A 109,945-nucleotide genomic window follows, 5' to 3' on the forward strand; every position below is an offset into this window, starting at 1 on the left:
GGAGCGCTATGCGGCGCTTTACGCCTCGCCCAGCTTCGCCTGGATCGCGGCGCGCGTGCCCTCGCTGATGCAATGGGACGATCACGACATTTGCGACGGCTGGGGATCGCTGGCCCGCCGCGCGACGGAATCCGAAGTCGGGCAGTTGCTGTTCGCGGCGGCGCGTGAAGCCTTTCTGACCTTTCAGGCCGCGGCCGCGGATGGTGACCTGCCCGCGCGCTTCGCCGATCCGCAGGGCGGCCACCTTGGCTGGACGATCCGCGCCCCCGGCCTGCGCCTGCTGGCGCCCGACATGCGATCCGAGCGGACGCGCCGGCGCATCATGGGACCGGGCGGCTGGGCGATGATGCAGGACGAGCCGCCGCTTCAGGGCGACGAGCGTCTTGTCCTGATGTCCAGCGTCCCGCTGCTGGGTCCACGCCTGTCGCTGCTTGAGACGCTGATGATGGCCGTGCCCCGGATGCAAAGCTATGAGGACGACCTGCGCGACCAGTGGCAAAGTCATTCCCATCGCGAGGAATGGCGACGGATGCTGGGCCTGCTGGTCGACTTCGGGCAGACCGGCCGGAACGTCGTGGTGGTCTCGGGCGAGATCCACCTTGCGACGCGGGCCGAGATGCCGCTGCAGGGAACGGCCAAGCTGCACCAGCTTGTCGCCTCGGGCATCGCGCATCGCCCGCCGCCACGGGCGTGGGCGCGCTTTCTGGGAACGCTGGCGATGCTGGGGGACGATCCGCTGCCGGGCAAGCATATCGCGATTCGCCGCATCCCCGGCCAGGTCGGTCGCTATGTCGCGCAGCGGAACTATCTGGTGCTGACGCGGCAGGCGGGCGCGTGGCAGGCCGAATGGGAATTCGAGATCAGCGGCCGTTCGCCCGCGCTGGCGCTTTGATCCCGCCTGCGAGCCCAGGTGCCTTGGCGGGCAATCTTTCGCCGTTCCCCGGCAGGCTTTGGGGGACGGTCATGATCCTTAGTTGACTATTTCCATAGGTATTCATAAACGGCGCGCGTCGCAGACAGTCTTGCCCAGGAACCGCCGCCATGATTCTTCGCCTTGCCGCTGTCGCCAGCGCCCTTTCCCTGTCCGGAACCCTTCCCGCCCTTGCCGAGCCCGTCACCCTGACCGACATCGCCGGACGCGAAGTGACGGTCGAGGCACCGGCCAAGCGCATCATCCTGGGCGAGGGGCGGCAGATCTATCTGTTGGGCATCCTTGACCGCGAGGCGCCGTTCCAGCGCGTCGTCGGCTGGCGTCAGGACCTGCTGGAGGCCGATCCCGACAATTACGCCGCCTATGCCGAGAAATTCCCCGAACTGACGGACCTGCCCACCTTCGGCGGCTTCAAGGACGGCACCTTCGATGTCGAACAGGCGGCCGCGCTGAAGCCCGACGTGATGCTGATGAACCTGGAATCCAAGGCCGCGACCGAGGATGCGGGCTATGACGACAAGCTGGCGCAGCTTGGCATCCCGATCGTCTATGTCGATTTCCGCGAAGACCCGATGGCCCACAGCATCGAATCCATGCACATCATGGGCAAGCTGACCGGCCGCGAGGATCGGGCCGAGGAATATGTGCAGTTCGTCGACCAGCAGATGAAGCGCGTGACCGAGGTGCTGGCCAAGGCCGAATTCACCCGACCCAAGGTCTTCGTCGACCGCGCCGGCGGCTATTCCGACGATTGCTGCATGAGCTTCGGCGACGGCAATTTCGGCGAATATGTCGAGATCGCGGGCGGCGAGAACATCGCCAAGGGGATCATTCCCGCCACCTTCGGGACGCTGAACCCCGAACAGATCATCGCCTCGAACCCCGATCAGGTCATCGTGACGGGCGGCAAATGGGACGCCTATGTCCCCAACGGGGCCTGGGTCGGCGTCGGTCCGGGCGCGGATCTGAAGGCCGCGCGTGCGAAGCTGCAGGGCCTGACCACGCGCACCGCCATGACCGGCACCAATGCGGTCAAGACCGGCCAGTTCCACGCGATTTGGCACCAGTTCTATGACAACCCCTATTACTTCGTGGCGGTCCAGCAACTGGCGAAATGGCAGCAGCCGCAGCTTTTCGCCGATCTGGACCCCGAAGCGACGCTGAAAGAGCTGCATGAGCGCTTCCTGCCCGTGCCTTATCGGCCCGGCTACTGGGTGTCGCTGAATGAGTGACGCGGCCCCGGCAGCGGCGGGGCGCGGCTTTTACCGCGCACTCGTGCTGCGCCGCCAACTTATCCTGGCGGCGCTGGCCGCGGCGCTGGTCTTCAGCATCTGCCTGGACCTTGCGCTTGGCCCGGCGCGCTACAGCCTGGCCCAGGTGGTCGAGGCGCTGCTGCGCCCCGGCCTTGTCGATGAACGCATCCGCGTCATCCTGTGGGAAATCCGCATGCCGGTTGCGCTGATGGCGGCAGTCGTGGGCGCAAGCCTGTCGATTGCGGGCGTGCAGATGCAGACGATCCTGAACAACCCGCTGGCAAGCCCCTTCACACTGGGGATCTCGGCCGGGGCGGGATTCGGGGCAGCGCTGGCGCTGGCCTTCGGCGTCGCGCTGGTGCCCTTCGCGGTCGATTACATCATCCCGGTCAACGCCTTCCTGATGGCGATGCTGACCTCGCTGGCGGTCTATGGGCTCAGCCTGCGCCAAGGCGTCGGCAGCGAGACCATCATCCTGCTGGGCATCGCGCTGGTCTTCATCTTCAACGCGATGATGTCCCTGATCCAGTTCTTCGCCAGCCAGCAGGCGGTGGCGGCGGTGGTGTTCTGGACCATGGGCAGCCTGACCAAGGCGACCTGGCCGAAGCTTTGGATCGCGCTGGCGGTTCTGGCCGCTTCGGCCCCGCTGCTGGCGCGGCGCGGCTGGCAGCTGACGGCGATGCGGCTGGGCGAGGCCAAGGCGGAAAGCATGGGCGTGCGCCCCCGCCGTCTGCGGCTTGAGGTGCTGGTGATCGTCAGCCTGCTGGCCGCGATCTCGGTCTCGTTCGTGGGCAGCATCGGCTTTATCGGTCTGGTCGGGCCGCATATCGCCCGGATGCTTCTGGGCGAGGATCAGCGCTTCCTGCTGCCGGGCGCGGCCTTGTCGGGCGCGCTCCTGCTGTCGGTGGGGTCGATCCTGTCCAAGTCCATCATTCCCGGCACCGTCATTCCGATCGGCATCGTGACCGCGCTGGTGGGGATTCCCTTCTTCCTTTACCTGATCCTGAACCGAAGGAACGCGGCATGGTAAGCCTTAGCCTGCAGGACGTCTCGGCCGCCTATGGTGGACGGCAGGTGCTGGGCGGGATCAGCACCCCGGCCCTGCGGGGCGGCCAACTGGTCGCGCTGCTGGGGCCGAACGGCTCGGGGAAATCCACGCTGTTCCGCCGCATCTTCGGGCTGCTGCGTGGCGCGGGCCAGATCCGGGTCGAGGGTGCGACCGTGCCCCGGCCCATCGCCTATATGCCGCAGGACAATGGCGCGCGACCGGTGCTGACGGTCTATGAATCGATCCTTCTGGCGCGGATGCAGGGCCGCCGCCTGCGCGTCCTGCCCGAGGATCACGCCGAGGTCGACCGGATGCTGGATCTGCTCAACATCGCCGCCCTGCGCGGACAGAATGTCGGCGATCTGTCCGGCGGCCAGCGCCAGATGGTGGGCGCGGCGCAGGCGCTGGTGCAGAACCCGCAGATCCTGCTGATGGACGAGCCGACCTCGGCGCTGGACCTGTCGCGCCAGATCGACCTGCTGGCGCTGCTGCGCCGGCTGACCCGCGAACAGGGCCTGCTGATCGTCGTCGCCATGCACGATCTGGGCCACGCGCTGCGATTTTCCGATGCGGCGCTGGTGATCGGCGGCGGCGGTCTTGTCGCCTGCGGCCCGACCCCCGAGGTCGTCACCAGCCGCCTGCTGCGCGACGTCTTCGATGTCGAGGCGCGGATCGAACCCTGTTCGAAAGGCGTGCCGCAGCTGATCGTCGAAGGCCGGGCCAGCCACGCAGCAAGCCGCGCGGCGTAAGGCCCTGACCTGACTCTCGCCGGCCCGGTCGAAAATTCCCTCCATCGCGCACACCGATGCGCATGACGCCCTTTTCCGGCAGCCTTGCCGCGATCGACGCGGCAAGTGGGCAACCTGCAGGCGGCTGCGCACATTACGCAGGCAGCGGGCGACCGCGCGCGGCCTGGGTGGATAAACCGCTTTACAAGACATGAACCAGTGCTAGTAAATCGCTTTACTGATGGGCGGAGCACTCGGTATGGCGAATCTGAAGCAGGTGGCGGAAAGGGCCGGCGTTTCCCCGGCAACCGTGTCGCGTTACCTAAACGGCACGCTGTCCCTGCCCGAGCCGACACGCGAGGCCATCGAAAATGCCATTCGCGCGCTGAACTATCACCCCAATCCCTTTGCCCGCTCGCTCAGCCGCGGACGCACCGACCAGATCCAGATGGTCGTGCCCGAGATCAAGGCCCCCTTCTTCGCGGCTCTGGTCGCCGCGGTTGAAAACGCGGCCTTCGAGCGCGGGCAGGAACTGGCGATCTCGGTCACGCTGAACCGGCCGGGGCGCGAGCAGCGCTATCTGGACAGCGTCTCCGACCGCCATGTCGACGGGTTGATCTTCGTCACCAACCACCCCGAAGTCGCGCCGCTGAAATCGCGCATCGATGCCGCGCGCCGCGTCGTTCTGCTGGACGAGGACGTGCCGGGGGCGACCGCGCCGCGGCTGTTTTGCGACAATGACAGCGGCGGCTATCTGGCGGGACAATATCTTGCGCGCCACGGTCACCGCGCCATCGGCGTGATCGGCACCGGGGACGAGATGCATTCCGGGGCCGCGCGTTTTCAGGGCTTCAGCCGCGCCTTGGATGACAGCGCGGACGGCGGATACCGCGTCCACCGCAAGGCCGGCAGCTATACGATCGAGGACGGCTCGCGCCTGTGCGCCGAACTGCTGGACGAACATCCCGGCATCACCGCGATCTTCGCCATGTCGGACGAACTGGTCATCGGCACGCTGGACGAACTGGCGCGTCGCGACCTGCGTGTTCCCGACGACATCTCGATCATCGGCTTCGACGACATCCTGCCGCTGGATTACTTCGCGACGCCGATCACCGCCATCCGCCAACCGGTCGAGGCACTGGGGGCCAAGGCGGTCGAAATCCTGCTGAATACGGATTGGGAAGATCCCGCGGCATGCAGCCGGGTCGAGATCTTGCCGGTCACGTTGGTCGAGCGGAGCTCCGTTGCCTCCGTCCCGCCCGCCCCACAAGCAACGGTCCAACATGAGAGCAACAGATGAAAATTGGAATGTCCCGTCATGTGATGATGGCCGTGACCAGCGCTTTCGCGGTCCTCGCGGCAACCGGCGCTTATGCGGAAGGCAAGACCTTCGCCCTGGTGCAGATCAACCAGCAGGCGCTTTTCTTCAACCAGATCAATGAAGGTGCGCAGAAAGCGGCGGACGCCTCGGGCGACAAGCTGGCGATCTTCAACGCCAATAACGACCCGCAGGCGCAGAACTCGGCCATCGAGACCTTCATCCAGCAAAAGGTTGACGGCATCGCGGTCGTCGCCATCGACGTGAACGGCATCATGCCCGCCGTCCAGCAGGCGGCCGATGCCGGCATCCCGGTGGTCGCCATCGACGCGATCCTGCCCGACGGCCCACAGAAGGCCCAGATCGGTGTCGACAACGCCAAGACCAGCGAGGATTTCGCCAAGTTCGTGCTGGCGCAGAACAAGGACGGCGAGATCAAGATGGGCCAGGTCGTGGCACTGAACTCGTTCATCCAGAACATCCGCAAGGACAGCTTCAACACCGCGCTTCAGGCTGGTCCCAACGTCAGCCTGATCGGCGAGGTCGACGGCCAGAACGTGCAGGACGTGGCGCTTGGCGCGGCGGAAAACCTGCTGACTGCAAACCCGGACATGAACGCCGTCTATGCCACCGGTGAACCGGCGATGGTCGCAGCCGTCGCAGCCGCGCAAAGCCAGGGTCGCCAGGACAGCGTCAAAGTCTATGGCTGGGATCTGACCTCGGGCGTGATCGACGGGATCGACGCTGGCTTCGTCGGCGGTGTCGTCCAGCAGGATCCGGCCGGCATGGGTTCGGCCGCGGTCGAGGCGCTGGCCAAGATCTCGGCCGGCGAGGAAGTCGAGAAGGTGATCTCGGTCCCCGCCACCATCGTCACCAAGGAGAACGTGGACCAGTTCCGCGAGACCTTCAAATGACCATCGCCAGCCAAAGCACGGACCGGGGGGGAGAAATCCTCCCCGGCTCCGGGGCGCCTCTCGTATCGCTGCGCGACATCCGGCTGACCTTCGGTTCGCATCAGGCGCTGCGGGGGGTCGATCTTGACATCCGTCCGGGTGAATGCCTTGCGCTGCTGGGCGACAACGCGGCGGGCAAGTCGACGCTCTCCAAGGTGATCTCGGGAACCTATATCCCGGATTCCGGAACCATCACGGTCGAGGGCGAAGAGGTCCGCTTCACCGGTCCGAATGACGCGCGTTCGCGCCATATCGAGATGGTGTTCCAGGATCTGGCGCTTTGCGACCATATCGACGTTGTCGGCAACCTGTTCCTGGGCCGCGAGCTGAGCAAGGGCCCCTTCCTTGATCAGAAGGCGATGCTGGTGCGCGCACAGGAAATGTTGGAAGCACTGGAAATCCGCATTCCCCGCCTGACCGCGCGGGTCGAGAAGCTGTCCGGCGGCCAGCGGCAGGCGATCGCGATCGCCCGCGCGGCCTCGTTCCAGCCCAAGGTGCTGATCATGGACGAGCCCACCTCGGCACTGGCCGTGGCCGAAGTCGAGGCGGTGCTGGCGCTGATCAACCGCGTCAAGGCCAAGGGCGTCGGCGTCGTGCTGATCACCCACCGCCTGCAGGACGTCTTCCGCGTCTGCGACCGCATCGCCGTCATGTATGAAGGCACCAAGGTGGCCGAGCGCATGATCGGCGATACCGACCTGGAAGAGGTCGTGAAACTGATTACGGGGGGGCATTGATGTCCAGTTACACCGAACGCGCCAAGCAAAGCCACACCGTCGAATGGTTGAACGACAATGCGCAGGTGCTGTCCATCACCCTGTTCTTCGTCGCCTGCATGGCCTTTTTCGGCGCGCTGTCCGAGAGCTTCCTGACGGCGGGCAACCTTCTGAACGTGCTGCGGCAGGCAGCGCCGGTCCTGATCGTCGCGGTTGCAATGACCTTCGTCATCATGACGGCGGGCATCGACCTGGCCGTCGGTTCGACCGTGGCGCTGATCAACGCGCTGGCTGCGATCATGATGGCGAACGGCTTCGACTGGATCCCGACCCTGATCACGATGCTGGTCGCGGGTGCGATCGTCGGGCTGCTGCAAGGCTGGTTCATCTCGTTCCAGGGGATCGCGGCCTTCATCGTCACGCTGGCCGGGATGTCGATCCTGCGCGGCGTCGCGCTTTACATTACCGCGGGCTATTCGATCCCGATCAAGGACCAGCCCGGATTTTTCTGGCTGGGTCGCGGCACGCTGGCGGGGATCCCGGTCCCTGCGATCATCGCCACGCTGTTCGCGGTGCTGGGCTTCATCGTCATGCGCAATACGCGCTATGGCCGCCGCGTCGTGGCCGTGGGCTCGAACCTTGAGGCGGCGCGCCGCGTCGGGATGCCCGCGCGCTGGATCGTCTGTTCGGTCTACATGATGTCGGGCATCGCCTGCGCGCTGGCCGGGCTGCTGATCGCCGCACGCCTCGGCTCGGGCTCGTCCAACGCCGCCGTCGGCTTCGAGATGCAGGTCATCGCCGCCGTGGTACTTGGCGGCACCTCGCTGATGGGCGGGCGCGGCTCGATCCTGGGAACGGTGCTTGGCACCCTGACCATCTCGATCATCGGCAACGGGCTGATCCTGCTCCACGTCTCGCCCTTCCTGACGCAGATCGTCACCGGGGTCATCATCCTTGTCGCCATCTGGATGAACACGCGGCTGTTCGGCGGCGGCTTCAAGATCGGGAAAAAGGGCTGAACCATGACCGAACTTTCGCAGGCGCATGTCGGCTCGGGGCTGGTGATGACCGTGAACGGTCCCGTTCCCGCATCAAGCCTGGGCATCACGCTGATGCATGAGCATCTGAACAACGATTGCTCGTGCTGGTGGAACCCGCCGACCGATCCGGCGCGGGAATATCTGGTCGACCATCCGATCACGCCCGAGATCTATTCCGAGCTGATCCAGGATCCCTTCGTCAACCGCCCGAACCTGGGCGTCAACGAACCCGACCTGGTGGTGCAGGAACTGGGCTATTTCACCCGCCAGGGCGGCCGCACGGTGGTTGAGCCGACCTGCCGCGGCATCGGTCGCGATCCCCGCGCACTGCGGCGCATCGCGGATGGCGCCGGGGTGAACATCGTGATGGGCTCGGGCTACTATCTGGGAACGTCGCTGCCGGATTATTTCCATGACCTCAGCGTCACGGACATCGCCGACCAGATCGTCGCCGAAGCGACGACCGGCACCGACGGCACCGATGCCCGGATTGGCCTGATCGGAGAGATCGGCGTCGGTTCGGACTTCACCCCGGACGAAGAGAAAAGCCTGCGCGGCGCGGCGCAGGCGCAGGCCCGCACCGGCCTGCCGCTGATGGTCCATCTGCCCGCCTGGTTCCGGTTGGCGCACAAGGTGCTGGACATCTGCGAAACCGAGGGCGCGGACCTGAACCACACGGTCCTGTGCCACATGAACCCGTCCTGGGCGGACCGGACCTATCAGCACGAACTGGCGGCGCGCGGCGCCTTCATCGAATACGACATGATCGGCAACCTGTTCTATTACGCCGACCAGGATGTCGATTGCCCGCCTGATGCAGATTGCGCGCGCGCGATCCAGGGCCTGATCGAGGCCGGACACGGCCACAAGGTCCTGCTCAGCCACGACGTTTTCCTGAAGTGCATGCTGCGCCACTATGGCGGCAACGGCTATGGCTTCGTGAACGCCCACTTCCTGCCGCGTCTCAAGCGGCTCGGCCTCGACCCAGTGCTGGTCGACAATCTCATGGTTGCGAACCCGCGCCGCGTCTTTGACGCGCGCTTCGCCGCCTCTGACTCTTGAAAGGACAAGAAATGACGAAAAAGGTTTTGCTGGTTGGCGAAAGCTGGGTTTCCTCCTCGACCCATTACAAGGGCTTCGACCAGTTCGGCTCGGTCACCTTCCACACCGGCTGCCAGCCGCTGATCGACGCGATGAAGGGCACTGACTACGACGTCACGCACATGCCCGCGCATGAAGCCCAAGATGGCTTCCCCTTCGACATCGAAGGTATCCGCGCCTATGACATCATCATCCTGTCGGATATCGGCGCCTCGACCTTCCTGCTGCCGCAGCGCGTCTGGATCCACAGCCAGACTGCCCCGAACCGCCTGCGCCTGCTGAAGCAGTGGGTCGAAGAAGGCGGCAAGCTGATCATGGCCGGGGGCTATTTCTCGTTCCAGGGCATCGACGGCAAGGCGCGCTGGCGCAATACCCCGGTCGAGGAAGTCCTGCCGGTCAAATGCCACCCCTGGGACGACCGCGTCGAGATCCCCGAGGGCGCGACCGCCGAGATCGTCGCCGCCGACCACCCGATCCTGGCCGGGATGCCCGCCGAATGGCCTCCGCTGCTGGGCGTGAACGAGGTGATGCTCAAGGACGGGGCCGAGCTGATCGCCCGCCTGCCCGAGGACCAGGGCGGCCACCCGCTGCTGGTTGCGGGCAAGTTCGGCAAGGGCCGCTCGGTCGTCTGGACCTCGGACATGTCGCCGCACTGGCTGTCCCCGGCATTCTGCGCCTGGGAAGGCTATCGCCAGCTTTGGCTGAACATGTTCGGTTGGCTGGAAGCCAACGACTGATCCTGCGACAGGATCACCGGGGCAGCGCCGATCCCCTCGGCGCGCCCACCCCCTCCGTGGCAAAGGCCGCGGCAAATTCGGCGACGGACGGAAAGGCCCCCTGCGTGCCCAAGCGGGACACACATATCCCGGCCGCCCATGAGGCAAGGCCGACATCCCCGGCCTCGGGCTGGCGGCGGCCGTGCCGGATCATCGCGGCGACCAGCGCAGCCAGGAAGCAATCCCCGGCGCCGGTCGGGTCCAGCGCCGCGACCGGGTTTCCCGGCACTGCAAGCTGCAGGGTGCCGTCGCGCCAGACCTCAGCCCCCTTCGGTCCCAGCGTCCTGACCAGCACCCTGCCCTGCGAAAGCCGCGCGACGCCGCCGAAATGCTCGGCCTCGCCCTCGTTCACGCAAAGCAGGTCGCATTCCGCCAGCATCGCGTCGTTGCACCCCTCGACCGGCGAAGGGTTCAGGATGCGCCAGATCCCGCGCCGCCCGGCCTCGGCCAGCGCGGCAAGCGATGTCTCGGGGCGCAGGTTCCCTTGCAGCACCAGTGCATCCCCCGCGCCAAGCGCGCCCAAAGCCGCGACCGCCTCGGTCGGGGTCATCGCGCGCGCGCAATCCTGCGTCGTCACGATCGTGTTCTCGCGGTTGCGGTCGCGCAGGATGACCGAGAAATCCGTGGGGCTGTCGCGGCGCGTCAGCTGCGCGTCCAGCGGCTCGTCCGAGACCCCGGCAGCCAGCACCTGCCCGCGCGGGTCTGGTCCGATGGCCGCCACCAGCCGGACCGTGGCCACGCCGGCCAGCGCGCGGGCCAGCACGATCGCCTGGTTCGCGCCCTTGCCGCCGACGCTTTGCGAAATCGCCGAACCTGCGATCGAGGCCCCCGGAGCGGGAAATGCCTCGACCGCCAAAGTCTCGTCCAGCGCGATGTTTCCAATCACCACGACTTGCGCCATGACACTCACTTTCGAAACTTCCATGAAGGGCAGATGATGCAACTGATTTCCGACCGTCCCGCCAATGCGATAAGCGACATCTTCGGCCGCGACAAGGCGCTGATCGGGATGATCCATTGCCCGGCCTTCCCGGGTGCCCCGCGCTATCGCGGCCAGCCCATGACCGAGATCTATGACGCCTGCCTGCGCGACGCCGAGGCGCTGGTCGCGAACGGAATGCACGGGCTGATGATCGAGAACCACGGCGACATCCCCTTCCTCAAGCCGGATGACATCACCTGCGAAACCGCCGCCTTCATGGCCGTCGTCACCGACCGCATTCGCCGCGAATTCGACGTGCCGCTGGGGATCAGCGTACTGGCGAACGCACCGATCCCGGCGCTGTCCATCGCCGCCGCCGGTGGCGCAAGCTTCATCCGCGTCAATGAATGGGCCAACGCCTATGTCGCGAACGAAGGCTTCGTCGAGGGCCGCGCCGGCGAGGCACTGCGCTTTCGCGCCCGGCTGCGGCAGGACCAGATCAAGGTCTTTGCCGACAGCCATGTGAAGCACGGCGCCCATGCCATTGTCGCCGACCGCACGATCGAGGAACTGACGCGCGACCTGGCCTTCTTTGACGCGGATGCCGTGATCGCGACCGGCCAGCGCACCGGCGATGCCGCCAATCCCGACGAGATCCGCACCATCCGCGACGCGAGCCATCTGGCACTGCTGGTCGGCTCGGGCGTCAGCGAGGCCAATGTCGAACTGATCCTGTCCTTGACCAATGGCGTCATCGTCGCCTCGTCGCTGAAGCAGGACGGCGTCTGGTGGAACCCCGTCGATCCGGCCCGCGTCAAAAGCTTCGTTGCAGTCGCATCCCGCGCGCTGGAGGGCTGAGATGGCGCAGGTTCAGGACGAACTTGGCTGGTTGGCCGCGAACCACGACCGGTTCTGCGCCATCCGCCGGGAATTTCACCAGCGCCCCGAAATCGCTTTCGAGGAAAGCTGGACATCGGCCGAGCTGGCACGGCGGTTGGCGGCTCTGGGATGCGAGATCTCGCGCAGCATCGGCGGCACCGGCTTTGTCGCGACGCTGAAGGGCGGGCCGGGTCGCGTCGTCGCCTTGCGCACCGACATGGACGCACTGCCGCAGGACGAACAGACCGGCCTGCCCTATGCCTCGGGGAATGCGGGGCGGATGCATGCCTGCGGCCATGACGGGCACATGACCTTGCTGCTGGCGACGGCGGAACTGCTGGTGCGCGCAGGCCCGCTGCCCGGCACCGTGCATTTCATCTGCCAGCCCGCCGAAGAGGTGGGCCGCGGCGCCGTCGCAATGATCGAGGACGGGCTTTTCGACGAGATTGCCCCCGACCTGACCTTCGGCTTCCACAACTGGCCCGAATTGCCGGTCGGCGCGGTCGCGGCCCGTCCCGGCGCGATCATGGCCGCCTATCGCAAGATCGGCTTCGTGCTAGAGGGACAAGGCGGCCATGCCGCGCTGCCGGCCCTGTCCGATGACATGTATGGCGCGCTGGCCGCGCTGATCACCCGGATGAATGCCCGGATGCGGGCCGAACTGCCCGAAACCGCCTTTGCCTTTACCCAGAACCTGGGCGGAAGTGCTGCGAACATCATCCCGGCGCGTCTGGGGGTCTCGGCCTCGTTCCGCTATGTCGCGCCGGATGAGGAAGCCGCCGCCACCCGCATCGCGGGCGAAGTGGCGCAAGAGATCGCCTCGGCCTTCGGGATCACCGTCAGCCCCGAGATCGTTCCCGTCTTCGGCATCACCCGCAACGACGCGGACGCGGTCGCGCTGGTCGCGGCCACGGTGGCGGGTGCCGATCGGCGGCTGGCATGGCAGGATGCGGAACGCTCCTCGATGGTCGCCGAGGATTTCGGCGCCATGATCGAGGACCGGCCCGGCTGCTATTTCTGGATCGGTGCCGGGATGGAGCGCGGCGCGCTGCACAACAGCCGTTTCGACTTCAACGAAACGCTGCTTCTGACCGCCCCGCAGCTTCTGGCCGATGTCCTGCGCACGGCGATGCACGAGCCGGCCTGACCAGAGGCCGCGCCGCTCAACCCGGCGGGACGGGGTGGGGGCGGTCCCCGCTGCCCGCCCCGCAATCGGCCCCAAGATGGTCCAGCAGATCCTGTGCCGCCGGGGAAAGCCGCGCCCTGGTCTGGGTGCAAAGCGACAGGTGCCGCGTCGCCCAAGGGTCGGATAACGGGATCGCCGCGATCCCCGCCGGGCGCGCGGCCCTTCGCGCGGCCAGCACCGGGACGATGCCGATCCCTACCCCCGCACCGGCCATGCGGCAGATGTCGTCGAAGGCGTGCAGCCGGATGCGAGGCCGCAGCCGCAGGCCGATCCGGGCTGCCTGAGCGTCCAGGTAATCGCTCATCGCGCCGCCCACCAGCGCCAGGAAGGGCTCGCCCGCCAGCTCGGCCAGCATCACGGTGCGCCGACTGGCAAGGGCATGGCCGCGCGTGGCGACCACGACCAGCCGATCGATGGCAAACGGCCGCAGCTCCAGCCCCGCCGTGTCGACCGCAGCGTTCAGCACGCCGATCTCGGCAAAGCCAAGCGCGATGCTGCGGGCGATATCGACGCTTTGCCGTTCGCGCAGGTCGATATCGACTTGGGGGTGGGCGGCAAGCCAGGGGGCAAGGCGTGCAGGCAGGATCTCGGTCAGGGCGGCGGTATTGGCAAGCAGGCGGACGGTGCTGCGCAGGTTCCGGGCGAATTGCCCGATCTCTCCGCGCATCTGGGTCATCTGGTGCAGGATCAGGCGGGCGTGATGCAGCAGTGTCTCGCCCGCCTCGGTCGGTGTCACGCCGCGGCGGCCGCGATCCAGCAGGCGCACTCCTCCGGTCGCCTCCATCTCGCGCAGACGCTCGCTGGCCGCGGCCAGGGACAGCCCGGCCAGAGCCGCGCCGTGGGTGATGCTGCCCGCCTCTGCCACGGCAAGGAACAGGCGCAGATCGGTCAGGTCAAAGCGCATGCGGGCAAGGATAGCGGCAGCGCAGCCTTCGGTCCAGCCGAAGCCTGCCTGCGGGTCTTCCGCATTGTGCCCCGGTGCCCGCGCGCTATCACCCTAGGCATGAGTGAGCTTGTCCTTGTCGTCGCGGTCGCCGCGACCTTCTTCGCCGCCGGGATCGTCAAGGGCGTGACCGGCATGGGGCTTCCGACCGTCGGGATGGCGGTGCTGGGGGCAATGATCTCGCCCCTTGCCGCGGCAGGGCTGCTGATCGTGCCGGCGGTCGCCACCAATCTGTGGCAATTGCTGTCGGGTCCCGCTTTGGGGCCGCTGCTGCGCAGGTTGTGGCCAATGATGGTGGCAATATCGGCGGGGACGCTGGCCGGTGCGGCCTGGCTGGCCAGCGGCCACGCACATGCGACGACGGTGCTTGGCCTCGCGCTGGCGATCTATGCCGCCTATACGCTTTGTGCGCGCCAGTTGCGGGTTCCGGCCGCGGCCGAGCCATGGCTGTCCCCGCTGGTGGGTGCGATCACCGGGATCGTGACCGGGACGACCGGCGTTTCGGTCATGCCCGCCGTCCCCTATCTTCAGGCGCTGGGGCTTGCCCGCGATGATCTGGTGCAGGCGCTGGGGCTGTCCTTTACCGTCTCGACCATCGCGCTGGCGGTGGGCCTTGGCGCGCGGGGCGCGGTGACGGCTGACCAGCTGGGGCTGTCCCTGCTGGCGCTGGTCCCCGCGCTGGCGGGCATGTGGGCCGGGCAGTGGCTGCGCGGGCGCATCCCCGCCGCGACCTTCCGCCGGGTGTTCCTGATCTGCCTGCTGCTGCTGGGTTCCCAGATGGCGCTGCGCCCCCTGCTGTAACGGCACCGGCGCTGGCACTTGCCTTCGTTCCGCCCTCGACCCAAGGTTGCGCGCAGTCAGGCAGGCAAAAGGCGGCGCAGATGCGAATTCCAGACTATCCCACGGGCGACGCAGCGGGCTGGGCCAAGGTGGACGGCTATTTCAGCGACCTTCTGGCCCCGCCGGACCCTGCCCAGCAGGCGGCGCTGGCCGCAAATGCCGAAGCGGGGCTGCCCGCGCATGACGTCTCGGCCCTGCAGGGCAAGATGCTGGCGTTGTTCATCACCATGACCGGTGCCCGCCGCGTGCTGGAAATCGGGACGCTGGGCGGCTACAGCACCATCTGGATGGCCCGCGCCTTGCCGCCGGACGGCACAGTCACCAGCATCGAGGCCAGCCCCGTCCACGCCGACATCGCCCGCACCAATATCCAGCGCGCGGGGCTGGACCAGCGGGTCGACCTGCGTGTCGGTGCGGCGGCCGAGGTGCTGCCGGGTCTGAACGGGCCATTCGACCTGGTCTTCATCGATGCCGACAAGCCCAGCAATCCTCTTTACCTGGAATGGAGCCTGAAGCTTAGCCGTCCGGGCACCGTCATCATCGGCGACAACGTGGTGCGCGGCGGTGCGGTTACCGACGGCGGCAGCACAGACCCGAACGTGCAGGGCGTCAGGACCTTTCTGGACATGATCGCGCGCGAGCCGCGCCTGCAGGCGACGGCGATCCAGACCGTCGGCGAAAAGGGCTGGGATGGCTTTACCCTGGCGGTGGTGGGCCAGAGCTGAAGGCCTCGGAAACCCGCCGCCTATCTGCCCCGCAGCGCCGCGATCACGCGGTCGGCCATGCGGATGCAGCGCAGCCCGTCAAAGGGAAAGACGCTGTCCAGCCCGCCCCGCAACCGCTCCTCCAGCGCGCGACGCAGGCGGCGGCGGGCGCGAAACAGGCGGGTGCGGACCGTAATCGGGTTCAGCCCAAGATCGCGGGCGACAGCCAGCACCGGCTGCCCCTCGACTTCGTGCAGCAGAAAGGGCAGGCGCAATTCGGGTGGCAACAGGGCCAGGGCCTGCTCCAACAGGGTGCGGACCTGATGGCGCGCGGTCGCCTCCTCGGCGCTTTCGCTGCCCGGAAAGGCCAGCACCTCGGCCGAAGAGGCGGCATCCTGTTCAACCACAAAGTGATCCTTGGCCGGGTCGCGGCGGCGCGCACGCATCAGCGCGGCGTTGATCGTGATCCGGCTGATCCAGGTCGAAAAGCGGGCCTCGCCCCGGAAGCTGTCAAGTCGGGTGAAGGCGGTCAGATAGGCGTCCTGCACGACCTCCTCGGCCTCGGCATCGCTGGGCATGATGCCGCGCGCGATACGAAACAGGCGCGGATTCATGCGACGTACCAGTTCGCGGATCGCGGCCTCGTCACGGGTGCGGGCGGCGGCCACAAGCTGCCAGTCGGGATCTTCGCGATGCGGCCGCAAGGGGCTGGGGCTGATCATGCGGCCTCCTGCGCCTCGACCCGGCCACGGGCCAGGATGGCGTCGACGGGGGGAAAGGCGGCCAGAACCTCGGCCATCAGATCCTCGCTGTCCGGGGCCGGGCCTTCCCAGCCGGGATCGCCCGGTCGCCCGACGACAATGCGACCGACCATCGCGGCCATCTCGTGCGGCTGGCAGTAATAATCATACACCCCCGGCACCGTCAGGGTGAGCGCGAAGCTGTCCCCCGGCAACAGAAAATCACTGTCCCAGGGCACCGCTGCGGCGGGGATCCGGCGTTGGCGGTCGAACAGGTCCGGGTGATAGGCAGTGCAGGTATGGCTGTTCGCGGGGTCTTGGTTCACAAAGCGCAGCGGGGTTCCCGCCGCGACCGAAAGGCCGGGGGGCGAGAACCAAACCCTTTCGCCACGCGGGGTGCCGCGCATGGCGATCTCGACCGGTTCGGCGCTCCGGACCGGCGCGGCGGCAAAGGTGGCAAGGGCGACAAGGCCGCCGCCCCCCAGCACGAGCATCTGGCGACGCGACAGCGTCATTTCGCAAGCCTGCCGGCCGCGTCCTTGTCGTGATACAGCACGACATGGGCATGCGGCTTTTCGACCCCCGGATGGCCGGCATTGTAATAGATGTCGACGCCGGTGACGGTATCGGTCCCGACCGGCAGCTTGTCGAAAGCCTTGCCCGCCGCAAGATCGTCAAGCGGGATCATATAGATCGTGGCGGACAGTCGCCCGTCGTGGTCATAGCCCAGGAACGGACCGGCGGGCAGGGTCGCTGGATCGACGTAAAGCGTGCCCAGGCCGGGAATGAAGTCGGGCAGCGGCACAAGCCCGCTGACTTTGGCGAAGGGGGCGGCGGGGGGAGTGGTGACGGCCCCCTCATGAGCCGGAGCGGGGGTTGCAAGGGCAAGACCCGCAAGCAGGATCGGGACGAAGGCGCGCATGGCGTTTCCTTTCTGGTCAGGGGCCGGAAGCGGACCCATGCCAGATTGGATGCGGTCATCGCAGGAAATGTTCCCGCCGGCTCAGCCGCCGATGGCAATACCCTCGCGCCGGGGATCGGCCGCACCCTCCAGCCCCTCGGGCGTGATCTGGATGCTTTGGACGCCCGAGTTCAGCTCGGTCGGGTTCACCTGGAAACCAAGGTCGGTCAACGGTCCCGACAGGGCGGTGGCGCTGGTCCCATCTTCGACATCCAGCGGGCCGAACCGCGACAGGATGTTCGGCAGCGCCGCCGCCTGCTGGACATCCATGTCCCAGTCAAGCCAGGCGATGATCGTCTTTGCTACATAGCCGATGATCCGGCTGCCCCCCGGAGAGCCGGTGACCAGCACCGGCTTGCCCTGTGCCATCACGATGGTCGGGGCCATCGACGACCGGGGCCGCTTGCCAGGCGCAAGCGCGTTCGCGATGGGATATCCCGCCTTGTCATGGGTGGTGAAGCTGAAATCCGTCAGCTCATTGTTCAGCAGGAAGCCGCGCACCATCAGCCGCGCGCCGAAACCATTCTCGATCGTGGTCGTCATCGACAGCGCATTGCCCTGCGCGTCGACGATCGCGACATGCGTGGTCGAGGGCAGTTCCAGCGCCTCGTCCCGACCCCAAAGCCGCGCATGGCTCCAGCCCGGAGATCCGGCGCTGACCTCGGGCAGGGAGTCGTCTCCCGCCAGCAGCTTGCCCCGTTCGGCAAGATAGGCCGGATCGACCAGACCCTTTGTCGGCATGGGGACGAAATCACTGTCGGCCATGAAGCGTTCGCGGTCGGCAAAGGCCAGGCGCGACGCATCCGCGATCAGCCGCCAGCTTTCCGGGTTCTCGGCCCCCAGCGCCGCCAGGTCATAGCCGCCCAGCATCCCCAGGATCTGCCCGACCGTCAGTGCCCCGGACGAGGGCGGCCCCATCCCGCAGATGTCGTGATCGCGATAGCTGGCGCAGACCGCGGGTCGCTCAATCACGCGATAAGCGCTAAGATCGGCCAGCGCCAGCGTGCCGGGATTTCCCGGCGCGTTCGACACCGCCGCCACGATGTCCTGCGCCACCGGCCCGGAATAGAAGGCCCTTGCCCCCTGCCCCTGCAAGGCGCGCAGCGTGTCGGCATAGGCGGGATTCTTCAGCAGCGATCCGGCCGCGACGGGCTGGCCGCCGGGAAAGAAATAGGCGGCAGTGGCAGGGTCGCCCTGCAGCGCGGTCCCCTCGGCCGCGACCAGCGCGGCCAGCCGGGGCGAGACGGTAAAACCGTCCTCGGCCAGCCGGATCGCATCGCCGAAAAGCCCTGGCCAATTCGCGCGGCCCCAGCGGCGATGCGCCTCTTCCAGCAAGGCCGGAGTGCCCGGCGTCCCGACCGAGCGGCCGCCCACCACCGCCTGCATGAGCTTCAGCGGCTGGCCCTCGGCGTCCTGGAACAGCGTCGGGCGCGCGGCCATCGGCGCGGTTTCGCGTGCGTCCAGCGTGGTCAGGTCGCCACTTTTGGCATCGTACCAGACCAGAAACGCCCCGCCCCCCAGTCCCGAGCTTTGCGGCTCGACCAGGCCCAGCACGGCCTGCACCGCGATCATCGCGTCTGCGGCGCTGCCGCCGGAGTCCAGAACGCGCGCCCCGGCCTCGACCGCCAGCGGGTTCGCGGCGCTGACCATCCAATGCGCGGCCTTGACCGGCTGGCCCTGCGCCTTGGCCTGCAACGCCGCGCGCGCAGCGGCGCCAAGATCGCCGAACGCCTCAGCAGTGACCACGCCCGCCGTCGCTGCCTCGGGCGCGACGGCATCGGTGGCCTGCTGCGCCAAAGCCGATCCGGCAAGACCGCAGATCGTCATCGCAAGAAGTGCCGCTGTACGTTGCATCGTCCCCTCCGCCATCCATGTGCCTTGGGCCAGTCTGGATCCGGCGGGCAGGTCGCGCAAGCTCTCGGTTTCGTGAGCCGCTGCGCGGGCACCGGGACAGGCACGGGACGTTCGGGGCTATCCAAGCGCAAGGGGGCGGCCTAGAAGGCGGAGGAACATCCCCGCATGACCCCGTTTGCCAAGGATATCGACGTGGCCACCCCGCCCCCCGCTTCGCCCGGCGCAACGGCACGCGCCCCACGCCCGATCGAGATCGTGGCGGCGCTTGCCACCGGCGCGCTGCTGACCTTCATGCTGCTCAGCAACAGTATCATGGCCGCGCATACGACGCCGCTGTTCTCATCGCTGACGGCCCATGCGGTGGGTTCGGTCGTGGCGGGGGCCGCGCTGATCGGCGCGCGCCTGTGGCGGCGCGGCCGGGGGTCGGCGCCGCCCCGTCCCCGCGGGAACGTGCCGCTTTGGGCCTATCTTGGCGGGATCTCGGGCGCACTGACGGTCATGCTGACTTCCTCGACCGCGAACTCGGCGCTGGCGTTGACCGGCACGCTGGCCATCGGGCTTGCCGGGCAGGTGGTGCTGGCGCTGATCTTCGACTGCCTGGGCGCGATGGGACTGGAGCGGCGGCTCCCCCGGCGTCAGGACCTGCTGGCGCTGGTGGCGATCATCGCGGGCACGATGCTGATCATCCATGCGCGGGGGATGGCCGGATGACCGCGATGATCCTGTTCGCCTTCATCGCCGGAATGCTGGTCACGCTGTCACGCCAGTTGAATGGTCGACTGGCCATCCAGACCTCGGCGCTGCGCTCGTCCTTCTGGAACCACGCGGTCGGTTTTGGCGCGCTGGCGGTGGTGACACTGCTGGCCGGAAGCTTCTGGCCCGAGGGTGCGTCAGGCGCCCCCTGGCTGGCCTGGGTCGGGGGCGCGGTAGGCGTCGCCTTCGTCGGAGGCGGAAGCTGGCTGATCCCGCGCCTGGGCGCGGCGATGACCGGCGGGCTGCTGGTCGCCGGTCAGATGCTGTCAGGCGTCGCGATGGACATCGCGCGCGGTCAGGACGCGGTCCTGTGGATGCAGGTCGCGGGCATCGCGCTGATCCTGGGAGGCGTATTCCTGAGTCGGCGGCGCTGACGCGAACTATTCGCCGCCATTGGTGGCGCGGTCGTTCTGCCGCGCCTTGCGATCGCCCGCCTCGCGGTTCTGACCGCCGGCATTGGGCTGGTTCGACTTTTTCATCCGGCCCGGATTCACGGCCGGGTCGGCATTGCCCATCTTCTCCTGCTGCGCGCGGTTCTTGACGTTGAAGTCTTCGTTTTCGGTCTTGGGATCTAGTTTCTCGGCCATCGGAAGCCTCCTTTCCGGCTTTGCACCGGGTCAACCTGCAAGGGCCACGGATGTTCCGGCGATCCTGACCCAAGATTGATATTGACAGTTTCGGGCGGAATCACGCTACAACTGGTCCGATAACCCGGCCAGTTGTCATTGCGTCAGATCACGGGGGGCTGCCCAGAATGCGCGATGTGCAGAAGCTCCTTTTGGACGATCCGGCGGGCTTCGGCACCGATCTGCGGCGCCTGACCATCAAGGACCGCATCGCCGAAAAAATCGCCGCGCTGATCGCCTCGGGGCTGCTGGCACCGGGGGATGAGCTGCCCAGCGAAAGGGATCTGGCCCAGGCCCTGTCGGTCAGCCGCGAAACCGTTCGTGTCGCCATCCAGCTTCTGGCGGCGCGCGGCATCCTGGCGGTCAGTCAGGGCAGCCGCACCCGGGTGCTGAAGGGCGATATCGGCGACATGGCCATCGGGATGATCCGCCAGATCGACGTCAACCGCTATGACATCGATGAGGTTCATGCCGCGCGCCTGCTGATCGAACAGCACGTCGTGGGCGAGGCCGCGACCCGCATCAGCGAACCGGTGCTGGCGGTGCTGCGCCATTCGCTGCGCTCTCAACGCGATTGCGTCGACGATCCCGTCCGCTTCCTGATCGCCGATCGCGAATTCCACCTGACCATCTATCGCGCCTGCGGCAGCGAGTTGCTGGCCGACGTGGTCGCCGACCTTTACGGCCATATCATCGACCACCGCCGACGCATCGTGTCGCGCGCGGGGGCCATCTCGGAAAGCGTGTCGGATCACGAGGAGATCCTTGCCGCGCTGGAGGCCCGCGATCCCGCCGCCACCCGCGCCGCCTTTGCCCGGCACGAGGAGCGTATCTACAACACCACCCGCGACATGCTTGGCACAGCGCGCAAGGGACGGGAGGGGGCCTGACAGGGCCGCAGACGGAATGGCCGGAGGAGCGGCCGATTTCAGGCTCCGCCCAAAGAATGGAGCCGTTTAGGGGAGGAAAGACATGCTGAAAAGACGGGACTTCATGCTGGCGGCCGCCGCCACAGCCGCGCTGGCAGGGCTTGGGATGCCCGGACCCGCGGCGGCGGCGAACAAGGACATCGTCTATCTGACGCCGGGGCTGGACCTGCCGTTCTGGCGCTATCTGTCCAAGGGTGTCGAAAAGGTCGCCAAGGCCGAGGGTTACGGCTTCCAGGCGCTGGATTCGCATAACGACGCGCAGCAGCAACTGCAGAACGCGCAGGACGCAATCGCCCGCGGCGTCGCGGGGATCGTGCTGTCGCCGACCGACAGTTCGACCGCGCCGAGCGTGCTGACCCTCGCTGAAAAGGCGGGCGTGCCGGTGGTCATCGCCGATATCGGTACGAACAGCGGCGAATATGTCTCGTTCATCATCTCGGACAACTACGAAGGCGCGAACGGCACCGGCAAGGCGCTGGCCGCCGCGATGAAGGAAAAGGGCTGGCAGGACGGCTCGGTCGGGATCGTCTCGATCAGCCAGGCGCGGCTGAACGGGCAGGCCCGGACCAAGGGCTTCAAGGACGCCATGGCCGAGGGCGGGGTCGCCGGCGATGCCGGCCTGCAGCAGATGCAGTCCTATACCGCGGACGAAACCTTCAAGTTCACGCAGGATATGCTGACCGCGAACCCGAACATGCGCGGACTGTTTGTCCAGACCGACCAGCCCGCCATCGGGGCGCTGCGCGCGATCAAGGCCGCCCGTCGTCAGGGCGAGGTGCTAGTCGCAGCCTTTGACGGCATCCCGGAATTCGTGCCGCTGCTGCAAGCGGGCGAAATCGTCGCGTCGGGGATGCAGCAGCCGCACCTGATGGGCGAGGAATCCGCCAAGGCGCTGTTCGCGCATCTCAAGGGCGAAAAACCGGAAAAGGAGATTCTTGTTCCGATCGTGGTGGTGACGGACAAGAATATCGGGGAGATGCTGCCGACCATAACCGATACGGTCTTTGCCGGCGAACTGACCGGAAACTAGGCAGTGATCCAACCCGGCGTCGGTTCGCCGACGCCGGGCGATATGACGGAGCCCCATCGGATGACGAACCCGCTTTTCCCGGCGGATGCCCCGCCTGCGCTGGTCGCCAGAAGCGTGTCGAAACGCTTTGGCAGCACACAGGCCCTGTCGGATGCCAGCCTTGAGGTGCGCCCCGGCGAGGTCCACGGCCTGCTGGGCGCGAATGGCGCCGGCAAGTCCAGCCTGTCGCGGATCATCTGCGGCCATGTCGCCCGCGACGGCGGCGAACTTCTGTATCGCGGTGCGCCGCTGTCGCCACGTTCGACGCGCGAGGCGCTGGATTGCGGGATTGCGCTGGTGGCGCAGGAAACCTGCCTGGCCCCGGACCTGACGGTGCTGGAAAACATCTTCCTGCCGGAACTGGGCCGTGCGGGGCGGCTTTCCTTTCCCGATCTGCGCCGCCGCGCGACCGCGATCCTTGCCCGACTGGGACGCGAACAAGCCTTGCCGCTGGATGCCGAGGTGCGCAGCCTGTCCGCGGCACAGCGCCAGCTGGTCGAGATCGCAAAGGCGCTGGCGCTGAACGCCGACCTGATGATCTTCGACGAACCCACCGCCTCGTTGTCCCCGGCCGAGGTCCAGCACCTGTTCGACATCATCGGCCGCCTGCGGGACGCGGGCCATGCGCTGATTTTCGTCTCGCACCGGCTTGAAGAGGTGTTCTCGATCACCGACCGCGTCACCATCCTGCGCGAGGGGCGCACCGTCGCCGCCAGCCTGGAAACCGCGCGGCTGACGCAGGCCGACATCATCCGGCACATGGTCGGGCGCGAACTTGGCGCGATCTATGCGACGCCCGGCCTTGACCGCGCCGTGGCAGCGGGCGCGCCGGTGCTGGAGGTTTCGAACCTGTCCGCCCGTCCGCTGGTCCGCGATGTCAGCTTCACCGTCCGCAAGGGCGAGATCCTGGGCATCGGCGGGCTGATCGGCGCGGGCCGGTCCGAGGCGATGGAGGCAATCTTCGCCATGCGCCCGCGCGATGGCGGCAGCATCCGCCTGAACGGGCGCGAAATTGCGATCCGGCGCCCCATCGACGCCATCCGACAAGGCATCGGCTTCGTGACCGAGGATCGGCGCGCCCAGAACATCGTCCCCGATCTCAGCGTGCGCGAAAACCTGATGCTGGCGCATCTGGGTCGGCATCGCGGCTTTGGCCTTGGCTATCGTTCGCGACAGGCGCGCGTGGCCCGGCTTCTGTCGGAACTGGGCCTGCCGCCGGACCGCATGGATGCCAGCCTGCTGACATTCTCGGGCGGGATGCAGCAAAAGGTCATCATCGCGCGCTGGTTGCTGATCGACCCCGAGGTGCTGATCCTGGACGAGCCGACCAAGGGCGTCGACATCGGCACCCGCAGCGCCATCTACCGCATCCTGCGCGACATTGCGGATCAGGGCGTGGCCGTCGTCATCATCTCTTCCGATTTCGAGGAATTGCTGGGCGTGACCGAACGCGTCGTGGTGATGAGCGACGGCATGACCATTGCGGACCTGCCGACCTCGATCCTGACCGAGGAAAAGCTGACCTTGCTGGCCGCACCCCGCACCTCGACCCGGCAGAACCGCGCGCTGCTTGAGACGCTGGCGCGGGATTACAACGCCTTCGCCTGGTGGGCGCTGCTGGAGGACCAGTCCCTGATCTGCCTGGGTGCGGCCGAGGCGCAGGACGCGCCCCCGCTGAGCCTGCGCGCGGGCGAGGCGCGGCGGAACACCGAAACCGGCATCCCCAACGCCTTGGCCGCGCGGGAAGAAACGATCCGGACCGAGCCGGAGAGTGGCCTTCGCACGCTGATGGTCGCGCTGAGGAACGCGCGCGGCCATGACCTTGGCTGGCTGGGGCTGACCGTCGCGCCCGGCAAGGCCCTGCCCGATGCCGCGCAGATCCGCGCCCTGACCCGCGACTGGCAAACCGACACCCACGCAGAAGGAGACGCCGCATGAGCGACGCAAGCGTGAACCGACCGGCAGGCATCCGGCGACTGGCCCGCAGCCTTGAGGTCAGGATGCTGGGCCTTGCCCTGTTGATCGCGGTGGGGCTGTCGCTGCTGTCGCCCTATTTCCTGACGCAGAACAACATCTTCAACATCCTCGACCAGTCGGTGGTGATCGGCATCGTCGCGGTCGGCATGACCTTCGTGATCCTGACCGGCGGAATCGATCTTTCGGTTGGCTCGGTCGCGGGGCTGACCGGGATCATCCTGGGATTGGCACTGCGCGACCTGCCGATCCCGGTCGCGATCCTTGCCGCCGTCGCCTCGGGCGCGTTCATCGGGCTGGTTTCCGGCGTGCTGGTCGCGTTCTTCGGCCTTGCGCCATTTGTCGTCACGCTGGGGATGATGGCGATCGGGCGGAGCCTTGCCTATATCTTCTCGGGGCAGACGGCGATCTCGGGGATTCCGGACGCGCTGTCGGGGATCGTCTATACCACCGTCCTGAGCATCCCGGCCAATGTCATCTTCCTGCTGCTGCTTTACCTCGCCGCATGGAGCTACCTGACCTATACCAAGGGCGGGCGCACCATCTATGCCGTCGGCTCGAACCGCGAGGCGGCGCGGGCGGCCGGGTTGAACGTGCTGGCCTATTCCATCCTGCCCTATGTCATCTCGGGCGCGCTGGCCGCGGTGGCGATCACCTTCTCGATCGCGCAGATCCTGTCCGCCGATCCGCTGGCCGGCAACCAGATGGAACTGGATGCCATCGCCGCCGTCGTCATCGGCGGGGCCAGCCTTGCGGGTGGCCGCGGCTCGATCATCGGGACGCTGATCGGGGTACTGATCATGGTGATGATCCGCAACGGGCTGAACCTGCTGGGCGTCTCGCCCTTCTGGCAGGGATCGGCCATCGGCTCGATCATCATCCTTGCGCTGCTGGCCGAGCGGCTTTTCAACTGGCGCTCGACCCATTGAACCGGGTGGAAAAGGAACGACCATGACCCAAGATCCCACACCCGCCCTTCGCCTGTTCGGGACCGAGGAAAGCGTGCCCCCGCCGCGCCTGCTGCGCGCGGGCCCCCTCAGCGCCGAGCTTGAGGCCGGGAACCTGCGCTATATCCGTTATCGCGGGGCCGAGGTGCTGCGCGCCGTGTCCTATATCGTGCGGGACAAGGACTGGGGCACCTACAATCCCGAGATCACCGCGCTGGACATCTCCGAAGGCCCGGACAGCTTCACCGTCAGCTATGCCGCCCGTGCCGCGGATGATGCGCAGGCCTTTTCCTATCGCGCGCGGATCACCGGGAACGCCGACGGGACACTGGTATTCGAGGCGACAGGGGCCGCCGAAAGCCCTTTCCTGACAAACCGCACCGGCTTCGTGATCCTGCACCCGATCGCGGGCATCTCTGGCAGCCCGGTCACCATCACCCATGCCGATGGTCAGGTCGAGGAAGGGCGCTTTCCCCGCATCATCGACCCGGTCCAGCCAATGATGAACCTGCGCGCGCTGGCCCATGTCTCGCCCCAGAAACACCGCGTCACCTGCCTGATGGAAGGCGACACCTATGAGATGGAGGACCAGCGGAACTGGACCGACGCCTCGTACAAGACCTATGTCCGCCCGCTGGCTTTGCCCTGGCCCTATACGCTGGCCCCGACCGAGGAGATCGCGCAGCGCATCACCGTGACGATCGAGGGTGCGGATGGCGGCGCGGCGGCCGACCCGGTGCTGTGCCTGTCGCTTGGCGCGCAGCAGGGACCGTTGCCGGCGCTTGGCATGGGACTTGACCCCGATGATGCGGCCGCCGCCCTTGGCGTGCCCGCCCCCCTGAAGGCCCTTGGGCTGTCGCACCTGATCTGCCATCACGACCCGCGCCGCGGGCATGACATGGAAAGCCTGCGCCGCCAGCTTCGCGTCGCGGCGATGATGGGTGCCGACCCCTGGCTTGAGGTGGTGGTCGTGAATGTCGACGGGTTCTGGGACGAGATCGCCGAGCTTGGCCGCAGCATCGCGGCGCTTGGCGTCCGCTTTCCGACCGTGCTGCTATCGCCTGCCCCGGACCTGAAATGCACGCTGCCGGGCAGTGTCTGGCCGCCCGCCCCCGATGCCGCGGCACTGGCCGAGGCGGCACGCACGGCCTTTCCGAACAGCCGCATCGGCGGCGGGATGTTCAGCTATTTTACCGAGCTGAACCGGAAGCGTCCGCCGATCGACAGCCTGGACCTTGTCGGCTTCACCACTTCGGCCATGGTCCATGCTGGGGACGACCGCTCGGTCATCGAGACGCTGCAGGCCCTGCCCGCCATCGCGCGCAGCGCCGCCGCCATCGCCACGCCGTTGCCCTTCTCGGTCGGGCCGTCGGCTATCGGGATGCGGGCGAATCCCTATGGCGCGGCGCCCAAGGACAATCCCGGCAATATCCGGCAGGCAATGAACTTCAACGATCCGCGTCAGCGCGGGCTGCTCGGCGCGGCCTGGACGCTGGGATATTTCGCGGAATTCGCCCTTGGCGGGGCGACGGCCATCGCGCTTGGCGCGCCGGTCGGCGCCTTTGGCGCAGTCCATGCGCCTGCCCCGTTTCCGCAGCCCTGGTATGATGACGAAGGCGGGGTATTCCCGCTTTACCATCCATTGCGGGCGATGGCGCGGCTGCGCGGCCGGGCGCTGCGACGGGTCGAGATCTCTGACCCCGTGCGCGCGGTCGCGCTGGCCGTCGATGGCCCCGTCGGCACGCGCGAGGGCGAGATCTGGCTTGCGAACCTGACCGGCGCACCTTTGGCACTGCGCCTGCCCGCGGGCACGACCGGCATGGCCAAGCTGGACGCCGGCAGCTTCCTGCGCGCGGCGCGCGATCCCGGCCACATGGACAAACTGTCGCCGCCGCCGGGACCGGAGGTCGAGATTGGCCCCTATGCCCTGCTGCGGATCTGCGGGGATTTCGGAACCGCGTAAGGAGGCGCGCAGGCGAACGACAAGGGCCCGGCAGCGCGCCGGGCCCTTGATCTTGTCGGGGGTGCTGAGCGCTCAGGCGATGCCGCGTTCCTTCAGGGCGGCAAAGCCTCCGTCCACATCCGCGACGTTGGTGAAGCCAAGTCCGGTCAGCGTCTCGACCACCGGACCCGAACCATTGACTGATCCGCAGAAGACCACGATCCGCGCGTCTTTCGGCACCGAGGCGAAGGCGCCCGAAAAGATCTGGGACACCAGCGGCTTCGGCAGGATGATGGCGCCGGCGATCTCGCCATTCTCGGCCCGGCCCTTGGGTGCGCGCACGTCGATCAGCAGATCGGTGCCCGCCAGATCGGTGGGCAGTTCGGCAGCGGTGATGCGGGTATTCGCCATGGTTTCTCTCCTTCAGGATTTCGGGGCGGAATGGATGGGATCGACCCAGTAAACGGACTCGGGCGGCTCGATCGGATCGACATCGGTGATGTTGACCACGACGGCCTCGTTATCCGAACGGACCAGCACGCATTCCAGCACCTGATCGGGGTCGGCGTTTATTTCCTGATGCGGGACATAGGGCGGGACATAGATGAAGTCGCCGGGCCCTGCCTCGGCCACGAATTCCAGCCGATCGCCCCAGCGCAGTCGGGCCCTGCCGCGCACGACATAGATCACGCTTTCCAGCGGACCGTGATGGTGAACACCCGTCTTGGCGTCCGGCTCGATCGCGACCGTCCCGGCCCAGATCTTCTGCGCGCCGACGCGGGCATGGTTGATGGCGGCCTGTCGGAACATGCCGGGGGTCTGGGCGGTGTTCGCGTCAAGCTGGTCACCCTTGATCACGCGGATGCCATCGAACTTCCAGCGCGGGGCGTCCTCGTGATCGTGATGATGGTGCTCGTGGCCGTCATGGCCGTGGTCGTGGGGCATTTCACTCTCCTTCCGGCGGTCCGGGAACCGCGATATTCCATTCGTTGTAGCGTCAGTTAAGGTTTCAAGACTTCGCCGTGGCAAGTCCGCATCTCAGTGCGCCGCGCCTGCCCGCACGCCCAGCCAGTCCAGCAGATCACCCCGAAGGCGCGCAAATTCCGGATCGGCTACATCACGTGGACGCGGCAGGGTGATGTCCTGCTGATGGGCGATGACGCCGTCCTTCATGACCAGCACGCGGTCGGCCAGCAGGACGGCTTCCTCGACATCATGCGTGACCAGCAGGACCGCGCAGCCGTGACGCTGCCACAACTCGGCCACCAGCGCCTGCGCCTTCAGCCGGGTCAGCGCGTCAAGCGCCGCAAAGGGTTCGTCCAGCAGCAGCAAGTCCGGTTCGCGCACCAGCGCGCGCGCCAGCGAGGCGCGCTGCGCCTCTCCTCCCGACAGGACCTTGGGCCATTGGTCGGCGCGGTGGCCGATCCCGACCTCATCCAGCGCGCGTTGGGCGCGGGCGCGGTCGGGGCGACCGGGCAGGCCCAGCAACACATTGGTCCAGACCCGTTTCCACGGCATCAGACGCGGTGCCTGAAAGGCGATGGCGCGGCGGGCCGGGACCGTGACGTCGCCCGAGAATTCGGGATCGAGATCGCCCAAGATCCGCAGCAGCGTGGATTTCCCGCAGCCGGACGCTCCCAGCAGGGCCACGAACTCTCCCGGCCGGATGGTCAGGTCAAGATTGTCGATCACCTGCCGCCCGCCAAAGCTGCGCGATAGGCCGTGGACCGCCACGGCGGCGGGCGCGCTCAGGCGCCGGTGAAGCTGGGTCGCCATGCGAGGAAGATCCTTTCAAGCGTGCGCACGACCAGATCGACCGCAAGGCCGAGGAAGGCATAGACCACAAGGCAGACGACAATCACGTCGGTCTGGAAGAATTCGCGCGCATTGGCCATCAGATAGCCGACGCCCGCCGTTGCGTTGATCTGTTCGCCAAAGACCAGTGCCAGCCACGCGATGCCCAGCGAATAGCGCAGGCCGACCAACGCATTGGGCAGCGCGCCAGGCAGGATGACATGGCGGACCAGCCCAAGGCGGCCAAGGCCCAGTGTGCGCCCTGCCTCGATCAGCGACTGGTCGACGCCACGGATCCCGGCATAGACGTTCAGATACAACGGGAATGCGGTCGCCAGCGCGATCAGCGCGATCTTGGGCGCCTCGCCAATGCCGAACCAGATGATCAGCAGCGGGATCAGCGCCACGTTCGGCACGGTGCGCAGCATCTGCATCGGCGCGTCCACCAGATCCTCGCCCAGACGGGTCAGGCCGGAAAGGATCGCGAGCAGCACGCCGATGCTGCCGCCAATGGCCAGCCCGGTCATCGCGCGCTGCATCGAAACGACGATGGCGGCCTGCAGCTCGCCGCTGGCGATCAGCTTGGCGGCGCTGGACAGGACCGTCCCCGGCCCCGCCAGCACCTCGGCCGGCAGAAGCCCCGTGACCGAGGCAAGATGCCACAGCCCCACCAGCAGCACCGGCCCCGAGGCACGGCGCAGCCAGCGCGGCACACGTCCGGCCCGCGCAGCCGAAGGCGTCAGGCGCACCAGTTCGGACCGGGCAGGCGTGGCCGGGCCGGTCGGGGATTGAAGCTCGCGCGGGGGGGAATAGCCGCGGGCAATCTCGGTGATGCTCATCTTAATTCTGTGCCAGTCGCGGCAGATCACGATAGACGTAATCACCAAGTTTCAGCGACCCCGTCAGCACACCGGCCTGCACCCAGGTGTCGAAGACCTGCTGAAGCCCCGCCACGAACTCGTCGTCGATGGCGCGCGGTTGATAGGCGGTCTGTTCGGGGTAAAGTGGCTCGACCGTGGCGCGGTCCTGCTTGGTGAAGCCTTCATAGAAGGTCAGGAACGCCTCCTTGTTGTCCCGCGCCCATTGATAGCTCTTGTCAATCCGGGCCAGGTAATCCTGAAGCGCCTTGACCTTGGCAGGGTCGGCCAGGGCCGGTTCGGTCACGGCATAGACGATGTTGCCGGTATTGACCCCCTGCCCGTCGAACAGCTCGCGCGCGCCAAGCACGCCAATGCTTCGCGCCTTGTAGATGCCCCAGATCGCCCAGGCGTCGATGGATTCCGACTGGAACGCGGCCGAGGCGTCGGCGGGCGTCAGGAAGGCCAGCTTCACATCCTTCTGGTCGATCCCCGCCTGTTTCAGTGTGCCCAGCGTCAGATAATGCGCAACGCTGCCCCGCGTGGTGGGCGAGATGGTCTTGCCCTTCAGGTCGGCAAGGTCCTGGATCGGGCTGTCTTTCGGCACGATGATCGAAGTGCCAAGTCCGCCATTGTTGAAGGCGGCGGCGATCCTGATCTTTGATCCACCGGCTATCGCGCTGACTGCCGGGCTGTCTGCGGACATGCCGACATCGATGGCGCCGGCCTTCAGCGCCTCGTGCAGGTTCACCGCCGCCGGATAGACCGACCATTCGATCTTGTAGGGCAGGTCGTCCAACAGGCCCGCGGCCTCAAGCCGGGCGCGCTGTTCGCCGACCTGATCGCCGACCTTCAGGGTAACGCCGGACAGATCCTGGGCCAGCACGGGCAGTCCCAGCGAAAACGATGCGGCAGCGGCAAGGCCGGCAAAGGCGCGACGCGTGATCTTGATCATGGTCATGGTCATGGTCATCTGAATAATCCTTTCGGTCACTCGGCCGCGACGCGGCGGGCGGCATGGCGGTTTTCGGGCTTCGCAAGGCCCAGCTGGTCTCGGAAGGTCGTGCCCTCATATTCCCGGCGGAACAGGCCGCGATCCTGCAGGATGGGGATGACTGTCCCGGCAAAGACCGACAGCTCGTCGGGCAGCGAGTTGTTATAGACAAAGCCATCAGCCGCCGGTTCCAGGAACCAGCGCTGGAAGGAGTCGGCGACCTGTTCGGGGGTGCCGACGAAATCGGTGCGCGGGGTGGCAAAGCGCTGCGCGGTCTGGCGCAGGGTCAGGTTCCCCTCTTGCGCAAGACGGATCACCCGCTCGGATGTCGAACGGTTCGAATTCTCGGCAAAGCGTCCGACATCCGGGAAAGGCGCGTCGAGATCGTATTGCGAGAAGTCATGTTCATTGAAGGAACGCGCCATGATCAGCAGCGCATCCTCGATCGAGGTCAGGGCGATGAACTCCTGATACTTGCGCTCGGCCTCTTCCTCGGTCGAACCGATGACAGGGCGCAGGCCGGGCAGCACGAACAGGTCGTCGGGATCGCGGCCGAAGCCCGCGGCGCGGCGCTTGACGTCGGCATAATAGGCCTTGGCCGATGGCAGGTCGTCATTCTGCACGAAGATCGCGTCCGAGCGGGCGGCGGCGAAGTTCTTGCCATCCTCGGACGCGCCTGCCTGAAAGATCACCGGCTGGCCCTGCGGCGAACGCGACAGGTTCAGCGGGCCTTCGACCTGGAAGAACTGGCCGCGATGGTCCAGACGGTGCAGCCGGGCCGGGTCGAAGAACTGGCCGCTGGCCTTGTCATGGGTCAGCGAGTCGTCTTCCCAGGAATCCCACAGGCCCTGCACCACGTCCAGATGCTCGGCCGCAAGGCGATAGCGGGTGGCATGGTCGAAATGCTTGTCGCGGGAATAGTTGCGCGCCGACCCTTCCAGCCAGCTTGTCACCACGTTCCAACCCGCGCGCCCACCCGAGATATGATCAAGCGAGCCGAATTGCCGCGCGACGTTGAAGGGTTCGGCATAACTGACGGTCAGGGTGCCGACCAGACCGATGCGGTCGGTCACGGCTGCCAGCGCCGACAGGATGGTCAGCGGCTCGAACCGGTTCAGGTAATGGGGGCTGGATTTCGGCGTGATGTGGACACTGTCCGCGACGAACAAAAAGTCGAACTTCGCCGCCTCCGCCTCGATCGCCTGCCGCCGGTAATAGGCGAAATCGGTGGATGCGCCCGGATGGGCGCGCGGATGGCGCCAGTCGCCCCAACCGGTCCCGTTGCCGTGCATCATGAAGCCTAGTTTCAACTGACGCGCGCTCATCCTGCATTCCTTTCGCCGAAAATCACGATGATTCTTGCCGTGTTTACCGCTGCCAGATAACTCCCCCCGCGCCCCGTGATGAATTCCAAACTTCCCCCCCGAAGGAGAAGGAAACCGCCATGTCGCCCCGTCAAAGGGGATTGGTATTCCCAGGGGTGGTCATCGGGCCGGGGCGATCTCGATCAGGTCCGAAAGTTCGACGGCTTGGAAATCGCTGACCAGCACCTTCAGTCGCAGCACCCAGAACCCGTCCAACGGCAACAGGAACCGTCCGCCATCGGCGCTGCCGTGCAAGGCCGTGACCTCGTGTCGAAAGGGGCCAAGGCCATAGGCGGGCTTCGACAGTTCGATCTCGACCGGGCGCTGGTCGATGGGCTGGCCGTCCAGCCGAAGGCCGGTCAGGCGCAGCGCGACCATCCCAGCACGGGGGGGCGTGACTTCGACCCGCACCGCCAGCGGGCCTTCTTGCATCTGCCATGCGGCCGTGGCGGGACCGGGCGGCAGGCTGCGCGGCGGCGGGGTGAATTGCCACAGCGCGACCGCGCCAAGAACTGGCAGGACCAGCAGCAGCTCGACCCCGATGGCGAGGCGCAGGGGGCGCGCATCTCCGCCAAGCGCGCGCGGGGTCAGCCAGAACCGGTTTGCCGCAGCCAGCGCCAGCAGCAGGACGACCAGCCCCAGTTTGACCAGCAGCACCCGGCCATATGGCGTGGTCCACAGCGCCTCGGGTTCGCCAAGCTGGACCAGCGCAATCGCCCCTCCCGACCCCAGCAACAGCGCCAGCACCCAGGGCACGCCGCGCGAAAATCCGACCAGCGCCTCTGCCCGCCCACGCCCCAGATCGGCCAGCAGCGGCACCAGCGCGCCAATCCACAGTGCGGCGGCAATGACATGCAGCGCAACCGTCGGACGCATCAGCACCTGCGGTGGCGCGGTGGCGGCATGGCCGGTCGTCGCGGCCGCAAGTCCGGCCAGCCCCAGTGCAATCCCTGCGGCGATGCGCCCCGGCCTCAGGGCCGCGACCAGCGCGGCGGCGGTCAGGGCAAGGGCCAGGCCGGGCGCGCCCGCCAGCGCCTCGCGCCAAGGGGCACCCTCGGCCAACGCGTCCGGTGGCAGCGCCAGCAGGTCAAGGCCACGAAAGCCAGCGTGGATCGGCAAGATCAGCAGACCGGCCAGCGCCATGCGACGGGGAAAGCGGCTGGGCGTTCCCGCCAGCAGGCCGCCTCCAACCGCAAGCAGCAGCGCCGCCAGCAGCGCCACGCGGGAAAGCCAAAGTCCCGCCTGTGTCGCGCTGGACCCCTCCTGCACGGCCGCAACCTCGCCACTGGGCGCCCCGACCGAGAACAGGACCGCCCCAGCGACCGGATGCCCGTCATCCGAGGTGACGCGCCACGATAACAGATGGCTTCCCCGCGCCAGCGCAGGCGGCAGGGAAAAGGTCAGGCTGTCGGCCCCCGCATGTGGCTGCGGCAGAAGCAGGGTCTTGCCGTCGGCCTGGCTCAGCCGTGCGACCAGGGGGCGCACCGGCTCGGTAAAGCGCAGGGTCAGGGCGGGGGGAGATTGGGGCAGGACTGCACCCTCGGCCGGGTCCGAGGCGACAAGGCTGGCATGGGCCAGCGCCGCGGCCGCCGACAAAAGCAGCGCGACCGCCGCCAGAAACGGCGCCACGACACCGGGGGCGCGGCTCATTTCGCCGGCAACACCGTCAGCGCCGGTGCGGGATGGTCATCCCCTGCCTCGGGATCGATCCAGCGCTGCTCGGTCTGGCCGCAGGTCTGGATCACCGGCAGGCGGACCAGCGGCTGGACATCCGCCGCCAGCGTGGCGCGCAGGACGAACCGTGCCTTGTCATGGTCAGGCAACGGTCCGCCCTGCCAGCCGATTTCCCCCTTGCCCGTCACGGGCTGCCAACCGGGTTGGGCCAGAGGTTCGGCTGTTACGCCCGCAGGCAGGCTGACGCGCAGGGCGGTCGTCGAAGCGCCCGCGCAGCCATGGCCCACCACCAGCGCCAGGTCGAGCACCTGCCCCGCCTGCGCGCTTTCCGGCTGAAGGTGGATATGCGCCAGCCCCGGCAGGGGCAGCAGCGACAATGCTGCCGCAAGCGCGGCATTCGCGAGATTGTTCATTGGTTCACCAGCTTGCCTCAAGTCCCAGATGACGCAGCGCCTGACGCCGAAGCTCGGTCAGGCGGGGGTCGCCGCGATGGCGCGGATAGGGCAGGTCGACGCTTAGGTCCGCCACGATCCGCGCCGGGCGCGGCCCCAGGACGATGACCCGCTGCGCCAGAAACAACGCCTCTTCGACATCATGGGTCACCAGCACAGCGGTCAGCCCGCTTTGCTGCCACAGCCGCACCAGCTCGGTCTGCATGGCCAGCCGCGTCAGGCTGTCCAGCTTGCCCAGCGGTTCGTCCAGCAGCAGCACATCCGGGCGATTGACCAGCGCGCGCGCCAAGGCCACCCGCTGCGCCATGCCGCCCGACAACTGGTGCGGATAGGCACGGTCAAAACCGTCAAGGCCCACAAGCCGGATGGCGTCATCGACGCGGCCCCCTTCGCTTTTCAGGGTGCCCTGCGCCTCCAGTCCCAGCGCGACATTGGCGCGCACCGTGCGCCAGGGAAACAGTGTCGGGTCCTGAAAGACCAGGATGCGTGAAGGATCGGGATCGGCCACCCGGTCCCCGTCCACGGTGATCTCGCCCGCGCTCGGATGATCCAGCCCCGCGACCAGCCGCAGCAGCGTGGACTTGCCGCACCCCGAGGGGCCAAGCAGTGCCACGAAGGAGCCGGGCCGGATCTCCAGCGAGACATCATCCAGCACCGGCAGCGGCGCGCCTTCCAGATCGAAGCGGTGCGATACCGCGCGGATGCTGATGTCGCTGCCCGCAGGCGCGATCCTTGGGGATGCGATTACCATCGGACGACTCCCTTCTGCCAGACCAGCACCCGGTCACGGATGCGGAAAAGAAGCGTGATGAGGCCGGAACACATCGCGGCCATCACGAACAAGGCGGCATACATGTTGGCATAGGCGGCCCAGCCCTGCGCCCATTGCAGATACCAGCCAAGCCCGGCCTCGACCCCCAGCATCTCGGCCACGACCAGCACCGCGAAGGATGTGGACAGACCCATGAACAGGCCCACGAAGACATGCGGCAGCGCTGCCGGGATCGCGACGCGGGTGATGAGGAACAGGGGCGATGCGCCCAGTGTCCGCGCGATCTCGTAATAGTCGCGGTTGACCGAGGCGATGCCCGACCAGGTCAGGACCGCGACCGGAAAGGCCGTGGAAAAGGCAATCAGAAAGACGCTGGCCGAGCCGGAGGTCGGAAAGATGAAGAAAGCCAGCGGCAGCCAGGCGGTCGCGGGCAATGGCCCGACATAGCGCAGCAGTGGCGTCGCCCAATAGCTGAAGGCCCGCGACCAACCCATGCCGATCCCGATCAGGAAACCCGCCACCGCGCCGAAAAAGAATCCCCGCGCCAGCAGCCAGACCGAGAATGACGCGCTGTAAAGGATCTTCGGCCAGTCATACAGGAACACTTCAAGCATGGCCTGCGGCGTCGGGAAGAAAGGCTGCGGGAGAAGGCCGGTCTTGGCGGTCAGCCCTGTCCAGATCGCCGCGCCGATGCCAAGCGCCAGCAGCCAGGGCGCGCGGGCCGCTGTCCAGCGCCCGACCCGACCCAGCCGCCGACTGCCCAGCCCCAGAAGGACGAGGGCGGCGGCAACCACGCTCCAGCACAGCGCGAGTTCGCGCACCAGCGGCTGAAAGGTCAGGTCCGGCCAGAACAGCAAGACGCCCACTGCCGCGACCCAGCCCAGCGAGGCCAACAGGGTGGCGCGGTGCGCCGCCCCCGGCGAAGGCTCGGCGCGGATCTCGGCCTCGATGTCGATTGTCGTCATCATGGCCTCCCGGTCAGGCGCTCAGCACGTCGGCATAGACGCGTTCGGCAAATTGCTGCGGGTCGGTCGAACGGCGGAAAATGTTGATCTCGCGAAGTTCCGAGGCGTACTGCGCGATCTCGGTCTTCAGGTCCGCGCCGGTCGGCGTGTGATTGTGGGTCTGGTCGTTCAGGACCGCGATCAGATCCTCGACCGAGCGGTTCTTGGGGGCCTGCGGCAGGAAGGCCTTGGCCGCATCCTCGGGGCGGGCAACCGTCCAGTCCTGCGCTTCCAGAAGCGCGCGGGTCAGCGCGGTCGCGGTCGCGGGGTCGTTGCGGATCAGGCTGCCGCTGAGACCCGCGATGCAGCAGACGCGGTTTTCGAACCCGTGATCCAGGTTCGAGGCAACCTGCACATATTTGTCCGGCGTATCCCGAAGCCAGAAGAAGGCGCGGGGGTCGCCATCCGCGATGGCGTCGATCTCGCCCCGCTCGGCGGCGATCTCCAGCACATCGGTGGAAAAGGCGCGCCACTTCACATCGGTTTCCGGGTCGATCCCGGCCTGATGCAGCAGGATCGAGAAGAAGTTCTTCCCCGGTGCCGCAAGGTCGGTGACGCCGATGGTCTTACCCTTCAGCTGCGACAACTCGGTGATGCCGGTCGATTTCAGCGCGACAAGCCGCGAGCAGCCGCCATGCGTGCCCGCCGTGATCTTGACGTCAAAGCCCTGTTCCAGCGCCTTCAGCCAGCGTAGGGCCATGCCGATGCCGCCATCGGCCTTGCCGGTCGCGATCGCCTCCAGCAGCGCCTCGGTCGAAGCGCCGAAATTGACGATCTCGACATCCAGCCCGTGCTTTTCGAAGATACCGTGATCCTTGGCGACAAAGACCGGCGCGAGGCAGATGGCCGAGGCGTTCGAGGCGAATTTCAGCGGTTTCAGCCCCCCTGCCGCCTGCGCGCGGGCCAGCGAACCGACGCCCAGCCCCAGAAAGGGCGCGGCCAATGCGACGCCAAGTCCCGATCGCAGCAGGCCCCGGCGGTTGGTGTTGGATTGGGTCATGGTTATCCCCTTCGGATCTCGGGCCTATTCGGCGGCATGGCTGCGGACGGCTTTGTCCGCGACAAGGGCGCGCACGCGCGGGATCAGATCCCGCCCATAGCGCAGGGCGTCGTTCAGCGGGTCGAAGCCACGGATCAGGAAGGTCGAGATCCCCAGCCGATAGTAATCAAGCATTGCCTCGGCCACCTGATCCGGCGTGCCGACCAGCGAGGTCGAATTGCCGTTCGCCCCGGTCAGCGCCGCGATCTCGGTCCACAGCCGCTTATCCAGCCGCGAACCCTGGGACGCGGCGGCCAGCAGCCGGCGCGAGCCTTCGTTCTGGGGCTGACCCGGATCCAGCGTGTTGACCAGCCGCTGGCCCCCGCCCGCTGCGCGCAGCGCGCGCGCCCGTTCCAGGATGCGGGCGGCCTTGTCCCACGCGGCCTCTTCGGTTTCGGCCAAGATCGGGCGCAAAGACAGCGAGAAGCGGGGTGTGCGGCCATGACGCGCGGCGGCCGCGCGCACGGTCGCGACGGTCTCGGCCACCTGTTCATAGGTTTCACCCCACAGGGCATAGACATCTGCATGCTGCCCCGCGACTTCGATCGCGGCCGGAGAGGAGCCGCCGAAATAGACCGGGACACCTTCGGGCCCCTGCGGCTTCACGTCCGAGAAGCCGCCCTTCACCCGGTAATAGGTGCCGGCATAGTCAAAAGGCTCTGCACTGGTCCATTCGCGCCGGACGATCTCCAGATATTCGCGCGTGCGGGCATAGCGTTCGTCCTTGGTCAGCCAGTCGCCATCCTGCTCAAGCTCGCGGTCATTGCCGCCGGTGATGACATGGACGGCGACGCGGCCGTCGGTCAGATGGTCCAGCGTCGCCAATTGCCGCGCGGCCAGCGTCGGCGCAGTGAAGCCGGGGCGATGGGCCAGCATCAGCTTCAGCCGCCGGGTGACGCTGGCGACATACTGGCCCACGAACAGGCTGTCGGGCGTCGCCGAGTGAAAGGCCAGAAGCACGCGGTCAAAGCCGCCCGCCTCGTGGATCGCGGCCGAGGCGCGGATGAATTCGCGGTCGATGACGGGCCCCTGCCGGGCGATGGTCTCGGACGCGTTGTGGTTGCCGATGAAGCCGATGAATTCGACAGTCATGTCTTTCTCCCTTGTCAGAGGCCCAAAGTGGCGCGGCCCGCTGCCAGAAGGACGCTGTCCTCTTGCGGGCTGTGGATGCGGCCGCACAGGGCGTCGCGGTAATGACGTTCCAGCGGGTTGCGGCGGCTGATGCCGTGGTTGCCCGCCAGCTTCAGCGCGCCTTCTAGTGCCGCGATGGCGTTTTCGGTGGCGACATGCTTGATGATGCCGGTTTCCCGCGCCGAGGGCGGCTGCCCGGCATCGGTTTCCGTCGCGGCCGACCCGATCAGGCGCAGGTTCACGGCGATGCGCGTCTCGATCGCGCCGACCGCCTCCTGCATCCGCGGCAGTTCCGCCAATGGCTTCCCAAGGTTGGCGGGCACGCGGGATTTCAGGAAGGAGACGATCCAGTCCCGCCCGGCCTCGGCCACGCCGGTGTAGAGCGCTGCGATCAGCAGACTGGCCCAGGCCGCGGCCTCGTCACCGCGGATCGCCCACTCCGAGGGGCGGCGCAGGTCCGCGGCATGGTCGGCGGGCAGGTGAACGTCGTGAAACTCGACATCATGGCTGGATGAGGCGCGCAGGCCCAGCGTATCCCAGGTCGGGATGATACTCACGCCTTCGGCCTGCATGGGCACGAGAAACTGGCCCACACGCGGCTCATCCTCGTCGGTGCGGGCCCAGACGACACCCCAGCGCAGCCCCTCGCTGCCGGTCGAATAGATCTTGCAGCCCGAGAGCAGCCAGCCGTCGCCGCTGCGCCGCGCCACCGTCTCGGGCAGGCCGCCGCGCATCGGCGTGCCAAGGGCCGGTTCCACCCGCAGCGCGTTGATCAGCGCGCCTTCGGTCGCCGCCGCGTGGACGACGCGCGCGACCAGCGCTTCGGGCCAGCGGCCACGATGCAGGGTAGCGAGATGGGCGTATTGCATCACCAGCACCAGCGCGACCGCCGGGTCGCCCCGACCGATCTGGCGGATCACCTGTGCCGCCAGCGCCAGCCCCGCCCCCTGCCCGCCAAAGCGTTCGGGCGCGGTCAGCGCCAACAGCCCGGCCCGGCGCAAGGCCGTCACATGGCGGGTCGGAAAGCGGGCGCCCAGGTCGTCCTCGGCGGCGGTGGCGGCAAAGGCATTGCCCAGCCCCCGGGCAATCTCGATTTCGGCTGGTTCGGCATTGACGGATGTGATGAGCATCTCGGCAGGATCCCCGGATGGCTTTTGCAAACACGATTAACGTAGTCGTATTTAAGCCACGGCTCCATTCCAAAGCCGGTCCGGGAAAGGGAAGGAATTGCTGATCCGGGGTGGTGCCGCAGGCCCGCCATGCCCCTGCCACGCCGCGCGTTCAGGTGCGCAGAGGGCGGATCACCAGCTCGTCATAGCCCGAAAGTGCGCAAGGCTCGCGGGAAAAGGCCAGTTCGGGCAGCAGCAGAACCACGATTTCGGCCGTGGTATAGACGACCGACCCGGGCAGCAGGTGGCCGCCGAAGGTCTGTCCCACTCCATCCGCGATGGACAGGTGTAGGTGATGCCGTTGCGGGTCGATGGTGCCCACCATCGAGGTGATCTCGAAATGCCCGTCATGGACGGTCGCGGCATCGCGGTTCGCGTGGCGCAGGACGGCGCGGGTCAGGCTGCCCGCGCAGGTCACGATTGCCATCGCCCGGACACCCGCACCGTCAAAGGCCAGGCGCAGCGCGGCCACGGGATCATCGCCCGGCTTCAGCCGCAGGGCCATGAACACGCCTGTCGACTGAGGATGCGGGTCCATCGACGTTCCTTTTTCCGTGGTGGGCCTTTTCCCGTGGCGGGGGGTTAGCTGCCGCGCAGCCGGCTTTCGACAAGCAGCCCGTCTTCGTCCAGGATCGGATGCGCGACCGAGGCGACATGCGCATTGATCCGCTTCAGGTCGCGCAGGATGTCGAGATGCAGCGACGACGTCTCGCGGCTGGCGGCCAGTCCTTCGCGCAGGCGGAACAGGTGGCGCTGTGCGGACTGGCGTTCGACATTGCGGATCTCGACCTTCAGCTCGACCAGCCGGCGCGCGGTTTCGCGGTCGCGGGTCATGAAGACGGTCTGCGCCATGCGCAGGTTTTCCTGCGTCATGACGAACATGCGGTCAAGTTCCTGATACCCCTCGGTCGAGAAGCGCAGGCCCAGCCCGACCTTCTTGCGCACCTCGGGGGCAAGCCCCTTGTCGATGATGTCGCCGACATGTTCCAGGTTGATGACGTAGTCCAGGATGGTGATCGCGCGGCGACGCTCATCCTCGGTCGCCTGGCTGCCCAGTCGCGACAAATAGGTCTTGATCTCCTGCTGGCGCCGGTCGACGCGGTTTTCCAGCTCGGCCACCTCGGCCAGCGGCGCGGGGTCGTTCTGCTGGAAGGCCAGCCGCGTCTGGTTCAACATCCGCTCGATCGTGTCGCCGACGGCCAGCACTTCGCGGCTGGCGCCCGCCAGCGCCAGGATCGGGGTCTGCAGGGCGTCTTCCTCCAGCCAGCGCGGGCCAAGCTGGGGATCCTGCTCCTCATCCTCGACCCAGCGCTCCAGAAGGCGCGAGATCAGGCCGACAAAGGGCCAGATCCCGAACGCCAGCGCCAGGTTGAAGACCAGATGCGCCTTGACCGCCAACCCGCTTGCGGGCAGCGGCAAGATCTGAAGCAGGGCAGCGATCATCGCCGCCAAGGGCAACGCCAGAAGACAGCCGACCAATCGGATCGCCAGGTTGCCGATCGTCAGCCGACGCGCCGCGGCGCCAAGACCGGCCGTCAGCAGCACCGGGATCACCGCGCCACCCAGGTTCGCGCCCAGAACCATTACCACCGCCAGCCCCGGCGGCAGTGAAAGCTGCGCGACCAGCAGCACCGCGGCCAGCGACGACGAGCACAGGAATGCGACCCCCGCCGCCATCAGCAGCGCGACAGGCCATGCCGCGTCCAGCATCGGCAGGAACGCGGCAAGCTGCGCCGAATCCCGCAGGGGGGCGACGGCTGTGTCCAGAAGCTCAAGCGATACCAGCATCAGGCCGAGGCCGATCAGCGCGCGGCCGATCCCGGTCTGGACCGCCCCGCGACGCCGCCCAAGCACATAGCCCACCAGCAGCAGAACCGGGGCCAGCGCCCCGACGCCGCCCCATGACAATAGCCATGCGGTCATGGCAGTGCCAAGGTTCGCCCCCAGAAGGATGATCTGCGCCATGCGGCCGCGGATCATCCCGCGTTCGGCAAAGGACGCGGCCAGCAGCGCGGTCGCGGTCGAGGATTGCAGCCCCAGCGTCGTCACCAGTCCCGACAGAAACGCCCCCGGCCCGGTGCGCGTGCCGACGCCAAGCGCCATACGCAGCCGGATGCCGAAAGCCTCGGTCATGCCGTCCCGGGTCTGGCCCAAGCCGAACAGCAGCAATGCCACCGCCCCGCCCAGCTGAAGGATTGTCATCACCGATGACATCTTGGCCCCTCCTGCCGCCTTGGGGTCAAGGGGACCATGCCGGTCCTGGAATGCCAAGGAATTCCGGGCCAACGGGGGCAGATCGCACGCAAACGGGATATTCAGGCAACAGCGGCTCACGTTTCCCGGCGCGGGCGGACGGGGTCAAGGGCGGGGCTGAGGATCCCAGCTTTCGCGGGTGACGGCAGCGGCCAGTTCGCGCCGGAAACGCCCGATCGCATATTCGGCAAAGCTGGACAGCTGCCGGTCCCTTTTGGTCACGACCCAGGCGGTGATGCCGGCCTTTTCGGCCAGCGGGCGCCGTGCGACGCCGGGCATATAGACCTCGGCCACCGAGAACTCGTCGATGATCGCCACCCCCAGCCCATGGCGCACAAGACTGACTACGGTCTGCGCGAACCGGCCTCGCATGGAAAAGCGCGGCTCGATGCCGGCTTCGCGGAAGGGACGGGCCAGCACCTCGCCATAGGGGTCCGACGGATCGACGCCGACGAAATCCTCTTGCGCAAGATCGTGGACCGAGATCACCGGCTTGGCCGCAAGCGGGTGATCCTCGGGGACGATCACCACCAACCGGCCATGCACCAGCGGCAGGCTTTCCAGCGCCGAGTTCTCGATGGGGGAGCTCATCAAAACGAATTCGCCCCGCTCCAGCAGCAGGTAATCCGAGGTCTCCTCGATCTTCAGGATGTTCAGGTCGATGAAGATATCGGGAAAGCGTGCCCGGATTCCCCGGATCGCGCGCGCCGCGATGAACTGCGCAATCGAGGGGGCCGAGGCAAAGGACAGTCGCACGTCCTGCCCCTTGCGAAGCGAGGCGACGGCGGTGTTCAGGTTTTCCATCTGGCGGTGGACCTGATGGACCATCTCGAAGATGGCCGAGGCCTCGCTGGAGGGGACGAACAGCCCCGCCTTGCGTTCGAACAGCCGGATGCCCAGCGATTCCTCGGTATGCTTCACCAACCGGGAAATGCCGGGGGCCGAGACGTTCAGCAACTTGGCCGCGCCCTGAATCGTCCCCGCCATCATCACGGCGCGGATTACTTCGACCTGGCGGAGAGTCAGTTCCTTCATGGCGCCGATCCTAGCCGGAACCGGCGTCGATTTCCCACCGGATTTTCAAGGCGTCACGCCCGCCCCGCCGCCCGCAGGATCGCCATCGTCGCGGCATGGGCCATTGCAGCCCGGCCGGTGGCGTCCAGCTTTTCCGCAAGCGGGCGATGGGGAACCTCGACGCTGATCGTGACGCCCGGCGGCACCGCGCGGACCAGCCCGACCAGATCGATGCCGCCCTGCCCCGGAAACAGCCTTTCGCCCCGCGCGACGCGGATCAGCGACGCATCGTCGCGTTCGAATGGCACCGCCCCGTCGCAAAGCTGGACGTAATGCATCATCTGGGCGGGAAGTGCCGCCACCTGTTCCAGCGTCGAACCCGAGCGGTCGAAATGCAGCGCATCGACCAGCACGCCGCCGTTTGAACGGCCCGCGGCCTGAACAATCGTCTGCGCCGCGGCCAGATCCGGAACCGCGGTCCAGGGCATGAACTCCAGGTCGGCGGTCAGGCCATGCGGGCGGGCAATGTCGCAAAACCGGGCAAAGCTTTCCGTCAGGCGCCCGGTATCCGCATCGTCGCCCGCGACAAGGATGTGGCGCGCATCCAGCGCCTCGCAACGGGCGCAGAAGCGGGCGAGCAGATCCCAGTCGTTCTGGGGCTTCAGGCGAACAATCTCGACATCGCCAACCTTGACGCCGGTATCGGCCAGCGCCGCGCGGACCTCGGCCAGCACGCGGTCATCGTCCAGCAGCGGGTAATCCGACTCGGTCCCCGGTGCCGCGGGCAGGATGCGCAGCCCGACCATCTGATAGCCCGTGGCGGCGGCGATGCGGACGGCCGAAACGGGATCGGCATCGAAGATGGTCAGGAAGGCCAGCGAAAGCGGATGCGTCATCATGCCGCTCACTTCAACGGCGAGAACGGAAGCGGCATGGCGATCTGGCTGGTCATGTCTGGGGAAAGCCAGTCGGGACCACCCTTCGGCGGCCATTTGCCATCGGCCACGGATTTCGCCCGCGCCTCGCTGCGCGCGGCAAGGCTTTCATAGGGCCAGATCTGGGTCAGGCGCGGTGCACCGTCCAGGCCGTACATGGCGACAGTCAGCTTCGAATAAGCCTCGCGCGGGGGAACCGCCTCGCGCCATTTCTCCATGGTGGGCAGGATGCCGTTCAACTTCGTCTTGTAGGTGCGAAATTCATAGATGGGTCCGAAGCTGCCGGGCTGGACTGGCGGCAGGAAATCAAGGGCGCGATAGCTTTCCATCGACAGGTTCACCAGCAGGTCGGCGCAGCCGAAGGGATTGTCGGAACGCAGCGCGCGTTCGCGTTCCGCGTAAAGCTGGGCCAGATCGTCGAAGGCGCGCAGGACGAACACGCGGTTCAGCGTGCCGATATCGGTGCCCCATGCGCCGCAAAGCCGCCCCTGCCCGGCGTTGACCCATGCCTCGATCCCCGGCGCGGCCTTGCCGCCCCCGAAAATCACGGTGTCGAGCGTGGCGAGTTCGTAATAGCTCATGGCGTTTCCTCCTGTGAAAGCCCGGTAACGGGTTGCCCGGCCAGCACGCGGCCGGCGATATATCCGAATGTCATGCCGGGCCCCAGCGTGATGCCGCCCGACGGGTAATGTCCGCCCATGACCGAGGCCATGTCGTTCCCGACCGCGAAAAGCCCCGGAACCGGGTGGCTTTGCCGGTCCACGACGCGCGCGCGCGCATCGGTCCGCAGCCCGGCGAAGGTGCCCAGCGATCCGGGCACGATCCTGACCGCGTAGAAGGGGCCGGTCTCCAGCGGCGCCAGTGAGGGGTTCGGCCCATTCCGGGCATCGCCCTGCACGCGGTTATAGGCACTTTCGCCGCGGTGAAACTCGGGATCCTCGCCCCGCGCGGCATGGCTGTTGAAGCGTGCCACGCTTTCGGCGAGTGCTGCGGCCGGAATCCCGCAGGCTGCCGCCAATTCGTCCAGCGTCCGGCCCCGCTTGAGATAGCCCGAGCGGATCGCACCCCCCAACGGAAACGGAAAGGGCTTCGACCAGCCCAACCCCCAGCGGCGCTGCGCCCGGTGGTCTGCGACCAGCCAGCATTCGGGCGCCTTGCCCTGCGGCGTCGCCGCGATCAGCGCGGCCATGAAGTCGTGATAGCTGTCGGCCTCGCTGACGAAGCGCCGCCCGTCGGGCGTCACCGCGATGATGCCGGGCTTTGCGCGTTCGATCAGATGCGGGAAATGCGCGACCGAACCATCGGCCCGCGGCACCAGCGAAACCGGGGCCAGCGCCACGTTCGATGCCAGGGTGCCGTCAACCTCGGCCCCCACCGCCTCGGCCAGCCGCATCCCGTCTCCGGTATTCGCACGCGGCGCGGCCGAGAAATGCCCGGCCCCGCCACCTGCCTGCGGGGCCAGTGCGTCCAGTCGTGCCGGATCATGGGGAAATCCGCCGGTCGCCAGCACGACGCCCCGCGCAGCGGTCACCACCAGCGGCCCGTCCGGCGTCGCCAGCCGCGCGCCGCTGACCCGCCCATCGTCGCGCAGAAGCTGGGTCACGGGCGCGCTGTCGAGCAGCGTCACGCCCTCGTCCAGCGCCGAGCGCATCAGCCGCGCCACCAGCGCGTTGCCGTTCACCAACTGCGTGCCCCGGCGATGCAGCAGAAGGTCGCGCAGATGCCGCCCGATCCGGCGCGCGGCGTATAGCGCCGAGCGCGGCTTGCGCGTCGCGTCGAAGAAATGGCGCATGTCTGCGCCGCCCGCGATGCCCATGCCCCACAGGCTGACCACGTCCAGCGGCGGGCGCAGCTTTGCGGCCCAGCCGCCCAGCCCACGCCCGTCATAGGGCAGCGCGGACACCGAGCGCCCGCCCCGCGCCGCGCCCTCGGTCTCGTGGAAGTCGGGGACCGCATTGCCGTCGATCCAGCGCATCGCCGTATGTTCGGCGAAGAACGACACCATCTCGGGGCCGTTCTCCAGAAAGGCGGCAAGCCTGGGGTCGCTGGCGCGGTTGCCCAACTCGCTGCGCAGATAGGTGCGCGGCGCCTCGGGCGGCTCAACGATGCCCGCAGCGCGGGCCAGCGGGTTGCGGGGTATCCACAGCCACCCCCCGGACCAGGCCGAGGTGCCGCCAAAGACTGGCTCCTTTTCGGCCACGACGACGCGCAGCCCGAAATGCGCGGCCGTCACCGCCGCCGCAAGGCCCGCGGCCCCCGATCCGACAACAAGAACATCGCACGCCAAGGCGCGTTCGGGTGAAGCTTCCATTCTCTCCTGCCAGTCAGCCCGCCGGCGCGGGCCTGCGCCTAAGCGCTTCTGCGGCCCTGCGGGTCATCGTCCAGCGCCCGCACATTGGCCCGAAAATACTTGGTTCCGGCGGCCGCGCCGCCCAGTTCGTCCGCCGCCGCCTGCAGCCGCGGCGCAAGCTCGGCCATGCGGCCATCTGTCATCCGCACCGCTGGTCCGGCGATCGAAAGGCATCCCAGCACCGGCCCGCTGCCGTGATAGCGCACCGGGACGGCCATCGCGGCCATACCCGCGATATAGCTGTCGACAGCAGTGGCATAGCCGCGCGCCCGCGCCTCGGCCAACTGCTGAAGCAGCAGCGTGATGCTGGTCGGGGCAGAGGGTCCCTGCCCCTCGGCCTGACGCAACAGCCCCTGCGCGCCGACGCGGTTCAGCGCCTCGTCATCGGTCATGCTGGCCAGCCACGCCTTGCCCCCGGCCGAGCTGGCCAGGTGGACGACCACGCCCTGCTCCTGACCCGGATCATAGCGCAGGCCCCGTGTCGCGCCCTGCGCCACCGCGACCCAGATCAACCGGTCGCCATCGATCACGGACAGGCGGATCAGCTCTCCGCTGTCGGCGGCAAGCTGGTCCATGACGGGCTGCGCGACATCGGTGATCCCGGCGCGGCCCATGAAGCCCAGCCCCATCGCCGGCAGCTTGATCGTCAGCGCGTAGTCACCCTGAGCCTGCACCTGCCGGACATAGCCCAGCCGCGCCAGTTCCTGCAGCGTGCGATGCACGCCGCTGGCGGGTTGTTCGGTCGCGGCAGCGATCGCCGTCACCGGCAGGCCCATGGGGTGATCGACCAGAAGCTCGACGATGGCGAGGGATTTTTCCAGAACGCTGCTCATGATCCGCTTCCGATGTTGAAACCGGTTTCAGACTCACAGGCCAACGGGGAAAGGTCAACCGCGACCGCCCTTCCGGTTTCGGCGGCCGAGCGGATCGCGTCCAGAACGACAAGGTTCGCGGTCGCGTCGCGGGCGGAAACCAAGGGCGCGCCTCCATTCCTGATCAGCCCGGCGAAATGCTCAAGCTGAAGCTCATACGGATCGGCGGGAATGCAGTCGAGCCGCCTGGGCTGCAATTCGCGTGTCCAGTCGGGCGCGCCCTGCGGCTGCCACAAGACCAGATCCGGCATCGACAGGCCGGCACGGCTGCCCGCGTAATGATGCGCGCTGACCGGATGGGCAGGGAAACGGGCCATGTTCTCGCCCGCCGAAAGATCCCAGGCCCACGGCCCGACTGCGGCATCCGAAATACACAGCGTGGCCAGCCCGCCGCCTGCGAATTGCAGGCAGACGGCGGCCGTATCCTCGACCGGAAAGCCGCGGCGATGGTGACTCGCCATGGCCTGCACGCTGGCGATCTCGCCAAAGAAGTGACGCAGCAAGTCTATTTCATGAACCAGGTTGATCAGCAGCGGTCCGCCCGCGCCCTTTGTCCGGCGCCATGGCGCCTGGAAATATTCAGGCGGCTTCGCCAGGGACGAATTGACCGTCGCCATCACCAGATCACCGATCGCGCCGGCGTGGATCGCCTGATGCGCGGCGCGGATGATCGGGTTGTGGCGGCGATGGTGCCCGACCAGCAGCGGCACCCCCGTTACGTCGGCGACGGCGATCAGGCGGCGCGCCGATTCAAGGCTTTCCGCCACCGGCTTCTCCAGCAGTACAGGGATTCCGGCGTGCAGCAGCGCTTCCGAGATCGGCAGATGCGTTTCGTTCGGCGTGGCCACGATGGCGGCCTGCGCCAGCCCGGAATCGATCAGCGCCGCGACATCGGGCAGGCAGGGCACGCCGGCGGCAGCGGCCAGCGCCCGACCGCCTTCGGCCGGATCGACCAGCGCGGCAAGGTGCGGGCCGGACATCCGGGCCAGCGTATCGACATGGGTGCGACCGATGGCCCCCGCCCCGATGACTGCCACTGCTATGCGCTTCGACATGCGACCGCCCTTTCCGTCCGCTTTTCCGCATAAAGTCAGATCAAATTTCAGAAGTCAATTTTATTATTGAATGTCATTCCACATTTGCTAATCTCGCTGACAGGACAAGCGAATCCCATGCCGGAATCGCGGTGGGCTTCGGGACGGAACTGCGAGGAGGCAAGATGTCACAACTGCTGCGGATCGACGGCGAAACCGCGATCTTCCCCATCATCGGACACCCGATCGGCCAGGTGAAATCGCCAACCTCGCTCAGCCAGATCATGGCCGAGCGCGGCTATAACGGCATGGTCGTCCCGATGCATGTCCTGCCCGCCGACCTGCCCGACTGGCTGGAACAGGCGGGCAAGGTCAGGAACTGCCCCGGCATCGTCGTCACCGTGCCGCACAAGGGACCGTGCCTTGATTTCTGCGCCAGGGTCACGGCGCGGGCGCGGGCCGCAGAGGCGGTCAACATCATGATCCGCGACCATCAGGGCGACTGGATCGGTGACGCGACCGACGGACAGGGCCATATGGACGGCGTCAGGGCCGAGGGTTTCGATGTCTCGGGCAAGCCGGCGCTGCTGGTCGGGACCGGGGGCGCCGGTGCGGCCATCGCCTATGAGATTCTGGCCCGCGGCGCGTCGGAACTTGCCCTGCACGACATCGACACGGCGCGACGCGACGCCCTTGTCGCGCGGTTGGACGCCGCGTTTCCCGGCCGGGTCCGCATCAGCGACACCGATCCCCGCGGCTTTGCGCTGGTGGCAAATGCGACTCCTCTGGGAATGCGCGAGGGCGATCCCCTGCCGGTGCGCACGGAACTTCTGACCCCCGACCAATTCGTTTCCGACGTCGTGACGCGACCGGCGATTCCGCCTCTGATCGCTCAGGCGCGGGCGCGCGGCTGCGCCACCATGCCCGGCTCGGCCATGTTCGAGGCGCAGGCCGTGCTGCTGGCCGAACTGCTGATGGGAAGCCGCAAGATCGCGCTAGATTAACATAAGGTTACAGGGCATGAATTAACGGCACTCGCCAGCCCTTGGGCGCCTGTGCAGACTGGACGCGGCAGGTCACGGGAGAGGCTTGCCGCATCTTTGAACAGAATCGGGACCGCCCTGGCGCATCCCGTCCAGGACGCGGCGACCGGGTGCCGCAGCCCTGGCCAAAAGAACCCGGATCCTTGGGAGGAGACAACGAATGTTCAGAACATTGATCGGAACGGCCGCGACCGCGCTGGCCCTGTCCGCACTGCCTGCGCTGGCCGAGATCAAGATCGGCTCGATCGCCGAGCTTTCCGGTCCGGGTGCCGCCGCCGGCACCAACTTCCGCGATGGCGTGAAGATGGGATTCGAGGAAATCAACGCCGCCGGCGGTGTCCTCGGCGAACAGGTCGCACTTGGGGAATATGACAGCCAGACCGACCCGCAGGTCAGCCGCGCCATGGTCCAGAAGGCGATCGACGATGGCGTCGTGGCGCTGACGGGGACCGTCTTCTCGTCCTCGACCGTGGTCAACATGCTGGTCGCGAAACAGGCGGGCATCCCGCAATTCACTGGGTCCGAGGCACCCTCGATCACCTCGATGAACAACCCCTATATTTTCCGCACCGCCTTCGGATCGCAAAAGGGCGTGCCGAAGATGGCGAAATACATGGCCGACGAGATGGGCGTGAAAAAGGTCGCCGTGGTCTGGGCCAATACCGAATTCGGCAAGGGCGGGCACAGCTCGTTCGAGAAGGAGGCCAAAAACTACGGTTTCGAGATCGTGGCCGACATCCCGACCGAGCAGGCGCAGAACGATTTCTCGGCCGACGTGGTCAAGCTGAAGGGCGTCGAGGCCGATGCCGTCTTCGTTTATCTGACCGAAGAGGAAAGCGCCCGCTTTCTGCGCGAGGCGCGCAAACAGGGCGTGACCCAACCGCTGGTCGGTGAAACCACGCTGATCGGCCATAAGGTGATCGAGTTGGCCGGGGATGCCGCCAATGGCGCGATGGGCCATGTCGGCCTGACCCCCGACGCCGATATTCCGGCGATGACCGAGATGGTCGAGAAATTCAAGGCGAAGTACAATTACACGCCCGACCACAACGCCATCAAAGGCTATACTGCGGCCTATACGATCAAGTGCGTGACCGAACTGGTCGGCAAGGCCGACAGCCAGGCCATCGCCGACAAGATGCATGGGCTGACGTTGAAGGCCGCCAACTGCCCCGGCGTGCTGATGGATGTCAGCTGGGACGACACGGGCGAGATGTCGCGCGAAAGCTTCTTCGTCGAGGTCAAGGACGGCAAGCAGGTCGTCAAGGCGATCCTGCCGCCGAACTGATCCGATCCCGCAAAGGCCGCGCCCTGACCGGGCGCGGCATCGCTGCCAAGGGCAGGCTGGCGCCGACTTCGCCGGCCTGGCCCGGTTTGTCGCAACCTGACTCGGGGTTCACATGGCCGAGCTTATCCAGATCCTGATTTCCGGCCTTGCCGCCGGCTCCATCTATGCACTTGCCGCGGTGGGGTTTACCCTGCTGTGGCAGGCGTCGCAGACCATCAACTTTGCGCAGGGCGAATTCGTCATGCTGCCCGCCTTCTTCGTGCTGATCGGCATGGGGATGGGGCTGCCGATGTGGCCCGCGATCGGCTTTGCGCTGATCCTGTCGCTGCTGATCCTGGGCGTCGCCTTCAAGAAACTGGTGGTCGAACCGATGCTGCCTCATGGCACATTGCCGCTGGTCATCGCCACCATCGCCCTTGGCCTTCTGATGAAGGAAAGCGTCAAGGAATTCTATGGCGCGACCGCCCAGCCCTTTCCGGCGATCTTTCCGCAGACGGTCTATAATGTCGCGGGCGCCAGCGTCTCGGTGCAGGACATCTGCAACCTGCTTGTCTCGATGCTGGCGATCGGCGGACTGCAACTGTTCCTGAACCGCACCCGCACCGGCCGCTGCATGCAGGCCAGCGCGCAGAACCCGGCCGTAGCCGAAATCCTGGGCGTCGATGTGAAGCGCATGGTGCTTTACACCTTCCTGATCAACGCGGCGCTGGCAACCATCGCCTCGGTGCTGATCTCGCCCGTCTACCTCGCCAAGTTCTCCAATGGCGAAACGCTGGGCCTGGTCGCCTTCATCGCGGCCATCGTCGGCGGCTTCAACCAGATCAGGGGCGCGCTGGTCGGCGGGCTGCTGATCGGGGTGATCGACAACCTGTCCGCGGTCTATGTCTCGGCCGAATACCGGCAGGCGATGCCGCTGATCCTGCTGATCGCCATCATCCTGCTTCGCCCGCAAGGGCTGTTGGGCACCAAGGAAGGACGCGCGGTATGATGACCCGGACCCGACTGATCCTGATCGCACTTGGCGTCGTCGCCCTTGTGCTGGCCCCGCTCGGGCAGGGGAATTACATCATCTATACGCTGACATCGTGGCTTCTGTTCTCGATCTCGGCGATGGGGCTGAACCTGACGCTGGGCTATGCCGGACAGGTCAGCATGGCGCAGGCCGGCTTCATGGGGATCGGTGCCTATGTCACGGCGCTTATGACGCTGGCGGGCCTGCCCTGGATAGCCGCCGTCGCCGTATCCATCACCTCATGCTTCGCGGTGGGGCTGTTGCTGGGCTGGCCGGCGCTACGCGTCCAGCACCATTTCCTGGCCTTCGTGACGCTGGCTTTCAACATCCTGCTGTTCCTCGTCCTGCGCAACGAGGAGGAAATCACCGGCGGCTCGTTCGGGCTGGTCGGGATGCCGCGGCCCAGCGTGCTGGGCATAGCCACGGACAGCAATTTGAACTTCTATTACTTCACGCTGGCCTGCTTCGTCATCGCGGCATTCGTGATGTGGTGGATCCTGCATTCGCCCTGGGGCCGGGCCTTCAAGGCACTGCGGGAGAACCCGATCCGCGCGGAATCTCTGGGGCTGAAGATCCGCCGCCAGACACTTCTGGCCTTTGCCATCGGATCGGCCTTCGGAGGGCTGGCGGGCGCGCTGCAAACGCCGCTGGTGCAGTTCATCGAGCCGGGCAGTTTCGCGCTGTTCCACTCGCTGAAACTGCTTCTGATGGTGGTGGTCGGGGGCGCTGGCTTCTTCTTCGGCCCGATGCTGGGCGCTGCCGTGGTCATCCTGCTGCCCGAGCTGCTGCGCTTCACCGAGGGCTACTACCTGATCATCTATTCGACGCTGGTGATCCTGCTGATGGTATTCTCGCCCAACGGGCTGATCGGACTTGGACAAAGGATCTGGAACCAGTTCCGTCCGAAGCAGGAGCAGCGCGCCGACATGAAGAAGGGGTTCCAGCTGTGAACGCACCCATCCTTTCCGTCCGCAACATCTCGAAGCATTTCGGCGGGATCAAGGCGGTGAACGGCGTCAGCTTCGATGTCCAGAAAGGCGAGATCCTGGGCCTGATCGGGCCGAACGGTTCAGGCAAGTCGACGTTGTTCAACTGCATCCTGGGCCAGTTGCGGCCAAGTGCCGGCCATTGCGAGATCCTGGGCCGCCCGACCGACGGCGTCAGACCGGCGGATCTGTCGCTGATGGGAGTCGGCCGGACCTTCCAGCAGCTTTCGGTCTTCCCGAAGATGAGCGTGCTCGACAACGTCATCCTTGCTGGGCAGGAGCACGAAGGTTCGATGCTGTCGCGCTTGTTCGGCAAGCCCGATGCCGGGCTGACCGGCAAGGCCGAGCAGCTGATCGAGTTCTTCCACCTGACACCTTATCGCGACACGCAGGCGGGGTCGCTGTCCTATGGCCAGCAGAAGCTGGTCGATGCCGCGATGGCCTTCATGGCGGGGCCGGGGATCGTGTTGCTGGACGAACCGGCGGGGGGCGTGAACCTGACCATGCTGGCCCATCTCAAGGAACGTCTGCTGACCTATAACCGCGAGCACGGCACCACCTTCGTCGTGATCGAGCACAACATGGAATTCGTCATGTCGCTTTGCACACGCATCATCGTGCTGGCGCAGGGCGAGATCATCGCCGAAGGCTCGCCGGACGAAATCCGGGCGAACCAGACGGTCATCGACGCCTATCTGGGGGGCTGACATGCTGGAAGTCAGGGACGTCACCGGCGGCTATGGCCGCATCACCATCCTGAACGGCACTTCGTTCACCATTCCGAAAGCCTCGATCACCACGGTGATCGGGCCGAATGGCGCGGGCAAGTCCACGGTGTTCAAGGCCATTTTCGGGCTTCTGAACATCCATTCCGGCCAGGTCCTGCTGGAGGGAGAGGACGTGACCCGCAAGCGCCCGGCCGAAATGATCGCCCGCGGCGTCACCTATGTCCCGCAGGGGCGCAACGTCGTGCCGCAACTGTCGGTGTTCCATAACCTCGAACTGGGGGGCATTACCGCCAAGGATCAGGGCAAGGTGCGACAACGGATCGAGCAGGTCATGGACCAGTTTCCCATGCTGCGCGAGCGCCGCGACCAGAAGGCGATCGAGTTGTCGGGGGGCCAGCAGAAGCAGCTGGAAATCGCCCGCGCCTTGCTGCTGGACCCGAAGCTGATCCTGATCGACGAACCCTCGATCGGGCTGTCCCCGAATCTCGTGCAGGAAGTGTTCCAGACCCTGATCCGGTTGCGCGATCAGGGTGTCACGATCCTGATGGTGGAGCAGAACGCCAAGGCCGCACTAGCCATGTCCGATTACGGGCTGGTGCTGGAACTGGGCCAGACGCGGATGTTCGACCGTGCCGACAAGCTGCTGGCCGATCCGCGCGTCGGCCAACTTTTCCTGGGCGGACATATCGAGGATGCCGCCTGAGACAGCGTGCGGGGCCTCAGGCCCCGCACAGTTCGGCCAGCGTCCGGGCAATCCCCTCCTCGATCCGCGTGACCGGATGGTCGCCCAGTCCGGCGGGCACCGGGTCCGAGGAAAGGTCGGCCGGGATGCGCAGGGGCACACCCTCGATCCCGATGCCATCCCAACCGCTTTGCCGGGCAAGCTCGGCAGTGAACTCGGTCATCTCGCGCGTGTCGCCCGCCATGGTCAGGACGCTTGCCCCCTGCATCGGCTGCGTCATCGCGGCGGCCAGCAGGCGGGCCACGTCATCGACATGGACAAAGCCGACCCGGCCCGAAAAGCGGATCTGCGCCGCCTCACGCCGGACCGAGGCCGCAAGTGCGATCGACGGGCCCGCCGCGATGCCGCTGCTGATCCCCGGACCATAGACGATGTAGGGCCTGAGGCCGAGGCTGGGGACGCCGTGATCCGTGGCCCAGACCCGTGCCACGCCCTCCACCGCAAGCTTGGTGACGCCGTACAGCGACATCGGGTGCGGGGTCGCGGCACTTTCCGGTCCAAAGACCGCAGCGCTGCTGAGATAGGCAACCGGCGCCCCGATCCGCCGCGCCAATTCGAACACCAGGGTCGAGCCAAGCACGTTCACCCGCACCGCCAGCGCCGGGTCGCGGGCGCAATCGACCGTCATCAGCCCGGCCAGATGGACGATGCCCGAACACCCCTGCCCCGCTGCGTCAAGCGACGTCGCGTCGGTCACATCGCCCACGACCGTCTCGCAACCCGGCAGCGGGTCCATGCGCCGGATCGCCCCTTCCAGATCGAAAAGCCGGGGCACGATCCCTTGCTGCAGCAGCGTCGCGGCCACCCTTTGCCCGATGAAGCCAGTTCCCCCGATCAGCAGAACCCGCCGCGCTTCGCGTCCATTCGTCATCCTGTCTCCTCCTGCGACTCGCCTAAATGGAATCATATTCAATTCTAAAAATCACTTCCATTTTTGTGCCTGCCGTGGCAATTTCTTCCTGCGCATGGCGAAGGGGAGACACGCGATGGACACCGGGACATTCGATGAAGAGGTTGACCTGCTGGTCATCGGCGCAGGCGCAGGCGGCATGACGACGGCGCTAACCGGTGCCATCCGTGGGCTGAAGGTGCTGCTGTGCGAAAAGACGTCGATGGTCGGGGGCACCACCTCGACCTCGGGCGGCACGACGTGGGTGCCGGGGACCGAACTGTCGCGGCGCGCCGGCGTTCCCGACAGCGTCGAGGATGCCGCGACCTTCCTGCGCCATGTTGTCGGCAATCGCGGTGGAGATGACAGGCGCGCGGCATTCCTGGCCTCGGGACCGGAGGCGATCGCCGATCTCGAACGGAATTCAGAACTGCGCTTTGTCGCGGCCACCGCCCATCCCGACTATCTGGACGGGCCGGGCGCGGCCTATGGAGGACGGGCGCTGGCGCCGGTCGAATTCGACGGCAGGCTGCTTGGTCCGGATTTCGATCGGGTACGTCCTCCTCGTGACGTCTTCATGGGGCTGGGCGGCATGATGGTTGCCCGCAACGAGATCGCGGCAATGCTGAACCCGTTTGCCAACGTTGGAAATTTCCGCGTCGCGGCACGCAATGTCCTGCGTTATGGCCGCGACCGCCTGCGCCATCCGCGCGGCACACGACTGCTGATGGGCAATGCGCTGGTCGGGCGGCTGTTGTTCAGCCTCCGCCAGCGCAAGGTGCCGATCTGGTTTGAAAGCGCGCTGGCCGATTTTATCCGCGACGGCGAACGCGTCGTCGGCGCGGTCATCCGCACGCCCAAGGGCGACCGCCGGGTGCGCGCGCGCGGGGTCGTGCTGGCGACCGGCGGCATCGGCTGGAACACCGAACTGCGCCGCAAGCTGTTCCCCGCCCAGATCGCGCCGCGCTCGCAATCGCCCGAGGGCAATACCGGCGACGGCATCTCGCTTGCCATCGACCGCGCGGGGGCCGCGCTTGGCGATGGTTGCGACAGCGCGGGGCTGTGGATGCCCTGCTCGCTGCTGCCCGGGCGCGGCGACAAGGTCGCGGTCTGGCCACATATCATCCTGGACCGGGCCAAGCCGGGGCTGATCGCGGTCGGTCCGGACGGGCGACGCTTCGTCAACGAAGCCGACAGCTATCACGACTTCTGCATGGGCATGATCCGCGCCGGGCTGGATCAGGCCTGGCTGGTCGTCGACGACCATTTCATCCGCCGCTATGGGCTTGGGCTGGTGCTGCCGGGTGGGCGCGGCCTGTCCAGACTGCTGCGGCGCGGCTATCTGCAACGGGCCGACAGCATCCCTGCACTGGCCGCCCGCATCGGCGTCGATGCCGCGGGACTGACCGACAGCGTGGCTGCGAACAATGCCCATGCTGCAGCGGGCAGCGACCCCGATTTCGGGCGCGGCTCATCCGTCGTGAACCGCTTCAACGGCGATGCCGAGGTCGCCGGGCACCCCTGTCTTGGCCCCATCGGGACCGCGCCATATTACGCGCTGCGGGTGGTGCCGATCGACCTTGCCGGCAGCGGTGGACTTGATTGCGACGTCGATTCGCGTGTGCTGAACACTGCCGGCGCACCCATCGAGGGCCTTTACGCCTGTGGAAACGACGCCGCCTCGATCTTTCGCGGAACCTATCCGGGGCCCGGAACGACGATCGGACCCGCGGTTGTCTTTGGCTGGCGCATCGCGCAGCAGGTGGCCGACGCCGCCTGAGCGCCCCCACGATATCAACGGGATGACCCATCACCTTGATCCGCGACCGAACGTCACGCGGGACGCGTCCATAACATCGTGTTAACGCCGCATGACAAACGGTCTTTGACGTTACGAAAGCCCTTTGCGATGTGTCACAGCCACAGCGCCTGAGGAGCCGGCGCCGCAATCTGGGAGGTTATCATGACCGCTTCAAACCCCGTGTCCGCGCGGGCCAAGAGCCAGTCGAGCAAGGCTGCGGCCAGCGGCTGGATCGGCTCGGCACTGGAATATTACGACTTCTTCATCTACGCGACCGCCGCCTCGCTGGTGTTCCCGCAGATCTTCTTCCCGTCCGAAAATCCGCGCGTGGCGATCATCGCCTCGCTTGCGACCTATGGCGTGGGCTATGTCGCGCGGCCTATCGGCGCCTTCGTGCTGGGCCATTGGGGCGACACGCATGGGCGCAAGAACGTGCTGATCCTGTGCATGTTCATGATGGGGATCTCGACCCTGCTGGTCGGCCTGCTGCCGACCTACAGCCAGGTCGGAATTCTGGCGCCGATCCTGCTGGTCGTGCTGCGACTGGTCCAGGGCTTCGCCGTCGCGGGCGAGATTTCGGGGGCCAGTTCAATGGTGCTTGAACATGCGCCCTTCGGACGTCGCGGATTCTTTGCCAGCTTCACCCTGCAGGGCGTGCAGGCGGGCCAGATCCTGGCCGCGGCCGTCTTCCTGCCGCTGGCACATTTCATGCCCGACGACGCCTTCAACAGCTGGGGCTGGCGCATTCCCTTCCTGCTGAGCTTCGTCGTGATCGTCGCCGGCTGGATCATCCGCCGCGAGGTCGACGAAACCCCGGCCTTCCAGAAGGAAGAAGCCCAGCAGGCGACCGCGCGCTCGCCCGTGGTCGAGGCGATCCGCACCAGCTGGCCCGACATGATCCGCGTGATCTGCATGGCGCTGATGAACACGATCCCTGTCGTCGCCACTGTCTTTGGCGCGGCCTATGCCGTGCAGGCGGCCTATGGCATCGGCTTCCACAAGGACGTCTATCTGTGGATCCCGGTCATGGGCAACATCCTGGCCTGTGCGGTGATCCCCTTTGTCGGCAACCTGTCGGACAAGATCGGCCGCCGCCCCCCGATCATCGTCGGTGCGCTGGGTTCGGGACTGCTGGCCTTTGGCTATCTTTACGCGATCTCGATCCATTCGGTGCCGCTGGCGATCCTGATGTCGCTGCTGATGTGGGGCATCGTCTATCAGGGCTATAACGCGATCTTCCCAAGCTTCTATCCCGAACTGTTCCCGACCCGGACACGCGTGTCCTCGATGGCGATCTCGCAGAATATCGGCACGACGATCACCGCCCTGCTGCCGGCGCTGTTCGCCACCGTCGCCCCCCCCGGTTCGACCAACGTGCCGATGGTGGTGGGCTCGATCGCCTTCGCGATCACCGTGATCGCCGCCGCCGCCGCCTGGTCCGCGCGCGAGACCTATCGCGTCCGCATGGAGGATCTGGGCAACCCCGATGCCATCCCGGTGCCCCAAACCGAATATGTCCGCCTGCGCGGCGAGGCTCTGGCCAGCCGCTGACCCCGGGACATGTGGCCCCGCCCGGGGCCACCCATGCAGCGAACTTCCCCACCTGCCGGATCGTCGACCCCGACGGTCCGGCTTTTTCTTGGCGAATGCTTCGGGCGGCGTCTCCTGCAATTGCCTCTGCATCCTCGAAACTCGGTGACAAACTGATCGGGCAGATGCAACACTTGCCCAAGGATTGGACCGAGGGAGAAATCAAGTTGATTGGCAAGGTTCTGACGACGACGGACGGAATGCCCCATTCCGACATCGCAATTCAATATGCAGCGCAACTGGCCGCGAAATATGGCGCGCCTTTGACCATCTGCGTGGTCAATATTGCGCATGGGGGACCGCGCGGCCCGATGATCCAACATTGGAGCGATCAGGAAATCGCCGGAATCTTCGACCATGCCGCGTCAATCGCGCGCGAAAATGGGGTCTCGGAACCCAAGCAGGTCAGCCTTGTCAGCCGTGAAGCAGCAGCCGGGATCGTCGCCTATGCCGAGGATAACGGCTACGACCAGATCGTCGTGGGCACCGGCAACAAGCGCGGATTGTCACGGCTGATGATCGGATCGGTCGCCGCCGACGTGGTCGCACGCGCCCATGTCACGGTCACGGTAGCGCGCTAGCAGCGACGGCGGGGGCAAGGCCGACTCGTCAGCGTCCGCTGTCAAACTACGGCGGCCGCGCATGGTCGCCTTTGCCCTCAGCTGCCGTCTAGTCTTTCGACGCGGCGCAGGACCGGAAATGCGGTCATCCAGACCGCGACCACGGCAAGGGTTCCAAGCCCGCCGATCACCCCTGCGGCGACCGGTCCCAGCCAGCCCGCCATCATGCCGCTTTCGAATTCGCCAAGCTGGTTCGACGTCCCGATGAAAAGCGAATTCACGGCATTGACCCTGCCCCGCATCTCGTCCGGCGTCATCAGCTGCACAAGGGATGAACGCACCACCACGCTGATATTGTCCGAGGCCCCGACGACCAGCAGCGCGAGAATTGAAACAGCGACGCTTTTCGACAGCGCGAACAGAATGGTCGCAAGCCCGAAAACTGCGACTGCCGCGAACATCTTTCGGCCCGCGCCGCTCGTGATCGGGGCTCGCCCCAGATAGATCGACATGCCAAGTGCGCCAACCGCCGGCGCTGCACGCAGCAGGCCAAGGCCCAGCGGTCCCGCCTGCAGGATGTCCGAAGCAAAGATCGGCAGCAGCGCCGTTGCACCGCCCAGCAGAACCGCGAACAGGTCCAGCGAGATCATCCCCAGCACCGCCGGTGTCCGCCGGATAAAGCCTACCCCCGCAAACACCGTTCGCAGCGTGACCGGCGGTCGCGCGGCCTGCGCGACGTTCAACACCTTGATCGTGCCGACGCTGTAACCCGCCGCAAGAAACAGCACGCCCGAGAAGATGAAGGGCAGGATGTGCCAGAAGCCGTAAAGCACGCCACCCAAGGCCGGACCGACGATCAGCGCGGTCTGCATGAACGAGGTCGAAGTGGCGATTGCGCGTTGCAGCATGCCCGGCCCCACGATCCCCGGCACCAACGAGGCCATCGTCGGACGTTCGAATGCCTGAGCCGCCCCCAGAACTGCCACCGCGACCAGGATGCCGGTTGGGGTCAGGCTTTGCTGCCAGACCAGAAGTCCCAGGACGATTACCGTCGCCGCTTCGACCCATTGGCAGACAAGCCCGATGCGGCGGCGGTCATAGCGGTCGGCGACCGCGCCCACGACGAAGGTCAAGATGAGCATCGGCAGGAACTGGAAGAACCCGACCCATCCCAGCATCCAGGCCGAGCCCGTCAGCTCATAGATCATCCAACCCATCGCGACCGTCAGGGACTGGAAAGCAAGCGATGAACAGGTCCGAGAGGCGATGAAATGCCGATAGTTCTGGTTTTGCAAAACCGATTGCGACTGCGCTTCATGCGCGCCCGCAAAATCCTGTGTCGTCATGCCGAGGTCCTGAAATGTCGCGATGCCTGTTTGTCGCGACTCCGCATGTCGCGATAATCAAAATTGAAAGCCAGAGGCAAGGTGAAGTTCGCAGATCACGCGGGCTTGCACAGGATTGCCAGGAAATAACACCTCAGCCTCGAGGCGTGCAGGTGGGCGGATGCGCGCCGGCTATCGAGCGGATCAGGCAGCAGGTGGCGAGATTGAGGGGCGCGCCACCGATCGCGCGCCCCACAGGGGAGTTGGCGTCACTCGGGCGAGATCTCGGCAAGCGCGAGTTCATTGATCAGCGCAAGCTTGTCCTCGGCGCTGGCATTCTGGACAGCGACGATGCGCTCAAGCCAGGATTTCAGGATTTGCATGGCCGCGCGGTCGACGGCCGAGGGCAGGGGTTCGCGATCGACGGTTTCGACAAAGCGGCCGGTCAGTTCCGCCAGCAGGCGCGCGACGCCCGCGTTCGCCGGATCACCCGGCAGCGCCTTCAGGATGCGCTCGTTCAGGGCGACATAGGTGCCGATGCCGCCGGGCTGGGTCTGCAGCCAGTTCAGGACTTCTTTCATGGGTCTATCCTTCCATCCTTCCGAAGTTTCCTTGCCCGCCGGTTCCCCGGTCCGGGTGGAATGGTGTGCCCTGCCGCGCGGGGCCTCAGCCTGCCGGCCTGTCCGCCCGACCGCCGTGGCGCGCGGACCAGACCACCGGATCGGCAAGAAATTCTTCAACCACGGCGCGATGCGGAGCGGGCAGATTGCTCTTCAAGGCGAGCACATCCTGCCAGGTTGCAAGACTATGCAGGCACAGACCGGCATTGGCCAGACGCTCACGCGTGCCTGGGAATGCGTCGTGATAGAAGATCGTGAGAACGTCCGTGACCACCGCGCCCGCGCTGCGCAGGCCGCGCGCAAAGCTAAGCTTGCTGCTGCCGTCGGTGGTCAGGTCATCCAGAAGCAGAACCCTGCGCCCGTCGACCGGGCCACCTTCGACCTGAGCATTGTGGCCCGCGCCCAAGGGCCGCTTGCGCACATGGCGCAAGTCCATGTCCAACCGATCGGCAAGGGTGGTCGCGAAGGGCATGCCCGCCGTCTCGGCCCCGGCAATGGCGTCGAAACCGTGCCCAGCCAGCGGTCCGGCAAGGAAATCTGCGGCAAGATCGGTCACGACGCGCCGCGTCGCAGCCGCACCGAAAAGCAGCCTCACATCCACATAGACCGGGCTGGCCCAGCCGGCGGCCAGAAAGAAGGGGCGATCCGTGCTGACATGGACGGCCCCGGCATCGATCAGCATTTCGGCGACGGTCCGACCAGCTTGTTGTGCGCTCATCGGCTTTCCTCCTGCAACGACCCGGACGAGACTGCGCCGCCCCCATAAACCACAATATGGCCCGCGAGACGCGGGACGCGCCCGGCAGGCCGCACGGGGCGCGCAACCGGCCTAAGCCGGTCATTGGCGCGGCGCAAGGCACGGACTGCGCCACGATCAAGGATTTGCCGGATCATTGCAGCGCCTCGCGGATGGCGATGCGCATGACCGCGATTCCGGACAGAAAATCGTCGATCTCCATCGCCTCTTGCGGGTTGTGCGAGCCATGTTCGTTGCGCACGAAGACCATTGCCGAGGCGATCCCCGCATTGGCGAAGACCGCCGCGTCATGCCCCGCCCCGCTGGGGATTTCCTCGGCAGGCAGGCCAAGCGCCTCGGCCGCCGATTTCAGTCGCGCGATCCAGCCTGCATCCAGCAAAGCGGGTTTCGATTCAACCCGACGGTCGAACTCGAAGCTCACGCCGCGTTCCTCGCTGATCATGGCGCATTCCGAGCGGAAGATGTCGTAGAAGGTTTCCAGCGTCTCGGCATTCTGGCTGCGCACCTCGAAGCTGAAACGGGTGGTGCCAGGAATGCGGGCAATGGCGTGTTCGCGCGGATCGGTCCCCATTTCACCGCAGGTGACGACAAGGTCACGCCCGCGCTCAAGCAGGGTGCGCCAATGTCGGTCCAGATGCCCGATAAGCTCGGCTGTCGCAAAGACCGCGTCACGCCGCAGCCAGCGCGGCACCGCCCCTGAATGCCCCGCCTCTCCACGGCACTCGACCGCGCGATGGCGCAGGTTGCCCCGGATCCCGGTCACGACTCCGACCGGCAGGTCGCGCGCGACCAGCACCGGGCCCTGTTCGATGTGCAGCTCGATCCAGCCTGCCACCTGTGCCGGGTCCAGCAGGCACTCGCCCCGCCGCACCCTTGCGATATCGATGCCAAGCGCGGCCATGCTGTCAGCCAGCGAGGCCCCGTCCCGGTCGCGAGCGTCAAGCTCTTCGGGGCGCAACGCCCCCAGAAGCGCGCTCGACCCCATATATGCCCGACCAAAGCGCGAGCTTTCCTCTCCACGCAGGCCAAAGACCTTCAGGCTGCGGCGGGGGCGAAAGCCCTCGGCCTTGAACCCCGCAAGGATCGCGAGTCCCGCGATCACCCCGGCGGCACCGTCGTAGTTTCCACCCTGAGGGACGGAATCCAGATGCGACCCACAAGCAAGGAAAGGCAGCTCCGGTTCGGTCCCCTCCAGCGTGATCACAAGGTTCGCACCCGCATCGCGTTCCGTCGACAGGCCAAGCGCGCGGGCCTTATTCTCGACAATGTCCAGCGCCAGGGATTCGCGCGCGGAATAGGCTTCGCGCGTGATGCCGGTGCCGTCGAACGTGGCGGCTTGCAGGCTGTCGAACAGTTCGGATGCCAGGATGCGATCATCCTCGTCTCCGACAAAGACATTCCGACGGTCGTTCGTCGCCAGCAAGGTCATGATGCTGCGACCGGGTCGACCCATGCCAGGTCGGGTTCATCGGCCTCTTCGACCACGACGCCGCCGACCAGATCGGTGACGCGGGCAATCTCGCGACGCATGCAGAATGTGCGCAGCCCATCGATGATCGTGGTCATGGCGGCGGGTTGCAGGAACGTGGCGGTACCGACCTGCACCGCGCTTGCGCCGGCGAGCATGTATTCCACCGCATCCTCGGCGGTCGAGATGCCCCCGCAGCCGATGACCGGGATCCGCACTGCCCGCGCGCATTGGAAGACCTGCCGCAGCACGATGGGCTTGATCGCAGCGCCGGATAACCCACCCATGATATTTCCAAGGCTGGGCTTGAAGGTCTTGAGGTCGATCGCCATCGCAAGGATCGTGTTCGAGACCACGACCGCATCCGCGCCGCTCGCCTCGGCGGCCAGTGCAATTTCGGGAACGTTCCCGGTGTTCGGGGTCAGCTTGACCCAAAGCGGCAGATGCGTCGCTGCGCGCAGCGCCTTGGTCACGCGTTCGGTCGAGTCGGCACGCATGGCGAAGGCCTTGCCATCCTCCTCGATATTCGGGCACGAGATATTTGCCTCGATCGCGGCGATGCCCGGAACGGCGCTCAGTTCCGCGGCAAGGCTGGCAAACCCCTCGCTGGTCGGGGCCGAGATGCTGACGACCAGCGGCGTGTCAAAGGGCCGGTAATGCGGCAGGGTCGTATTCACGAAATACGGAACGCCCTTGGACGGAATGCCGATGGCGTTGATCAGGCTTCCGGGCTGCTCGACGACTCTCGGAAGCGGATTGCCGGTGCGCAGTTCGCGCGTGATCGTCTTGGTGACGAAAGCGCCCAGCCGGTTGAAATCCATGACCTTTTCCAGCCCTTCGGCAAAGGTGCCAGAGGCGGGCATCACCGGATTTCTAAGCCGCAGGCCGCCGATATCGACGGACAGGTCGACATTCATGCTCATGGCAGGGCCTCCATCAGGTCGAAGACCGGCCCGTCCCAACACACGCGGCGGTTGACGATCTCTCCGTTGACGTTGAAATCGCGGACGCAGCAATAGCACAGGCCAATGCCGCAGGCCATTTGCTGCTCCATCGCGACCTGGCCGGGCAAGCCGTATTCCTGCGCCAACCGCTGCTGCACCCGCATCAGGCGGCTGGAGCCGCAGGTGTAGAATGCGTCGCACCGCCCCTCGGCGATCAAGCCGCGAAGGATGCGTTCGACATTGGCGGGGCCGCTGGTCTGTTCCTGGTCCGTGACGACGACGACATCCGCGCCTTCGTCACGGAACAGGTCCACCGAGACCACCAGATCGGGGCGCCGGGCACTGAAGACAGCCGTCACCTTCGTACCGTTCAGGCGCGCCGCACGAGCCAGCGGTGCCAACGTGGCCAACCCCGCGCCGCGGCCAACGGCGACGATGTGGCGAAGACCGGGGTTCAGCGTGTAGCCGACGCCCAGCGGGCCCATGATGTCCAGCCGGTCCCCCGGCTTCAACATGTCCAGCCCTCGCGTTCCTGCGCCCGTGACCTTATAGAGAAACTCGACCTGCCCCTTGTCGGGGAACGCGCCATAAAGGCTCATGGGACGGCGAAGATAGGGCGCCTCGCCCGGCGGCTGCGGACACAGCAGCTGGAAGAACTGGCCCGGCTGCGCGGCGGCAGCCTCGGCGCTGCAACTCACCACCAGATGCCGGTATTCGCCATTGACGGGGTGATTGCGGATCACCTCGGCCAATTCGGCCACGATGCTGGGGGACCAGGGCGCGCAGGAGCACCCCCCGGTCGATTTGTCCATGGCGCCAGGCAAGGTCGTCGTCGATCCCATGACAGCCTCCGGTCAGTCCAGTTGCGCGCCGCGGCGCTCGGGGATCAGCAACCACATCGCAAAGAAGTCGAGCAGATACAGCGCCGCCAGCATCGCGATCGCTGCCTGGAAGCTCCAGGCCGCCGCAATGGCGCCGACGACCAGCGGGCCAAAACCGCCCACGGCACGGCCGATGTTGAACAGGACGTTCTGGGCCGTCGCTCGGGCAGAGGTCGGATAAAGCTCGCTGATAAGCGCGCCATAGCCACCGATCATGCCGTTGACGAAGAAGCCCATCACCGCGCCGACGACCAGCAATTCGTTGGGATTGCTCAGGCGCGAATAGATCAGCACCATCACGGTCGCCATCAGCATGTAAGTGAAGAAGGTCGGACGGCGGCCGATGCGGTCTGCCATGTGGCCAAAGCAGAAGATGCCCGCGACCATGCCCAGGATCGTGACCGAGGTCCAGATTGCCGACTGGGTCAGCGCAAACCCGAACTGGGTGGCGAGATAGTTCGGCATCCAGATCATCACGCCGTAATAGCCGAAGTTCTGGACCGAGCACAGGATGACCATGCCAAGGCTCAGCTTGGTCGTCTCCCTGTCTTTGATCAGCAGTTTCAGGGCGGATTCGCGCGGGGCGTCCTTGGATTTCGCGACGAAGACCTCAGGCTCGTGCAGCGAATGGCGGATCCAGTAGGCCGCGACCGCCGGGAAGATCCCAAGGGCGAACATGCCCCGCCACCCGATGGTCGGCAACAGCATCGGCGTCACCACCGCTGCGGCCAGCACGCCCGTCTGCCAGCCAAGCGCGACATAGGACGATGCCCGCGCCCGCTTGTTGGCGGGCCATGCCTCGGCCACCAGCGCCATGCCGATACCGAATTCACCGCCAAGACCGATGCCCGCAATCGTGCGATAGGCCAGCAGATCCCAATAGCCCTGCGCCAAGGCGCACAGTCCGGTGAAGACGGCAAACAGCACGATGGTCCAGGTCAGGACGCGAATACGCCCGACGCGATCCGACAGCATGCCGAAGCCGATCCCGCCCAGCACCGCGCCGACCAGCGTCGCCGTGACCAGCGAGGCGGCCTGCGCTTGCGAAAGCGCCAGATCGGCTGCGATGGATTTCAGCATGAAGCCAAGGATCAGCAGGTCGAAGCCGTCCATTGCATAGCCGATAGCCGCGCCCCACAGGGCCTTGCGGGCCTTGGCATCCACCTGCGTCGGTGGTGCGCCCGTGCGCTCTTGGCCCAGAATCTCGTTAGTCGCCATAGCGGCCCCCCCAGTAAAAATGGCAGAGCGAGCGTTCCCAAAAGGCGCGCCCGTCTTGTGCAGGGCCTTGCGGCGGCAATGAGGAAATGGCTGAAGCTCTGCTGATGCTTCTGGATCTGACGCTACTCTCAGCAAGTATCAAATTCAAGATCGCTCTCAAAATTGAGATTTCCTTGAAAAGCGTAATTCAGTCCGAAGGTTATGAATGCCCGCAAGGGCGTTCGCGTCAGCTGTCGAGAGCGGCGGTGCGGTCCAGTACGCCCCGCAGGATACGAATCGCAGATTCGCCCCGATGCGAACGGCGCCACATGTCTTCCGTCAGGCGTTCGTAAAGGCGCACCGGCTCGGCATCGCTGGTCACCATCGCCACACCCGAGCGAAGGTTGGGAAGATCACCAGTCAGGCGGAATGGACTTATGCAAACCAAGGCCTTGCCGCTGCGACGGAAGGTCTGGAACGTAAGGTTCGGCAGGGTCGAATCGATCACGCCGATCTGCACGCCCATCGGCTCGGTTTCAATCAGCGAGATCAGGTGCTCGACTTCGCGACGGGCGGCCAGACGGCGTTCGACCTGAATATCAGCGAGCAGGTCGAACCTTCCGACCACGCCGGTGCGCAACCAGCGTTCGACCTCGGGCGCGCTGACAAAGTTGATGACACTCAGCCTGCGCTTGGCGCGGGCACGTTTGCGTTCTTCAAGTATGGCCATGATCGCGTCGACCTCGGCCATTTCACCATGGGTCGGACTATTGCCCGATTCCGCTTCCAGCAACGCCTGTCGCAGCGGGGCCATATAGGCGTCCGAGGTCAGCAGATACGACGTCGGCGGGAAATAGGCGATGACCTGATCCGCGTCTTCCTCGGCCTGCCGCATCCGTTCGAAATAGCTGAGAACATTGTCGTAATACTCGACCCCCGCGCCGAGTAGCGAGGCGACGCTGGTTTCCAGCAGGCTCGCCAGCTTTTCCAGCGTCTCGATCTTGACGACTCCGCCACCCTCGATCCGATAGACCGCAGCGCGCGAGATGCCCAAGGCATCGGCCACCGCTTCGGCCGCAAGGCCCCGGCCCAAGCGATATGCCTTCAGTCGCTGGCCGATCTGGTGGAAGTCAATCGAGGTCATGTTCATCTCGCCCGTGAAACATGTCTCATTTTATAGACGAGCCGTGGCGATTGATAGGCATCTCCTCCCCAAAAGGAGCCCAGATACATCTCAACGGCATTGACCCGCCGAACTTCAGTACCGTGGGCGAGCTGGCGAGGAATGATCGACCCAAGGACCGCAGACAATTCCCCACATTTGGCCAAGGCGGGTCAGGTCCAAGAGAAATGAGAGGCTCATTCCTTCAGACAAGATCATGCGCGGCAAGAAGAAATCCATCTTGATAGGACAAAGCGAGAAAGCGCAGCTCTAACCCCGTCAGGATCATTCCAAGCGAATTGACTCGGTGCGCCCGGCACCCACAATAGTGCTGTCACCTGTGGAGGCTCGTCATGAAATACGCGTTTGCCGGCGCGCTGGCACTGGGTTTCCTTGCACTCCCCGCCTGGTCCCAGAATGGGGCCTTGCCCCTGGATCAGCAGATGGTCGAACGGCGTGGGGTCGAGGCGATGATCTGGGGTATGCCGGCGGTCAACGCCGACCTGATGCGGCAAGAAATGCTGTCGCGCACCGAGGCAAAGCAGAACGACATCCTGTTCTGGTCGCGACCTGCGGACTGGCAGAACCAGACCCTGACGCCGAACCCGGATTCAATCTATTTCATGTCCTTCTGGAACGTGAAGGACGGACCGATCGTGATCGAGGTGCCGCCAGCCGATGGCGGCTCGATCGCGGGCAATATCGTCGATGCCTGGCAAATGCCGCTTGAGGATGCCGGCCCGGAAGGGGCCGACCAGGGCAAGGGCGGGAAATACCTGATCCTGCCGCCGGGCTATCAGGAAACCGTGCCCGAGGGCTACGTGGTCCTGCCCTCTGCCACGTTCACGGGCTTCACGCTTCTGCGGTCGAACATGACCAGCCATGCCGAGGAAGACATCGCCAAGGCCGTGGCCTATGGCAAGCGGATCGCCGTCTATCCGCTGACGCAGGCCGAGAACCCGCCCGCGACGAAATTCGTCGATGCGTCCGGCGCGATGTTCGATGCCACGATCCGTTATGACGCAAGCTTCTATGCCAATCTTGACCGCGTGGTGCAGACCGAGCCTTGGCTGGAGCGGGATCGCGCCATGATCGACCAGTTGCGCGCCATCGGCATCCAGAAGGGCAAGCCCTATGCACCCGACGCGGCAACGACCAAGGTCTTGGACCAGGCTGCCAAACAGGCGCATGCGTGGCTTTCGGCCGAATATGACAAGGGCTTTCCCGTCATGAACGAGGGCATCGGCTGGTTTCCAGCGGCCCGAGCAGATTTCGTGAAGGCAGTGCAAAGCAGCTATGGCGACCGCGACGAATACCCGGTCGATGCGCGCGGTGTTACCTATACGCTGGGATTTACCGGCATCAAGCGGATCGGCACCGCGCAATTCTACCTGATGACCAGCAAAGACAAGGACGGGGCGGCCCTTGATGGTGCGGGAACCTATCGCCTGACGGTTCCAGCCAACGCACCCGTCGAACGCTATTGGTCGGTGACGGCCTATGACCGGGAAACCCATGCACTGATCCATGAAATGGACCGCGCCAGCATCGCTTCGATCACCGAGGGGGTGAAGACCAATGCCGACGGCTCGGTCGATGTCTATTTCGGCCCGGACGCACCTGAGGGCAAAGAGTCGAACTGGGTTCCCACCGACCCCAAGGGCAAGTTCGAGTTGCTTTTCCGCCTCTACGGACCGCAAAAACCGCTCTTCGACAAAAGCTGGAAACTGCCCGATGCCGAACGCCTTCAATAGCGCGAAGCACCGGGCAACGCCGGATCGGGATCTTCAAACCGCCAAAGAAAGCCCGCCATAGCGGCTGATCTCGGCCTCGATTCCCGTGACAAGGCTGTCGAGCGCCGGGTTTCTTGCCTTTCTCGCGCGCCGAATGACATAGGCCAGCGCGGGCGGGGCGGGAAAGCGGTCCGAGAGGATCTGCATTTCGGGGCGCAGGTGGCGTTCGTTCAGCAGCGCGACGCCAAGACCCGCATTGACGGCGGCGACGATCCCGGCCGCGCTTGTGCATTCGAAGACCGTTTCCAGCGCCGCCCCGCCATCCTGCCCAATATCCAGCGCCCAACGCCGATAGAAGCAATCATCGTCGAAGGACAGGAACGGGATTGCACCATCCGTGTCCAAGACCAGCCCGGGCGACTTCACCCAATGAAGCGCCTCGCGGAACAGGACGATATCGGTCGGGCGCACCTCATGGGCAAAGACCTGGACGATGGCCGCGTCAAGTTCTCCCCGGTCCAGCATCGCGCGCAGCACCAGGCTCATACGGACCTTTGTGCGGACCGTAACCTGAGGATGCAACCTGCGGAACCGCCCCAGAATACGGGCAAGTTCCGAGCAGCTTGTATCCTCGGTCAGGCCCAGAAGGATGCGCCCCGCAATCTCGGTCCGGGTCAGGCCAAGCAGCGCTTCGTCATGCAACGCCAGAATTCGCCCGGCATAGTCGAGCAGTTCTTCCCCCAACGCGGTGAAGGTCGGCGCGCCTTGCCGGCGGTTCAGAAGCTCGCAATCAAGGCTGGCTTCCAGTCGCTTGATCTTGTGGCTGACCGCTGATTGTGTCAGGCCAAGCGCCTCGGCCGCGCGGGTGATCCCGCCATGCTGCCGGATCGCGCGAAGTGTCCGCAATGCGTCGATATCAAGGCGTCTGGTGTTCAAGTCCGTCATGACCACTCTCCCTGCCCGTATGGTCACAACATGACGACCTGAGTTGGATCGCGCAAGTCGCCATGACTATCTTGACAGATATATCATGCCAGCATCGAAATTTGTCATGTGCGAAGGGTGTGCACCTTCACTATGTCGGATCGGCAACCCCTGATGTGCGAGCCACGACCATGACCGACATTGTCCCGACCTGCACGCCTCAAAGGCATCCGCTGCTGTGGCCTGCGATGGCGGCCCTGCTGATCTTTGGTTGGAGTTCGGGATTCATCGGGATCCGCTATGCGAATGAAGAGGCCAGCGTCTTCCTACTGCTTTTCTGGCGCACGCTTTTGTCTGGGCTGATCCTGTTGCCTTTTGCGCTGGCCTTTGGCCCCCGGCTTGGCCTTCGCGCGGCGGTGGCCCAGATGGGGTTCGGCGTTATGGCGGTATTCCTGTATCTGGGTGGCTTCGCGCTGGCGATCGAGCAGCGCGTGCCGACGGGCCTTGTCGCGCTGATCTCGGACCTGCTGCCGCTGGCGATCGCCGCGTTGTCCCAACCCTTGCTGAAAGAGCGGCTGACCGCCCGGCAATGGCTTGGGACGGGCATTGCGGTCGCTGGTGTCCTGACCGTCTCGTTCGGCAGCCTGAGCTTTGGCGCAGCACCGCTTTGGGCCTATGGGATTACCGTCGGATCGATGCTGGTCTTTGCATTTGCGTCTGTGCTGCACAAGGGCCGCAAGACGCTGCATATCCCTGTCCACCAAAGCCTGTGCATCCACACCCTTACCGGGTCGGTCCTGTTCGGCATCTGCGCACTGCTGGCGGGGGACGGACTTTCCCCGCCGATGACGGGCAAGTTTGCCTTTGGCATCGCCTGGCTTGTGCTGATCGGAACCTTTGCCGCCTATTCCGTCTATTACACCAGCCTGCGGATGTTTCCCGCCGCCAAGGTCAGCGCCGCGATCTATCTCAGCCCGCCGGTCACGATGCTTTGGGCGTGGGCGCTGTTCGACGAACCGCTGACGGCAACGATGTTCGTGGGGCTTGCGATCACGCTGGCCGGGGTCTGGCTGACGTCGCGCGACTGAATGATCGCCGGGGCGGGCCGGGTTTTTTCCCGGCACCGCCCCGTCGGCACTGCCTTCAGTTCATCGCGGCTTGCGTGACGACAGGCGTTTGCGGCGCCGCGACCCAGCGCACCGCACCCGGAACGGCAAACCCACCCTGGGCATAGACACCGCGCATATCCGTCGCGCGGCCGACAGTTTTCAGCAACATCGCGTCGGTTGTCTTTACGACATGGATGGCCTGCGGCTGGGTCGCGGCGGGAACTTGACGCCCGTTCTGCTGCTCGGCCGCGAAGGAGGCACCGGCGATAATCGGCGAGAGAGAGGCGGCAACGGCAACAACCGTCGCAAAATTGCGAATACGCATGATCTGGAATCCATCTGCTGAGGGGTAATCTGTGTCGTGTGGATATGTCGCTGGACATGGCATGAATCAAATTGATACGATTCATTGTGGATATCGATCACGTTCATTTGTCAGGTCTCGACCTGAATCTGCTGGTCACGCTGGACATCCTGCTGTCCGAACAAAGCGTGACCCGCGCCGCCGCGCGCATGGGCGTCACCCAATCCGCGATGAGCCATTCGCTGGCGCGGCTACGACTGGTCTTCGGTGACGAGTTGCTGACGCGCGTGCCGCAAGGCATGCGGCCCACGCCGCGCGCACGCGAATTGCATGGCAGGCTGCGCGATGTCCTGAACGCCGTGCAGGGCCTGACGGCGCGGCCGCAGGCATTCGATCCGGCCACGGCGGATATCCTGTTCACCCTTGGCACGGCGGATTCGACCGAGGCGTTGATGATGCCGGGCCTGCTGGCGCGATTTCAGCAGACTGCACCGGGCGTCCGGTTCCTGCTTCGCAACATCGACCGGCAGCGTGTTCTGGAGGATCTGGACAGCGGCCGCATCGACATGGCCATTGGCGTTTTCGACGATGGCCGGATGCATCACAAGCGCCGCGTGCTGCACCGGGACCGCTACATGTGCGTCTATAACCCGCGCCTGCTGGACCTGCCGGACGGGATCACGCTTCAGGACTATGTCCGCCTGCCGCATCTTCTGACCAGTCTTGTCGAAACCCCTGTCGGCGTAGTCGATGACGCGCTGGCCAAGCTGGGCCTGACGCGGCGGGTGGTGATGACGACACCGCGCTTTGCCGCCATTCCCTTCGTCCTGCAACAGGCGCCGGTCATCGCGACCATGCATGCCCGAGTCGCCGCTTTCTTCGCGGAAAGCATTGGCCTGTGCCTGTGCCCGCCCCCGGTCGAACTGGAGGAGGTCGCGATCTCGATGATTTGGCACAGTTCAAACGACAATGTCCCGGCGCATCGCTGGCTGCGCGAGCAGATCGTCGACTTGCGCAAGACCGCGCAGGCGGCCGCGGCAGACCCGCTCCGCCCCTAGGTCGTGACCACGACCTTTCCGAATTGCTGGCCGCTTTCCAGATAGGCATGGGCCTCGGCAATCCGGTCCAACGGAAAGCTGCGATCGATCCGTGGCACGATGAAGCCCGCAGCGGCGCCCTTGGCAAGAAACTCCTGCGCGCGGGTCAGCGCGTCCGGATCATCCGTTACCTCGGTATACAGGTATCCGCGCAGGTTCAGGCTTTTGCGCAATGCGAGCTTCAGCGGAAAAGGCGTCGGATCGGGGCTAAGGGCACCGTGAAGGATGATGGTGTCACGTGGCAGCATCGCCTCGGCGATTGCGGTGATCTGTGGACCACCCACCGCGTCGAAAGCGGCGTGGATCCCATCCGGCGCGATCGTCGCAAGGCTTTGGCCCAGATCCTCGTTCGTGGTGACGATCACTGCCTCGGCGCCGGCCTGCAGCAGCGGTTCCCGCAGGCTGTCCAGCAGGACCGTTCCAATCGGAAAGGCCCCCACTGCCCGCGCGATCTGGATCGCCGCCAGCCCGACAGTCGTATTCGCGGCGGTGATCAGGACGCGCTGGCCCTTGGCGATGCGGCAGACTTCGATCAGCGCGCCGTAAGGCGTGCCATAGGACATCCACAGCGCAGCGGCCTGCAGATCGTCAAAGCCGGGCGGACAAGGCACGACACGCGTTGCCGGAACATTCACCCAATCCGCGCAGACGCCATGCCGGGCAAGCGAAGCACCGGGGACAACATTCACCCGCTGTCCGACGCAAAAGCTGCTGACCCCTTCGCCGAGGCCAGTGATCTCGCCCACCGCCTCGAAACCCAGCCGGGATGGAAGCACGGCCTTTTCGATATAGGTGTTGCGGCGGAACATGACGTCGGCACGGTTCAGCCCGATCGCGCGGACCCGGATCGCGACCTCGCCCGAAGGCGGTGGCGTGGGTGACATATGGTCGATGCGCAGCACGTCCGGCCCGCCAAACGCATGGACGCGGACGACCCGATCCGCGACCGGAACTGAACCCATTCGCCTTCCCCCCTCGTCCCGATTTCCTCTGCTTACATGTCTGCACGCGCAAGGGCGCGATACTCGGCCGGAGTCCGGCCCGCCAGCTTGCGAAAGGCGCGGGTCAGATGACTTTGGCTGGAAAATCCGCAGGCAAACGCGACATGCGCGATCGGCATCGCTCCGCGCAGCAAATGCCGGGCACGTCCGACACGCCGCTCGGTGATCCAGGCATGGGGCGTCATGCCACGCGCCAGGTGGAACATCCGGTGGAAATGAAAGTCCGACAGTCCGGCAAGGTCCGCCATGTCCTCCAGATGGATGACCCCGTCCAGATGAGCCTCGATCCAATCGTCGATCCGGCGCAGGACATGCGGGGAAAGCCCGCTGCGCAATGGCAGCTTCCGGCGGGCAAAGCCGCCGATCATCGTGGCCAGCGCGGATTCCGCCAGCAAAGGGTCGTCATCTTCCGCAGCGCGGGACAGTTGCCGCAGGCCGGATGCCAGTCCCGCATCCTCTGCAAAGGTTGCTTCGTGCAGGTCCATCAGGCGTGCGTCGCAGTCATGGGTTGCCGCGAACCCGCCGCGCAGCCGCGCATCCGAGATATACAGATGAACGAAACGGAACGGGGCCGTGATCTCCCATTCCGAACCGCAGCCTTCGGGCATCACGCAGACCGCTCCCGGGCGACCCGAGATCCCGCCTGCGTCCAGCCGGCGCGTCCCGGTTCCACCCTCCAGATACAGGCTGAAGGTGTGGTTTTCCGGCGCGTCATAGCGCACGCGACCGTGGCTGTTTTCCCAGACCGCAACCGAGCAGCCCGCCCCGAGATCAAGGCGCGCGATGGTATGTGCGGTGGGCGAGCGCCCAAGGAAATCGTGAACCGATTGACGCATGGGCCATGGTTATCCCCAGCCGCCGCGTGACGAAAGAGCCAGGCATCATTTCACCGCAAGAACGTGCAAAACAGACGAGACGAAAATCGCTAATCGCAGCGGCATGAGCACGATTTTCCTATTTGCCGCCACCGTCCTGATCTGGGGTTCGACATGGATCGCGATTTCCGCACAGGTCGGAAGCGTTCCCCTTGTCCAGTCGATCTTTCTGCGCTTCGCCGTTGCCGCCATCATCATGCTGGCGGGGCTGGCCGCATTGGGCCGGCTGAAACGCCCGGCCCAGTGGCGCTTCGTCATCGCACAGGCCCTGTGCCTGTTCTGTTTCAACTTCGTCGGCCTTTACCACGCCGCGGCCTTGATGCCTTCGGGGCTGGTGTCGGTCGTCTTCTCACTGGCTTCTATCCTGAACGCGGCCAATGCGCGCATCTTCTTCGGGGACCGGATCACCCCGCGCACGATCTGCGCCGGCGTGATCGGCGTTCTGGGACTGGCGCTTCTGTTCCGCGATGACCTGTCCGGCACGGCAAACCTGCAGACCCTGCGCGGGATCGGCTGGGCACTGCTTGGGACCATGATGTTCTCGCTAGGCAACATGGCGTCGCGCCGCAATGCCCAGTTGGGCGTGACGCCGACGACGGCAAACGCCTGGGGCATGGGTATCGGGGCGCTGGTGCTGCTGGCGCTGGTCGGTCTGTCTGGGCAGGGCATGGTCTGGCCCGAAACCAGGCGTTACTGGGTTGCCTTGGCCTATCTGTCGGTGATCGGCACGGTGATCGGCTTCACGACCTATCTTCTGCTGGTCGCGCGGCTTGGATCGGCGCGTGCCGGATATGCGACCGTGGTGTTTCCGGTCGTGGCCCTGCTGCTGTCGACATTTTACGAAGGCTATCACTGGACGCCAAGCGCAGCAGCCGGGCTATGCCTGACCCTGCTGGGCAATGTGGTGATGTTTGGCCGGGGACTGCCCCTGCCCCGAGGCATGAAGCGCGCGACCTAGCCGCGGAACTTACCCTCAGGCAGGCAAGGACGATGTGCGCACGCCCACCTCTCTGACCAGCACCGCGACCAGATCCCGCGCGGGCAGGAAGCGGGCACGCGATGCCTCGGCCCCCGACCATTGTGCGCCATACCCGCTTTCAGCCCGCGCCTTCGCCGCCGCATTCAGCGCCTTGCCAAGGTCATAGGTGCATGGATAGGCCGGGATCTCCGCCGCGGGAATGTCCGAGGTCCAGTCGGTGAACCGGTTCGACAGGCAGCGCGCCGGTCGTCCCGAAATCGCGCGCACCATCCGGGTCGTGCCGCCCTGCCGCAGCCGTTCGCGATAGGGCTGGTCGGCCGCGGATTCCGGGCAGCCGACAAACGCCGTGCCAAGCTGCGCGGCAACGGCACCGGCGTCGAGCGCGCGACGGATGTCCCCGCCATCCATGATCCCCCCGGCCGCGATGACCGGCAATCGGATGTCCCGGACCAATTGGCGGGTCAGGTCGCGGGTGGACAGGCGCTCATCCAGCCCGTCCGGATCGAAGATGCCGCGATGACCGCCAGCCTCCCAGCCCTGGGCAATGACCGCGTGCAGGCCAGCCCGCTCGACCTGCCGCGCCTCGGCAAGCGAGGTTGCGCTGCCCATCAAGGTCATCCCCGCCTCGCGCATGGCCGTGATCTGATGTGGCAGGGGAAGGCCGAAATGAAAGCTGACGACAGCGGGCCGCAGGTCCAGCACCAGCCGCAGGAAATCATCCCCGTTGCGGAAGCTGTCATAGATTTCGTGCAATTCCGCGGGCGGCGCCGCCTCGAACTCTGCGAAAAGCGGCGCGGTCCGGCGAATCCATGCGTCCTCGACTTGGCGGTTGCGGCGCGCGGGCTCGTGACAAAAGAAGTTCACATTGAATGGCGCGCGGGTCCTGCCCTGCAACTCGACAATGGCATCACGGGCGGCGGCCGGGTCTGCGGCCCCCAGCCCAAGTGCCCCAAGTCCGCCCGCATCTGACACGGCGGCCGCAAGCCTTGGCGTGGACACCCCAGCCATCGGGGCCTGAAATATCGGCAGGTCGATGGGGACCAGGCGAGACAAGATGGCGGTCGGCGTCATGGAATGCTCCTTGCAGCTGAAACTGACCATGCGCTTGCGGTGGGGGGACATCAACCGCTGCTTGGTCGCGTTGATCTTGCAATCCCGAGCGCAGTTCCTATCCTTGGCGTGATCTGCTGACCGGAGACGCTTCGACATGGATATGACCCTCGCCGCCTTCACCCTTCCGGTATCGCTGCAAGAAGTCCTGTCCCATGCCCGCCTTCGTTTCCCTGTCCGCCCTGTCTTGGTCCAAGCCTGACGGCACACCCCTTTTCACCGATCTCGACCTGATTTTTGGTCCCGAACGCACTGGCGTCATCGGGCGAAACGGGACTGGAAAGACCACGCTGCTGCGCTTGATCTCGGGCGAATTGCGCCCCGCGTCGGGGCAAGTCCAAGCCTCGGGTTCCGTCGCCATGATGCGCCAGGATGCGATGGGGCATCCCCGAGACACGATCGCCGACCTGTTCGGTGCGAGCGCCCAGCTGGATCTTATCGACCGGGCCGAAGCCGGGCGCGCCGCGCCAGATGAGCTGGTCCATGCCGACTGGACCCTGCCCGCGCGGATCGAGGCCGCACTTCTGCGCTGTGGACTTTCGGTTCCCCCCTCGACGCCGCTTGCGTCGCTGTCGGGGGGCCAGCGCAGTCGCGCGGCATTGGCCGCGCTGATCCATGCCGAGCCGGACTTCCTGCTGCTGGACGAGCCGACCAACAATCTTGACCGGGCCGGGCGCGACCGCGTCCTTGATCTGGTCCGCGGGTGGCGGCGGGGCATGATCGTCGTCAGCCACGACCGCGAACTGCTGGAGGAAATGGATGCCATCGTCGAACTGACCTCGCTGGGCGCCACCCGCTATGGCGGCAACTACAGTGTCTTCCGGTCGCGAAAGGACAGCGAGTTGAACGCGGCGCAGCAGGATCTGGTCCATGCCGAGAAGGCCCGCGCCGAGGCGCAGCGCCGTGCCCGCCAAGCAGCCGAACGCAAGGCGCGCAAGGACGGCGCGGGTCACAGGGCAAGGGCCAGGGGCGATCAGCCGAAAATCCTGCTGGATGCCGCGAAAGGGCGGGCCGAAGCATCAGGTGGCGCGGGCACCCGCCTGCGCGAAGCGCGGCAAGTGGCCGCCGAAGAGGCACTTTCAACCGCCCGCGCCCGTATCGAGGTGCTCAATCCCCTCGATATGGACATTCCCTCGACGGGGCTGCCATCGGGAAAACCGGTCCTGCGCCTCGAGAACGTCAGCGGCGGATATGATACGGGCCATCCCGTGATCCGCGACCTTTCGCTGGCCCTGACCGGGCCCGAGCGGATCGTCATCTCGGGACCGAATGGCAGTGGCAAATCGACGCTTCTGCGCCTGATCACAGGAGAACTTGCACCTGAACAGGGCCGGATCGACCTGGCGGTGCCGTTCGCGGTGCTGGACCAGCATCTTGGGCTGCTAGACCCCGACCGCACCCTGCGCGAGAATTTCCAGGTGCTGAACCCCAGGGAGAATGCCCATATGGCCCATGCCGCACTGGCCCGGTTCGGATTCCGCGCCGCCGACGCCCTGCGGCTTGCCAGCACCCTAAGCGGCGGAGAACGTCTGCGCGCGGGCCTCGCATGCGCGTTGGGAGCCACGCCCCCGCCCATGCTGCTGATCCTGGACGAGCCGACCAACCATCTGGACCTTGACGGGATCGCGGCGCTTGAGGCCGCGCTGGAGTCCTATGACGGGGCAATTCTGGCGGTCAGCCATGACGCCGGCTTCCTTGCCTCGCTTTCTGCCGATCATGTTCTGGAACTGGCGGGAGTGGCCCGGCCCGGCTTCAGGGCCTGACCTTTTCGACCACGATCACCGTATCCAGAACGGTTGCCCGGACGCCGTTCGGTCCGGTGGCCTCACGCTCGATCGGACCAACGAAGACCCGCCTCCACCCCGGCAGGTCCAGTGCGGCCAGATCTTCTTCGGCGGTCGGATAGACGGTTTCGGAATCGACCCATGACCAGGGTGGGCAGGAACCATGCGCTGCGATCAGAAGCAGGCCGCGCGGCGCCACCCCCGCCGCCGCGCGGCGCAGTGCGCCCAGCCGGTCAAATTCGACGGGCGAGTGCATGAACATTGAAAAGGCCAGGTCGAACGTTCCCTCTGGGACGGTCGCAGACAGGTCGTGACATTCAAAGCGCGTCATGGAACCAACGCCCGCAGCCTGAGCCGAGGCGCGGGCGGCGGCCAGCGCCGTTTCCGAGACATCGGCCCCGGTTACATGCCAGCCCTGGCCCGCAAGCCAGATCGCGTCGTCGCCACGCCCGCAGCCCAGATCCAGCGCGCGCCCAGGTGCGCGCCCGGCCACGAACCGCACCAGCATCGCCGAAGGTCGACCGTTCGACGGTGTCGTCATCGTGCCATAGTGGCGTTCCCAGAACGAGCGGGAGGTTTCATCCGGGGTCAGGACGGGTTTCATTCTGTCGCCTTTCGTCATGCCTGCAGCACGGCACTGGGACTGGCCGTGTCCGCGAATCTCATGTAACATCAAATGAACCATGAATGTGCCTGAGTCAATCTTTCGCACTTTCGTTTGATACGTGAAAGGATCCTCATGCGCCCCGACAGTCGCCTGCCCCGCGTTCTGCATGCGCTGCTGCACCTTGATCATCTGGACCGCCCGGCGACATCGGAAGAGATCGCGATGATGCTGGGAACCAACGCCGCAGTGGTGCGAAGGACCATGGCGGGGCTGCGCGACGCGGGCATCTTGACCTCGTCCAAAGGACACGGCGGGGGATGGGCGCTGGCGCGCGGGCTGGATGAAATCTCGCTGCTGGCGCTTTACCAGGCCCTTGGCTCCCCTGCACTTTTCGCGATCGGGACGGACGAAGACACACCCTCGTGCCTGCTCGCGCGGGCGGCGAATGCCGCGACCAACGCGGCGCTTGCTGCAGCGCGGCGCGAGTTCGAGGCGGCCTTGCAGGCCGTTTCGGTCGCCCAGATCGTGTCCCTGCCGGCACCCCAACCGAGGGAATGCGGCCACGCCAAGAGCTGAAGCCGATGTGTGTTCGTGAAAGCGGGGGCCTCGGCGGCGCGCCCCGCCCGAAACGCTCAGACCGGGGCCGTTTCCACGCGCGCGCAGCCCCGGATCTCGTCAAGCGAGGCGATGCCCAGCCGCTCCAGCAATTCCCGGAGATCGTCAATAAGGCGCGGAAAGTAATCCGGCCTGCTCATGCTTGCCGCGCCGATCTGCACCAGATGGGCGCCTGCCATGATGTATTCGACAACGTCCTCGGCCGTGACGATTCCGCCCGCGCCGATCACCGGGCGGGTCGCGACCTGGGCCGCCTGCACGCAGCGCCACAGCGCGAAGGGCTTTACGCCCGATCCGGAATAACCGCCAAACCCGGTCGAGCCGCAGACAAATGCCCGGCGGTGGATGTCGATGCGCGCGCCGGGAATGGCGTTGAACAGTACCGTCCCGTCCGCCCCCCCGCGTTCCGAGGCCGAGACGAAATCCTCGATCACCATCTTGGCCGAGGTCGCGGCCTTGGACCACAGCACGACCTTGCCATCCGCCGCCGCGCTGAGGGCGCGGAACATGTCTTCGTTATTCGCGGGATTGTCCCAATAGGACGGCTCATCCCGACCGGCATAGGGGAAGTTGCCATTGACCTCGACCCCTGCGATACGCCCGGAGGCGACGCAGGCGCGGATCATCTGCACCAGTTGCGCCCGCGTCGGCGCCTTGATGTCCACGAAGATCGGCACCTCTTCCGCGGGCAGGTGCGGCAAGATTTCCGCGATGAAGCGGTCAAGCGTCATGTTGTTGATGCCGAAGGCCGACAGATAGCCATGCTCGGTATGGGCAAAGCGGCGGCAGCGGTTCGGCTCTCCCTGCCAGGGCAGGAACGAGTTCGCGACGACCGCACCAAGCTGCGTGATATCGATCACGTCCATATATTCGATGATGTTCCCGAACGTGCCGGCGGCGGTCATGATCGGGTTGCGGAAGGTGACGTTGCGGGCACCCATCGGCACGGTGACGGAAAGATCCAAGCCTGACCTCCTCAGATGAAAGGTGCGGATGAGAATTGCAGCCGCACGAGGTCGACGCGCGGCAGCGCAAACCACGGACCGACGCGGCAGCTTGCCTCACCGTCCTTGTTGTCCCACAGGTTCACATGGCAGCTTCGGCAGGCACCGATGCCGCAGCTCATGTCCATATTGGCGAAAATGAACGGGTCGGCGGCAGGAAATTCCCTGACAAAACCCTGCAGCCGCAGCGGATCCAGCGCAAGAAAGACCGAGGGCCACGCCCGCCCCTGATCCGTACGCTGCCGCAATTCGGCCCACAGGTTCTGGTCCAGGTCTTCTTCGACCAGGATCTCGGCCCCTTCCGCTGCATACGGCGCAACGCGGTAATGAAAGGATCGCGTCGTCACGATCAGCGCCCCCGGACCAACGGGCACGGCGGGGGTCTCGTTCGACCAGACGGTCAAATCCGCACCGACGCAGGGCAGCACGTCCCCTGAGCCAAAGCGGGTCAGAAGGGCCGCACCACCGTCAGGCCGGGCATCCACGGTCGCGGTGCGGCAAAACGGGCTGTGGTGGTGGCCATCCTGGAAAACGACGGTCTGGCCTGGACGAGCCTCGGGCGGCAAGCCCGAGACATCAAGCGCGAGCCAGCGCCATTGTTCGTCCTGGCGGATGGACCGAACACCCGAGATGCGAATTTCGTTCAAGAATCGCATGGGCTTACCTGACCATCAGCGTGGCACCCGGACCCGGCGGCAGATCCCACAGCACCCAGAAGACTAGCTGGATCACCAGCACCGCCAGAATGGCCAGCGCATAGGGCATGGCCAGGACAAGTGGCGTCCCGACCTTGACCGGCTCGGTGCCTTTCGGCCGCCACTTGTTCAGCAGGCCGATCACAAGGATCAGGAAGGGATTGACCGGGCAAACCGCATTCAGCGGCGCGTCCCCGATACGATAGATCATCTGCGTTGCCGCAGGAGTATAGCCAAGCGCCAGCATCAGCGGAACGAAGATGGGCGCATACATCACCCACAGCACGCTGCCCGAGATGATGAACAGGTTCGATACCGAGACCAGCAGCAGGAACAGGAAGATCGCCACGCCCGGCGAGGCCTGGATGCCCTGCAGCATGACCACGCCATAGCTGCCGATATATTCGCCGATATGGCTGTCGTTGAAGAACTTCAGGAACACCACCGCCGCAGCCGAGACGACAAGGAAGAAGGACATCGACGAAATGCCGTTCTTCATCCAGTCGGCGGCCTGACCCAGCGATTTCATCCGTCCGGTGAACCAGCCAAAGACGATCCCCGACAACGCGAAATACAACGAGATCAGCACGACGATGCCACCCATGAAGGGCGATTTCGGCACGATCTGCCCGCCCTCTCCGCGCAGCGCGCCGCCTTCGGGCAGCAGCATGGCAAGGATGGCAGCAAGATACAGGACCGTAAAAATCCCCGCCGCAATCAGGCCGCGGCCCTCGTTGCCATGCTCGCTGGGGGTTTCCTCGACGATTTCGGGGGCGATTTCCAGTTCCCCGACCTTGTTCGGGGCCAGTTTCGACGGCACCAGGAAATAGGTCACGAGCACCATCGCAGCCGTCGCCGTCAAGGCACTGAACGCGTTGAAATACCAGTTCATGATTGGCGAGATGTTCGCCGCCTCGGCCACTTCCGGGGGCAGCACGCTGGCCGTAATGCCCGACAGCACGGTATCCGTCTGGTTGATGACCAGCGAGGCGGAAAAGCCCGCGGTATTCCCCACAAAGACAAGGATGATGCCCAGCCACGGGTTCAACCCCATCTGGAAGAACAGCGTCGCGGCCAGCGGCATCAGCACGAACATGGCGGCGTCGCCGAACACGTCGCCGTTGATCGCCAGAAATGACACGACGCTGATCACTGCGAACTTGGGCACGCGGCGCATCAGCCCGCGAATGACCGAGGACAGGAAGCCCGAATGTTCTGCGACCGAAATCCCCATCATCACGACGAGCGTCAAGGCGATCGGCGGGAAGCCGACCAGCAACTTGGGAAACTCGACCAGTAGGTTGGCGAAATAGGGCGCGGTCAGGATGTTCTCAATCGCCACGGTCTTGGCGACCTCTTGCCCGGTCACCGGATCGACGGTCGAGAAGGAAAGCGACACGCCCGCCAACGGCAGCGACAGCAACGCCGTCAGCGCGGCAAGCACGATCAGCAGCGTGAAGGGCTCCGGTAGTCGGTTGATGATGTTTTCGAGCCTGTCGAAAATATTGCTGCGCAGTGCGCGCGTCTCGTCCATCGGAATCCCCCCCACCGCGCCTGTCGGCGCATCAACAGGCTGTGCTTATTCCGCAAGCAACCGGGAAAAGGAAGCGCGGGTGCATCAATATTGGAAAACCTTTTCAGATTTCGCCTTTTGGGTTTCGCGCCATCACGCTGGCGACCAGCGGTCAGCCACAGCCCCTGCCTTTGGCCGATATGCGGCGGAAATTATTTCTCTTGCCTCGGCGGCGTGATCCAATAGTGCTTCGACCCCAGCAGCGCCCTGCCACAGGGGGCCCCGAGACAGGAGGCACGAAGATGAGCGCGACACCCGAGGCCAAGGGCCGACTGACGCCCGGCGATATCCTGGCCCGCAAGGGGGGCTCGCCGGTTGTGTGTCTGACCGCCTATACCACGCCCATGGCCCAGTTGGCCGATGCGTCCTGCGATCTCGTACTGGTCGGGGACAGTCTGGGAATGGTGCTGCATGGCCTGCCCTCGACCCTGGGGGTGACGATGGAGATGATGATCCTGCATGGCCGGGCGGTAGCGCGAGGATTGAATCGCGCCTGCATGGTCGTCGACATGCCCTTCGGCTCGTACGAGGAAGGACCCGAACAAGCCTTTCGCAATGCCGCCCGGCTGATGGCCGAAACCGGTTGCCAGGCGGTGAAGCTGGAAGGCGGGCAGCACATGGAAGCGACGATCCGCTTTCTGGTCCACCGCGGTATTCCGGTGATGGGCCATGTCGGCCTGACTCCGCAGTCGGTCAACACGCTTGGCGGCTACAAGGTACAGGGCCGGGGCGAAGACGGCGCGCGCGTGCTGGCCGATGCCCGCGCCGTGGCCGAGGCAGGCGCCTTTTCCGTCGTTCTGGAAAAGCTGCCGGGCACGCTCGGGGCCGAAATCACGGCCGCGCTTCCCATTCCGACGATCGGCATTGGCGCGGGTGCGGATTGTGACGGCCAGATTCTGGTCGTCGATGACATGCTGGGTCAGTTCGCAGGCTTTCGTCCGAAATTCGTCCGCCGCTATGCGGAACTGGGGAATGCAGCGGCGGACGCGATCGCGGCCTATGCGGCCGACGTCCGCGCGCGCCAGTTTCCCGGCCCCGAACATATCTTCGAGGGGAAAGCACGGTGACCACGCCCATTATCAGGCCGCTTGACGATTTGCGTGCCCAGGTCCGAGGCTGGAAGTCCCGCGGTGAAACCATCGGCGTCGTTCCGACCATGGGCGCGCTGCATGACGGGCACCTTAGCCTGGTCCATGCCGCAAAGGCCTCGTGCGACCGCGTGATCGTCACGCTGTTCGTGAATCCGCGCCAGTTCAACTCGGCCGAGGATTTCGCGAAATATCCCCGTACCGAGGTCGCCGATGCCGCCCTTCTGGCCCCGTTGGGCGTCGATGCCCTTTTCGTGCCCGATGCGGCCGAAGTCTATCCACCCGGCCACTCCACCGTGATCTCTGTCTCGGGCGTCAGCGAGCCGCTGGAAGGCGCGCATCGCCCCGGCCATTTCGATGGCGTAGCCACGGTGGTCGCGCTTCTGTTCAACATGACCGGGGCGGACCGGGCCTTCTTCGGGGAAAAGGACTGGCAGCAATTGCTGGTCGTTCAACGGCTGGTCCGGGACTTGAAGATGCCGGTCGAGATCGTCGCCTGCCCATCGGTCCGGGCCGGGGATGGCCTCGCGCTGTCCTCCCGCAACCAGCGTCTGTCGCCGGGCGCGCGCGGCCATGCAGCGACCCTGCCCGCAGTGATGTTTCGTGCCGCGAACGACATGGGTTCGGGCGCAGAGATCGACGCCACACTGGACGCAGCGCGCAGCGATCTGACAGGCGCGGGCTTCGGACCCGTCGAGTATCTTGAGCTGCGAGACGCCCTTACCTTGGGTGCTGCACTGCCGGGCCAACCCGCGCGACTACTGGCGGCGGCATGGCTGGACGGCGTCCGGCTGATCGACAACGTCGCCGTGACACTGCCGGACTAAGCCTGGCCTGCGCTCAGTGCTTCACCACGCCGTCCAGCTTGTCGGGATTGCGCGTGACGAAGATCGCGGTGATGCGGCTATCCTCTATCTCCAGCGCGGTGGTCTGCAGCGTGCCATTGACCCGGCTGACAAAGCCCGGCAGGCCATCGATCACCGTCGCACCCAGAAATTCGTTGTGCTCGCCAAACTTGCGGGCAAGCCCAAGAAACAGCCGGACAAGGTTGGGCGCGCCCTCGATCACGTTGGGATAGGACAGGACCTTGCCGCCACCGTCCGAGCGCAGGCTGGCCCCCTCGGCCAGCATCGCGCCAAGCTTTGCCGCGTCACCCGAGGAACAGGCGTCGAAAAAGGCGCGGGCGATTTCGTCTCCGGCATCGCGGGGAACGGCATAGCGGGGGCGGTCGATGCGGACATGTTCGCGGGCGCGCGCGGCAAGCTGGCGTGTCGCTGCCGGATTGCGCCCGATCGTGTCCGCGACCTCGTCCAGGGGACGGCCAAAAACGTCATGCAGCAGAAAGGCCGCGCGCTCCAACGGCGACAACCTTTCCAGCGCCATCATCAAGGATAGCGTCAGGTTATCGGGCCGAAGCGCGTCATCTTCCTCCTCGATTAGCGGTTCGGGCAGCCACGTGCCCGGATAGGTCTCGCGCCGGGCCCGGGCCGATTTCATCTGGTCAAGGCACAGCCGCGACACCACGCGGGTCAGCCAGGCCGCGGGTTCGATCACCGCCTCGCTGTCCGACCTGCTCCAGCGAAGCCATGCCTCTTGCACGATATCCTCGGCCTCGCCATGCGATCCGAGCATCCGATAGGCCAGACGCAGCAGCCGGGGCCGCTGCGCCTGAAACAAGGCAAGCGCGTCAGGCCGCATTGGCCCGCGCCTCGGGCAGGCTGGTCCCATGGGCGGCGCGGAAACCGACCTGGATGCGGTTCCACATGTTGATCGCCCCGATCGCCACGGACAACCAGGCCCGTTCATCTTCGTTAAAGGCGGCAACCACTTCCGCCCAGTCCGCGTCCGGCGCGCCGGTGCTGGCGACCAGGGTCAACGCTTCGGTCCAAGCCAGCGCAGCGCGTTCGCGCGGGGAGTAGAGGCTGCTTTCACGCCATGCGGGCAGCATATGCAGGCGCAGTTGCGTCTCGCCATCCTTCAGCGCCTCGGCGACGTGCATCTGGATGCAAAAGGCGCAACCGTTGATCTGGCTGGCGCGCAACTTGACCAGGTGCAGCAGGCGCGGCTCAAGCGTGCTGCCCTTGATCGCCGTCTCAATCGCCATCAGCGGCTCGAACCCGGATTTGGCGCGTTTGAAATAGTCGGTCATGCGGGGGGTCATCATCGTCTCCTGTGTCATCTGATACTAGCTTGACGAGGCGACGGGGCCAGATGTGACACGCGGCGAAAGATTTATTCTTCGCCGCGTGTTTTCTTATCGCGCTGTAATGGCGCTTCAGCAGGTGGCTGCCAGCGGCGCGGCCCGGCGGCGACCCAACCATACAAGGCCCAGGCCAGCCGCCGCCAACAATCCGCCGGCGACCGGCACCGCAGCATAGCCGTAGCCCGCGCCGATCACGGCTCCGCCCAGGGCCGCGCCAACGGCATTGCCAAGGTTGAACGCCCCGATATTGATCGACGAGGCCAGACCCGGCGCTTCGGACGCGGCCTGCATGACCCGCATCTGGACCGGCGGGACGATGGCGAAGGCGGCAGCGCCCCAGAATAGCAGGGTCAGCGCGGCGCCGACTGTGGTACCAAGCAGCAGCGGCGCGGCCAGCATGATCGTCGCCAGCGCAGCCAGGAAGATCGCCGTAGCGCCCTCAAGCGACCAGTCGGCCAGCCGACCGCCAAGCCAGTTCCCGATGGTGAAACCCAATCCGATCAGCACAAGGGACAGGGTCACGAACCCTTCCGAGGCGTTGGTCAGCGTCTGAAGCAGTGGCGCGACATAGGTATACAGCGTGAACATCGCGCCCGCACCCATCACCGTCGTCAGCATGGCGATCAGCACCTCCGGGCGAACCAGGACCTTCAGCTCGCGCCGGACATCGGGGCGCTCGCCGGGAATACCCTTGGGCAGCGCCAGTGCCAGCGCCGTGATCGTGACAAGGCCCAGGACCGCCGTGCCCGCGAAAGCCTCGCGCCAGCCTATCTGTTGGCCGACCCATGTCGCGACCGGCACGCCACCGATATTGGCGATGGTCAGGCCCATGAACATCGTCGCCACCGCGCTTGCCTGCCGCTCACGCGGCACCACACTGGCCGCGACGACTGCGCCAAGACCAAAGAAGGCACCGTGGTTCAGGCTGGTCACGATCCGCGACAGAAGCAACGTCCAGTAATCCGGGGACAACGCCGACATCAGGTTCCCGACGGTGAAAATCCCCATCAGCGCGATCAGCGCCGCGCGCTTTCCGAAGCGGGCGAACAGCAGAGTCATCACCGGCGCCCCGACCATCACGCCGATGGCATAGGCACTGACCAGAAGTCCCGCACGAGGGATCGAGACATCGACCCCTTGGGCGATCACGGGCAACAGACCCATGGGAGAGAACTCGGTCGTGCCAATGGCGAAGGCGCCGATCGCCAGGGCCAGAAGCGGCCAGCTTGAATTGCGGGTCTGCATGTTACGCGGTCCAATCGGGGGCAAGGCCCGCGGGATCAACCAGGCGGCCATCCGCACGGGCAAGGCCCGAGATCGCCGCCATGTCGTCATCGCTGAGCGTGAAGTCGAAGATGTCGAAATTCTCGGCCACGCGGCCGGGCCGGGCGGTCTTGGACAGGGCGATATGCCCTTGCTGGATCAGCCAGCGCAATCCGACCTGGGCCGCAGTTTTGCCATGCGCCGCCGCGATCCGTCCGATGACCGCGTCACGCGGGACTGCTCCGTCGGCCATCCCGTAATAGGCCGTCAGCGCGGTTCCGGTTTCCGCTGCCAGCGCGGCAAGCGCCGACTGGTCCAGATAGGGATGCATCTCGACCTGATTGGTGACGATGGGCGCGGCACTGGCAGCGATCGCCTGGCGCAGCTGGCCCCGATTATAGTTGCTGACGCCGATGAACCGCGCCTTGCCAGAGGCATGGACCTCGTTCAGCCAGTCAACCTGCTTGGCCACCGACACCTGGTCGCCCGGCCAATGGGCCAGAAGCAGGTCGACATGATCGGTGCCCAGTTTCTCAAGGCTTTCCTCGACCGAAGCGGCAAAGCGGGTTTCGCTGTAGTTCGATACCCAGACCTTCGTGGTCAGGAAGAGCTCGTCCCGCTGTGCACCGGCCAGCGCAAGGGCGCGTCCAAGGGCAGCCTCATTCTCATAGATCTGGGCGGTGTCGAAATGGCGGAAACCCGCCTCAAGCGCGGCGGGAACGACCGCTTCAACCTCGGCATCGGACATGCGGAACACGCCAAAGCCAAGCACGGGGATCCGGGCCCCGTGGGCATCCACATATTGCATCGTAAACTCCTGTTCGGCGCAGGCGCGCGCCCTGTGGTCATGAAAGGGCAAATAGCGCCCGCCCTGCCGCTTGATAATCGCGCGCATCGGCACATTATTTGTGAAGAAAATTCACAAGAGGCCATGAATGGACAACCGTGCGGGCGAAATGCAGGTTTTCCTGCGGGTGGTCGAAAGCGGCAGCTTTTCCGATGCGGCCCGGCAATTGCGGATGACGCCCTCGACCGTTTCGAAACTGATCGCGCGGATCGAGGCGCGGTTGGGCGTCCGGCTGCTGGAACGCTCGACCCGGCGGCTTGCCCTGACTGCCGAGGGCCGGATTTACTATCAACGCAGCCAGTCCCTGCTGACCGAGCTGGAAGAGATCGAACGCGACCTGTCGCATGGGGCGGCGAGCATCAGCGGCACGGTCCGGATCACCTGCTCGGTCGGTTTCGGGATCGTCGGGGTCGAGCCGCTGCTTCCCGCCTTTTGGGCTGCTTACCCAAATATCGTGATCGACCTGTCGCTGTCTGACGAGATCGTCGATCTTTATCTGGATCGCACCGATGTCGCGTTCCGGGTTGGGCAGTTGCCCAGTTCCGGCCTGATGGCACGCAAGCTGGGGACCGCGCCGCGCAAGATCGTGGCCTCGCCGGATTACCTGCGCCGGAACGGCACGCCGTCAAGTTTCGACGACCTGGCGCGGCACAGCTTCCTTGGCCTCAACTTCCGCCGCAGCGAGGTCATCGGTCCGTCGCGCGACGTCAGCCGTATGCCTGATCGTGGCGTCGCCGGACCGCTTCAGACCAACAATGGCGAAACCTTGCGCCGCATGGCGCTGGCCGGGATGGGACTGGCGCGCATGGGGGAATTCCACGTGCGCGAGGATCTGAAGTCAGGGCGACTGGTGGAGATCCTTCCTGATGCCACGCGCGGCGACAACGAGGACGTCCATGCCCTGTTCCTGGGCGGGGAAAGAATGCCCCATCGCGTCCGCGCGCTGCTCGACTTCATGACTCCGAGACTGCGCAGCTTTCTGGACGCGGCAATTTAGCGATCAGCATTCCGGCAGTCCCGCGACAGTCGCAACGGTATCGCCCTTTGGACGGATCAACTTGGCGGGTGAGCGCTCAAAAGTCTTGCGGCCCCGTTTGTATCCCGCGACAGGCAGCGCGATGCCCGCAAAAGCCTCTGTCAGGTTGTCGGCGTCCAGCACCACAAGGTCAGCCTGATCGCCGATCCGAAGCCCATAGTCGCGAATGCCCAGCATCCGCGCCGGACCATGGGTCACCATGTCCAGACAGACCGGAAAATCAGCCGCGCCCAGATGCATGATATTGGCATATAGATTGGCCATGCGCAGCAGCGAGCAGTCGCCATAGGGTGTAAAGGGGTTCATGACGTTATTCGTGGCGACCGCCACCCCGACCCCCGCGCCCGCCAGCAGATGGACCGGCGCGACGCCACGCGGCGCGCGATGCCCCTGATCCATTCCATTCAGATATAGATCGGTCGAGGGCAGGGCCACCACCGCAACGCCCGCCTCGGCCAGCCGCGTGGCATGGTGGCGGATCCGGTCATCCTCCATCACCGCCAGTTTCGTGGCATGGCCGATCGTGACACGGCCCTGCCAGCCGTGGCGCATGGTCGCATCGCAGACCGCATCCATATGCGTCCAACCGGGATCAAGGTCGAAATCAAGGTGGAAATCCAGGTCCACATCATGACGGACCGCCATGCCGAAAAGCCACTCGATCTGCCCGACCGGGTCGACGTCGGTATAGGGACAGCCGCCCAGAAGATCGGCGCCCTCTGCCAGCGCCTGTTCCAACAGGGCTTTCCCCTCGGGGTCGTTGGTCAGCCCCTCTTGGGCGAAAGCGCAGATCTGGATGTCCATCGCGAAGGCATAGTCCTCCTGCAGCCGCCTGACCGCGTGAAAGCTGCGCAAACCGGCGCGCGTGTCCACTTCGACATGGCTGCGCATCCGCATGGTCCCCTGCGCGATCGCCGCCTCGACCACGCGGGCGCCGCGGGTATGGACATCCTCGATCGTAAATTCACGCTTTAGGCGCGAGACCTCTTCTACCGCCTCGCGCAGCCCCCCCGCCTGACCGCATCGGCAGATCAGCCCGGCCTTGTCCAAGTGGATATGCGCTTCGACAAAACCGGGAACGACGATCCGCCCACCCAGGTCATCGGTCAGGATGTCCGCGCCAGCGAGCGTGCCAAGGCCTGCGATCCGCCCATCCCGAATGCCGATATCGCAAGGCGCCTGCCCCCAGGGTCTGGCATTGCGGAGCATCAGGTCAAACGGCGCGGCGGTCATGATTCTTGAAACTGTCCAAATAGATTGCATCTATCTTCTGTATGCAGTTATTGCGCTCCATAGCAATGAACGAGGTGAATGATGGATCCCCGAGCCGAACGAGATCTTCAGGCGGTGAAAGATTATCTGGAGGCTTCGATGACACCCGACCCCGAGCGCGCGGCACGCTTCGTCGCTCCGGGCTTCATCTGTCGCTTCACCGGCAATCGTCAATTCGATACCGCAACTGGCCCGACTTCGTTCAATGCGGCACGCTATAAATGGGTGAAGAAGCGGATCGAGCGTTACGACGTCGTGCCCGGAAAGCAGGAAACCACGGTCTATAGCCTTGGATTTCTGTTTGGCGAATGGCCCGATGGCACGGCCTTTGATCACAACCGCTATATCGACCGCTTTGTCGTCCGCGACGGGCTGATCCTGGAAACGGACGTCTGGAACGATAGCGCGGAGTGGATTCTTGATCCGTCTGTGGGGCGGCGCTGATCAGCCCGTCGCATAGGGGGTCAGGATGCTGACCAAATCGCGGCTGCGCCCCGCCTCTCCGTCCAGAAGGGCACGGGTGGCGACCGCCTCCAGATGCTCGGCCACCAGGGCCGCGGCCCGGTCGGCGGGCCCCGAACGGATCACGCGTATCAACTCAAGATGCTCGCTGATCGCGCAGTCCGACGAATGGGGCCGCCCCAATGCCGACAGCGAAAGCCCCGCCCTGTAACAGATTTCCGTGACATAGCGGATCAGGATCGGCTTTCCTGTCATCTCGGCCAGCCGGATGTGGAACTCGGTCGCAAGCCGGATCGAGGCACCCTCGGGGCCGCTTCGGGCGTCGTGTTCGCGCGTCACGATCCCCTGCAACTCTTTGGCCTGTGCCTCAGTCAGGCGCCCCGCAAGATGCTGAACCACCTGCCGTTCCAGCGCGACCCGGATGTCGAAGATGTCACGCGCATCTTCGGGCGTCGGCGTGGCGACGGTCGCAATCCGGTTGCGGCGCAAGTCGACCAGCCCCTCGGCCGCAAGCTGGCCCAGTGCATGGCGAGCAATCGTCCGGCTGACGCCGAAGCTTTCGCCAAGCGAATCCTCGGGCAGGCGGTCGCCGGGCATCAAAGCCCCGTCGATGATCGCGTGGCGGATACCCTGACAGATGATGGAAACACGGTCACCCTCGGCCCGGACTGTCTTGCGCGTCGTGGTCATGATCCCCTTTCCCGGCCCCAGTTGATCCTGGCCATGGGCTGCATAGAATTTAAAACAGAAACTGCATGCAGTTTATGCATGTGTCCTGGCATCAAACTTCACCCAACCCCTCCATCGCACACAGCGGGACAAAGCGAAAGTTTCCCAATGCCCGTCCGACCGAAGATTTTTTGTCTTTCGCAGGGATGAAAATACGCGGCAGCTACGTAACCCCTTTGACGGGAAACAAGGGACGGCGCGACGTGGTGGACGACGCGCGCTGAACCAGCTCGGCGGTAACGATTTCAAATGGTAGCAGTCACGCATGGGGGCGGCCGGCAGCTTGCGCCGGCCGCCCCCATGCTCCCTAGGCTGCAGAAACCAGCGCGTCGAGCCGGGCCCGCTGATCCGCGGTAAAGCGGATTCCGGCGGCAGCGATATTCTCGCGCAGATGCCCGCGCGACGAGGTGCCGGGGATCAGCAGGATGTTCGGCGCGCGCGCCAGCAGCCAGGCCAGCGCCACTTGCTGCGGGGTGAACCCCATCTCGGCCGCAATGGCCGACAGGCCCGAGGATTGCAAAGGATTGAACCCGCCAAGCGGGAAATAGGCCGCATACCCGATCCCATCCGCCGCCAGTGCATCGATCAGTGCATCGTCATTGCGCTGGACCAGATTGTAGTGGTTCTGCACGCAGACAATCGGGGCGATGTCGCGCGCGATTGCCAGCTGGTTCATGGTGACGGTGCTGATGCCGATATGGGCGATCAGCCCCTCTTCCTGCATGGCGCGCATGACCCGCATGGGGGTCGCGATGTCATCCTCGCGGCCGCCCATGCGCAGGTTCACGATCTGCATCTGTTGCAGGCCCAGGCGTTTCAAGTTGTCCTCGACCGATTGGCGAAGGAACTCCTCGCTCCGCTCAAGGATCCAGTCCCCCTTGTCGTCACGCCATGCCCCGATCTTGGTCACGATGACCAGTTCCTGCGGATAGGGGTAAAGCGCCTCTCGGATCAGGCGATTGGTGACATGGGGGCCGTAGAAATCGCTGGTATCGATGTGATCAACCCCCAGCGCCACTGCTTCGCGCAGGACGGCAAGCGCCTCGTCCACGTCCTTGGGGGGGCCAAAGACATGCTGGCCCGCAAGCTGCATCGCGCCATAGCCCATCCGGTTGACGCTAAGCGCGGTGCCCGGAAAGGTGAAGCGGCCCGCGGCCGCCGCTGGCAAGGATTGGGTCGATGTCATGAAAAGCACTCCCTTGGTGGATCGGCTCGTCACACCAATCTGGCACATGAACGCGCGATTGATAACCGGTCCGGAGAGGTTCCTTCAGCCCTCCATCTCGGGCGCGGCGACAAAGCGCCATTTGCGCAGGGGTCCGGCCATGACGTTCAGGTAGTAAAGCTCGAACCCGTGGGGCGCGCCGCAGGGATGATGGCCGCGGGGAACAAGAACGACGTCGCCGTCGCGGACTGCCATCGCCTCGTCCAGCGTCCCGTCATCGGTATAGACCCGCTGCAACCCCCAGCCCCGACCGGGATTGATGCGATGGTAATAGGTTTCCTCAAGATAGGTGATACGGGGAAAGTCGTCTTCGTCATGCCGGTGGCTGGGATAGCTTGACCAGTTGCCCGAAGGGGTGAAGACCTCGGTCACCAGCAGGCTGTCGCAGAAATCCTCTGCCTCCATCGCGATGTTGTTGATCCAGCGCGTGTTGCTGCCCTCACCACGCTGAGTCAGGGTGATCCCTTCCGGGCCGATCCGACGCGCAGGGTGGCCACCCCGCCCCGGCGCGCTGCATACCGCGACGACGCAGTCGGTTTCGGCCCGAACTTGCCAAGAGCTGCCGTTCGGGACGTAAAGGCAATGCGGGGGGGTCTTTTCAAAGACATCCATCCGTTGCCCCAGGATACCCCAGTCGCGATCCGCAGCCGTGATCGCGGCCTTGCCCTGGACCATGACCAGAATGATCTCGCGGTCCCCGGTCTGCTCGGCCGCTTCCTCGCCGGCGCGCAGGTGATAAAGGCCAAAGCCCACATATCTCCAACCCGCAGAAAGCGGAGAGATGTCATGCACCTTGCCGTGGCTGCCAAAAGGCTTTCGCAAAAGATCCGCCATGCGATCCCCTCCTTTCTCAGACAGCCTTGACCGACGTGCGGTCCAGACCGGCTTCGACCGCCGCCGCTTTCAACGCGGCAAGTCCCATCGACTGGTATTTCAACGGATTGCGCAGCTTCGGGTCCTGCTCTGCCTCGATGACCAGCCAGCCGTCATAGCCCGCTTGCGCCAGAATGCGCAGCAAGGGCAGGAAATCGATCCCACCCTCAGAATCACCGGGCACGGTAAAGGCTCCCGCCAGCACGCCCTGGATAAAGGACAGGCGTTCAGCCCGGACGCGTTCGGTCACCGGGCGACGGATGTTCTTGGCATGGAAATGCGCGACCCGCCCGACATGTCGCGCCAACACCGTCGCCGGATCGCCCCCACCAAAGGTGCAATGACCGGAATCGAACAGCAGATGAGTGGCGGGGCCCGTGGCGGCCATGAAGGCGTCGATTTCCTCGGGGCTTTCGACCACGGTTCCCATGTGGTGATGATAGGCCAGCGTGATCCCCTGATCCGCCAGATACGCGGCGAAATCTTCGATCTTCGCGCCAAAGGCCGCCATCTCGTCAGCATTCAGCCGCGGGCGATCGTTCACCGGAACATCAGGGCGGCCATGGACGGTATTCGAGCATTCGCAGACGATGCAGACTTTGCACCCATTGGCTTTCAGCTTGGCCAGATGCGGCTGGACTGCGGCGATCTCATCCTTGACCGACCGCGTCAGAAGTTCTGTCGAATACCAGCCCGAGATGAAGTCCAGACCATATTTTCCCAGCAGTTCGCGCAGTGCGACCGGATCATCTGGCCAGCGGTGGCCATTCTCGATCCCGTCAAAGCCGATCACCTCGCCCGCCTCATGCAGGATCTGTTCCGTGGGAATGTCGGCGCCGATCGATTGGTCGTCGTCATTCGCCCAGGCGATCGGGTTGGTTCCGTAGCGGATCATGGACTTGTCCTTCAGTTGACCAGCGCCTGCCGGCGCGCGTTTTCGATATAATCGGCATAGGCAGCGCGAAGCTTGTCGCTCTGCCCGGTTTCGGGGACGGCGACGTCCCACCAATGCCCGCCGCCCGCCTCGCCGGGGCCGTGGGTCGGATCGGTCTCGATGACGATCACGGTGGGAAGGTCGCGCGACCGGGCGGCGACGATCTCGGCTTCAAGATCGGGAATGTCGCGCGCTTTCACCGCATGGGCGCCCATGCTGGCCGCGTGGGCGACATAGTCGATCCGGGGCTGACGCTCGATATTGCAGTCCTTGTAGAGGTTGTTGAACTCCTCTCCGCCCGTGCCTTGCTGCAGACGGTTGATGCAGCCAAAGCCGCGGTTGTCGGTCAGAACCACGGTAAAGGGCACGCGACGCATGACGGCGGTCGCAAGCTCGCTGTTCGCCATCATGTAGCTGCCGTCACCGACGAAGCAGATCACCTCGCGCTCGGGGCGGGCAAGCTTGATGCCCATTGCGCCGGCGATCTCGTAACCCATGCAGCTGTAGCCGTATTCCATGTGATAGCCGCCTTGGGCCGGTTGCCACAGCAACTTCAGCGCGCCGGGCATGGTCCCGGCCGCACACATGGCGATGCTGGCGGGCGTCGAGGCACGCTGGACCGCACCGATCACCTGCGCATCGGTGGGCAGGGCATTGCCAATGGCCGGGGCCGCGCAATGCGCATCGACCGTCGCCAACCAGTCGGCTCGGGATTTGGCGTCGACAGTCCCAAGGCGGTGATCGCCAAGCGCGGTCGACAGCCGCTCCAGAGCCACCCGCGCGTCCGATACCAGAGCGACCGCCCCATGCTTGGCCGCGTCATAAGACTGCACGTTGACTGAAACGAGCGGCACCTCCGCGGCGAACAAAGTCCGCGACCCGGTGGTGAAGTCCTGAAACCGCGTCCCGATCCCGATCACAAGGTCCGCGCCCGTAACGCAGGCGTTTGCTGCCGCCGATCCGTCCACGCCAGCAGCTCCAAAGTTCAGGGGATGGGACTGTGGCAGCGCCGATTTTCCGGCCTGGGTTTCAACGACCGGAATGTTGTGGCGCGTGGCAAATTCGGCCAGAGCCCGTTCAGCCCCGGAATAGAACACTCCACCGCCGCAGATCAGGACCGGCTTGTTCGCGCCGCGGATCAGCTGGACAACCTCGGCCAGTTCGACAGCATCGGGTTCGGGGCGACGGATGCGCCAGACGCGCGGGGCAAAGAACGCCTCGGGCCAGTCATAGGCCTCGGCCTGGACATCCTGGCAGAAGGCCAGGCAAACCGGGCCGCAATCCGCAGGATCGGTCATCACCCGCAGGGCGCGCGGTAGCGCCGACAACAACTGCTCAGGACGCGTGATGCGATCGAAATAGCGCACGACCGGGCGGAAGCAGTCATTCGCGCCGACGGTTCCATCGTCGAAATCCTCGATCTGTTGCAGCACGGGATCTGGCCTGCGGCTGGCGAAGACGTCGCCGGGGATCAGCAGGACCGGAAGGCGGTTCACATGCGCCAGCGCCGCCGCCGTCACCATGTTCGTGGCACCGGGCCCGATCGAGCTGGTCACGGCCTGTGCGCGCCTGCGCCCCTTGGCCTTGGCATAGGCGATGGCGGCATGGGCCATCGTCTGCTCATTCTGGCCACGCCAGGTCGGGAAGGCGTCTACGATCCCGTGCAGCGCCTCTCCCAGCCCAGCAACGTTGCCATGGCCAAAGATTGCCCAGCAGCCTTCGATGAACCGCTCACCCTCTTCGTTCATCTGAACGGATAGCCAGCGCACCATGGCCTGTGCAGCGGTCAGACGGATCGTTGTCATGCGGCTTCCTCCTGTGCGCGGGCGCGCGAGCCATCCCAGACGTCGCAGAGCCGGGCAAAACGCGCCGCCATTTCGGCGACGGCGGCCGCGTCCTCGATCTCGCCCGCGAACCAGCGGCGCGCCACTTCGGCAAAGATCGTGCGACCGACCGCGAACCCCTTGACCAGCGGAAAGCTGGCCGCGACGCGGAAGCTGGCGGCCAACGCGGCTTCCGGCGCGTCGAGGCCAAGGACGACGATCCCGCGGGTATGGCGGTCGTTCTCCTCGATCGCGGCCACGGCGTTCCGCCACGCCTCGGGGGTGGCCATTGGCTCCAGCTTCCACCAGTCGGGGCGGATGCCGATGTCATAGAAGCGGCGGATCAGCGTCGCTGTGGTCAGGTCGTCGACCGGCCCGACCTTCGAGGGGATGATTTCCAACAGAAACTCCAGATCGTTCCGGCGCGCTGCGGCGAACAGGCGCTGGACAGTGGCCTCTTGTGCGCTGCGGGTCGCATCATCGTCGTCCGGGTGGCAGAAGCACAGCACCTTGACGACATTGTCGCGCGCCCAAACCTCCAACCCGCCGCAATCGGGACCAAGCGCAGGTTCGAGCTGCAAGGGGCGAGAGCCGGGCCATTCGCAGGGCCTCCCGACCCACAGTCCCGTGCCCGCAGCGGCATGCAGGGCGCGGCGACCAAGGCGGTCGTCGCACAGGATGCCATAGCCCGGCCGACCATCCTGAACCTGCAGGGCCGCGCGCAGGCAAAGCTGCTTGAAGGCACCCGCCTTGTCGGGGGTAAATCCTGCAAGTGACTCAAGCTGCATCCGGTGGTCGAATGCAAAGACCCGCATGACCGGCCATTCGCCCTTGCGGTTCGTGGACCAGTGGATCTGCTCAAGCTCGGCGTCGTTGCGCAAGTCCGGGCGGATCACGCCGCGCTTCAGGAAAAATTCCAGCTCGGCGAGGCTGGGATAGGCCGGGGTGCAGCCATGTCGGCTGACCGCGAATGCGCCGCAGGCATTGGCGTATTCCAGCGCCCGAGGCCAGGCCTCGCCGTCCAACCACCCCTTGAGCAAACCGGAGAAGAACCCGTCGCCCGCACCAAGGACGTTGAAGACCTCGATCGGGAAACCCGGCCCCGTTTCCCCCTTGTCCAGCGAATCCGGGATCGCGCCGGTCAGGGCCACGGCCCCCTTGGCCCCGCGCTTGCAGATCAAAACCGCATCCGTGACCGCGCGCACCGCGCGAAGCGCGTCCAGCGTATCGGTCGAGCCGCCAGCGATGTGAAATTCCTCTTCGGTTCCAACGATCAGGTCGAACAGATGCAGGGTGGATTGCAGCTTGGCCGTCACCTTGGCGCTTTCAACAAAGCGGCTTTCTCCGTCGCCATGTCCTGCGACACCCCACAGGTTCGGACGATAGTCGATGTCCAGCGCCGTCCGCGCGCCATGTTGCCGCGCAAGGGTCAGCGCCTTCAGCACCGCCGCCTCGGTCCGCTGGTTGCTGAGATGGGTGCCGGTCACCAGCACGGAACGCGCATCCGCGATCAGGGCTTCGTCGATGTCATCTTCGCACAACGCCATATCGGCGCAGTTCTCGCGATAAAAGATCAGCGGGAACTGTTCTTCGTCCCGAATGCCCAGGATGACCAGCGCGGTCAGGCGTTCAGGATCGGTCTTGACGCCGCGCACGTCGACGCCTTCGCGAACCAGTTCTTCGCGGATGAAGCGGCCCATATGTTCATCACCGACGCGCGTGATCAGGGCCGATTTCAGCCCCAGCCGGGCGGCGCCGCAGGCGATGTTTGTGGGCGAGCCGCCGATATACTTGCGGAAGGAGCCCATGTCCTCAAGCCGCCCGCCGACCTGCGCGCCGTAAAGATCGACGCCGGCGCGCCCGATGGTGATCACGTCAAGGTTCTTGGTCATTCCCTCATCCTCACAATTCAACCGGGCGGCCGTTCGAGGTCGCCATGGCATGGATTACGCGCTCGATCTTCAGGCCCGCCGCAAAGTCGGGGCCGCAGGACGGTCCCCCGGCGATGGCCGAGATCAGGTCGCGAGCCTCGATCACCTTCTGCTCGTTGAAGCCGAAATTATGGCCGGGGGCGGGGCAGAAGGCGGCATAGTCGGGCTGGTCCGGGCCGGTCAGGTGGCGGGTAAAGCCAGCCTCGCCCGCGCGGTGCAGCCACAGCGCGTTCATGTTCTCCTGGTCGAAGGTGATGGTTCCACCCGACCCGTGCACCTCCCATTGCAGGCGGCACTTGCGGCCGCGCGCGACGCGCGAGGTGGCGAAAGATCCTTGCGCACCACTGGCGAAGCGGACCAGCGCCAGGGCAGAATCCTCGTTCTCGACCGGTTTGTCGCCGTCCGGCGCGGGCCGCATCGGGATCGAGATCTGGGTCATCGCCGTCACCTGCGTCACATCACCCATCAGTGCGACCATCTGGCTGACCAGATGGCAGCCCAGATCGCCAAGTGCGCCAAGGCCACCCTCTTTGTGGGTCATGCGCCAGGACCAGGGCAGCGTCGGATCGGCCGAATAGTCCTCGTCATAGACACCGCGGAATGCGTGCGGCGTGCCGATCGCGCCGGATCGGATCAGACCCACCGCAGCCTGAAACGCGGGCGAACGCAGGTAGTTGTAGCCCAGGATCGTCACCCGATCCGGATTCTGCGCTGCAAGCTGTGCCATCGCCTCGGCATCGGCCAGCGTCAGGGCCATCGGCTTTTCCAGCCAGACATGCTTGCCCGCACGAAGCGCTGCCTCGGCCATCGGCCGGTGCAGGCCATTCGGTGTGGTGATCGAAACCACGTCCACCGCGTCGTCGGCGATCGCCGCGTGCCAGTCTGCAGTCGCCCGCGCGAAACCGAACTGTCCGGCATAGGCATGGGCGCGGCTTTCGGGCGTGTCGCACAGGATCTCAAGCCGGGGATGCGCCCCCCCGAAAGTCGCGGCCACGGTGCGCCACGCCATCGCGTGGCATTTCCCCATGAAGCCGGTGCCGATCAAGGCGACGCCAAGGGGATTTTCGGGCATGGGACGGGTCATCGGAATTTCGTCAGACATGGGCGATCACATGGGACATGCTGTCACGCAGCGCGGTTTCGGGATCGGAAAGAGCGTGAACCTGAGGGGAGAAGGGTTCGAAGCTGAAGGGACCGTCATACCCCCCGGCAAGCAGCGTGCGGATCTGGTCAAGGTTTCCCAGCCGATCGCGCGCATCGACCAGACCGCGATGGGGGTCCAGCATTGCATCGACGGCGATGTCGGGATCGGTCACGCCGGAGATATGGACAAGACCGGTCCATTCCGGAAAAAATTCACGCTCGCCAGCCAGGTGGTGGTGAAAGGTGTCATGGACCAGGCGATAGGTCTGCGCACCGCCCACTGCCTCGATCGCGCTGATCGCCTGAGCCTTGCTGCGCAGCGACGAGACTGGAAAGCCCAGCGGCTCTACCAGCCCGGTCAGGCCCCGCGCCTCAAGCAACGGTTTCAACGCCGACAGCGCGGCGACAAGATCGTCAAAGGTCACCGTACGGCCATCGTTCAGCGGGCACATGACCAACGCTTTTGCCCCGCAGGCGGCGGCGTAATCCGCCAGCGCCTCGGCCCGGTCGGGCAGATCGCCCGACCAGAGGTTGAAAGGATAAAGTGCGTTGATCGAGACGATCCGGACACCAGCCGAGCTGGCCATATCCCGGACCTCGGACGCCGACAGGGTGGCGACGATATCCGGCAGGTCATTGCGGATCTCGACCTCGGTCGCGCCCAATTTGCGTGCCATCGTGAAGAACGCCTCCAGCGACAGGCCGGGCGCCGCGATGTGGTTCATGGCAAATCGCATGGCGGTTCCTCAGCGATAAAGCGCGGGGCAATCGGGATAGGAGATGGACACCGCCTCCCCCTCGGCCTCTTGCGCGGCAACGCAGGCATCAGAGGTGACTGCCGCCATATAGCCATCCCAGGACGTCGGTCCCGTCGCCCTGCCCTTGGCCGCCGCCCGCAGGAAATCCTGCAATTCGACGTCATAGGACGCCACGAAGCGGTCCTTCCAGTCGGTCAGGATGTCATTCTGCAGGCTGGCGTTCAGCCGCATCTGGACGGCCACCGGCTCCGGCAGGCGCGCGATTCCGTCTTCGCCCACGACCTCGCACTGGATGTCATAGCCGTAGTGGCAGTTCACGAAGATCTCGGTATTGATGACCGTGCCCTTGGCCGTGGTCAGAGTCACGATTTGCGGATCGCGCAACTTGGCGTGGGTCCGGGCGCAGGAACGCGGAAAGGTCACACGGGCCGAGACGTAGTCATCCTCAAGCAGCCAGCGGAACACGTCGATTTCATGGATCAGGGTATCGTGGATCGCCATCGGCGTTACATAGGCCTGCGGCACCGTCGGATTGCGATGCGCGGCGTGGACCATGATCGGCGCGCCAATGCGGCTGTCCACGACCTTCTTCAGGGCGACATAGCCTTCGTCATAGCGACGCATGAAACCGACCTGCACAAGGCGCTTGCCATGCGCGACCTCGGCATCGACGATGCGCTTTGCGCCTTCGGCCGTGGTGGCAAGGGGCTTTTCGCAGAAGCAGGGCTTGCCTGCGGCGATGGCGGCAAGGACATACTCCTCATGCGTCGCGCCCCACGAGGTGACCAGAACCGCATCGACATCGCCGGCGGCGATCAGCTCTTGCCCGGTCCCATAGACCACGGCGTCGGGCGCGATATCCGCCCGCACCGCCTCGGCCGAGGCGCGGTTCACGTCGCTCAACCCCACGATCTTGCCGCCGGACAGGACCTTTTCGATCCGTCGCGCGTGGTCGCGGCCAATCGCCCCGGTTCCGATGACACCAATTCTGACGGTCATGTTCTGGACCTCACTTCCAATACTGGTCGATGTATTTTTGCATTTCCGTGCGCATGAAGCGCCCCGAGTGGTCCGCCTTGTCTTCCCAGGCGAAGACACAGGCGGTCATGATCCCGTCAAAGCCGATCTCGGCCAGGGTGCCGAAGAAATCGTCCCAGGGCACTTCACCCTGTCCGATGTTCAGGTGCTGGTGAACGCGCGCCTGCGTGCCCGGCGGGTTCAGGATATAGCGCAGGCCGGAACTGGCGCGGTGATTGAAGGTGTCGCCGACATGGACATGCGCCAGCACGTCCTTGGCCTCGCGCAGCATGGCGCGCGTGTCGTCACCGAAATAAAAGGTATGCGGTGCACAATACAGGAACTTCACCCGAGGGCTGTTCACAGTGCGGATGATGTCCAGCGCGGGTTGCAATGTCTCGCACCAATCCTCGGGATGGGGCTCGACATGCAGGTTCACGCCTTCGCGCTCAAGAATCGGGACCAGCTCCTCCATGCTGCGCCACCATGCATCCTCGCAGGCCTCGACCATGCTGCCGGTATGGCAGCAATAGCAGCCGCCCTTGTCGGGATGCGGCCCTCGTCCGAACTCGCTGTTCAGGGTGTCGACGCCCAATTCGACCGCGATTTCGATCGCACGCTTCCAGTGACGGACGGCCGCCTGACGCTCGTCCTCGTCGGGCGAGGCCCAGCGATACATGGGCAGCAGGCTGGCGATGCCGACTTCGGCATCCTTCAACGCCCGTTTCAGCGACTTGACGCGTTCGGGAAACACCCGTGGCGCCTTGAACCATTCCAGGAAATCGGCGCGGGGGCTAAGCTCGATCCAGTCATAGCCAAGCTCACGCGCCCTGGCAGGAATGTCCTCCAGCGACAGATGGCGGTGCATGAAGGGATCAAGGGCGATGCGCATGGCGCGGTTCCTTATCTTGGGCGGATGGGGCAGCGCCCGTCCCGGTGATCACTTGAGGTATTCAGCCATGTTTTCCTTAGTGACCGGCTGGAAGGGGATCCATGTCTCTGGCTGAAGCGCGCCGCCACTGGCGGCGGCCACGGCGGCCTTGACCGCGTCTTCGCCCTGCCCCGTCGCATCCTGGAAAACGGTGACGTCCATCTGCCCCGATTGCATCGCGGCAAGCCCATCGGCGGTGGCGTCGATCCCGGCGATGATGATGTCGCCCTTGCCGGTCGCGGCCTGCAGCGCCTGCGCCGCGCCGATCGCCATTTCGTCGTTGTTCGAAACCACGGCATCGAATTGCAGTCCGGCCGTCAGCCATTGGCCCATCAGGTCCTGCGCTTGCACACGGTTCCAGCCTGCGGTCTGTTTCTCGATCACCTCGACCTTGCAATCGGGCTGCGCGAAGGCATCCTCGACCATCTTGGTGCGGACCAGCGCCGCGTGATTTTCCAGCGGGCCCATCAGGATGACAGCCTTGGGATCGCTACGGCCCTTAAGAAGCGCGCAGACGGCGTCGGCCTGCAGCTTGCCCGCATCGGTTTCCTGCGATCCGACATAGGCGGTGCCAGCGGGCATTCCGGTATCCAGCTCGGCCGGAGGATGGTTCACATAGACCAGCGGGATACCCGCCCCCGTTGCCGCCGCCGTGATCGCGGCCGTCGAGTCCCCGTCCACCGCGTTGACGATGATCGCATCGACACCGTTCGCGACGAAGTTTTGGACCTGGTTCAGTTGCTTCGCCACATCAAGCTGGGCATCCTCGACTGACAGGGTGACGCCTTCGCTGCGCTCGGCCTCGGCCCGGATGCCGTTCAGCACGACGGTCAGGAAGGGATTGTCGAACGAGGTCATGCTGACGCCGATCCGCGTCTCGGCAAGGGCGGATCCGGCGATCAGGCACAGCGCGGTAGTGGCAATCAGGCGTTTCATCATGGCTCCTCGGGTTGGATCTGGACAGGCGGGGCCAGCCCGGTGGCCCGGCCCAACGATCTGGGGGATATGGATTCAGCCTTTTCGGCGCTTCTTCTGGCGATAGGTGTCGGCAACGACAGCGGCGGCAATGATCACGCCCTTGATCATTTCCTGATAATAGGCGTCGAGCCGCAGGAAGGTGAAACCGGAGATGATGACACCGAAGATGACCATCCCGATCGCGGTACCCAGGACCGAGCCACGTCCACCGGCAAGCGACACTCCCCCGATCACGGCCATGGCGATGGCGTCAAGTTCATAGGCAAGGCCCATCCCGGCCTGCGCGGTCTGGCCCCGCGCGGCGACCACCATCCCGGCCAGCGCGGCCAGCATCGCGGCGATGACATAGACCTTGACCAAGTGGCGCTCGACGTTGATGCCCGAGACGCGGGCGGCCTGTGCATTGGCGCCAATGGCATAGGTGAACTTGCCGTAGCGCGTGTATTTCATCGCGACATGGAAGACGAGCGCGACAAGGACGAAGATCAGGACGGGCATCATCCCCTTGCCAAGCGCCGCGAAGCCGTCGGTCGGAAAGCTGATCGGCTGGCCCTTGGTGTACCATTTCGCGAAGCCACGCACGGTGACCATGGTGCCCAGCGTCGCGATGAAGGGCGGGATCTTGGTATAGGCGATCAGCCAGCCGTTCACGAAGCCCACCAGCGCACCGCAGGCCAGACCGATTAGCAAGGGCACGATCATCGGCAGGTCGGTCAGCGCAGGATAGACAGCGCGCGCATAGGTCGAGACCTGCGCAAAAGACATCGCGACCATCGCAACCGCACCCACGACCGAGCCCGATGACAAGTCGATCCCGCCCGAGATGATAACCTGCGTCACCCCGACCGCGATGATCCCGATGACCGAGACCTGCAGGATCATGATCTTCAGCCGGTTCAGCGAAAACAGGAAGCTTTGCCCCTGAAAGATCCAGCCCAGGATCTCGAAGACCAGCGCGATCCCCAGCAGGACCATCAGGATATTGATCTCGGCCGGCATGCGTCGCTGTCTGGTTGGGGCCGAAACCGCGCTGATGCTTTGAGTGTTCATGAACGCTTCCCCCGATTTACTTTGCCGCCAGTTCCATGACCCGGACCTGGTTCGCCTCGGCGCGATCCAGGAAGCCCGAGACATGGCCCTCATGCATGACCATGATCCGGTCTGACATGCCCAGGACCTCGGGCAACTCGGACGAGATCATCAGGACGGCGACCCCCTGTCCCGCAAGCTGCGTGATCAGGCGGTGAATTTCGGACTTGGCCCCGACATCGATGCCTCGCGTCGGCTCGTCGAGGATCAGGATGCGCGGACGGGTCAGAAGCCAGCGCGCAATCAGCAACTTCTGCTGGTTGCCGCCCGAAAGGTTCTCGACCGTTTCAAAAAGGCTGGGCGTCTTGACGCGCAACTGCGCCGCCATATCCCCGGCAAGCCGCGTCACCGCCTTCTGGTCGATGAATCCCGCCTTCACATGGTCGCGGGTAATCAGCGCGGACTGGATGTTCTCCAGGCAGTTCAGGACCAGGAAGCAGCCGGTTTCCTTGCGATCCTCGGTCAGGAAGGCCAGCCCATGCTGCATGGCAACCTGCGGACTGGTGATCTGGACCGGCTGGCCGTCGATCAGGATATCTCCGCTTGCGGCCGGATGGACGCCGAAGATCGCCTCGGCCACGTTCGAACGCTTGGACCCAACCAGCCCCGCCAAGCCAAGGATCTCGCCCTTGCGCAACTGGAAGCTGACATCTTCGAAGACACCCGGCCGGGTCAGATTGCGCACCTCAAGCACGACATCCCCGATCGCGCAGTCGATCTTGGGGAACATCTCGGTGATCTCGCGCCCGACCATCATGCGGATGATGTCATCGCGGGTCACGGTCGAGGCGTCATGGGTGCCGACATACTTGCCGTCGCGAAAGACCGTGACCTCGTCCGCAATCTCGAACAATTCGTTCATCTTGTGGGTGATATAGACGATGCCCACACCACGGTCGCGCAGGTCACGGATGATGGCGAAAAGATGCGCGACCTCGGATTCCGTGATGGCCGAGGTTGGCTCGTCCATGATCAACACATCGGAATTGTGGCTGACGGCCTTGGCGATCTCGATCATCTGCTTTTGGGCCACGGTCAGGTCGCCAACCTGAGACAGCGGGTCAAGGCGGATGTTCAGCCGGTCGAAAAGCTCTTGCGTCATTGCGGCCATCCGGCCGTGATCGATCAGGCCGAAACGGGTCCGCGGTTCGCGCCGGATCCAGATATTCTCGGCCACGGTCATCTGATTCATCAGCAGCAGTTCCTGATGGATCATCGAGATGCCCTGCTCCAGCGCATCAAGCGGAGAGTTCAGGGTCACCAGCTGGCCGCGCAGGCGGATTTCTCCCGCGTCCGGTTGGTAGATCCCGGCGATGATCTTCATCAGCGTGGATTTTCCTGCGCCATTCTCGCCCATTAGCGCATGAACACTGCCGGGACGGATACGCAGTTGCACGTCATCCAGTGCGACCACGCCGGGAAACTCCTTGCGGATCCCGCGGATAGACAGGACGCCGTCCTGCGCGATGTTCTGCTTGACGCGATCGATGGCGCGCCGTGTCGTCGCAGTGATCATCCTGCATCTTCCTGCAAGTGACGGGGCTGGCAGGGAATCGGAAACCCCCTGCCGGTTCGGTCGAGGCCAGATCAGTTCTTGCTTTGATAGGTGGCCAGGTTGTCGGGAGTGACCAGTTCGAAGGGGATCGAGGTGTTCTTTTCGACCGCCTCGCCTTTGGTCAGTTTCAGCGCTGTATCGACCGCCCCCTGGCCTTGGCCCGCAGCGTTCTGGAAGACGGTCACATCCAGATCACCCGCGCCCATTGCAGCCAACGCGTCCTGCGTCGCATCGATGCCGCCGACGATCACGTCCTTCATGTCGCGACCCGCGCCTTTCAGCGCCTGGATCGCGCCGATCGCCATTTCATCGTTGTTCGAAATGACGGCGTCGAATTCCAACCCGGCGGTGATCCAGTTGGTCATCAGGTCCGCGCCCTGCGTCCGGGACCAGTTGGCCGTCTGCTCTTCGGCGATGGTAATGAAGGAACAGTCGGGCGTGGCGATCACGTCCTTGATGTCCTGGGTGCGCTGGCGGGCGGCCTGGTTCGACAATTCGCCCATCAGCACCACGGCCTTGGCCTCGGTCTTGCCTGCGGCCTTCAGCAAGCGACAGATTTCCTGCGTCTGAAGCGTTCCCGATTCACGCTCGTCCGAGGCCACGAAGGCCTGCTTGTCTGGCAGCGAGTCCAGGTTCACCGGCTGGCGGTTGACATAGACCAGCGGGATACCCGCCGCCGCCGCCGCATCCGACATCGCCACCGTCGCATCAGTATCGACCGGGTTCACGATGATCGCATCAACGCCCGAGGCGACAAAGTTCTGGATCTGGTTCAGCTGCTTGCCGACGTCGTTCTGCGCGTCCTCGATCTGCAGCGTCACCCCGTCCTTGGTCTTGGCATAGTCGACCATGCCGTTGCGCAGAACAGTCAGGAAGTTGTCGTCAAAAAGCGCCATCGACACGCCGATATTCTCGGCATGAACAGCGGAAGCCATCAGCGCCGAGCCAAGGGCGCTGGCCATCAGAAATGCCTTCATTCTTTTCCTCCCCAGCGGGCGCCCGGCTCGCCCTTTACGCAGAAGGCTACAGGCGACCGGAATGCGGTCCGGCAGCCAGCCCTCCAGCCGGCTTCTGTGGAGTGGCATCGCTCCTCAGTCCCGCCACCCAAGGGCAGCTTTGTGCATGGGAATGCTTCCGGTCAACAGGGACAAGCGCCCCGCTTCCATCATTCATGATAGATATTAATCATCCAATGATGTATTTCCATCAGATGCTTTCGGGCGTCCACAGCGTCGGGACCACGAAGCGCTGGCCGGGGTTTTCTGCCATGCCATTCTCGATCGTATGGACGATCGTCGCCATCAGTTCAGTGCAAAGTTCCTTGAGCGGCGTCTGGAACACGCCCGAAATCCGCCGTTCCAGCAAAGCCTGCCGGGATTCGGGCGTGATCTCGTGGACAAGGCAGGAAATGCGCTCTCCTGCGCCGACCTCGCGCAGTGCGGCGATTGCACCCTCCATCCCGCCGCCAGCGCAATAGACGCCGACCAGATCGGGATGCCGCGCCATGACGCCCAATAGTGCTTCCTGCGTCAACTGCCTCGCCTCAAGGTTGACAAGAGCATCCAGCACCTCGAACTGCGGGGCATATTCCCGAATATAGGCCCGGAAGCCCGCCTCACGCAGCGCGTGACCATGATATCGATGCCCGCCCACGAACAGCGCCATCTTGCCGGGACGGGGCGCGACCTTGGACAAAAGCCACGCGGCGGTGCGCCCTACCTTCATGTTATTGGTGCCGAAATACCCCTCACGCTCGCCCTGGGCGAAATCGGACAGCAGTGAGAACGTGGGAACACCCCGGCCACGCAGGCGGGAAACGGCATCGGTCACGTCGTGATGGTCCAAACCGGTCGCCGCCACCGCATGCACCTTTCCCGCAGCCTGCTGGAGAAGATGTGCAACCTCTGCAGGTTCCGCAGACTGGGCGAAACTGACCGAAACGCGGATTCGCCGGTCATGCACATCGGCCGCGGCCTGCGCCAGATTTGCCGCGAAGCTTTGATAAAAGGCATGCCGTTCCTTCTGCAGGACAATGCCCACATGATACTCTGGCTGATCCGCCAGGATGCGCTGCCGGATGACATTGGCCGCGTGATAGCCGATCCGCTCGGCCGCTTCCGAGACCTTGCGCGCGGTTTCCTCGCGCACGCGCAACCGTCCGTTCAGCACGCGATCCACGGTCGCGACACTGACGCCCGCGGCTGTGGCAAGGTCGTTGATGGTCGGGCGTTTCATTCTGAAGCCTGCAAACTTTCTGTCCGATTTTGGTCATGGATGATAGAATCCATCACAAAGATCGGAAAGCCCGCCGAAGGTGGAAGACTTGGCCGTGATGCAGGCAGCAAGCACCGGGTCAAATGGTCGGCTTTCGCTTGTTGACCCCAAGGATCAGGCGCGGCGAGCCCGTTACCACAGACGATCTGCGAAAGCCGGGGGCCGACTTTCGCAGAAGCTTACCGGACCCACCGATGGTGGGGGCCGGTCTTTTGGGACATCACTTGACGGGGGTCCAGTCTGGACCGGGATCGAACTGGTCGATCGCAGCGGCACGCGTCAGCGTCTCCTCTCCCAGATCGGCTTGGTAGACGATTCCGCCTTCGCCGACCATGAAGCTCATGATCCCGGTGTCGCCATAGACGGCCGGATAGGCGACCAACGCATGCCCGGCAACCATGTTGCCGGCGATCATATAGCTGTAGGCCCCGCCCGGAGCTGCAGCACCCTGACCTTGAAGGATACGGAAATAATACCCCTCGAATGGCTCGGGATCATGGTCCTGCCCGTCCTCGTTAAAGCCCGAGAAGCTGGCGCGGGCCAGTGTCTCGTCAAAGGGGCTTGGATCGGCACCGGGCTCGGTTGGCCAGTACAGGCCGTCGCGTTGGTCGGGGCTGGACAGGATCGTCGCCGCAAACTCCTTGACGCCGTCGCCGTCATGATCCGTCCGGCGATAGGTGGCCTGAACCTCGCCCGCGTGGTTCATGATCTCGATCACCTGCAGCTCGTTGCGGCCGATGCGTCGCGCCAGCACCTCGTCACGGGCGGAATCGGCATCAAAATGCCACTTGCCGTCGCTGCGACGGATCTCGGCCGGGAAAGGCCACAGGTCGCGCCCGGCCAGCAGGACGGCGCGGTCGGGATCCTGGGTGTCGATGCGGCTGAATTCCAGCACATTGTCCAGGAACTCGCCCCAAATCTCGCGATCATCAGCTGGGTCGCCGGAACTGATGACGTCCTCGTTCTCGGGACCAAAGATGGCCAGCACAGCGGCCTTGTCCTTCGCCTCAAGCGCCGAGGTCAGGGCCGCTACCGCCGCATCGGGTGTGTCGAACGCCTGCGGCGCGGCAACCGCCGCCCCGGTCGAGGCCAGCAGCGCAAGCACACAGCGCATGGATGCATATCCGTTCATGTCAGCGTCTCCCTCTGCCGCCACCACCGCCACCGCGACCGCCGCCGCGACCACCCATGCTGGACTTGCCCCGGCTGCTTGAGACCGAGGCCCGAGGTCCGCCCGGTGGCTTGCGGAAGGCGTTGTTCGACCGGCTTGGCGAGCGCGCCTGCGGGCTGCGCTGCCCCGAGGGTCGTGACACCTTCTGGCTTGCGCGCGGCGCGCTGCGCGCTCCGGCCGAGGGCCGGTCTGCCTTGGGCCGAGCCTGCTGGTTCGATGGCCGGGTCGCCTTGGATGGTGTGCGCGCGGTGGCCTTGCGGGTGGTATCCAGCTTTGCGGGTCCGGCACCCTTGGCCTTGCGGGTCTCGATCTTCTGGCGCGCGACTTCTCGATCTGCGGGAGAGGAGATCGACTTGCGCTCGGGCCGACCTGCGGCACCTGGCCGGTTCGCCCCGGCCTCGCGCACCCCGTCCGCCCGCGCCGCGCGGTCACCGCGATTGACCTGGGCACGATCATTATCGCCGATGCTGATACGTCCGCCACCATTTGTCGTCCGGTCGCGGTCGATATTCACGGTTCGGTCCCCCCGATCGATATTGCGGTCGCCGCGGTCAATATTGCGGTCGCCGCGATCGATGGTGATATCGCCGCGATCCCAATCGATTTCGTCGTCTCCGTCCCAGCCGTTCCAGTCGTCATCATCGAAGATCTCGTCCAGCAGGACCGCCCCGCCCAGGATAATGCCCCCGGTCACCAGCGCATCATCCCAGCCATACCAATCATCGCCATAGGTATGCCCATAGTGATAGGTCGGTGCAGTGGTGATCGGCGTCGTATAGACCACCTGGCTGTCATAGGTCGGCACCTGCACCACATTCGGGACGGCTGGTGAAATGACGATCCGGTTGTTGACCGTCTCGACCTTCTGCGCCTCGTTATCGACGAGATAGCCGTTGGTCTGGGCCTTGGCACGCAGCCGCTGGATCGAGGCCAGCACGTCGTCGGTCTGCGCGACCACCACCTCGCCCGCCTGCTCGGTCCAGTCGATATTGTCGTTCATCCGGGTGACGATATCCGGGAACCCGGCGGCAAGTTCGCGCACGCTGTCGTCCCAAGGCTCTGCGGCGGCCTTCTGCGCGCGCTCCTTGTCGGAAAG

Annotated in this window: 108 protein-coding genes (2 of these 108 running past the window's edge); 40 read left to right on the top strand and 68 right to left on the bottom strand. The window is 65.5% G+C overall.

Going from position 1 to position 109,945, the window contains the following annotated elements:
* From ACO2Q4_RS15725 to ACO2Q4_RS15770, 10 genes are all read left to right on the top strand, one after another.
* On the top strand, positions 1-892 hold the 3' portion of the coding sequence (locus tag ACO2Q4_RS15725; RefSeq protein ID WP_423320455.1) for an alkaline phosphatase D family protein. 527 nt of this gene lie to the left of the window's left edge; the window shows 892 of its 1,419 coding nt (coding positions 528-1,419); its start codon lies beyond the left edge, outside the window; it ends in the stop codon at positions 890-892.
* A 149-nt stretch (positions 893-1,041) separates the two neighbouring features.
* A complete protein-coding gene (locus ACO2Q4_RS15730; protein WP_423320457.1) occupies positions 1,042-2,163 on the top strand; it encodes an ABC transporter substrate-binding protein in 1,122 nt (373 codons plus the stop codon).
* A complete protein-coding gene (locus ACO2Q4_RS15735) occupies positions 2,156-3,214 on the top strand; it encodes a FecCD family ABC transporter permease (protein ID WP_423320459.1) in 1,059 nt (352 codons plus the stop codon). Before ACO2Q4_RS15730 ends, ACO2Q4_RS15735 begins: the two co-directional genes overlap by 8 nt.
* The gene (locus ACO2Q4_RS15740; protein ID WP_423320461.1) at positions 3,208-3,981 is read left to right on the top strand and encodes an ABC transporter ATP-binding protein; all 774 of its coding nucleotides are present in this window, start codon (positions 3,208-3,210) and stop codon (positions 3,979-3,981) included. Before ACO2Q4_RS15735 ends, ACO2Q4_RS15740 begins: the two co-directional genes overlap by 7 nt.
* 238 nt (positions 3,982-4,219) lie before the next feature.
* Entirely contained in the window at positions 4,220-5,263 is a 1,044-nt protein-coding gene (locus ACO2Q4_RS15745) for a LacI family DNA-binding transcriptional regulator (protein ID WP_423320463.1), read from the top strand.
* Between the two features lie 8 nt (positions 5,264-5,271).
* Positions 5,272-6,195, top strand: coding sequence for a substrate-binding domain-containing protein (locus ACO2Q4_RS15750; protein WP_311759642.1), 924 nt, complete (start codon positions 5,272-5,274; stop codon positions 6,193-6,195).
* Complete coding sequence (locus ACO2Q4_RS15755; RefSeq protein WP_311759643.1) at positions 6,192-6,971, top strand: ATP-binding cassette domain-containing protein; 780 nt, start codon at positions 6,192-6,194, stop codon at positions 6,969-6,971. Before ACO2Q4_RS15750 ends, ACO2Q4_RS15755 begins: the two co-directional genes overlap by 4 nt.
* Positions 6,971-7,969 carry an ABC transporter permease gene (locus ACO2Q4_RS15760; protein ID WP_423320466.1) on the top strand — a complete coding sequence of 333 codons (999 nt, stop codon included), beginning with the start codon at positions 6,971-6,973 and terminating at the stop codon, positions 7,967-7,969. The genes ACO2Q4_RS15755 and ACO2Q4_RS15760 overlap by 1 nt, the downstream gene beginning before the upstream one ends.
* Positions 7,970-7,972: 3 nt before the next feature.
* Positions 7,973-9,052, top strand: coding sequence for a phosphotriesterase family protein (locus ACO2Q4_RS15765; RefSeq protein WP_395133999.1), 1,080 nt, complete (start codon positions 7,973-7,975; stop codon positions 9,050-9,052).
* 11 nt (positions 9,053-9,063) lie between these two features.
* Positions 9,064-9,828, top strand: a complete 765-nt coding sequence (locus ACO2Q4_RS15770) for a glutamine amidotransferase (RefSeq protein WP_395134000.1) — start codon at positions 9,064-9,066, stop codon at positions 9,826-9,828.
* 13 nt (positions 9,829-9,841) lie between these two features.
* On the opposite strand, the gene ACO2Q4_RS15775 is transcribed toward ACO2Q4_RS15770, so the two are convergent.
* Complete coding sequence (locus ACO2Q4_RS15775; protein WP_423320469.1) at positions 9,842-10,768, bottom strand: PfkB family carbohydrate kinase; 927 nt, start codon at positions 10,766-10,768, stop codon at positions 9,842-9,844.
* Positions 10,769-10,801: 33 nt separating this feature from the next.
* Here ACO2Q4_RS15775 and ACO2Q4_RS15780 point away from each other — a divergent pair, with 33 nt between their 5' ends.
* Positions 10,802-11,647, top strand: coding sequence for a BtpA/SgcQ family protein (locus ACO2Q4_RS15780; RefSeq protein WP_311759648.1), 846 nt, complete (start codon positions 10,802-10,804; stop codon positions 11,645-11,647).
* 1 nt (position 11,648) lies between these two features.
* A complete protein-coding gene (locus ACO2Q4_RS15785) occupies positions 11,649-12,815 on the top strand; it encodes a M20 metallopeptidase family protein (RefSeq protein ID WP_423320471.1) in 1,167 nt (388 codons plus the stop codon).
* A gap of 16 nt (positions 12,816-12,831) precedes the next feature.
* Here ACO2Q4_RS15785 and ACO2Q4_RS15790 read toward each other — a convergent pair whose 3' ends face one another.
* The gene (locus ACO2Q4_RS15790; protein WP_423320473.1) at positions 12,832-13,758 is read right to left on the bottom strand and encodes a LysR substrate-binding domain-containing protein; all 927 of its coding nucleotides are present in this window, start codon (positions 13,756-13,758) and stop codon (positions 12,832-12,834) included.
* 99 nt (positions 13,759-13,857) lie between these two features.
* Between ACO2Q4_RS15790 and ACO2Q4_RS15795 the strand changes: the two genes are divergently transcribed.
* Complete coding sequence (locus ACO2Q4_RS15795) at positions 13,858-14,598, top strand: sulfite exporter TauE/SafE family protein (RefSeq protein ID WP_423320475.1); 741 nt, start codon at positions 13,858-13,860, stop codon at positions 14,596-14,598.
* 80 nt (positions 14,599-14,678) lie between these two features.
* Complete coding sequence (locus tag ACO2Q4_RS15800; protein WP_423320477.1) at positions 14,679-15,362, top strand: O-methyltransferase; 684 nt, start codon at positions 14,679-14,681, stop codon at positions 15,360-15,362.
* Between the two features lie 20 nt (positions 15,363-15,382).
* On the opposite strand, the gene ACO2Q4_RS15805 is transcribed toward ACO2Q4_RS15800, so the two are convergent.
* From ACO2Q4_RS15805 to ggt, 4 genes are all read right to left on the bottom strand, one after another.
* Positions 15,383-16,063, bottom strand: a complete 681-nt coding sequence (locus ACO2Q4_RS15805) for an RNA polymerase sigma factor (protein WP_311759654.1) — start codon at positions 16,061-16,063, stop codon at positions 15,383-15,385.
* Positions 16,060-16,596, bottom strand: coding sequence for a cupredoxin domain-containing protein (locus ACO2Q4_RS15810; protein ID WP_423320479.1), 537 nt, complete (start codon positions 16,594-16,596; stop codon positions 16,060-16,062). Before ACO2Q4_RS15810 ends, ACO2Q4_RS15805 begins: the two co-directional genes overlap by 4 nt.
* Complete coding sequence (locus tag ACO2Q4_RS15815) at positions 16,593-17,003, bottom strand: hypothetical protein (RefSeq protein ID WP_311759656.1); 411 nt, start codon at positions 17,001-17,003, stop codon at positions 16,593-16,595. Before ACO2Q4_RS15815 ends, ACO2Q4_RS15810 begins: the two co-directional genes overlap by 4 nt.
* Before the next feature lie 81 nt (positions 17,004-17,084).
* The gene (gene ggt / locus ACO2Q4_RS15820) at positions 17,085-18,896 is read right to left on the bottom strand and encodes a gamma-glutamyltransferase (RefSeq protein WP_423320481.1); all 1,812 of its coding nucleotides are present in this window, start codon (positions 18,894-18,896) and stop codon (positions 17,085-17,087) included.
* Positions 18,897-19,061: 165 nt separating this feature from the next.
* On the opposite strand from ggt, the gene ACO2Q4_RS15825 reads away from it, so the two are divergent.
* On the top strand, positions 19,062-19,607 hold the full coding sequence (locus tag ACO2Q4_RS15825; RefSeq protein ID WP_395134015.1) for a DMT family transporter: 546 nt from the start codon (positions 19,062-19,064) through the stop codon (positions 19,605-19,607).
* Positions 19,604-20,023 (top strand): DMT family transporter, encoded by a 420-nt coding sequence (locus ACO2Q4_RS15830; protein WP_395134016.1) that lies wholly within the window; start codon positions 19,604-19,606, stop codon positions 20,021-20,023. Before ACO2Q4_RS15825 ends, ACO2Q4_RS15830 begins: the two co-directional genes overlap by 4 nt.
* 6 nt (positions 20,024-20,029) lie before the next feature.
* Here the strand turns inward: ACO2Q4_RS15830 and ACO2Q4_RS15835 are convergent, their stop codons facing one another.
* Entirely contained in the window at positions 20,030-20,236 is a 207-nt protein-coding gene (locus ACO2Q4_RS15835; protein WP_311759660.1) for a hypothetical protein, read from the bottom strand.
* A 176-nt stretch (positions 20,237-20,412) separates the two neighbouring features.
* On the opposite strand from ACO2Q4_RS15835, the gene ACO2Q4_RS15840 reads away from it, so the two are divergent.
* From ACO2Q4_RS15840 to ACO2Q4_RS15860, 5 genes are all read left to right on the top strand, one after another.
* Positions 20,413-21,165: a FadR/GntR family transcriptional regulator gene (locus ACO2Q4_RS15840; protein WP_423320484.1), complete on the top strand. Its 753-nt coding sequence runs from the start codon at positions 20,413-20,415 to the stop codon at positions 21,163-21,165.
* 82 nt (positions 21,166-21,247) lie between these two features.
* A complete protein-coding gene (locus tag ACO2Q4_RS15845; RefSeq protein WP_423320486.1) occupies positions 21,248-22,234 on the top strand; it encodes a substrate-binding domain-containing protein in 987 nt (328 codons plus the stop codon).
* Between the two features lie 60 nt (positions 22,235-22,294).
* Complete coding sequence (locus tag ACO2Q4_RS15850; RefSeq protein ID WP_423320488.1) at positions 22,295-24,211, top strand: sugar ABC transporter ATP-binding protein; 1,917 nt, start codon at positions 22,295-22,297, stop codon at positions 24,209-24,211.
* On the top strand, positions 24,208-25,176 hold the full coding sequence (locus tag ACO2Q4_RS15855; protein ID WP_423320490.1) for an ABC transporter permease: 969 nt from the start codon (positions 24,208-24,210) through the stop codon (positions 25,174-25,176). Before ACO2Q4_RS15850 ends, ACO2Q4_RS15855 begins: the two co-directional genes overlap by 4 nt.
* 22 nt (positions 25,177-25,198) lie before the next feature.
* On the top strand, positions 25,199-27,157 hold the full coding sequence (locus ACO2Q4_RS15860; protein WP_423320492.1) for a hypothetical protein: 1,959 nt from the start codon (positions 25,199-25,201) through the stop codon (positions 27,155-27,157).
* Between the two features lie 72 nt (positions 27,158-27,229).
* Here the strand turns inward: ACO2Q4_RS15860 and ACO2Q4_RS15865 are convergent, their stop codons facing one another.
* From ACO2Q4_RS15865 to ACO2Q4_RS15965, 21 genes are all read right to left on the bottom strand, one after another.
* A complete protein-coding gene (locus ACO2Q4_RS15865) occupies positions 27,230-27,547 on the bottom strand; it encodes a rhodanese-like domain-containing protein (RefSeq protein WP_423320494.1) in 318 nt (105 codons plus the stop codon).
* Positions 27,548-27,559: 12 nt separating this feature from the next.
* Positions 27,560-28,081, bottom strand: a complete 522-nt coding sequence (locus ACO2Q4_RS15870) for a cupin domain-containing protein (protein WP_423320496.1) — start codon at positions 28,079-28,081, stop codon at positions 27,560-27,562.
* 93 nt (positions 28,082-28,174) lie between these two features.
* The gene (locus ACO2Q4_RS15875; protein ID WP_423320498.1) at positions 28,175-28,912 is read right to left on the bottom strand and encodes an ABC transporter ATP-binding protein; all 738 of its coding nucleotides are present in this window, start codon (positions 28,910-28,912) and stop codon (positions 28,175-28,177) included.
* Positions 28,885-29,769, bottom strand: coding sequence for an ABC transporter permease subunit (locus ACO2Q4_RS15880; RefSeq protein WP_423320500.1), 885 nt, complete (start codon positions 29,767-29,769; stop codon positions 28,885-28,887). The genes ACO2Q4_RS15875 and ACO2Q4_RS15880 overlap by 28 nt, the downstream gene beginning before the upstream one ends.
* Before the next feature lies 1 nt (position 29,770).
* Entirely contained in the window at positions 29,771-30,760 is a 990-nt protein-coding gene (locus tag ACO2Q4_RS15885; protein ID WP_423320502.1) for an ABC transporter substrate-binding protein, read from the bottom strand.
* A gap of 17 nt (positions 30,761-30,777) precedes the next feature.
* Positions 30,778-32,106 carry an LLM class flavin-dependent oxidoreductase gene (locus ACO2Q4_RS15890; RefSeq protein ID WP_423320504.1) on the bottom strand — a complete coding sequence of 443 codons (1,329 nt, stop codon included), beginning with the start codon at positions 32,104-32,106 and terminating at the stop codon, positions 30,778-30,780.
* Between the two features lie 159 nt (positions 32,107-32,265).
* A complete protein-coding gene (locus tag ACO2Q4_RS15895) occupies positions 32,266-33,795 on the bottom strand; it encodes a copper resistance protein CopC (protein ID WP_423320506.1) in 1,530 nt (509 codons plus the stop codon).
* Positions 33,792-34,232 carry a DUF1775 domain-containing protein gene (locus tag ACO2Q4_RS15900; RefSeq protein ID WP_423320508.1) on the bottom strand — a complete coding sequence of 147 codons (441 nt, stop codon included), beginning with the start codon at positions 34,230-34,232 and terminating at the stop codon, positions 33,792-33,794. The genes ACO2Q4_RS15895 and ACO2Q4_RS15900 overlap by 4 nt, the downstream gene beginning before the upstream one ends.
* Before the next feature lie 4 nt (positions 34,233-34,236).
* On the bottom strand, positions 34,237-35,022 hold the full coding sequence (locus tag ACO2Q4_RS15905) for an ABC transporter ATP-binding protein (RefSeq protein WP_311759674.1): 786 nt from the start codon (positions 35,020-35,022) through the stop codon (positions 34,237-34,239).
* A complete protein-coding gene (locus ACO2Q4_RS15910) occupies positions 35,016-36,008 on the bottom strand; it encodes an ABC transporter permease (RefSeq protein WP_423320510.1) in 993 nt (330 codons plus the stop codon). The genes ACO2Q4_RS15905 and ACO2Q4_RS15910 overlap by 7 nt, the downstream gene beginning before the upstream one ends.
* 13 nt (positions 36,009-36,021) lie before the next feature.
* Complete coding sequence (locus tag ACO2Q4_RS15915; RefSeq protein WP_395134037.1) at positions 36,022-37,047, bottom strand: ABC transporter substrate-binding protein; 1,026 nt, start codon at positions 37,045-37,047, stop codon at positions 36,022-36,024.
* Positions 37,048-37,071: 24 nt separating this feature from the next.
* Positions 37,072-38,178, bottom strand: a complete 1,107-nt coding sequence (locus ACO2Q4_RS15920) for an LLM class flavin-dependent oxidoreductase (RefSeq protein ID WP_423320512.1) — start codon at positions 38,176-38,178, stop codon at positions 37,072-37,074.
* 14 nt (positions 38,179-38,192) lie between these two features.
* On the bottom strand, positions 38,193-39,347 hold the full coding sequence (locus tag ACO2Q4_RS15925) for an acyl-CoA dehydrogenase family protein (RefSeq protein ID WP_423320514.1): 1,155 nt from the start codon (positions 39,345-39,347) through the stop codon (positions 38,193-38,195).
* A 151-nt stretch (positions 39,348-39,498) separates the two neighbouring features.
* On the bottom strand, positions 39,499-39,924 hold the full coding sequence (locus ACO2Q4_RS15930; protein ID WP_423320516.1) for a PPC domain-containing DNA-binding protein: 426 nt from the start codon (positions 39,922-39,924) through the stop codon (positions 39,499-39,501).
* 44 nt (positions 39,925-39,968) lie between these two features.
* Positions 39,969-41,588, bottom strand: coding sequence for a Na/Pi cotransporter family protein (locus ACO2Q4_RS15935; RefSeq protein ID WP_423320518.1), 1,620 nt, complete (start codon positions 41,586-41,588; stop codon positions 39,969-39,971).
* Between the two features lie 156 nt (positions 41,589-41,744).
* On the bottom strand, positions 41,745-42,674 hold the full coding sequence (locus ACO2Q4_RS15940; protein WP_311759681.1) for a LysR family transcriptional regulator: 930 nt from the start codon (positions 42,672-42,674) through the stop codon (positions 41,745-41,747).
* Positions 42,675-42,727: 53 nt separating this feature from the next.
* Positions 42,728-43,549: a sugar phosphate isomerase/epimerase family protein gene (locus tag ACO2Q4_RS15945; RefSeq protein ID WP_423320521.1), complete on the bottom strand. Its 822-nt coding sequence runs from the start codon at positions 43,547-43,549 to the stop codon at positions 42,728-42,730.
* An 8-nt stretch (positions 43,550-43,557) separates the two neighbouring features.
* Positions 43,558-44,169, bottom strand: a complete 612-nt coding sequence (locus tag ACO2Q4_RS15950) for an NIPSNAP family protein (protein WP_423320522.1) — start codon at positions 44,167-44,169, stop codon at positions 43,558-43,560.
* On the bottom strand, positions 44,166-45,899 hold the full coding sequence (locus tag ACO2Q4_RS15955) for an FAD-dependent oxidoreductase (protein ID WP_423320524.1): 1,734 nt from the start codon (positions 45,897-45,899) through the stop codon (positions 44,166-44,168). Before ACO2Q4_RS15955 ends, ACO2Q4_RS15950 begins: the two co-directional genes overlap by 4 nt.
* 38 nt (positions 45,900-45,937) lie before the next feature.
* A complete protein-coding gene (locus ACO2Q4_RS15960; protein WP_311759685.1) occupies positions 45,938-46,771 on the bottom strand; it encodes an IclR family transcriptional regulator in 834 nt (277 codons plus the stop codon).
* Positions 46,768-47,865, bottom strand: coding sequence for a Gfo/Idh/MocA family protein (locus ACO2Q4_RS15965; protein WP_423320527.1), 1,098 nt, complete (start codon positions 47,863-47,865; stop codon positions 46,768-46,770). Before ACO2Q4_RS15965 ends, ACO2Q4_RS15960 begins: the two co-directional genes overlap by 4 nt.
* A gap of 164 nt (positions 47,866-48,029) precedes the next feature.
* On the opposite strand from ACO2Q4_RS15965, the gene ACO2Q4_RS15970 reads away from it, so the two are divergent.
* The 6 genes from ACO2Q4_RS15970 to ACO2Q4_RS15995 all read left to right on the top strand — a co-directional run bounded on the left by ACO2Q4_RS15970 (position 48,030) and on the right by ACO2Q4_RS15995 (position 53,604).
* Positions 48,030-48,848 (top strand): shikimate dehydrogenase family protein, encoded by an 819-nt coding sequence (locus tag ACO2Q4_RS15970; RefSeq protein WP_423320529.1) that lies wholly within the window; start codon positions 48,030-48,032, stop codon positions 48,846-48,848.
* A 199-nt stretch (positions 48,849-49,047) separates the two neighbouring features.
* The gene (locus ACO2Q4_RS15975) at positions 49,048-50,175 is read left to right on the top strand and encodes an ABC transporter substrate-binding protein (protein WP_423320531.1); all 1,128 of its coding nucleotides are present in this window, start codon (positions 49,048-49,050) and stop codon (positions 50,173-50,175) included.
* 112 nt (positions 50,176-50,287) lie between these two features.
* Positions 50,288-51,163 carry a branched-chain amino acid ABC transporter permease gene (locus ACO2Q4_RS15980; protein WP_311759689.1) on the top strand — a complete coding sequence of 292 codons (876 nt, stop codon included), beginning with the start codon at positions 50,288-50,290 and terminating at the stop codon, positions 51,161-51,163.
* Positions 51,163-52,137 carry a branched-chain amino acid ABC transporter permease gene (locus ACO2Q4_RS15985; RefSeq protein ID WP_311759690.1) on the top strand — a complete coding sequence of 325 codons (975 nt, stop codon included), beginning with the start codon at positions 51,163-51,165 and terminating at the stop codon, positions 52,135-52,137. The genes ACO2Q4_RS15980 and ACO2Q4_RS15985 overlap by 1 nt, the downstream gene beginning before the upstream one ends.
* Positions 52,134-52,880 (top strand): ABC transporter ATP-binding protein, encoded by a 747-nt coding sequence (locus ACO2Q4_RS15990; RefSeq protein WP_311759691.1) that lies wholly within the window; start codon positions 52,134-52,136, stop codon positions 52,878-52,880. The genes ACO2Q4_RS15985 and ACO2Q4_RS15990 overlap by 4 nt, the downstream gene beginning before the upstream one ends.
* 1 nt (position 52,881) lies before the next feature.
* Positions 52,882-53,604, top strand: a complete 723-nt coding sequence (locus ACO2Q4_RS15995; protein ID WP_311759692.1) for an ABC transporter ATP-binding protein — start codon at positions 52,882-52,884, stop codon at positions 53,602-53,604.
* A 16-nt stretch (positions 53,605-53,620) separates the two neighbouring features.
* Here the strand turns inward: ACO2Q4_RS15995 and ACO2Q4_RS16000 are convergent, their stop codons facing one another.
* Positions 53,621-54,514: an NAD-dependent epimerase/dehydratase family protein gene (locus ACO2Q4_RS16000; RefSeq protein ID WP_423320534.1), complete on the bottom strand. Its 894-nt coding sequence runs from the start codon at positions 54,512-54,514 to the stop codon at positions 53,621-53,623.
* 115 nt (positions 54,515-54,629) lie between these two features.
* Between ACO2Q4_RS16000 and ACO2Q4_RS16005 the strand changes: the two genes are divergently transcribed.
* From ACO2Q4_RS16005 to ACO2Q4_RS16015, 3 genes are all read left to right on the top strand, one after another.
* Positions 54,630-56,312 carry an FAD-dependent oxidoreductase gene (locus tag ACO2Q4_RS16005; protein WP_423320536.1) on the top strand — a complete coding sequence of 561 codons (1,683 nt, stop codon included), beginning with the start codon at positions 54,630-54,632 and terminating at the stop codon, positions 56,310-56,312.
* Positions 56,313-56,495: 183 nt separating this feature from the next.
* On the top strand, positions 56,496-57,884 hold the full coding sequence (locus ACO2Q4_RS16010) for an MFS transporter (protein WP_395134066.1): 1,389 nt from the start codon (positions 56,496-56,498) through the stop codon (positions 57,882-57,884).
* Positions 57,885-58,048: 164 nt separating this feature from the next.
* Positions 58,049-58,504 carry a universal stress protein gene (locus tag ACO2Q4_RS16015; RefSeq protein WP_423320538.1) on the top strand — a complete coding sequence of 152 codons (456 nt, stop codon included), beginning with the start codon at positions 58,049-58,051 and terminating at the stop codon, positions 58,502-58,504.
* A gap of 77 nt (positions 58,505-58,581) precedes the next feature.
* Here ACO2Q4_RS16015 and ACO2Q4_RS16020 read toward each other — a convergent pair whose 3' ends face one another.
* The 8 genes from ACO2Q4_RS16020 to ACO2Q4_RS16055 all read right to left on the bottom strand — a co-directional run bounded on the left by ACO2Q4_RS16020 (position 58,582) and on the right by ACO2Q4_RS16055 (position 66,819).
* The gene (locus ACO2Q4_RS16020; RefSeq protein WP_423320540.1) at positions 58,582-59,829 is read right to left on the bottom strand and encodes an MFS transporter; all 1,248 of its coding nucleotides are present in this window, start codon (positions 59,827-59,829) and stop codon (positions 58,582-58,584) included.
* Between the two features lie 248 nt (positions 59,830-60,077).
* Positions 60,078-60,389 carry a hypothetical protein gene (locus ACO2Q4_RS16025; protein ID WP_423320542.1) on the bottom strand — a complete coding sequence of 104 codons (312 nt, stop codon included), beginning with the start codon at positions 60,387-60,389 and terminating at the stop codon, positions 60,078-60,080.
* Between the two features lie 85 nt (positions 60,390-60,474).
* On the bottom strand, positions 60,475-61,146 hold the full coding sequence (locus tag ACO2Q4_RS16030; RefSeq protein ID WP_423320544.1) for an orotate phosphoribosyltransferase: 672 nt from the start codon (positions 61,144-61,146) through the stop codon (positions 60,475-60,477).
* A 172-nt stretch (positions 61,147-61,318) separates the two neighbouring features.
* Positions 61,319-62,638, bottom strand: a complete 1,320-nt coding sequence (locus tag ACO2Q4_RS16035; protein WP_423320546.1) for a Zn-dependent hydrolase — start codon at positions 62,636-62,638, stop codon at positions 61,319-61,321.
* Positions 62,611-63,576 (bottom strand): dihydroorotate dehydrogenase, encoded by a 966-nt coding sequence (locus tag ACO2Q4_RS16040; protein ID WP_423320548.1) that lies wholly within the window; start codon positions 63,574-63,576, stop codon positions 62,611-62,613. The genes ACO2Q4_RS16035 and ACO2Q4_RS16040 overlap by 28 nt, the downstream gene beginning before the upstream one ends.
* Positions 63,573-64,439: a dihydroorotate dehydrogenase electron transfer subunit gene (locus ACO2Q4_RS16045; protein ID WP_423320550.1), complete on the bottom strand. Its 867-nt coding sequence runs from the start codon at positions 64,437-64,439 to the stop codon at positions 63,573-63,575. Before ACO2Q4_RS16045 ends, ACO2Q4_RS16040 begins: the two co-directional genes overlap by 4 nt.
* A gap of 12 nt (positions 64,440-64,451) precedes the next feature.
* Entirely contained in the window at positions 64,452-65,696 is a 1,245-nt protein-coding gene (locus ACO2Q4_RS16050) for an MFS transporter (protein WP_311759703.1), read from the bottom strand.
* Between the two features lie 226 nt (positions 65,697-65,922).
* Positions 65,923-66,819 (bottom strand): helix-turn-helix domain-containing protein, encoded by an 897-nt coding sequence (locus ACO2Q4_RS16055; protein ID WP_311759704.1) that lies wholly within the window; start codon positions 66,817-66,819, stop codon positions 65,923-65,925.
* 371 nt (positions 66,820-67,190) lie between these two features.
* Between ACO2Q4_RS16055 and ACO2Q4_RS16060 the strand changes: the two genes are divergently transcribed.
* Positions 67,191-68,591 (top strand): DUF1254 domain-containing protein, encoded by a 1,401-nt coding sequence (locus ACO2Q4_RS16060; RefSeq protein ID WP_423320552.1) that lies wholly within the window; start codon positions 67,191-67,193, stop codon positions 68,589-68,591.
* Between the two features lie 33 nt (positions 68,592-68,624).
* Here ACO2Q4_RS16060 and ACO2Q4_RS16065 read toward each other — a convergent pair whose 3' ends face one another.
* Positions 68,625-69,515, bottom strand: a complete 891-nt coding sequence (locus tag ACO2Q4_RS16065; RefSeq protein ID WP_423320554.1) for a LysR family transcriptional regulator — start codon at positions 69,513-69,515, stop codon at positions 68,625-68,627.
* Between the two features lie 170 nt (positions 69,516-69,685).
* On the opposite strand from ACO2Q4_RS16065, the gene ACO2Q4_RS16070 reads away from it, so the two are divergent.
* Complete coding sequence (locus tag ACO2Q4_RS16070) at positions 69,686-70,582, top strand: DMT family transporter (RefSeq protein WP_423320556.1); 897 nt, start codon at positions 69,686-69,688, stop codon at positions 70,580-70,582.
* Between the two features lie 55 nt (positions 70,583-70,637).
* Here ACO2Q4_RS16070 and ACO2Q4_RS16075 read toward each other — a convergent pair whose 3' ends face one another.
* Positions 70,638-70,928: a hypothetical protein gene (locus ACO2Q4_RS16075; protein ID WP_311759708.1), complete on the bottom strand. Its 291-nt coding sequence runs from the start codon at positions 70,926-70,928 to the stop codon at positions 70,638-70,640.
* A 71-nt stretch (positions 70,929-70,999) separates the two neighbouring features.
* Here ACO2Q4_RS16075 and ACO2Q4_RS16080 point away from each other — a divergent pair, with 71 nt between their 5' ends.
* Positions 71,000-71,965 (top strand): LysR family transcriptional regulator, encoded by a 966-nt coding sequence (locus ACO2Q4_RS16080; RefSeq protein ID WP_395134088.1) that lies wholly within the window; start codon positions 71,000-71,002, stop codon positions 71,963-71,965.
* On the opposite strand, the gene ACO2Q4_RS16085 is transcribed toward ACO2Q4_RS16080, so the two are convergent.
* Positions 71,962-72,966 (bottom strand): zinc-dependent alcohol dehydrogenase family protein, encoded by a 1,005-nt coding sequence (locus ACO2Q4_RS16085; RefSeq protein WP_423320559.1) that lies wholly within the window; start codon positions 72,964-72,966, stop codon positions 71,962-71,964. The two genes, ACO2Q4_RS16080 and ACO2Q4_RS16085, sit on opposite strands and share 4 nt — an antisense overlap.
* A 32-nt stretch (positions 72,967-72,998) precedes the next feature.
* The gene (locus tag ACO2Q4_RS16090; RefSeq protein WP_395134092.1) at positions 72,999-73,841 is read right to left on the bottom strand and encodes a helix-turn-helix domain-containing protein; all 843 of its coding nucleotides are present in this window, start codon (positions 73,839-73,841) and stop codon (positions 72,999-73,001) included.
* Positions 73,842-73,944: 103 nt separating this feature from the next.
* Here ACO2Q4_RS16090 and ACO2Q4_RS16095 point away from each other — a divergent pair, with 103 nt between their 5' ends.
* Positions 73,945-74,838, top strand: a complete 894-nt coding sequence (locus tag ACO2Q4_RS16095) for a DMT family transporter (RefSeq protein WP_395134094.1) — start codon at positions 73,945-73,947, stop codon at positions 74,836-74,838.
* Positions 74,839-74,853: 15 nt separating this feature from the next.
* Here the strand turns inward: ACO2Q4_RS16095 and ACO2Q4_RS16100 are convergent, their stop codons facing one another.
* Positions 74,854-75,930 carry an NAD(P)H-dependent flavin oxidoreductase gene (locus ACO2Q4_RS16100; protein ID WP_423320561.1) on the bottom strand — a complete coding sequence of 359 codons (1,077 nt, stop codon included), beginning with the start codon at positions 75,928-75,930 and terminating at the stop codon, positions 74,854-74,856.
* A gap of 194 nt (positions 75,931-76,124) precedes the next feature.
* Between ACO2Q4_RS16100 and ACO2Q4_RS16105 the strand changes: the two genes are divergently transcribed.
* Complete coding sequence (locus ACO2Q4_RS16105; RefSeq protein ID WP_423320563.1) at positions 76,125-77,732, top strand: ABC-F family ATP-binding cassette domain-containing protein; 1,608 nt, start codon at positions 76,125-76,127, stop codon at positions 77,730-77,732.
* On the opposite strand, the gene ACO2Q4_RS16110 is transcribed toward ACO2Q4_RS16105, so the two are convergent.
* A complete protein-coding gene (locus tag ACO2Q4_RS16110; RefSeq protein WP_423320565.1) occupies positions 77,722-78,357 on the bottom strand; it encodes a class I SAM-dependent methyltransferase in 636 nt (211 codons plus the stop codon). The two genes, ACO2Q4_RS16105 and ACO2Q4_RS16110, sit on opposite strands and share 11 nt — an antisense overlap.
* A 135-nt stretch (positions 78,358-78,492) precedes the next feature.
* Here ACO2Q4_RS16110 and ACO2Q4_RS16115 point away from each other — a divergent pair, with 135 nt between their 5' ends.
* A complete protein-coding gene (locus ACO2Q4_RS16115) occupies positions 78,493-78,936 on the top strand; it encodes an RrF2 family transcriptional regulator (RefSeq protein ID WP_311759717.1) in 444 nt (147 codons plus the stop codon).
* A 56-nt stretch (positions 78,937-78,992) separates the two neighbouring features.
* Here ACO2Q4_RS16115 and ACO2Q4_RS16120 read toward each other — a convergent pair whose 3' ends face one another.
* The 3 genes from ACO2Q4_RS16120 to ACO2Q4_RS16130 are packed head-to-tail and all read right to left on the bottom strand — an operon-like array spanning position 78,993 to position 82,208.
* Positions 78,993-79,940 (bottom strand): hypothetical protein, encoded by a 948-nt coding sequence (locus tag ACO2Q4_RS16120; RefSeq protein ID WP_311759718.1) that lies wholly within the window; start codon positions 79,938-79,940, stop codon positions 78,993-78,995.
* Positions 79,941-79,951: 11 nt separating this feature from the next.
* Positions 79,952-80,635 (bottom strand): hypothetical protein, encoded by a 684-nt coding sequence (locus tag ACO2Q4_RS16125; RefSeq protein WP_311759719.1) that lies wholly within the window; start codon positions 80,633-80,635, stop codon positions 79,952-79,954.
* A 4-nt stretch (positions 80,636-80,639) separates the two neighbouring features.
* Positions 80,640-82,208, bottom strand: a complete 1,569-nt coding sequence (locus ACO2Q4_RS16130) for an AbgT family transporter (protein ID WP_311759720.1) — start codon at positions 82,206-82,208, stop codon at positions 80,640-80,642.
* 281 nt (positions 82,209-82,489) lie between these two features.
* On the opposite strand from ACO2Q4_RS16130, the gene panB reads away from it, so the two are divergent.
* Together panB and panC are read left to right on the top strand one after the other, a co-directional pair.
* Entirely contained in the window at positions 82,490-83,314 is an 825-nt protein-coding gene (panB, locus tag ACO2Q4_RS16135) for a 3-methyl-2-oxobutanoate hydroxymethyltransferase (protein WP_311759721.1), read from the top strand.
* A complete protein-coding gene (gene panC, locus ACO2Q4_RS16140) occupies positions 83,311-84,162 on the top strand; it encodes a pantoate--beta-alanine ligase (RefSeq protein ID WP_311759722.1) in 852 nt (283 codons plus the stop codon). Before panB ends, panC begins: the two co-directional genes overlap by 4 nt.
* 13 nt (positions 84,163-84,175) lie before the next feature.
* Here the strand turns inward: panC and ACO2Q4_RS16145 are convergent, their stop codons facing one another.
* From ACO2Q4_RS16145 to ACO2Q4_RS16160, 4 genes are all read right to left on the bottom strand, one after another.
* A complete protein-coding gene (locus tag ACO2Q4_RS16145) occupies positions 84,176-85,033 on the bottom strand; it encodes a sigma-70 family RNA polymerase sigma factor (protein WP_311759723.1) in 858 nt (285 codons plus the stop codon).
* Positions 85,023-85,496, bottom strand: a complete 474-nt coding sequence (locus tag ACO2Q4_RS16150; protein ID WP_423320569.1) for a carboxymuconolactone decarboxylase family protein — start codon at positions 85,494-85,496, stop codon at positions 85,023-85,025. Before ACO2Q4_RS16150 ends, ACO2Q4_RS16145 begins: the two co-directional genes overlap by 11 nt.
* Before the next feature lie 114 nt (positions 85,497-85,610).
* Positions 85,611-86,783 carry an MFS transporter gene (locus ACO2Q4_RS16155; protein WP_311759725.1) on the bottom strand — a complete coding sequence of 391 codons (1,173 nt, stop codon included), beginning with the start codon at positions 86,781-86,783 and terminating at the stop codon, positions 85,611-85,613.
* Between the two features lies 1 nt (position 86,784).
* Positions 86,785-87,609 carry an aldo/keto reductase gene (locus tag ACO2Q4_RS16160; RefSeq protein ID WP_423320571.1) on the bottom strand — a complete coding sequence of 275 codons (825 nt, stop codon included), beginning with the start codon at positions 87,607-87,609 and terminating at the stop codon, positions 86,785-86,787.
* A 127-nt stretch (positions 87,610-87,736) separates the two neighbouring features.
* Here ACO2Q4_RS16160 and ACO2Q4_RS16165 point away from each other — a divergent pair, with 127 nt between their 5' ends.
* On the top strand, positions 87,737-88,645 hold the full coding sequence (locus ACO2Q4_RS16165) for a LysR family transcriptional regulator (RefSeq protein ID WP_423320573.1): 909 nt from the start codon (positions 87,737-87,739) through the stop codon (positions 88,643-88,645).
* 3 nt (positions 88,646-88,648) lie between these two features.
* Here ACO2Q4_RS16165 and ACO2Q4_RS16170 read toward each other — a convergent pair whose 3' ends face one another.
* Positions 88,649-89,917 (bottom strand): amidohydrolase family protein, encoded by a 1,269-nt coding sequence (locus ACO2Q4_RS16170; protein WP_423320574.1) that lies wholly within the window; start codon positions 89,915-89,917, stop codon positions 88,649-88,651.
* 78 nt (positions 89,918-89,995) lie between these two features.
* Here ACO2Q4_RS16170 and ACO2Q4_RS16175 point away from each other — a divergent pair, with 78 nt between their 5' ends.
* Positions 89,996-90,400, top strand: coding sequence for a nuclear transport factor 2 family protein (locus ACO2Q4_RS16175; protein ID WP_423320576.1), 405 nt, complete (start codon positions 89,996-89,998; stop codon positions 90,398-90,400).
* On the opposite strand, the gene ACO2Q4_RS16180 is transcribed toward ACO2Q4_RS16175, so the two are convergent.
* The 17 genes from ACO2Q4_RS16180 to ACO2Q4_RS16260 form a co-directional block, all read right to left on the bottom strand.
* Positions 90,401-91,108, bottom strand: a complete 708-nt coding sequence (locus ACO2Q4_RS16180) for a GntR family transcriptional regulator (protein WP_423320578.1) — start codon at positions 91,106-91,108, stop codon at positions 90,401-90,403.
* Between the two features lie 346 nt (positions 91,109-91,454).
* Complete coding sequence (locus tag ACO2Q4_RS16185) at positions 91,455-92,333, bottom strand: oxidoreductase (protein WP_423320580.1); 879 nt, start codon at positions 92,331-92,333, stop codon at positions 91,455-91,457.
* Between the two features lie 84 nt (positions 92,334-92,417).
* The gene (gene iolB / locus ACO2Q4_RS16190) at positions 92,418-93,206 is read right to left on the bottom strand and encodes a 5-deoxy-glucuronate isomerase (protein WP_423320582.1); all 789 of its coding nucleotides are present in this window, start codon (positions 93,204-93,206) and stop codon (positions 92,418-92,420) included.
* Positions 93,207-93,222: 16 nt separating this feature from the next.
* Positions 93,223-94,140, bottom strand: coding sequence for a myo-inosose-2 dehydratase (gene iolE, locus ACO2Q4_RS16195; protein ID WP_423320584.1), 918 nt, complete (start codon positions 94,138-94,140; stop codon positions 93,223-93,225).
* Positions 94,141-94,151: 11 nt separating this feature from the next.
* Positions 94,152-95,984 carry a 3D-(3,5/4)-trihydroxycyclohexane-1,2-dione acylhydrolase (decyclizing) gene (iolD, locus tag ACO2Q4_RS16200; protein WP_423320586.1) on the bottom strand — a complete coding sequence of 611 codons (1,833 nt, stop codon included), beginning with the start codon at positions 95,982-95,984 and terminating at the stop codon, positions 94,152-94,154.
* Positions 95,981-97,894 carry a bifunctional 5-dehydro-2-deoxygluconokinase/5-dehydro-2-deoxyphosphogluconate aldolase gene (locus ACO2Q4_RS16205; protein ID WP_423320588.1) on the bottom strand — a complete coding sequence of 638 codons (1,914 nt, stop codon included), beginning with the start codon at positions 97,892-97,894 and terminating at the stop codon, positions 95,981-95,983. Before ACO2Q4_RS16205 ends, iolD begins: the two co-directional genes overlap by 4 nt.
* Before the next feature lie 10 nt (positions 97,895-97,904).
* Entirely contained in the window at positions 97,905-99,017 is a 1,113-nt protein-coding gene (locus ACO2Q4_RS16210; RefSeq protein WP_423320589.1) for a Gfo/Idh/MocA family protein, read from the bottom strand.
* Positions 99,018-99,027: 10 nt separating this feature from the next.
* Entirely contained in the window at positions 99,028-99,813 is a 786-nt protein-coding gene (locus ACO2Q4_RS16215) for a TIM barrel protein (protein WP_423320591.1), read from the bottom strand.
* A gap of 9 nt (positions 99,814-99,822) precedes the next feature.
* Entirely contained in the window at positions 99,823-100,833 is a 1,011-nt protein-coding gene (locus tag ACO2Q4_RS16220) for a Gfo/Idh/MocA family protein (protein WP_423320593.1), read from the bottom strand.
* A gap of 10 nt (positions 100,834-100,843) precedes the next feature.
* Complete coding sequence (locus tag ACO2Q4_RS16225) at positions 100,844-101,743, bottom strand: sugar phosphate isomerase/epimerase family protein (RefSeq protein WP_423320595.1); 900 nt, start codon at positions 101,741-101,743, stop codon at positions 100,844-100,846.
* 48 nt (positions 101,744-101,791) lie between these two features.
* The gene (locus ACO2Q4_RS16230; RefSeq protein ID WP_311759740.1) at positions 101,792-102,718 is read right to left on the bottom strand and encodes a substrate-binding domain-containing protein; all 927 of its coding nucleotides are present in this window, start codon (positions 102,716-102,718) and stop codon (positions 101,792-101,794) included.
* Between the two features lie 75 nt (positions 102,719-102,793).
* Complete coding sequence (locus tag ACO2Q4_RS16235; RefSeq protein ID WP_311759741.1) at positions 102,794-103,810, bottom strand: ABC transporter permease; 1,017 nt, start codon at positions 103,808-103,810, stop codon at positions 102,794-102,796.
* A gap of 16 nt (positions 103,811-103,826) precedes the next feature.
* Positions 103,827-105,365 (bottom strand): sugar ABC transporter ATP-binding protein, encoded by a 1,539-nt coding sequence (locus ACO2Q4_RS16240; RefSeq protein WP_423320598.1) that lies wholly within the window; start codon positions 105,363-105,365, stop codon positions 103,827-103,829.
* Positions 105,366-105,436: 71 nt separating this feature from the next.
* Positions 105,437-106,381 carry a sugar ABC transporter substrate-binding protein gene (locus ACO2Q4_RS16245; protein WP_311759743.1) on the bottom strand — a complete coding sequence of 315 codons (945 nt, stop codon included), beginning with the start codon at positions 106,379-106,381 and terminating at the stop codon, positions 105,437-105,439.
* A gap of 229 nt (positions 106,382-106,610) precedes the next feature.
* The gene (locus tag ACO2Q4_RS16250) at positions 106,611-107,639 is read right to left on the bottom strand and encodes a LacI family DNA-binding transcriptional regulator (RefSeq protein WP_423320600.1); all 1,029 of its coding nucleotides are present in this window, start codon (positions 107,637-107,639) and stop codon (positions 106,611-106,613) included.
* A gap of 259 nt (positions 107,640-107,898) precedes the next feature.
* Positions 107,899-108,810: a DUF2950 family protein gene (locus ACO2Q4_RS16255; protein ID WP_423320602.1), complete on the bottom strand. Its 912-nt coding sequence runs from the start codon at positions 108,808-108,810 to the stop codon at positions 107,899-107,901.
* Between the two features lies 1 nt (position 108,811).
* Positions 108,812-109,945: the 3' portion of a DUF3300 domain-containing protein gene (locus tag ACO2Q4_RS16260; RefSeq protein WP_423320604.1), read on the bottom strand. The gene runs 513 nt beyond the window's last position; only the last 1,134 of its 1,647 coding nucleotides appear in the window; its start codon lies off the right edge, out of view — the gene reads right to left on this strand; the stop codon is at positions 108,812-108,814.

It is taken from the genome of Paracoccus sp. KR1-242 (assembly GCF_049446195.1).
Lineage (GTDB): Bacteria > Pseudomonadota > Alphaproteobacteria > Rhodobacterales > Rhodobacteraceae > Paracoccus > Paracoccus broussonetiae.

What these genes read in the sequence shown, in the direction of transcription:
- ACO2Q4_RS16225 (WP_423320595.1), bottom strand. Translation starts at nt 101,743, where the DNA reads ATGCGCATCGCCCTTGATCCCTTCATGCACCGCCATCTGTCGCTGGAG.
- ACO2Q4_RS16230 (WP_311759740.1), bottom strand. Translation starts at nt 102,718, where the DNA reads ATGAAACGCCTGATTGCCACTACCGCGCTGTGCCTGATCGCCGGATCC.
- ACO2Q4_RS16100 (WP_423320561.1), bottom strand. Translation starts at nt 75,930, where the DNA reads ATGACGCCGACCGCCATCTTGTCTCGCCTGGTCCCCATCGACCTGCCG.
- ACO2Q4_RS16240 (WP_423320598.1), bottom strand. Translation starts at nt 105,365, where the DNA reads ATGATCACTGCGACGACACGGCGCGCCATCGATCGCGTCAAGCAGAAC.
- ACO2Q4_RS16010 (WP_395134066.1), top strand. Translation starts at nt 56,496, where the DNA reads ATGACCGCTTCAAACCCCGTGTCCGCGCGGGCCAAGAGCCAGTCGAGC.
- ACO2Q4_RS16070 (WP_423320556.1), top strand. Translation starts at nt 69,686, where the DNA reads ATGACCGACATTGTCCCGACCTGCACGCCTCAAAGGCATCCGCTGCTG.
- ACO2Q4_RS16250 (WP_423320600.1), bottom strand. Translation starts at nt 107,639, where the DNA reads ATGAAACGCCCGACCATCAACGACCTTGCCACAGCCGCGGGCGTCAGT.
- ACO2Q4_RS16115 (WP_311759717.1), top strand. Translation starts at nt 78,493, where the DNA reads ATGCGCCCCGACAGTCGCCTGCCCCGCGTTCTGCATGCGCTGCTGCAC.
- ACO2Q4_RS15765 (WP_395133999.1), top strand. Translation starts at nt 7,973, where the DNA reads ATGACCGAACTTTCGCAGGCGCATGTCGGCTCGGGGCTGGTGATGACC.
- ACO2Q4_RS15845 (WP_423320486.1), top strand. Translation starts at nt 21,248, where the DNA reads ATGCTGAAAAGACGGGACTTCATGCTGGCGGCCGCCGCCACAGCCGCG.
- ACO2Q4_RS15895 (WP_423320506.1), bottom strand. Translation starts at nt 33,795, where the DNA reads ATGAGCCGCGCCCCCGGTGTCGTGGCGCCGTTTCTGGCGGCGGTCGCG.
- ACO2Q4_RS15965 (WP_423320527.1), bottom strand. Translation starts at nt 47,865, where the DNA reads ATGTCGAAGCGCATAGCAGTGGCAGTCATCGGGGCGGGGGCCATCGGT.
- ACO2Q4_RS15875 (WP_423320498.1), bottom strand. Translation starts at nt 28,912, where the DNA reads ATGGCGACCCAGCTTCACCGGCGCCTGAGCGCGCCCGCCGCCGTGGCG.
- ACO2Q4_RS16175 (WP_423320576.1), top strand. Translation starts at nt 89,996, where the DNA reads ATGATGGATCCCCGAGCCGAACGAGATCTTCAGGCGGTGAAAGATTAT.
- ACO2Q4_RS15760 (WP_423320466.1), top strand. Translation starts at nt 6,971, where the DNA reads ATGTCCAGTTACACCGAACGCGCCAAGCAAAGCCACACCGTCGAATGG.
- ACO2Q4_RS16065 (WP_423320554.1), bottom strand. Translation starts at nt 69,515, where the DNA reads ATGACGGACTTGAACACCAGACGCCTTGATATCGACGCATTGCGGACA.
- ACO2Q4_RS15805 (WP_311759654.1), bottom strand. Translation starts at nt 16,063, where the DNA reads ATGATCAGCCCCAGCCCCTTGCGGCCGCATCGCGAAGATCCCGACTGG.
- ACO2Q4_RS16145 (WP_311759723.1), bottom strand. Translation starts at nt 85,033, where the DNA reads ATGCGGCCTGACGCGCTTGCCTTGTTTCAGGCGCAGCGGCCCCGGCTG.
- ACO2Q4_RS15815 (WP_311759656.1), bottom strand. Translation starts at nt 17,003, where the DNA reads ATGCGCGCCTTCGTCCCGATCCTGCTTGCGGGTCTTGCCCTTGCAACC.
- ACO2Q4_RS16165 (WP_423320573.1), top strand. Translation starts at nt 87,737, where the DNA reads ATGGACAACCGTGCGGGCGAAATGCAGGTTTTCCTGCGGGTGGTCGAA.
- ACO2Q4_RS15925 (WP_423320514.1), bottom strand. Translation starts at nt 39,347, where the DNA reads ATGCTCATCACATCCGTCAATGCCGAACCAGCCGAAATCGAGATTGCC.
- ACO2Q4_RS15795 (WP_423320475.1), top strand. Translation starts at nt 13,858, where the DNA reads ATGAGTGAGCTTGTCCTTGTCGTCGCGGTCGCCGCGACCTTCTTCGCC.
- ACO2Q4_RS16060 (WP_423320552.1), top strand. Translation starts at nt 67,191, where the DNA reads ATGAAATACGCGTTTGCCGGCGCGCTGGCACTGGGTTTCCTTGCACTC.
- ACO2Q4_RS15855 (WP_423320490.1), top strand. Translation starts at nt 24,208, where the DNA reads ATGAGCGACGCAAGCGTGAACCGACCGGCAGGCATCCGGCGACTGGCC.
- ACO2Q4_RS16050 (WP_311759703.1), bottom strand. Translation starts at nt 65,696, where the DNA reads ATGGCGACTAACGAGATTCTGGGCCAAGAGCGCACGGGCGCACCACCG.
- ACO2Q4_RS15730 (WP_423320457.1), top strand. Translation starts at nt 1,042, where the DNA reads ATGATTCTTCGCCTTGCCGCTGTCGCCAGCGCCCTTTCCCTGTCCGGA.
- ACO2Q4_RS16075 (WP_311759708.1), bottom strand. Translation starts at nt 70,928, where the DNA reads ATGCGTATTCGCAATTTTGCGACGGTTGTTGCCGTTGCCGCCTCTCTC.
- ACO2Q4_RS15750 (WP_311759642.1), top strand. Translation starts at nt 5,272, where the DNA reads ATGTCCCGTCATGTGATGATGGCCGTGACCAGCGCTTTCGCGGTCCTC.
- ACO2Q4_RS16160 (WP_423320571.1), bottom strand. Translation starts at nt 87,609, where the DNA reads ATGCAATATGTGGATGCCCACGGGGCCCGGATCCCCGTGCTTGGCTTT.
- ACO2Q4_RS16000 (WP_423320534.1), bottom strand. Translation starts at nt 54,514, where the DNA reads ATGACGAATGGACGCGAAGCGCGGCGGGTTCTGCTGATCGGGGGAACT.
- ACO2Q4_RS16130 (WP_311759720.1), bottom strand. Translation starts at nt 82,208, where the DNA reads ATGGACGAGACGCGCGCACTGCGCAGCAATATTTTCGACAGGCTCGAA.
- ACO2Q4_RS15870 (WP_423320496.1), bottom strand. Translation starts at nt 28,081, where the DNA reads ATGCCCCACGACCACGGCCATGACGGCCACGAGCACCATCATCACGAT.
- ACO2Q4_RS15900 (WP_423320508.1), bottom strand. Translation starts at nt 34,232, where the DNA reads ATGAACAATCTCGCGAATGCCGCGCTTGCGGCAGCATTGTCGCTGCTG.
- ACO2Q4_RS15890 (WP_423320504.1), bottom strand. Translation starts at nt 32,106, where the DNA reads ATGAGCGCGCGTCAGTTGAAACTAGGCTTCATGATGCACGGCAACGGG.
- ACO2Q4_RS15825 (WP_395134015.1), top strand. Translation starts at nt 19,062, where the DNA reads ATGACCCCGTTTGCCAAGGATATCGACGTGGCCACCCCGCCCCCCGCT.
- ACO2Q4_RS16035 (WP_423320546.1), bottom strand. Translation starts at nt 62,638, where the DNA reads ATGGGTCGACCCGGTCGCAGCATCATGACCTTGCTGGCGACGAACGAC.
- ACO2Q4_RS15905 (WP_311759674.1), bottom strand. Translation starts at nt 35,022, where the DNA reads ATGGTAATCGCATCCCCAAGGATCGCGCCTGCGGGCAGCGACATCAGC.
- ACO2Q4_RS15790 (WP_423320473.1), bottom strand. Translation starts at nt 13,758, where the DNA reads ATGCGCTTTGACCTGACCGATCTGCGCCTGTTCCTTGCCGTGGCAGAG.
- iolE (WP_423320584.1), bottom strand. Translation starts at nt 94,140, where the DNA reads ATGATCCGCTACGGAACCAACCCGATCGCCTGGGCGAATGACGACGAC.
- ACO2Q4_RS16125 (WP_311759719.1), bottom strand. Translation starts at nt 80,635, where the DNA reads ATGCGATTCTTGAACGAAATTCGCATCTCGGGTGTTCGGTCCATCCGC.
- ACO2Q4_RS16205 (WP_423320588.1), bottom strand. Translation starts at nt 97,894, where the DNA reads ATGACCAAGAACCTTGACGTGATCACCATCGGGCGCGCCGGCGTCGAT.
- ACO2Q4_RS16040 (WP_423320548.1), bottom strand. Translation starts at nt 63,576, where the DNA reads ATGAGCATGAATGTCGACCTGTCCGTCGATATCGGCGGCCTGCGGCTT.
- ACO2Q4_RS16045 (WP_423320550.1), bottom strand. Translation starts at nt 64,439, where the DNA reads ATGGGATCGACGACGACCTTGCCTGGCGCCATGGACAAATCGACCGGG.
- ACO2Q4_RS15770 (WP_395134000.1), top strand. Translation starts at nt 9,064, where the DNA reads ATGACGAAAAAGGTTTTGCTGGTTGGCGAAAGCTGGGTTTCCTCCTCG.
- ACO2Q4_RS15775 (WP_423320469.1), bottom strand. Translation starts at nt 10,768, where the DNA reads ATGGCGCAAGTCGTGGTGATTGGAAACATCGCGCTGGACGAGACTTTG.
- ACO2Q4_RS16255 (WP_423320602.1), bottom strand. Translation starts at nt 108,810, where the DNA reads ATGAACGGATATGCATCCATGCGCTGTGTGCTTGCGCTGCTGGCCTCG.
- ACO2Q4_RS16245 (WP_311759743.1), bottom strand. Translation starts at nt 106,381, where the DNA reads ATGAAGGCATTTCTGATGGCCAGCGCCCTTGGCTCGGCGCTGATGGCT.
- ACO2Q4_RS15985 (WP_311759690.1), top strand. Translation starts at nt 51,163, where the DNA reads ATGACCCGGACCCGACTGATCCTGATCGCACTTGGCGTCGTCGCCCTT.
- ACO2Q4_RS15920 (WP_423320512.1), bottom strand. Translation starts at nt 38,178, where the DNA reads ATGACTGTCGAATTCATCGGCTTCATCGGCAACCACAACGCGTCCGAG.
- ACO2Q4_RS16185 (WP_423320580.1), bottom strand. Translation starts at nt 92,333, where the DNA reads ATGACATCGACCCAATCCTTGCCAGCGGCGGCCGCGGGCCGCTTCACC.
- ACO2Q4_RS15880 (WP_423320500.1), bottom strand. Translation starts at nt 29,769, where the DNA reads ATGAGCATCACCGAGATTGCCCGCGGCTATTCCCCCCCGCGCGAGCTT.
- ACO2Q4_RS15835 (WP_311759660.1), bottom strand. Translation starts at nt 20,236, where the DNA reads ATGGCCGAGAAACTAGATCCCAAGACCGAAAACGAAGACTTCAACGTC.
- ACO2Q4_RS16095 (WP_395134094.1), top strand. Translation starts at nt 73,945, where the DNA reads ATGAGCACGATTTTCCTATTTGCCGCCACCGTCCTGATCTGGGGTTCG.
- ACO2Q4_RS15945 (WP_423320521.1), bottom strand. Translation starts at nt 43,549, where the DNA reads ATGACGCATCCGCTTTCGCTGGCCTTCCTGACCATCTTCGATGCCGAT.
- ACO2Q4_RS15860 (WP_423320492.1), top strand. Translation starts at nt 25,199, where the DNA reads ATGACCCAAGATCCCACACCCGCCCTTCGCCTGTTCGGGACCGAGGAA.
- ACO2Q4_RS15800 (WP_423320477.1), top strand. Translation starts at nt 14,679, where the DNA reads ATGCGAATTCCAGACTATCCCACGGGCGACGCAGCGGGCTGGGCCAAG.
- ACO2Q4_RS16005 (WP_423320536.1), top strand. Translation starts at nt 54,630, where the DNA reads ATGGACACCGGGACATTCGATGAAGAGGTTGACCTGCTGGTCATCGGC.
- iolB (WP_423320582.1), bottom strand. Translation starts at nt 93,206, where the DNA reads ATGGCGGATCTTTTGCGAAAGCCTTTTGGCAGCCACGGCAAGGTGCAT.
- ACO2Q4_RS15930 (WP_423320516.1), bottom strand. Translation starts at nt 39,924, where the DNA reads ATGGACCCGCATCCTCAGTCGACAGGCGTGTTCATGGCCCTGCGGCTG.
- ACO2Q4_RS15955 (WP_423320524.1), bottom strand. Translation starts at nt 45,899, where the DNA reads ATGGAAGCTTCACCCGAACGCGCCTTGGCGTGCGATGTTCTTGTTGTC.
- ggt (WP_423320481.1), bottom strand. Translation starts at nt 18,896, where the DNA reads ATGCAACGTACAGCGGCACTTCTTGCGATGACGATCTGCGGTCTTGCC.
- ACO2Q4_RS16210 (WP_423320589.1), bottom strand. Translation starts at nt 99,017, where the DNA reads ATGACCCGTCCCATGCCCGAAAATCCCCTTGGCGTCGCCTTGATCGGC.
- panB (WP_311759721.1), top strand. Translation starts at nt 82,490, where the DNA reads ATGAGCGCGACACCCGAGGCCAAGGGCCGACTGACGCCCGGCGATATC.
- ACO2Q4_RS15960 (WP_311759685.1), bottom strand. Translation starts at nt 46,771, where the DNA reads ATGAGCAGCGTTCTGGAAAAATCCCTCGCCATCGTCGAGCTTCTGGTC.
- ACO2Q4_RS15885 (WP_423320502.1), bottom strand. Translation starts at nt 30,760, where the DNA reads ATGACCATGACCATGACCATGATCAAGATCACGCGTCGCGCCTTTGCC.
- ACO2Q4_RS16150 (WP_423320569.1), bottom strand. Translation starts at nt 85,496, where the DNA reads ATGACCCCCCGCATGACCGACTATTTCAAACGCGCCAAATCCGGGTTC.
- ACO2Q4_RS15780 (WP_311759648.1), top strand. Translation starts at nt 10,802, where the DNA reads ATGATGCAACTGATTTCCGACCGTCCCGCCAATGCGATAAGCGACATC.
- ACO2Q4_RS16020 (WP_423320540.1), bottom strand. Translation starts at nt 59,829, where the DNA reads ATGACGACACAGGATTTTGCGGGCGCGCATGAAGCGCAGTCGCAATCG.
- ACO2Q4_RS15735 (WP_423320459.1), top strand. Translation starts at nt 2,156, where the DNA reads ATGAGTGACGCGGCCCCGGCAGCGGCGGGGCGCGGCTTTTACCGCGCA.
- ACO2Q4_RS16235 (WP_311759741.1), bottom strand. Translation starts at nt 103,810, where the DNA reads ATGAACACTCAAAGCATCAGCGCGGTTTCGGCCCCAACCAGACAGCGA.
- ACO2Q4_RS15785 (WP_423320471.1), top strand. Translation starts at nt 11,649, where the DNA reads ATGGCGCAGGTTCAGGACGAACTTGGCTGGTTGGCCGCGAACCACGAC.
- iolD (WP_423320586.1), bottom strand. Translation starts at nt 95,984, where the DNA reads ATGACAACGATCCGTCTGACCGCTGCACAGGCCATGGTGCGCTGGCTA.
- ACO2Q4_RS15850 (WP_423320488.1), top strand. Translation starts at nt 22,295, where the DNA reads ATGACGAACCCGCTTTTCCCGGCGGATGCCCCGCCTGCGCTGGTCGCC.
- ACO2Q4_RS16055 (WP_311759704.1), bottom strand. Translation starts at nt 66,819, where the DNA reads ATGACCTCGATTGACTTCCACCAGATCGGCCAGCGACTGAAGGCATAT.
- ACO2Q4_RS15740 (WP_423320461.1), top strand. Translation starts at nt 3,208, where the DNA reads ATGGTAAGCCTTAGCCTGCAGGACGTCTCGGCCGCCTATGGTGGACGG.
- ACO2Q4_RS16215 (WP_423320591.1), bottom strand. Translation starts at nt 99,813, where the DNA reads ATGCGATTTGCCATGAACCACATCGCGGCGCCCGGCCTGTCGCTGGAG.
- ACO2Q4_RS15865 (WP_423320494.1), bottom strand. Translation starts at nt 27,547, where the DNA reads ATGGCGAATACCCGCATCACCGCTGCCGAACTGCCCACCGATCTGGCG.
- ACO2Q4_RS15980 (WP_311759689.1), top strand. Translation starts at nt 50,288, where the DNA reads ATGGCCGAGCTTATCCAGATCCTGATTTCCGGCCTTGCCGCCGGCTCC.
- ACO2Q4_RS16105 (WP_423320563.1), top strand. Translation starts at nt 76,125, where the DNA reads ATGCCCGCCTTCGTTTCCCTGTCCGCCCTGTCTTGGTCCAAGCCTGAC.
- ACO2Q4_RS15755 (WP_311759643.1), top strand. Translation starts at nt 6,192, where the DNA reads ATGACCATCGCCAGCCAAAGCACGGACCGGGGGGGAGAAATCCTCCCC.
- ACO2Q4_RS16155 (WP_311759725.1), bottom strand. Translation starts at nt 86,783, where the DNA reads ATGCAGACCCGCAATTCAAGCTGGCCGCTTCTGGCCCTGGCGATCGGC.
- ACO2Q4_RS15810 (WP_423320479.1), bottom strand. Translation starts at nt 16,596, where the DNA reads ATGACGCTGTCGCGTCGCCAGATGCTCGTGCTGGGGGGCGGCGGCCTT.
- ACO2Q4_RS15940 (WP_311759681.1), bottom strand. Translation starts at nt 42,674, where the DNA reads ATGAAGGAACTGACTCTCCGCCAGGTCGAAGTAATCCGCGCCGTGATG.
- ACO2Q4_RS16015 (WP_423320538.1), top strand. Translation starts at nt 58,049, where the DNA reads ATGCAACACTTGCCCAAGGATTGGACCGAGGGAGAAATCAAGTTGATT.
- ACO2Q4_RS16090 (WP_395134092.1), bottom strand. Translation starts at nt 73,841, where the DNA reads ATGCGTCAATCGGTTCACGATTTCCTTGGGCGCTCGCCCACCGCACAT.
- ACO2Q4_RS16220 (WP_423320593.1), bottom strand. Translation starts at nt 100,833, where the DNA reads ATGACCGTCAGAATTGGTGTCATCGGAACCGGGGCGATTGGCCGCGAC.
- ACO2Q4_RS16085 (WP_423320559.1), bottom strand. Translation starts at nt 72,966, where the DNA reads ATGGGTTCAGTTCCGGTCGCGGATCGGGTCGTCCGCGTCCATGCGTTT.
- ACO2Q4_RS16030 (WP_423320544.1), bottom strand. Translation starts at nt 61,146, where the DNA reads ATGAGCGCACAACAAGCTGGTCGGACCGTCGCCGAAATGCTGATCGAT.
- ACO2Q4_RS15970 (WP_423320529.1), top strand. Translation starts at nt 48,030, where the DNA reads ATGTCACAACTGCTGCGGATCGACGGCGAAACCGCGATCTTCCCCATC.
- ACO2Q4_RS15910 (WP_423320510.1), bottom strand. Translation starts at nt 36,008, where the DNA reads ATGACGACAATCGACATCGAGGCCGAGATCCGCGCCGAGCCTTCGCCG.
- ACO2Q4_RS16025 (WP_423320542.1), bottom strand. Translation starts at nt 60,389, where the DNA reads ATGAAAGAAGTCCTGAACTGGCTGCAGACCCAGCCCGGCGGCATCGGC.
- ACO2Q4_RS16110 (WP_423320565.1), bottom strand. Translation starts at nt 78,357, where the DNA reads ATGAAACCCGTCCTGACCCCGGATGAAACCTCCCGCTCGTTCTGGGAA.
- ACO2Q4_RS15935 (WP_423320518.1), bottom strand. Translation starts at nt 41,588, where the DNA reads ATGACAATCCTTCAGCTGGGCGGGGCGGTGGCATTGCTGCTGTTCGGC.
- ACO2Q4_RS15995 (WP_311759692.1), top strand. Translation starts at nt 52,882, where the DNA reads ATGCTGGAAGTCAGGGACGTCACCGGCGGCTATGGCCGCATCACCATC.
- ACO2Q4_RS15830 (WP_395134016.1), top strand. Translation starts at nt 19,604, where the DNA reads ATGACCGCGATGATCCTGTTCGCCTTCATCGCCGGAATGCTGGTCACG.
- ACO2Q4_RS15950 (WP_423320522.1), bottom strand. Translation starts at nt 44,169, where the DNA reads ATGAGCTATTACGAACTCGCCACGCTCGACACCGTGATTTTCGGGGGC.
- ACO2Q4_RS16170 (WP_423320574.1), bottom strand. Translation starts at nt 89,917, where the DNA reads ATGACCGCCGCGCCGTTTGACCTGATGCTCCGCAATGCCAGACCCTGG.
- ACO2Q4_RS16180 (WP_423320578.1), bottom strand. Translation starts at nt 91,108, where the DNA reads ATGACCACGACGCGCAAGACAGTCCGGGCCGAGGGTGACCGTGTTTCC.
- ACO2Q4_RS15745 (WP_423320463.1), top strand. Translation starts at nt 4,220, where the DNA reads ATGGCGAATCTGAAGCAGGTGGCGGAAAGGGCCGGCGTTTCCCCGGCA.
- ACO2Q4_RS15915 (WP_395134037.1), bottom strand. Translation starts at nt 37,047, where the DNA reads ATGACCCAATCCAACACCAACCGCCGGGGCCTGCTGCGATCGGGACTT.
- ACO2Q4_RS15975 (WP_423320531.1), top strand. Translation starts at nt 49,048, where the DNA reads ATGTTCAGAACATTGATCGGAACGGCCGCGACCGCGCTGGCCCTGTCC.